Below are 111,381 nucleotides of genomic sequence, written 5' to 3' on the forward strand. Positions count from 1 at the left end.
TACAATGACGCGGGCGCGGTGATCGGGGTCGCCACCGGCGACATGGGCATCGAGAAGAACGGCGAGCCTGGACCCAACTATACCCGCGGCATGGAGCTGCTCGGCAAATATACCCTGATCGGCGAGGGCGTGCGCGGCTCGCTCGCCAAGCAGCTGATCGCCAAGTTCGATCTGCAGAGGGATCGTGAACCGCAGAAATTCGGCATCGGCATCAAGGAACTCTGGCAGGTCAAGCCCGAGCATCACCGGCCGGGCCTGGTGCAGCACTCCTTCGGCTGGCCGCTCGGCATGAAGACCGGCGGCGGCTCCTTCCTCTATCACCTCGAAGACAATCTGGTGGCGGTCGGCTTCGTCGTTCACCTGAACTACAAGAACCCCTATCTCTATCCTTTCGAGGAATTCCAGCGCTTCAAGACGCATCCGGCCATTCGCGGAACCTTCGAGGGCGGCAAGCGGCTGTCCTATGGGGCGCGCGCCATCACCGAGGGCGGCTACCAGTCGGTACCGAAGCTCACCTTCCCCGGCGGGGCGCTGATCGGCTGTTCGGCCGGTCTGGTCAACGTGCCGCGCATCAAGGGCAGCCACAATGCGGTGCTGTCGGGCATGCTGGCGGCCGAGAAGCTGGCGGCGGCGATCGAAGCAGGCCGCAGCCATGACGAGGTCGCCGAGATCGAGAACGAATGGCGCAAGGGCGACATCGGCCGCGACCTGAAGCGGGTGAGGAACGTCAAGCCGCTGTGGTCGAAGTTCGGCACCGCCCTTGGCGTGGCGCTCGGCGGCTTCGATATGTGGACCAATACGCTGTTCGGCTTTTCGTTCTTCGGCACGCTGAAACACGGCAAGACCGATGCGCAGTCGCTTGAGCCGGCATCGCAGCACAAGCCGATCGCCTATCCGAAACCGGACGGCGTCCTGACCTTCGACCGGCTGTCCTCGGTGTTCCTGTCGAACACCAATCACGAGGAAGACCAGCCGGTGCATCTCAAGGTCAAGGACATGGGCCTGCAGAAGCGTTCCGAGCACGATATCTATGCCGGCCCGTCGACACGCTACTGTCCGGCCGGCGTCTATGAGTGGGTGGAGAAGGACGGGCAGGACACCTTCGTCATCAACGCCCAGAACTGCGTGCACTGCAAGACCTGCGACATCAAGGACCCCAACCAGAACATCAATTGGGTGCCGCCGCAGGGCGGCGAGGGGCCGGTCTATCCGAATATGTGAGGCGGATTATCCCCGCCGCCGCCAATTTTCACGTGCTGACGCCTTCGTGATCGCTTATTGCGGGCCGTCGTTAGTCGTTCGTTAACCATAATTTCCTTAGCTTGCGACATCATGTTGACGCACTAAGGACACATTCATGACAATCTCCCGCCGGGGCTTTCTGATCGCTCTGCCGCTTTTTGTCGCCGGTTGCTCTTCGACCGGCCTGAACAGCCAGACGAACTACGCCGCACTTCCGGAAGAAAAATTTCCGCTGAAGCAGGTGCCGATCGACAAGATCAAGCCGGAGCTCCGCCGCCAGGAAGTGGCCTATGAAACCACGCACGCTGCCGGCACCGTGGTGGTCGATACCCCGGCGCGCCGCGCCTACTATGTCCTCGGCGACGGCAGGGCAGTGCGTTATGGGGTGGGCGTCGGCCGCGAGGGGCTGGCCTTTGCCGGCGACGCCTATATCGGCCGCAAGGCCGAGTGGCCGAGCTGGACGCCGACCGAAAACATGCAGCGCCGCGAAGAACGCTATCGCAAGCTTGCCGGCGGTATGCCTGGCGGCCCGAACAACCCGCTCGGTGCGCGGGCGATGTATCTCTACCGCGGCGGCGGCGACACGCATTTCCGCATTCACGGCACCAACCAGCCGCAATCGATCGGTCTTGCCATGTCGAGCGGCTGTATCCGCATGATGAACCACGACGTGATCGACCTCTATAGCCGCGTCGAAGTCGGTGCCAGGGTCGTTGTCATCCAGGCTTGAGCGACTAAAATCTGGTTCATTGAAAAAGCCGCCGCAGCGATCGCTGTCGACGGCTGTTGACGTGTTGGTTCCCGCTGATGGTCAATGGCGCGGCGCGGCAATACCCGTCGAAAGCGCCACCCCGATGCCGGTGATCACCGCGGCGCTGATTTCGGTGATGCCGATCGCTTCGCCGAGCAGGAATCCGCCGCCGAGGGTTGCGAGCACCGGTGTCAGCGCCGTGAAGGCGGCGGCCTGCGTTCCGCCGAGTGTTCTGACGGCGGTGCCATAAGCCAGCATGGCGATCAGGCCGGACAGAATGCCCTGGCTCAGCACCTGCAGGCCGATATCCGGGAGAGAAGCCTGCGGCAGTGAGATGCCGAAGACAAGGGCAAGCGCGCCCATGATCAGGAAGGACCAGACGGCGATCAGGGCGCTCGCCTGTACGGCGGTCAGGCCGGAGCGGCGGAAGGCATGTGTATAGCTTGCCCACAAAACGGCGCCGGCCGGCAGCAACACGAAGCTCGTCCAGGGCAGCGAGGCGTCCGCAAGGCTCTGCGTCAGCAGGATCAGTACTCCGGCGATGATCGCGGCGAGCCCGGCGATGCGCGTGCTGTCAGGTCTTTCGCGAAACAGCGCAATGCCGATCAGCGCCGCAGCGAGCGGCATCGAGCCGCCGAGCAGAATGCCTGAAGAGGCGGCGGGCGTCGAATGGATTGCCAGCGTGGTCAGCAGGAAGAAGACGGCGCCGGAACCGGCGACCATGATCGCCAGCAGGTGGAGCGGCAGGGCCTTCGGCAGCAGTCCCGTCTTCAGCCAGACGGGTGCAAGCACCAGCGCCGGAATTCCGAAGCGGATCAGTCCGATGTCGATCGAGCCGAGTGGCGTTGCGGCGCTGTGGCGGGTGACGAGAAACCATGTCGCCCAGATCAACACGGTCAGAGTGCCGCTGGCATAGCCCAACGCCTGCGACGGCGACTTGTCGTTCGTAAATGCAATGGTGGTCATCGTCCTGTCCTTTCTCTCGTCCGGAGCCTCTCCGGTTGAGAAAAGACTAGCGCTAGAGGGCAGGGCATGTCCTTGCTATCTCTGGCTCTAAAATCATGCTAGACGCAATCTTCTGCCAATCCGTGCCGACAGGGATCGCGAAAATGCCAAATCTCGATAAATTCGATATTGCCATCCTGAAGTGCCTGCAGGAGGATGCGCGCGCCACCAATGTCGAGATCGCCGAGAAGGTGAACCTTTCACCGTCGCCCTGCCTGCGCCGCATCCGCAATCTCGAACGCTCCGGCGTCATCCGCGGCTATACGGCCGATATCGATCGCAAGGAGGTCGGTCTCGGCTTGACCGTCTTCGTCGAATTCAAGGTCGTCCATCACAGCCGCGAAAATTCCGAGGCGCAGCAGAAGGCGCTGCTCGCCATCCCCGAGATCGTCTCCTGCTTCCTGATTTCGGGCACGGCCGATTTCCTCGCCGAAGTGGTGGTGGAGGATCTCGCCGCCTACGAACGGCTTCTGACGGAAACGCTGCTGACGCTGCCGAATGTCAGCGACATCCGCTCCAACTTCGCCATCCGCAGCATCAAGACGCATGGGCCGTTGAAGCTGCCCGAGGGGAAATAATTCTCCTCGGGCTTGCCGTTTTGGGCGCTACAGCAGCGTTCCGCTGAGGATGAGTAGCGCCACCGAGAAGTAGATGACGAGCCCGGTGACGTCGACCAGCGTGGCGACGAAGGGGGCCGAGGCGCTGGCCGGATCGAGCCGGAGTTTCTGCAGCACGAAGGGCAGCATCGAGCCGCAGATCGAGCCGAAGGTGACGATCCCGATCAAGGCGGCGAATACCGTGACGGCGACCATCTGCCAGTGCGGGCCGTAATCGTAGAGCCCGGCCGACTGCCAGAAGACGATGCGGACGAAGCCGACCAGGCCGAGGATCGCGCCGAGCACGATGCCGGTCGGCAGCTCGCGCAACAGCACCTTCCACCAGTCGGAAAGCTTCAGCTCGCCGAGCGCCAGGGCCCGGATGATCAGCGAGGTCGCCTGCGAACCGGAATTGCCGCCGGAGCTCATGATCAGCGGGATGAACAGCGTCAGCACCACGGCCTTTTCCAGCTCGCCTTCGAAATGCTGCATGGCGCTTGCCGTCAGCATTTCGCCGAGGAAGAGCGCGGCGAGCCAGCCGGCGCGCTTGCGGATCATGCCGGCGAAGCTGATCTTCATGTAGGGCTGGCCGAGGGCTTCCATGCCGCCGAACTTCTGCGCGGCTTCCGTCGTGTCCGATATCATCGTGTCGATCACGTCGTCGACGGTGACGATGCCGAGCACCTGCCCATGTTCGTCAATGACGGGCAGGGCGAGCAGGTCGTGCTTGCGGATCAGCCGGGCGACATCTTCCTGCTTCATCAGCGGGTCGGCCGAAACCGGCGCACCCTTCTGCGCCACCGTGAGGATCGAAGCCTCCGGCTCGCCGGTGATGAGCCGGCGCAGCGTCACCACATGCATGAGCGCGTGGCTGATCTCGTCGAGCACGTAGATGGCATAGACGGTCTCGCGCGAGCGTTCGACCTGCCGCACATGGTCGAGCGTCTGGGCAACGGTCCAGCTGTCAGGCACGCTGACGAACTCGGTCGTCATGATGCCGCCGGCCGTGCGTGGCGGATAGCCCATCAGGTGCTGGATCGCGATGCGCACCGGCTCGTCGAGGCTGGAGAACAGCCGGGCGCGAGTCTCGCCGTCGAGTTCGAGCAGCACGTCGGCGACGCGGTCGTTGGACATGCCGTGCAGCAGCCGTGCGGCGTCCTCCGCGCTGATCAGTGCAAGGATCTGTGCAGCGTTGCGAAGCTCCGGCCGGTCGAGAATGTTGACGGCATAGTCCAGCGGCATGCCGGTGAGCACACGCCCGGCATCCTGGACGGCGAGCGCGTTCAACGCATCGACGCGTTCGGCGATCGTTGCGCCGCGGCTGTTGTTGATGAAGGCACGGGCGGCATGGCCTGCCCGAAGAGGGAAGCGATTGATATTCATGTGAGGCTCGCCTTTCCGTCGATCCGCCGTAGCGTCCGATCGGGCGAGCCGACAGGAGTCGGTCAGCGCACGAGGGCCGCCTACGGCAAAGGCAATCGACTGCTACTGTCGCTTGGCATCGTGAAGATGGCTCCGTTGAAATCCGTGGCCGACAGGTGTCGGTCACGTGTTTGCTAGGTGGTCCCGAACGCGGAAAAAGTCAAGCGGGGTCAATGCTTAACGCCAGAATGTCGCACCCCGCGATGCGGCACTCCGGACGGGGATGGTTTGTACGACCTTGCGGAACCGAAACATCGGCCCTGCTGGCGATCTCAGAATCCTGCAAGCACCGCCTTGCCCTTCATCCTGCCGCTTTCGACCATGGCATGCGCCTTCTTGAGATTGGCAGCACTGATCGGCCCGACGATCTCCGAAAGCGTAGTGCGAATCTTTCCGGCGTCGACGAGTTCGGAAACCTTGTTCAGCAGCTTGTGCTGCTCGATCATGTCAGGCGTGCCGTAGAGCGGGCGGGTGAACATCAGTTCCCAATGAACGGAGATGGCTTTGCGCTTTAAGGGCACGATGTCGAGCGTCTTCGGGTCGTCGATCAGCGCGAAGCGGCCCTGCGGCGCAATCGCTTCGACGATGTCGCCGATATGGCTGTCGGTATTGGTGGTCGAGAAGATGAATCCCGGCGCGCCGATGCCGAGCGCTGCCACCTGAGGCGCGATCGGTTTGGAATGGTCGACGACGTGATGCGCGCCGAGTTCCTTCACCCAACCCTGCGTTTCCGGCCGCGACGCGGTCGCGATCACGGTGAGATCGGTCAGGGCCCGGGCGATCTGGATGGCGATCGAGCCGACGCCGCCAGCGCCACCGACGATCAGGATGGAGCGTGCCGCTCCCGACACTGCGTCCTGTACCTTCAGCCGGTCGAACAGGGCTTCGTAGGCTGTGATCGAGGTCAGCGGCAGGGCGGCCGCGGCCGCGAAATCCAGGCTCTTCGGTTTGGCGCCGACGATGCGCTCGTCGACGAGATGGAATTCGGCATTGCTGCCCGGGCGGCTGATGACGCCGGAGTAGAATACTTCGTCGCCTGGCCGGAACAGCGTGACCTCTGCGCCAACAGCCTTGACGATACCGGCGGCGTCCCAGCCGAGCACCTTAAGCTCGTCAGCGGGTGGTGCGGAATGGGCGCGGACCTTCACATCGACGGGATTGACCGAAATGGCCTTTATTTCGACGAGCAGATCGTGACCCTTGGCCTCCGGCATCGGCAGTTCGACATCGATCAGCGAGGTCTCGGCGGAAATCGGTTGGGGCGTTTTATAAGCGACGGCGCGCATGGGAGACTCCTGTGTTAATTGCACGGAAGCTAGATGCGCACTATGTTCTGACAACGCAAGAATGCACAAATTCTGTACGTAGTACCCAAAAGGATACCGTAAAATGTCATTGCCGCGCGCCAAGCTCGTCACGAACTTTCCCGGGTGCCCGGTCGAGGCGACGCTGACTTACCTCGATGGGAAGTGGAAGGGCGTGATCCTCTTTCATCTGATGGAAGGAACCCTGCGTTTCAACGAACTGCGCCGCAAACTGCCGGCCGTGACCCAGCGCATGCTGACCAAGCAACTGCGCGAACTGGAAGAGTCCGGTCTGGTGTCGCGCACCGTCTTTCCGGTGGTGCCGCCGCGCGTCGAATATGCAATGACGCCGCTCGGCATGACGCTGAAGCCGGTCATTCGAGCGCTCGCAGCATGGGGCGATGATTATGTCTTCTGCAGCCCGGAAGGCCGCGAGTTGCGCATGGCCTCAGACGGCCTGCGCGCTCCGGCTGCGGCGCTCGAGGTGGAACGAGGCTGCAAACACGAAGAGGCCGAGGAATGAGAGCGCTGCGCCGACATAACCGGTTGCCGCAAAACCGTAACCCCAGGCGATGACGAGGCCGCCGAGCCAGGCGCCGATCGCATTGGCGATGTTGAAGGCGGAATGGTTGGAAGCGGCGGCAAGCGTCTGCGCATCGGCGGCGACATCCATCAGCCGCGTCTGCAGCGCCGGGCCGGCGGCAAAACCGCAGCCGACGAGGAAGACGCAAAGGCCGAGCATATAGGGGTTGGCGGCGGTCAGCGAAAAGGTGGTCAGCACGACAATGTTATAGACCAACGACCCGCCGATCGTGCCGAGCAGCGACTTGTCGGCGAGCCACGAGCCGATGAAATTGCCTGCGTTCATGCCGACGCCGAAGAGAACAAGCATGATCGGGACCGCACTTTCCGGCAGCATCGCCACTGCAGTCGTCGTCGAGGCGATATAGCTGAACATCGCGAACATGCCGCCATAACCGACGGCGGCGATGCCGAGCGTCAGCCACACTTGCGGCCGGCGGAAGGCGCCGAGTTCGCGCAGGAACCCCGCTTCCTCGGAAACCTGGTCCTTCGGAACGTAGAACCAGATCAGCGCCACAGTGAGCAGGCCGAGCACGCCGACCGACAAAAACGCCACCTGCCAGTCGAGCGACTGGCCAAAGAACGTCGTCAGCGGCGTGCCGAGGAGGGTAGCGACCGTCAGGCCGAGCATGACGCGGCCGACGGCACGGGCGCGGCGGTGCACCGGCACCATCGAGGCGGCCACAAGAGCCGCGACGCCGAAATAGGCGCCATGCGGCAGGCCGCTGATGAAACGCAGCAGGGTGAAGGTCTCGAAGGTCGGCGCCATGGCGCTTGATATATTGCCGGCGGCAAAGATCAGCATCAGGGTCAGGAGCAGCGTGCGGCGCGCCATCTTCGCGGCGAGCACGGCGATGACGGGTGCGCCGACGACGACGCCGAGCGCATAGGCGCTGATGACGTAGCCGGCCTGCGGTGTGGTGACCGAGAAAGTCTCGGCGACATTGGGCAGCAGCCCCATGATCGCAAACTCGCCGGTGCCGATGCCGAAGCCGCCGCAGGCGAGCGCCAGTTGCACCAGCGCCACGGTCGTTGCCGACGGCAGCTCTTCATCGCGGCTATCGACGGAAATATTGACGGCAATCTCACTCACGAGAGCTCCTCGAGGCGGTTTCTGCTTGGAAATGGCCCTTGGCGCAGGCGCGGCCGCGAGCCGATCGTAAAATGGCGGGAGGTGGAGACCCATGTCCCCGATACTTCATCTATCCCTAACGTTCAGGCTGGCGTCGAGTGCATTTTTTGCAGTGCAGCGTCCTGCTATGTGCATACGTCTATTGCAAATTTTGCATTTCTGTCATTTCTGCGGGGAAGCGGTGGCGCTTGAAATCGCCATGATCGCAACCATCTGATGGACAAAGGCAGGATTATCTCCACGCCAGGGACTGGAGCCCTTATGAAGCTTGTAGGCTTTTTCAATCGCGACGGCGGTACCTTCAAGACCACCGACATGCTGGCCTACGAAAAGAGGGCAGAGGCGGCTTTCCGCGAAGCGGGGCACGATTTCGATGCTATCGTCTTCTCCGGAAAGGAAATCATTCCCGCCATGGAGCGAGCGGCCAAGCGGGACGATATCGACGGGATCGTCGCCGGCGGCGGCGATGGCACGATTTCGGCGGCGGCCTCGATCGCCTGGAAAAACGGCATTGCGCTCGGTGTCGTGCCTGCGGGCACGATGAACCTCTTTGCCCGCTCGTTGCGTGTGCCTCTCGACATCTGGCAGGCGCTCGATGTGCTCGCCACCGGCGAGATCGACAATGTCGATATCGCCAGCGCCAACGGCCGGCCCTTCATCCACCAGTTTTCCGCCGGCCTGCATGCCCGCATGGTGCGCTACCGCAACGCTTACAGCTATCGCTCGCGGCTCGGCAAGATCCGGGCGAGCACGAAGGCGGCCTTGGGCGTCGTGTTCAATCCGCCGGAATTCGAGGTCGATTTCGAGGCGGCCGGCATGAGGGAGCGTCGCAGGGTGTCGGCGATTTCAGTCTCCAACAACCCCTTCGGCGAAAATGCGCTGCTCTATGCCGATAATCTCACAAGCGGCGAACTCGGCTTCTACACGGCAAATCCGCTGAAGCCTCTGGGTGTCGCCCGTCTCGCCATCGATATGCTGCGCGGCAAGTTCCGCGAGAATGCCGACGTCATGGTGATGCACCCGGCCGAAGTGCACCTGCATTTCCCGAAACTGCGCTTCAAGGCCAATTGCGTCATGGATGGTGAGTTGCTGCCACTCGAACGCGATGTCTCGATCCGGCTGCATCCGGGCGAATTGAAGGTTCTCGTCAAGCAGGGTCTTGCGGCGCAGGTGCACGCCAGCGAACGCCGCGAGCCCGCCGCGTAAGTCGGCGGCCGCGTAGATTTCAGAGCCGCGGCAGGTAGGTGCGATAGTCGAAATCCGAGACGGTGCGCAGATGCGCCAGCGCTTCCTTGCGCTTGGTGTCGCCATAGAGCGCCTGATACCGGGCGCCGAAGATATCGGCGATGAAGGGCGAGGTGCGGAAGCTTTCGACGGCGCTCAGGAAATCATGCGTCAGGCGTGCGGTATTCGCCGGCATGTGCGACGGCGTCGTCTCTTCGCCGGGGTCGAGTTCGTCGTCGAGACCGGTGAGCATGCCGCCAAGGATCGCCGCGAGCAGCAGATAGGGATTGGCGTCGGCGCCGGCGACGCGATGTTCGATGCGTGCAGCCGGCCCGTCCTTGTCGGGTATGCGGATCGCCGTGCCGCGATGGCCGCTGCCCCAGGTCAGATCGACCGGTGCGAACGAGCCCGGCTGGAACCGCCGGTAGGAATTGGCGAAGGGCGCGAAGATCAGCTGCGCCTCGCGCATGGTGTTAAGCAGGCCTGCCGTCACCGATTTGAGCCGCTTCGGCTCGCCGCCTTCGGCATCGAGGATGTTGCGGCCCTGGCCGTCGATGATGCTCGCATGCACATGCAGGCCGGAGCCGGCATGTTCGGAATAGGGCTTGGCCATGCAAGTCGATTTCAGCCCGTGCCGGCGCGCCGCCTGCTCGGCGATGCGCTTGAGATAGAGGCAATCGTCGGCGGCTGCCAGCGCATCGGGGCGGTGCAGCAGGTTGACCTCGAACTGGCCCGGGCCGAACTCCGCCGTCGTCGCATCCGCCGGCAGCCCCTGCGCCCTCGCATAGGCCCTCAGCGTTTTGAGATAATCGTCGAGCGCGTCGACGGCGCTCATGTCGTAAAGTTGGAAACCGTTCGGCTCGCCGCGATAGGTCAGGCTTTCGGGCGGGGCGGGGCGTCCGGTCTCGCGCCAGTCTCCCGCCATCACGTAGAATTCCAGCTCGGTCGCCACCACTGGCGTCAGGCCGCGCGAGGCATAGCGCTCCAGCACCGAGGCGAGGATGGCGCGCGGGTCCATGAAGCTCGGGCTGCCGTCGAATTCGTGCATGCTGGCGAGCACCTGCATCGAGCCTTCGGGCGCCCAGGGCATCGGCGCCAGGCTGCGCCGGTCGGCAACGAGCATGCCGTCGGGATCGCCGATCGTCAGCGACAGGCCGGTGATGTCGTCATTGTCGTCGCCCCAGATGTCGAGCGATTGCGTCGAGGTCGGCAGGCGGATGTCTCCGGACCAGATCTTGCTTTCGGCGCCGATCGGAAGCTGCTTGCCGCGCAGGTCGCCGTTCATGCCGACGATCAGGACCTCGAAACGCGGGTCGCCGCCTTCGGCCGTGCCGTCCATCCTGTCGCTCGCCATGACCTTGAAAATCCTCCGGGACAAGGCCAAGCTCCTAACCCATCGACATCAGCCTTTCAATCCGCGAGGGTCTTTACCACCATGCCCGATAGCTACCCGCCCTCGAACCTTGCGGCGATCGACGCCGCGCACCACCTGCATCCCTTCGCCGACATGAAGAAGCTGAATGCCGAAGGCACGCGCATCATCCAGCGCGGCGAGGGCGTCCACATCTTCGACAATCACGGCAGGAAATATCTCGACGGCTTCGCCGGCCTCTGGTGTGTCAATATCGGCTATGGCCGCCGGGAGATCACTGACGCCGTCGCCAGACAGATGAACGAGCTGCCCTATTACAACACCTTCTTCGGCACGACCTCGACGCCGACGACGCTGCTGGCGCAGAAGGTCGCCTCCCATGCCGGCGCCCGTTTCAACCATATCTTCTTCACCGGCTCCGGCTCGGAGGCCAACGACACCTGGTTCCGCATGGCCCGGGTCTATTGGAGCGCCGTCGGTAAGCCGTCGAAGAAGATCGTGATCTCGAGGAAGAACGGCTATCACGGCTCGACCGTCGCCGGTGCCAGCCTCGGCGGCATGAAATACATGCACGAACAGGGCGACCTGCCGATATCAGGCATCGTCCATATCGGCCAGCCCTACTGGTACGGCGAGGGCGGCGATCTCTCGCCCGCCGAATTCGGTCTCAAAGTCGCGCGCGAGCTCGAAGCGAAGATCGACGAGCTGGGCGAGGAGAATGTCGCAGCCTTCGTCGCCGAGCCGGTGCAGGGCGCCGCCGGCGTCATCATCCCGCCCGAGACTTACTGGCCGGAGATCGATCGGATCTGCAAGGCGCGCAATATTCTGTTGGTGACCGACGAGGTGATCTGCGGCTTCGGCCGGCTGGGCGCCTGGTTCGGCCACCAGTATTTCGGCGTCGAGCCCGATCTGGCGCCGATTGCCAAGGGGCTCTCCTCCGGTTACCTGCCGATCGGTGGCGTGCTCGTCAGCGACCGCATCGCCGATGTGCTGATCAACGAGGTCGGCGAGTTCAATCACGGCTTCACCTATTCCGGTCACCCGGTCTGTGCGGCCGCCGCACTCGAAAACCTGCGCATCATCGAGGAGGAAAGACTGGTCGAACGCGTGCGCGACGATATCGGTCCCTATTTCGGCACGGCCTGGGCAGTGCTCGCCGAACATGATCTCGTCGGAGAAGCCGTCAGCATCGGCCTGATGGGCGGCCTGCAGCTTGCCGCCGAGAAAAGCACGCGCACCCGTTATGCCAAGCCCGATCAGGTCGGTGCGCTGGTGCGCAACCACGCGCTGGCGAACGGCCTCGTGCTGCGCGCCACCGGCGACCGCATGCTGGCCTCGCCGCCGCTCGTCATCAGCCATGCGGAGGTGGACGAGATAGCAAGGATTACCAAGCTGGCGCTGGACGCGGCCTGGAAGGAGCTGAAGTCCTGATGCCGTTCAGCCCCGCTGGTTGACCCAGGCTTAACCGAAACGGTAGCTGCCGCCGCCACGCCCATAGAAATAGGGCAAGTCGACCACTGAGAGCTCAGGTGCGGCTACGCCGAGATTGCCTAGAGCCATTGAATCATGGCTGGTGGCGGCGCTTCGCTTCGACCCACCGGTCGAAGATCCGTGGCCGCAGGCGCGCAACATCCTGCTTTGGCAATGGGGCGGTTGCGAGGAAGCGGCTGTGCCGATGCCAGGTCACTGCTGTCGGATAATGGGCAAAGCCAAGGTGAGGAGCGCGGCGAAAACCATGACGACGCCATAGGGCACCTTCCGGCTCGCCCGGATTTCCTCCACGCGCATGAAAAAGGCGAGATGTGCGACGGGCAGCGGCACCGGCAGCCGCAGGACCAGGAGCGTCACGATGCCGAGGACGAGGAGCAGAAACGAAAACGGCAGCATTCCGTGCCATCCGATAAAAAGGCCGATCGGCAGGAAAAGCTTGGCGTCTCCTGCGCCAAACAGCCGGAACGCCCAGAGCATCACCCCCAGCATGAACATCAGCAGGCCGGCCCCGACGTCGCCGCCAATTCCGCTCGAAGCAAATAGCGCAGCGCCGACGTCCTGTGAGCCAAGTATCACGACCACCGCGCGCAATGCATAAAGTACAATCAATGCGAGCACGATCGAGTTGGGGATCTTCCATGTGCGGAAATCGGTCCATGCGGCATAGAGAAAAAGAAATACCGAAAGCGAGCTAATGACATCGATTATGTGCAGCATGGTATTCAACCCTTTGGGCTACTATAGTCGGATCTTTAAGTCGTATTCCAATAAATCCAGACGAGCGTGTCAGTTTTTACAAATGACGACCGGACTTTGGTCTTAACCATAAAGTATAGATGCCGAACGCCTCCGTATAAAACAATTGACTAAATTAGGCTTAAGAGATTATTAATATTCCCAGTCGAAGAGGCGGTCTCGACGACAAGGTGGCCGGGGGAAATTACGGCGCACAACTTATCTGGGAGGAAATTCTCGATGAAAGCCTTTGTAAATAGCGTACGCGCTTTCGCGCGGGAAGAAGACGGCGTCGCACTCACGGAATACCTCATTCTGCTTGCCTTGCTGATTGGCGGCGTGATCACGGCGGTGACATTGGCCGGCGACAATCTGACCGCGGTTTGGAATGCATGGGCAGGGTGGTTCACGACTGCGCTGGCTGTTCCAGCCTGATATTGGCGTTCGAAGAAGCGAGGGGTTTTTGTTAACCCCTCTCTCCTAAATTAGCATCAATGAATGGATGCGTTCCGTCCAGTGTAGCGAGTAGCCGCGATGCGTTCTTCAACGATTTTAAGTCTCGTTATTGCGTTTGTTCTCGCAGCAGCAGCAGTTTTCGGCATGCGCGAGTATCTCTCCGATCAGAAGGCCCGGCTGCTGGCGATGAACGGCATGAAGGCCGAGGAACGGACACTCGTTGTCGCCGCCAAGGCGATGCGCTTCGGCGATCGGATCCGATCCGAAAATCTCAGGGCCATTCCGTGGCCCTCGAATGAAACACCTACAGGCTCGTTCGTCAGCATCGAGACGGTCGTCGGTAGCGATGCCCAGCCGCGTTATGCCATGGCGGCGATCGACCCCGGCGAGCCGGTGCTATCCTCGAAAATCACTGGTACCGGCGAACGCGCCACGCTGTCGGCGGCCCTCGACCAGGGCATGAAGGCGGTTTCCATCCGCGTCAACGACGTGCTCGGCGTTGCCGGCTTCGTCAGGCCTTCCGATCGCGTCGACGTACTTCTGACGCGAGTCGTGCGCGGGCCGGCCGGCAACGATCAGACCTTCGTCGACGTGTTGCTGCAAGGCGTCAAGGTGCTGGCGGTGGACCAGACGGCGGACGAGCGCAAGGACGAGCCATCCGTCGTGAAAACCGTGACCTTTGAGGTCACGACCGATGAGGCGCAGCGCCTGACCCTCGGCTCCAGTATCGGCACGCTCTCACTGGCGCTTCGCAATATTGCCTCTTCCTCTGTCGAGCAAACCCGACCGATCACCGTCGCCGACCTCGGTGGCGGGGCGATGGCGACGGAACTCGGCAATGATCTGGAAAAGAATAAGTTGCCAGAACCCGAAAAACAAGTGCAGATTGTGGAGGAAAAGGTCGAACCGGTGTTGCCGGTCGAGCCGAAGTGGGTGACGGTGGGGGTCTGGAACACGACGAAGCGCGAGGAGCACCGAGTCGGCCTGATCCAGTGATGTTTATGCGGCCTGCCGCGGCGCGGCCAGCCGAATGAGGGGGGCTAAAGCAGGCATGGCGAACGACAAGAGACGAATCGCAAGGACCAAAAGCCTTGCGGCACTGGCGGCAGTGTTTTCGGCCTGTGTGTGTTTGGGGCCCGGATTTGCCGGCTGCGCCAACGCACAGGAAAAGTCGGTCACCCTCGGCAAATCGGTCCAGCATGTGACGTTGCCTCCGAACGAGACGCTGACGCTCAATACCGGCCAGCCCTTCGGTGATCTCGTCATCGGTAGCGCCGATATGATCGACGTGGTGCCGCTTTCCGATCGATCGCTGTTCATTCGCGGCAAGAAGACCGGCGCCACCAATATCTCGGTCTATGGCGACGACAAATCGCTTCTCGGCGTCATCGACATCCGCGTTGCCAGCGATTTCACCGAAGTCGCCGCCGCCATTCGCTCTGCCGCACCCTCGGCCCGGGTCAGAGTGGTCAACTCCAACGATCGTATTCGCCTGACAGGCATCGTCCGCGACGGCATCGAATTGCAGCGGGTGATGGAAATCGCCCAGTCCTATTCCGAGCAGCCGGTGCTGAACCAGTTGCGCGTCAGCGACAGCCAGCAGGTGATGCTGGAGGTCCGTGTCATCGAAGCCTCGCGTCAGACGGGTCGTGATCTCGGGATCGGTTGGTCCGGGCATGGCAACAACGGCATCGGCAAGGCAACGACCAGCCAGGGTATCACCGTGGACGATAACGGCAACCTGGCCCGTAGCCTCCTTGACCCCAAGGGTGCGGCAACGGGTATGCTGCCCTTCGGCCAGTTGATCGCCAAGGTGCTGGAAATCTCCGGCGGCCGCATCGACGTGGTCATCAATGCGCTCGAGCAGAAGGGATTGGTGCGTCGCCTGGCTCAGCCGAACCTCATCGCAATGAGCGGCTCGACCGCCAGCTTCCATGCCGGCGGTGAAGTGCCGATCCTGAAGACGACGAACAACGGCACGACAGTCGCCACCGAGACGGACTATCGCCCCTTCGGTGTGCGGCTGACCTTCAAGCCGGTGGTGCTTGACGACGGCGTCATCAATCTGGAGATCGAGCCGGAGGTTTCCGAGCTTGATCCGTCGATCAACGTCAACGGCAATCCAGGTTTCATCTCGCGTGCTGCGAGCACCACGGTAGCGCTTCGCGACGGCCAGAGCTTTGCCATGGCAGGCCTGCTGCAGTCGATCAATGCCAAAGACATCCAGCAACTGCCGGGCCTCGGGAAGATACCGATCCTCGGCGCACTGTTCCGTTCGACGAGTTTCCAGAAGAAGGAATCCGACCTCGTCATCGTCGTCACCCCGCACATAGTGCGACCGGCTCGCCCGGGCGAGGACCTCTACAGTCCGCTCGACCAGACGCGTTCGTCCAACGACGTCGAGCTTTTTGCGCTCGGTGTCCTGGAAGTCGACAAGGACATGCTCCGACGCTTTCGCAATGGCGTAGGCGTGACTGGGCCCTATGGCCATCGTCTCGACCTGAACCAGGGAGTCCAAGCCGTTGCTACAAAACGCTAAACGCGTCCTTTTCGTCCTTGCAGCCGCCGGCCTGGCTTCCGGCTGTGCCGACTACATGAACCATCGCGACACGATCACCTTCGGGGCCGGCAACGCCATGGAAGCAAACAAGGCCATCCATACCGAGGAGCCGTTCCCACCGGAAGCTCAGCGAACCCGCATCGCAAGCGACGGCAAGGTAATCCGCAGGGCGGTCACTCAGTATCAGAACGGCGGGGTGGGCGTTATTCAGCCGTCGCCGGCAATGGGGGCGAATGGGGCGGCGAGTGGGGCCACCGTCAGCCAGTAGCTGATCGAAAGGCATGAACGGCGGCAGCGCGCCGGAAGGGGAAATGCACGAAACAGGGTCGTCACGGCGATAGCGCCGCGATGGGGGTATGCCAATGCTGAGCAGGGTTATCAGACGGTTCTGGAACGATCATCGTGGCTATGTCATCGCCTTGACGCTCATCGCCATGCCGATGCTTCTCGGCTTTTCGCTGCTGATCATCGATGTCGGCCGCAGCAGCAACCTGCATACCGATCTCCAGAACGCGGTCGATGCGATGGCGCTAGCCGGAGCCCGCGAACTCGATGGCCGTGATGATGCCATTTCGAGGGCGCAGACGGCGATCGAGAAAATCGCCAATAGCGCGGCTTTTTCCGGGGGCGGGACCGGCATGTCGCTTGGCTCGCATATTACTGTGGCCTACCACGCCGGCAACGATGCCGGGAGCACGGTCACCGTACATTTTCTGAAGAGCATTCCGGCCAACGACGACACGCCCATCCCGTCTTCAATGCAAACGACCACGGCCAGCGAAGCGTCCTACGCCTGGGTCATCGCCAAGCCGCAGGCGATGACGACGATCTTTCCGATCCCGGTTGGCTTCACCCGCGATACGATCAACATCTCTGCCGACGCCGTGGCGGTATACCACGCCAGCGCCTGCGACGTGACGCCGATCTTTATCTGCAATCCGTTCGAGCCGGCGGGCAATACGAGTGAAAGCGCCAGCGAAGCTGCAGCCGCGGCCCTGCACACCAATTTTGCGGCCGGCAATCTCTACGGGCGACAGATCGAGCTTCACAGCACCTCGGCGTCCAATCCCGGTCCCGGCAATTTCGGGTTCCTGCGGACCCCCTTGGGCAATGGTGCGTCCGTGCTGGCGGAGGCTCTTGCCACCGGCAATCCCGGTACCTGCTACACGCAGGACAGCCTCGATACGGAGACCGGCGCAAAGGCGGGGCCAGTCGAGGACGGCGTCAATACGCGCTTCGGTTTTTACTCCTCGTCGTTCAACAAGGCAAACGGCGATTATCGTTACCGACCGGCCCAAAACGTGCGCTCCGCCCAGACGATCAGCGGTAAGGGAAAGAAGGGTTGCGATACTTACAATCCGGTCATGGCCGGAGCCGTTGTCGGTGATGCCACCAAGGCTTTGCCGCTCGGCTACGGAGCGTCCATGACCTCGCTTGCCGGCGGCAAGATCAGCAGCAGCAACAATTGGCAGTACATGACATATTGGAATGTCGCGCAGGGAACGGCCGCGCCCTCGGTGAGCACAGTCCTCGGCAGCCACTCCAGTTATCCGGCGCCGACCGGAACACCAAACCAACCCTCTGCTTACGATGTTTATCGTTACGAGTTGGCAAACCCGTCTCTCATCAGCCATGCCTCGGCCAATGGTGAGACCGGAACACCGGCAACCGGCGGCCAGTGCTATACCGGCCCGGACCTTTCGAACTATACGGCGGCCGAATACGGTGATCGCCGCGAGATCTTCTCAGCCATCGTCAATTGCGGCTATGAAGCCTCGGTCGGCCATTTGAACGGTCACAAGGCCACGCGTGCCGTGGCCTTCGCGCGCATGTTCCTGACCAAGCCGGCGATAAAGGATGCCGGCGAACGATACCTTTCCCTGGAGATGATCGACATCACCGGCAAGGGTGGTCGCGGTACGCTGGACGAATTCCTGCGGGAAGAAGCGGAGTTGGTCAGATGATGGCGCTCCGCAACTTTGTCAGGCATCGGCTTTGCCTCGGCTTCTGGCGGCGGGAGGAAGGCGCGGTGCTTGCCGAAGCGCTGCTCGCCATCCCCTTTGTGACGCTCTTTGCGGCGGGGATACTGGAGTTTGGCAGCATCTTCTGGGAGCGTATGCAGATCGACGCAGGCTTGCGCGATGCGGGGCGTTACCTTTCGCGATGCCGGCCGGTGTCGGGAACCTATGTGCCGACATGCAATCAGGCGACTGCGAAGACGATCGCCTTTTACGGAACGCAAACACCTGCGGCAGGCGCTATACCCCGCGTCCCCGGCTGGAAGGACGCTGCCGACATCACCATCACTGCACCCGATGCGGATGGGAATATCACCGTTTCCACTGCTCATCTCTACGAGACCTCGCCGGTGTTCGGCTTTCTCGGAATCAGTGCCATCACGATCAGTTCCTCCCACGAAGAGAGATATATCGGATGGTGACCTCTAGGGCGATCAAGACATTCTGGCAGGATAGCAATGGTGCGATCCTTGTCGAAGCATTGCTGACCTTTCCGATCGTCATGCTGGTATTCGCCGCCTTCATCGAGTTCGGCTATGCCATGTCGCAGTGGAACCAGACGGTCAAGGCACTGCAATATGGTGCCCGTTTGGCCGCTGTATCCGATCCGCTGACGACGAATTTCACTGCCGTTTTCCCAATCGAAGCTGCCAATCCGCTCAACAATGGCAAAGCGGCCCCGAACGATGCCACGATATCCTCAACCTGCGGACCGGCTCTAGCGAACTGCAGCACGGCGGCATTGAACCGGATCGTCCTGGGAAGCGACGGCGTTTGCAACGCGGGAACTGATCCTCACCCCGGCATTTGCGACCTCAATTGGCGCATCACGCCGGATAAGCTGATGGTCACCTATCAGCGATCCGGGCTCGGCTATTGGGGCCGGCCGGACGGGCCCGTGCTGACGATGCGGTTGGAGGTGCGCAATATCACCTTCGATCTGCCGATCCTCGGCGGGCTGTTGGGACTGAACGACGTCACCATCCCGGCCCATCCGGTGACGATCACGACGGAAGATCTAAAGACGTGCTCAACCTGCTGACTCCTTAAATTATGCGTAGGAAAGCGAAATGACAGCTCACATGAACATTGCCGCATCCACCAAGATCCTGGTTCTCTCCGACGACGCGGCTGCAGCGAGCTTCATGCTCGATACGTTCGGGTCGCTTTCGCGTTACGATGTCCGCCATCTCTCGCTGAAGGCGCTCTCAGAAAAGGGCCGTTTCGATCCGACGCAATTCAACCTGATCGTTCTCGACGTCGACAATGGGAACTTGCTGCACCAGCCGGAGCTTTTCGCGTTTCGCGCCAGCTATCGGGACATTCCGCTCGTCGTCGTTTCCGAAGACCTAGCGGACGATATGCTGCGGCTGCTCTTCCGTCTTAACGGCAATGACTGGCTGAAGAAGCCGCTCGAGCGCCGCGCCTTGATCGACATGATTTCGACCCATGCGCCAGGCACCGGGGCCAGCGACAGCCGGGTGCATGCCGTGGTCTCGGCCGTCGGCGGCGCGGGCGCCAGCATGATCGCTTCGTCGCTTGCGCATGTGCTGGCCCAGCCGACCAAGAATTCCACGCCGCGGATCGACTTGTTCGACACGGATTTCTGCTCCGGGGCGCTTGGCTATTATCTCAACCTCGTCAACGACTACGACTTGAAACCCGTCATCGCCAATCCTTCACGGGTCGATCTGGAATTCATCGATCTGGTCCGAAAGCGTCATTCGGGGGGCTTTTCACTGCTGTCCTTCAAGCAGCCATCAGTTCTTCTGGCGCCGAAGGGCCGTGAACTCGTGCTGCGTATGCTCGACGTGGCCGCCTTCGAGAGCGATCACACGATCATCGACGTTCCCTATTATGACACGCCGTGGAAATACGAGGTGCTCGCGTCGGTCAACAGTATCTGCATCGTCACCGAAATGACGGTCCCTGCGCTTTCTCAAGCCAAGGATTTGTTTGCCAATCTCGTACGGCTGCGTGGCAGTTCGGATCAGATATTCATCGTCATCAACAAATACCGCGCCAAGCTTTTCGGGCTCGGCCTGCGCCGACAACAAACGGAAAAGATCTTCAAGGAGATCCCGACGCATGTCATTGCGGATGACTGGGATACTTTGAGCGAGGCTGTCAACCGCGGCGTGCTGCCATTTCAGGTGAATTCCCGGGCGCGCTTCTGCGGCGCGGTCGGTAAACTTGGAGCACTGGTGCGATGACGGCGATCGACAGTAGGCGCATAAGGTCCCGCGCCGCCGATGTTGCTCTGGCGGTTTTGGCAATTCTGGCCGTTGCCGGGGATGCCGCGGCAGCCGGGCTTGTGCCGCGAAGCCTTGGGCCGACGACAGCCGCCGTGGTGACGATCGAAAAAAGCTATGCGGCTGGGACAATCGTCATCGTCACCGCAAACCGTACGCTCGATCTCGTCATCTCCGAAGGACGCGCGATCCGCTACAAAATCGGCGTCGGACGAGACGGATTTCGCTGGAGCGGCACCGTCAAGGTTGGACGCAAGGCAGAGTGGCCTGACTGGCGCCCGCCTGCCGAGATGAAGGCGCGCGCAGCCGGACTTCCGGACCTGGTACCGGCCGGTCCGCTCAATCCATTGGGTGCTCGCGGGATCTATCTCTACAAGGGCGGGACCGACACGCTCTACCGCATTCATGGAACGAACGAGCAGTCGACGGTCGGCGGTTTCGCGTCATCGGGCTGTTTTCGCATGAGCAATGCCGACGTCATCGATCTCTATGAGAGGGTGAAAGTCGGTTCCACGGTCATTGTAAAATAAGAGTTCAGGGGCGGGAAACATGGCGAACGGTATCATCGGGCGTTTCTACAAGCAGCGGGAGCCGGAAAGCCGCGAAGATCTGGAGGCGGCCGAACTGTCTTTGGTCGGCGCAGTTGAGAACATGCCTGCCCAACCGGCCTCCGACAGTGCCACGGCGAGTGGCGAAGAGGCTTCGTTCGGGCCGGACATGGTTTCCGAGCGGGTCAATCTGCACCGCTACCTGCTCGATCGCATCAACCTCGGGATCCTCGACACGCTCGACAACGAGGAGATCGCGACCGAGATCCGGCCGTTGGTCAAGGACTATATCCGGAACAACAACTTTCCGCTGAATGCCAAGGAAATCAATGATCTGATCCGCGATATCACCGACGAGATGCTCGGGCTTGGACCGATCGAGCCGCTGCTGGCCGATGATACAATCGCAGATATTCTCATCAACGGCTACAACAGCGTCTATGTCGAGCGGAGCGGCAAGCTCGAGGGCACCGCCGTGCGGTTCAAAGACGAGGACCACCTGCTTCGGGTGATCAACAAGATCGTCTCGGCGGTCGGCCGCCGTGTCGACGAGGCAACGCCGATGGTTGACGCCCGCCTCAAGGATGGCTCGCGTGTCAACGTCGCCATCCGGCCAATCTCGGTCGATGGACCGCTCGTTTCCATTCGCAAATTCACACGCAAGCCGCTGACGATGGAGCGCCTGGTGCAATATGGCGCCATGGCCGATGCGATGCGCGTCCTTCTCAGTGCCGCGGTCAAGGGCAAGGTGTCCATGGTCATTTCAGGCGGCACGGGTTCCGGCAAGACCACGTTGCTCAACGCTCTCTCGTCGCAGATTTCTCCAAGGGAGCGCCTGATCACCATCGAGGATGCGGCCGAGCTTCAACTGCAGCAGCCACATGTCGGGCGTCTGGAAACCCGGCCGCCGACGCTCGACGGGCGCAACGAGATCCGGCAACGCGAGCTTTTGAAAAACGCCCTGCGCATGCGCCCCGACCGCATCATCGTCGGCGAAGTGCGCGGCGACGAGGCGTTCGACATGCTGCAGGCGATGAATACCGGTCACGAGGGGTCGATGACGACCATTCACGCCAACACGCCGCGCGACGCCGTCGGTCGGCTTGAGCAGATGGTCGGCATGGCAGGGATGCCGATGTCGCAGTTGAGCATTCGCTCGCAGATCTCCTCCGCCATCACCATGATCGTACAGGTCCAGCGCCTGAGCGACGGCAGCCGCAAGGTCGTCTCGATTTCCGAGATCACCGGCATGGAGGGCGAAGTCGTGCAGATGCAGGAGATTATGAAATTCAAGAAAACCGGCACCGACGAAGGCGGGCGGATCCATGGAGAATTCCGCGCCACCGGCATCCGGCCGCGGTTCGTTGAGGAATTTGCCGAACTCGGGATCGAGATCCCTGTGGCGATTTTTGATCCCGGCAAACCGCTGCAGACGGGACCTGTCCAATGACCCTGACGCTCCTTTACGCCGCCGTTTTCACCGCTGCCCTTGTTGCGGTCGAAGCAATCATGCGCAACTACTTCAAGAGCACGGAACGACACCGCGCCGTGAACCATCGGCTGAGCTTGCTCGAGGTCAGCGATGATCATCGCAAGACCTATAGCGATATGCTGAAGGAGCGCGGGGCCGGCGGCGGTTGGCGGCAAACCCCTATCATGCAGCGGCTGCTGCAGTTCTACGCCCAGTCGGGAATCAAGTTCGATGCCAGGCGATTTGCTCTCTTCGCGATCGCGGGCGCCCTTTTGACGTGGCTGGCCGCGGGGTTCCTCGTGCCGAGCACTCTGTTCAGGATCCCTGTCTTTCTCCTGATCTGTCTCCTCATCCCGGCGCTCATCGTCTGGCGCGCCCGGGCGCGCCGCATGAGAAAATTCGAACTGAAGCTTCCTGAAGCGCTCGATGTCGCCAATCGCAGCTTGGCCGCCGGCCACCCGCTGCCGGCGGCGATTTCTTTGGTGGCACGCGAGATGCCTGATCCGATCGGCACCGAGTTCGGCCTGCTCTCGGATGAACTCACCTACGGCGTGACGCTGGACGATGCCCTTGTGAACTTGGCGGACCGGGTCGGCGTCGAGGATCTGAACCTGCTTGCGATATCGCTGAGCGTACAGGCCGGAACCGGCGGAAACCTCGTGGAGATCCTGCAGAACCTTTCGAAGACGCTGCGCGACCGGTATATGCTGAAGGCAAAGGTCAAGGCGATTTCCTCGGAAGGACGCATCACCGCGATCTTCATGTCGCTCTATCCGTTCCTGCTTTACGCGATGATCAAGGCGTTGTCGCCGACCTACTTCGATCCCGTCTGGGATAGCGGCCACGGAACCATGGTGGTGAGCGTGCTGCTGGCCGTCATGGCGATCGGGAATGTCATTCTCTACAAGATGGTCAACTTCGAGTACTGAGGCTGTTATGTCGAGTGAGTATGGAATTTACCTCATCGTCTTCTTCGCAGTGCTGATCTTTTCCGCAGCAGCATCGGAATTGTTTTTTCGACAGCGCGAGGTCTCGGTCCGGGTGTCGAAGAGCTCGGCGGCAACAGGCGATGAGTTCCACCTTGGCGATACGACGATTGCCGATCTCGGCGAGGCGGAAAACCGCCTGATCCGTCGCTATTTCGAGATTACGCGACGTGACACCAATGTGAACTCCACCCAGAACCGGCTGATCCGGGCGGGGTATTTCGCTGCCGGGGCCGTGACCACCTTCCAAGTGATTCGCGCGGTGGTCTGTATCGGCATGCTGGTCGCGGCGGTCTGGGCCCTGAACCGGTTCGCGCCTGATATGTCGCAGATGGTGACGCTGATCCTTGGCATGTTTGCTGCGGGTGCGACCTTTATTCTGGTCAACATCTATATCGACCGGCGCGGTGCCGCCAAGGAGAGAGAGTACCGCCGCCTCTTTCCCGATTTCATGGATATGCTGATCGTCTGCCTCGATGCGGGGATGAGCATCGAGGCGGCGGCGAACCGCGTTGCCCGGGAATTCGTTGCCAAGCGGCAGGACTTCGGCCTGCATCTCTCGATCATGATGCTGGAGGTGCGAGGCGGCCGGCGATTGCGCGAAGCGCTCGCCAACCTTGCCATCCGCCTGAGGATCGACGAGGCCCGGGCCCTTTCCGTTCTGTTCCGCCAATCGGAGGAACTCGGGACCAGCGTAACGCAGACGTTGCGGGTCTACTGCAAGGAAATGCGCGACCTCCGTATCGTGCGCGCGGAGGAAAAGGCAAACGCCCTGCCGGTCAAGATGCTGTTGCCGCTCGGCGCGTTCCTTTTTCCGGTAAGCCTCGTCATCGTTCTTGTACCCGTTGTTATCCGTGTCGTCAGTCTTCTCATCGGCATGAAACCCGGCGGTTGAGCCAAGCGAGGTCCTATGCAGTATTCGTTCGAACAGAATCGTAACGAGGCCATCATTTCCCTCGATCCGCGTATGCCCATGGCACCGGCAAGCATCGAACAAGCCGGACTGGATCCGTCGTTCCTGCTTCGGCTGGCCTCAAAATGTGCGGCCGAGCAGGATACGACCACGGCATCTCATCTGGCTGACCGCATGAAATTGCCGAAAGTGATCGTCAATATCCTGATCAAGGAGCTCGTGAAACTCGCCTATCTCGAGGCTCGCGGCTTGGCTGGTGAGGATGTGCGATCCGATATTCGATATGCGCTTTCCATGAAGGGGTTCGAATATGCCCACGCGGCGTCGCGTCAATGCCAATATGTCGGGCCGGCGCCGGTGTCGCTCGACGCGTTCTGCCGGCAAGTCGGTTTGCAGTCCATCCATTACGAGCGCGTGACCCCGGAGCGGCTGACCGACAGCCTTGACGGGCTGGTGCTCTCTGACGCCCTGGTCGAAAAACTCGGCCCGGCCATCAACTCCGGTCGCTCCATCCTGCTTTATGGACCGCCCGGCAACGGAAAGACGAGCATCGCCGAGCGGACGTCGCAACTGTTTCGCCAAACGATCTGGGTGCCATATGCCATCGAGGTCGGCGGCCATGTCATTAGTTTCTATGACGAAGCGGTGCATCACCCCGTATCGGAGGCTGACACGGAATCTCATCCGAAAGCGGATCAACGATGGATCGAATGCCGCCGTCCGGTGATCAAGACGGGCGGGGAATTGACCCTCGATCAGCTCGATCTCACCTTCAACGAAGGACCAAATGTCTATGAAGCGCCCATACACTTAAAGGCATCAGGCGGCGTTTTCATCATCGACGACTTCGGACGCCAACAAGTGGCACCGCAGGCGCTCATCAATCGCTGGATTGTGCCGCTCGAGCGCGGATATGACTTCCTGACGCTGCACACCGGCAAGAAGTTCAAGGTTCCCTTTGACGAGCTGGTGGTATTTTCGACGAATATCGCACCGAAGGACCTTTCCGACGAGGCGGGCTTGCGGCGACTCAAGTACAAGATCTTTGTGAACACGCCGTCGCGCGACGAATATATCAGAATCTTCAAATCCTATGCCAGCGGCACCGGATTGGCTGTCTGCGATCCTGACCTGAACCTGTTCTATGATCGCAAGTACAACAGCGATGTGCCGGCGTCTTGCTATCATCCGAAATACCTTCTGGATTTTGTCGGTTCTTACTGTGATTTCAATGGCATAGATAGAAATGCATCGCTCGAAATGCTCGAACGGGCATGGGAAGGCGTGTTTACATCGGAATGATTGCGCACTTGCCGCCGATCGCGGCCAGGTAGATTTGATGACTTACGGGGGAGTAAACGAATGACCAGCATTCCGAGTATCGAGGTCGAAGCAGAACGCCCAAAACCAGGCAATTTGCGAACAGTAGAGCAGAGGGGCTCAAAAAGCCCGCTGCTCATCGGTTTGCTCCTGATGCTCCTGCCGGTGAATGCCGGCGTTCTCATCTATACCGCCAAAAACTCGGCGGATGTTCGCGAGAGCCGCGAGACCATCGCCGCGCTGAAAAGGTCCATCGACGGCCTGAAAGGACAGATTGAAAAGCAGTCGCGCAAGATCGACGACAATGCCAAGGCCGACGACGTCGCGCTGATCCGCCAGGGGATGGATGAGCTGCAAAAAGCCGTGGTCAACGAACGGCACAACGACACAGACGGTCTTCGCATGGGTTCCGCTTTGGTCCTGAGCGCGCCCGGCAAGGAACCGGCACAATATTTCGCACCCCGTGCTGCGCCGGCGGAAACTCTGATGCCGGATAGCAGTCTTGCGTCGATCGCAGCCGGGGGCATTGCCGTCAGCGACCTGCCGCGTTACGAACGAACACTCTCGCCGGAAGGCCAGCTCATCCTTCGCAAGGCACGGTAGATAAAGGCTTCACCTGCAAAGCACGTGGCATCAAACGTGCTTCATGTGACGTGCTTCAGCTCTTTGCTTTTACATGATCTCCCTGCCGCAAGCCGCCGCACAGTTTTGCGCGACAGTTTTAAGGCAATCGCCGGACGCTGCCAGGGGCGCCGCGCCGATGCTCGCAACGCGGCAAGGGCGCTCTCATCTCGACACAGATTGCCGATCGCCGAAGGGCCGATCACCGCTGAGCGTAATTGACGCTGTTCTTCATCAATTCGAGATTACGGGCAGTGACTTCGTTTCCGGGATCAAGCTCATAGGCTTTCAGGAAATACCCTCTGGCAGTGCGCAAATCGCCGCGTAAAAGGTGAGAATATCCAATATTGTTGTAGTAGACCGGGGTGTTGCCGATCATGCGCGAGAGTTGCTGGTAGGCGCGGTCGGAGGTGTCGAAGCGGGCAACCATGTCGGCTGAGGCTGCCAAGCCTAGCCAAGCGGCCGGATCCTGCGGAAAAACGTCAACTGCTCGCTTGTAAATGGCGTAAGATTTTCCGTAGTTCTTTTCCTGAAACTGCAGTTTGCCGGTGGTTATCAACTCGTCGTTCTTATAGAAGGCGACGGCTGAGTCATCCTCGAGGGTCTTTGCACTATCGCCATAAGCAGCCAGACCATCGCTGGATGACTGGCAACCAGCTAAAATCGCTCCGGTCGCTATCAAAAGCGCGATGCATTTCGTTCCAACTCTGATCTGCAACATTGGCAATTTGATCCCCATCAGACATTCTTACCCAAGACTCGGATGTGTTCACCTGAGATCATCGTGAAAAAAAGCTAACAACTCAAGAATTTAAGCATATACTCACAAAAAAGCGAGAGAGGCGGTCTTCGCCGGAATGCGACAGTGTGATAAAAATGCCTACTATCCAAGGTAGGCATCATCTGCCTCGTGACTCCTGAGTAGAAATCAAATCGACGTCGCCTATCCTGCTCGTCAGGTCAACGGATGGAACGCCGCATGTGGATCGCGATTTTCACGCTGATGCGACTTGGGCCATCGCTGGCTTACGCGATAGCATCGATCTTCGTACTCAGCATACCGCTCCTGGAAAGCCACCCCTCAAGTGCCTCCGCCTGGTGGCTTTACATGACAATACTTCCGGTCATGCGCGAGCCCATCTATCTGCTTTTGGCGATACCCGGCATTGGAATTTGGAGCGCCACGGTCCTGTTGATGCTTGCATCGATTTTCGGGGTCAGAGTGGCCATGCAGCCACAAAGACACCCCCGTTCAGGCTTCATCCATGCCCATATCGCGCTGATCGCGACCGGTCTGCCTATGGGGCGGGGAGCCGTTGCGCAAGCCGGCCTTTCCGAGTTTGCGTTGCCTCAATTTCAACGAGGCGACTGGTCGTTCCTGCCGCTATCCCAACCGCTTGGGACCTTCCTTTTCATATCCGTGTTTTTGGCTTGCATTTGCTGCCATTTGACAGTCATCAAGCGTGCAATATCGGCGTGATAGAAAAGGGTCAAAATCCTGATTTCGTTCAGCCCGGCTGGTTGACCCAGGCATAACCGAAACGATAGCGGTCGTCGCCGCGCTGATAGAAATAGGGCTTGTCGATCACCAATGCCTCAGGCGTGGATGCGCCGAGATTGGTCTGTAGCCATTGCGCCATATCAGGCGGCAGTGCTTCGCTGCCGTCCTTGGGGAGGAGCCACACCAGGAGAAGCGGTCGCCGGCCGGAGAGATCCGGGCTGAAACCGGGATAATCCACCGAGAGGACCGGCACGCCGGGAATATCCTGCCTGAGATTGCCGGCGAGCAGACTGTCGCCGGCAAGGATCGCCGCCGGTTCGGCCTGCTGGCGCAGGGTTTCCAGCATCGGGGCATAAGGCCTGTTCAGCCGCTCGTAATGGCCGGTGAAACGTGCGGCCGCGACGCTGCCGTAAAGGGCCGCCGGTACGCCGATCATGATGATGGCGACGACAGCCATGAAACGCCGGAATGCCTTGGCGGTCGTGACACCTGCGGCCTCGATCTTCAGGCAGACATAGAGCGGCAAGATGAAGAGCATCGGCACCAGCCAGCGATCCTTGATGCCGGCAGCACCCCCGAAGACGATCAGAAGCAGAATGCCGATGAGGAAGACGAGCATCATCCGCTCGAGCAACTGCGTCCATTGCGAGCCGGAGCCGAGCGCCGGACGAAGGCTTTTGCCGAAAATGATCGCGAATATCGCCACGGTCAATCCGGCAAAGCTGATGACGGCGAGGGCGAGCGAGCTGACGCCCATCGCCACCTGCGCGGGATAGCTCGCATGGCCGCTGGCGGTCATCTTCTCCAGGGTGCGTGCTGTGGCGAAATCGAGATTGTCCTTCAGCCAGAACAGATGTGGCAGGATGATGATGAGCGCCACCACCGCCGTCAGTACCAGCCGCCTATCGAAGATCCGCGGCCGCAGACGCGCATCCGCCAGTGCGGCGATGAGGGCTGCCGCCGGCAGGATCGCAAAATTATATTTGGCAAGCAGGCCGAAACCGATGCCGACGCCTGCTATCAGATAGGAGGCAAGACTCGGCTGTTTCAGGCTGCGGATGAAGCCGTAGAAGAAGATGCTGGCCGAGAAGAACACGGCGACCGTATGCGTCAGGTCGCGCTGCATCTCGAAAACCATCTGCGGGATGGTGAGCAGGCCGAGCGTGGCGATCGCCACCAGCGCCTTGTCGCGCAGGACGAGCCGCGCTGTCAGGCCGTAGAGCAGGTAGGAGATGAACAGCAGAAGATTCTTGACCACCGAAAGGGCGGCAAGCGAGACGCCTGTCAATTGGAAGACGGTGTATTGCAGCCAGTTGTAGAAGGGCGGCTGCGGGCCGTAGCCGGCGGCAAGCCATTGCGAGCGGAAGACCTGTTCGGCCTCGTCGAGATCGAGCGAATGCGAGGTTGCGAGCCGTACGCCGACCTGAAGCATGAAATAGGCGGCCAGCAGGGCGAAAATCCAACTGATGTCGCGACGATTGGTCTCGGTCATCCTATCTGGTCTCCGGCCGAACCCAGCCATAACCGAGCGCGAAATTGTCGCCCGGTCGGCCGAAATAATAGGGAAGCGACAGCGAGCCGATCTCCTGCGGTGCGATGCCCGCCGCCGTCAGCGCCGATGAAAACCGCTCCGGCATGACGGCATCCGCAGCCGTCGCCGTTTTCTTGCCGCGCCAGACGATCAGCACCGGCCCCTTGGCCTCGGCATAGGCCGGAATGCCCGGTGCCGGAAAATCCGGGATCACCACCGGCACGTCGGGAAGCTGCAGCCGCATGTTGCCGCCGATATAGGGATCGGAAGCGATCACCAGCGCCGGTTCAGCCTGTCGCGTCATATCGCGCGAAAAACCCGCCATCGGCACATTCGGCCTGCTGTAGATGCCGATCAGCCCGGCGCCGACGACACGGAAACCGAGCGCGATCAGCACGCAGGCCATCAGCACCGGCAGCACCGGCCGGAAGCGGCGCAGCCCGGCGGCAAGGTCGAGGTCGGCAGCCTGCATCTTCGCCAGGAAATAGAGCGGCAGCACCAGCAGGAACGGGTCGAGCCAGCGTTCGCGCACGGTGGTGGAGCCGGTGAACAGCACGATCAAAGCGATGCCGGCAAGACTTGCGAGCATCATCCGCTCCATCATCCCGGTCCAGCGGTTTCCGGCCGAAAGCGCCCGGACGAAATCCCGGCGGAAGGTGGCGGCGAAGATTGCGACCGGCAGCGCCGCAAAGGCGATGATGGCGACGAGAAAGGCGAGAAGGCCTTTGCCGATCCGTACAATGCCGGCCGGTTCGCTGCCGGCGGCCATCTTGACCAGAGTGTCGGAGGAGGCGAATGCAAGATTGCCCTGCAGCCAGATCGCGTGCGGCAGGACGATGACGAGCGCAACGGCGACTGCGGCCAGCATGCGCCAGTCGAGCGCCCTGCGCCGCCATTCGGCATCGGGCAGTATGGCGATCAAGGCGGCGACGGGCATCAGCGCGAAATTATACTTCGAGATCAGTCCGATGCCGGTCGCAAGCCCGAGCACGAGATAGCTGCCGATATCGGGTCGGTCGAGCGTGCGGAAGAAGCCGTAGAGAAACAGCGAACTGGCAAAGAGCAGCGCCGTCGTGTGGGTCAGATCCTGCTGGGCCATGTAGGAGACCTGGGGCAGGGTGATCAGCGCCAGCATGGCGACGGCGGCAAGCGCCTGGTCCTTCAGCACGCGCTGCCCGGCAAGGCCATAGAAGAGATAGGACAGGAACAAGAGGATGTTCTTCGGGACAATAAGCGCGCCGATCGACATGCGCGTCACCGAAACGACGGCATATTGCATCCAGTTGTAGAAGGGCGGCTGCGGGCCGTAGCCGGCCAGCAGATATTGCGAGAAGAAGGATTGCTCGGCCTCGTCGAGCTCCAGTGAATGCGGAAGCACGATGCGCAGCACGATGTTGAGCACGAAATAGGCTGCAAGCAGCAGGCCCGCGGTCTTGATCGTCCTCGTTGCGCGCTCCAGCATCGGGCTGCCGGCTTAGGCTTGGCTGTGATCGTCGAAGATCTGTCGCACGATGTAGTTCGGAGAGGCGTCGTCGCGATAATAGGTGCGCGCAATCATCTCAGCCAGAATGCCGGTGGTGATCATCTGCACCGACGACAGCAGCAGCACGACGCCGACCATCAGCATCGGTCGCGTTCCGATATCGTTGCCCAGGATGAACTTGTCGAAGCCGAGATAGAGCAGGATCAGCATGGCGACCGCGCCGAGGCCAAGACCCAGAGAGCCGAAGAAATGCCCGGGCCGTGCCTTGTAGCGCATGAAGAACATCACCGACAGCAGGTCGAGGATGACGCGGAAGGTGCGCGAAATGCCGTATTTCGAAACACCGTGCTCGCGGGCATGATGGGTGACGGCCATCTCGCCGATGCGCGAGCTCGGGACGACACCGGCGACCCAGGCCGGGATGAAGCGGTGCATTTCGCCCATCAGCTTCACCTGCTTGATGATCGAGGCACGGTAGATCTTCAGGCTGCAGCCGTAATCGTGCAACTTGACGCCGGTGATACGGCCGATCAGGTAATTGGCGCACCACGACGGGATCTTGCGCAAGAACAGACCGTCCTTACGGTTCTTGCGCCAGCCGACCAAAAGGTCGAGTTCGCGCCGTTCCAGTTCGGCGACCATCGAAGGAATGTCCTTCGGATCGTTCTGGAGGTCGCCGTCCATCGTCGCGATCAGCCGGCCTCGCGCGGTGTCGATACCGGCCTGCATGGCGGCGGTCTGGCCGAAGTTGCGCTGCAGCTCGACGATTCTGAGCGCCAGCCCCTCGCGTCCGACAAACTTGCGGGCGTTGACGAGCGTCGCATCGGTGCTGCCGTCATCGACGAGGATCAGCTCCCAGCGATGCGGGTAGCCGGCCATCGCGGCCGCGACACGCTCAACAAGCGGACCGACGCTTTCCTCTTCGTTGAAAATGGGCACGACCAGCGACAGTTCGAGCGATTGTACCGGATCATTCGTGTCGCGAATGGGCTCTACCGTTGTCTGCAACTTTCATCTCCAAAAGGCCGGGCGGCCGAGTATTCTTTACTGCTGCCGCCGCGCTTGCGGAAGGCTACTACATGAAGTGTCCGCCGGTTGCCAGCGGCAATGGCGGTTTCCCAGCAATCGGCTGCGCTGCCGGGGCGCTATTTCGCGCCTCCCTCCACCCAGGAGTAACCGATGGAGAAGCTACGTTTGCCGTCACCGAAGAGATAGGGCAGCGTCAGCGTGTTCAACTCTTGCAGATGAATGCCCGATTTGACGAGATCGCGGGCGAAACCGGGGGCAATTGTCGGGTCGTCTGCGGTCTCGCCGCGCCAGATTACCAGCACCGGCCCCTTCGCCGTCGCATATTCGGGAACCCCGGCACCCGGGAAGAACGGTATCACGACGGGAACATCGGGAAAGGCCAGCCTCAGATTGCCGGCCACGAACTTCGTCCCCGCCACGATCAGAACCGGCTTGCGGGTAGCGGTCAATTCAGCGACGTAACCGGAGAAGGGCACGTTCGTTCTCGTGTAAGTGCCGATGTATTGAATGCCGACGATCCGGAAAAGAAGGATCGACAGGATGACGACCATGAAGACCGGCACCACGGGCCGGAAGCGGGCGAGGCCGGCAGAAAGATCGAGATCGGCGGTTTCCAGTTTCAGGAACAGATAAAGCGGCAGGACGAGCAGGCACGGGTCGAGCCAGCGCTCGTGGATATCGCTGGCGCCGGCAAAGAGGACCACGCCGACGAAGGCGACCAGGCTGATGACCATCATCCGCTCGATCACCCGGATCATCGGGCTGGACGAGGAGAGTGCGCGAAAGAAGTCGCGCCGGAAGGCGGCGCCGATGAGAACGATCGGCAATGCGACGAAGCCGAGGACGGCGATGACGAGAGACAGCAACCCCTGTCCGATGCGCGGCAGGCCGGCGGGGGCCAGGTCTTCGGCGGTCATCCGCTCCAGTGTCGGCGCAGAGGCGCTGGCGAGATTGTCAGGCAGCCAGAGCGCATGCGGCAGCACGATCAGAATGGCGAGGACGACCGCCGGCAGCAAACGCCAGTCGATCAGACGGCCGCGCCATTTCCGGTCCGGCAGCACGGCGATCAGGGCGGCAGCCGGCAGGATGGCGAAATTATATTTCGAGATCAGCCCGATGCCGGTGGCGATGCCGATGATCAGGTAGCTCCCGATCGTCGGCTGGCGCAGCGTGCGGAAAAAGCCGAAGAGGAAAAGCGAGGTTGCAAACAGCAGCGCGACGGTATGCGTCAATTCGCGCTGCGCCATCAAACCCACTTGCGGCAGGGTAATCAGGCTCAGCATGGCGATGGCGGCGAGCGAGCGGCCCTTCAGCACCTCGCGGGCGGCAAGCCCGTAGAACAGATAGCAGCCCAAGAGAATGATATTCTTCGGCACCGACAGCACCCACATCGATATGCCGGTCACCGAAACGATGGCATATTGTATCCAGTTATAGAAAGGCGGCTGCGGGCCATAGCCGGCAAGCAGGTATTGTGAGTAGAAGGATTGCTCCGCCTCGTCGAGATCGAGCGTATGAGGCAAGGCGATGCGCAGCGCGATGTTCAGCAGGAAATAGACTGCCAGAAACATGCTGGCGCTCGTAATGCTTCTGGTAATTCGCTCCAACATCGATCTCCACGTCAAGCCGGCAAGGCGTGTCATATACCGGTCAGCGCCCGGATCGTCGGCGGGAAGGCGCCTTCGCCTCCGTCGCCATCAACTCCGCCGTTGTGCGCAACCTGCATTTCTCTTAAAAGGCCTGGCGACGGGACCGGTCCCATGCCGACCCAAGCGAGGAATGCCTACTACATGAAGAGCTCGATCGTTGAAAGCCGGCAATCCTGGTTTATGCGCAATCGCATGACCATTCTGACGGTCGTCATCGTCGCAGCCTATGCGCTCTTCATCCAATGGTTCTGGGGGTGGCCCGTCATCATCAGGCAATGGGCCGATGTCGGCGCCGGTCCGGTGATCGGCGCGCTCGTGCTTTTGACGAGCACCTATTTCCTGCGCACCTGGCGCATCTATGATTATTTTCCAAAGGAAACGGCCGGCCGGTTCGCCGTCCTCTTCCGCGTCACGCAGATCCACAACCTCTTGAACATCATGCTGCCCTTCCGCACCGGCGAGACCAGCTTTCCGCTGCTGATGCGCACCGAATTCGGCATTCCGCTGACGCGCGGAACCTCGGCGCTCTTCGTCATGCGGCTGCTCGACCTGCACGCGCTTCTGGCCGCCGCTGGCATCGGCTTTGCCGTCGCCGCCGCCAATGCGGCTGTTGCCTGGTCGCTCTGGACCGCCTTTCTGCTGTTGCCGGTCGCAGCCTTTGCCGCCCGCAAGCCGCTGCTGCGCCTCGCCGCCCGGCTGCTGCCTAATAAGGCCCAGAAATTCGTCGCCGAGATCGAAAACGGTTTGCCGCTCGATGCCGTGGCCTTTGCGCGCGCCTGGGCGATGACCATCGTCAACTGGCTGGTGAAGGTGATGGTGCTTGCCTGGGCGCTCGGCCTGATGGGCGTGTCGCCGATGGCGGCAAGCTTCGGCGGCGCGCTCGGCGGCGAGCTCTCCTCCGTGCTGCCGGTCCATGCGCCGGGCGGCGTCGGCACCTATCCGGCCGGCATCACCGCCGGCGCCATCGCTCTCGGTGCCTCGAGCGAGCGGATGGCTCTGGCCGCGCTGGCGCAGGCGAGCATCAATGCCCACCTGCTGATCATCGTCTCGGCGCTCACCGGCACGGCGATCTCACTGCCGCTCGGACGTCGCGGCAAGCTCTGAAATCCGTTTTCTCAGAAACGCCTGCTCCGGCTCCTGCCGGCAGAGCGACAGCGCCGTTTCATAGGCGGCGATCGCCTCTTGTCTCCGGCCGAGACGGCGCAGGAAATCGGCGCGCGCCGAATGGGCGAGGTGATAGGCCTGCAGCTCCCGGCGGGCCAGAATGGCATCGATCAGTTCCAGCCCCTTTGCCGGCCCGTCCGCCATCGCGATCGCCACGGCGCGGTTGAGCTCGACGATCGGGGAGGGCTGGGCTGCCAGAAGCAGATCGTAATAAAAGGCGATCCGCCGCCAGTCGGTCTCTTCGGCAGCGGGCGCCCTGGCATGCTCGGCGGCGATCGCCGCCTGCAGCGTATAGGTGCCGATCTCTCCCTCCCGCATCGCCTCGGTGAGCAGCGCCAGGCCTTCCCCAATCTTCGCATGATCCCAGAGCGAGCGGTCCTGGTCGGCAAGCAGCACCAGCGATCCCTCTTCGCCGCGGCGGGCGGCGCGGCGGGAGTCCTGCAGCAGCATCAAAGCCAGCAGGCCGGAGACGTCGGGATGCGGCAGCAGCGCCAGAAGCAGCCGCGCCAGACGTATCGCCTCTGCGGTCAGGTCGGCGCGGACCACGTCTTCGCCCGAAGAGGCCGAATAACCCTCGTTGAAGACGAGGTAGATGACGTGCAGCACCCGGTCGAGCCGCGGCGGCAGCGCTTCGCGGCCCGGCACCTCGTAGGGGATCTTCGCCGCCCGGATCTTGCCCTTGGCGCGCACGATCCGCTGCGCCACCGTCGGCGCCGGAATGAGGAAGGCATGGGCGATCTCTTCGGTGGTCAGTCCGCAGATTTCTCTGAGTGCCATCGCCATCTGCGCATCGGCCGAAATGAGCGGATGGCAGCAGGTGAAGATCAGCCGCAGCATGTCGTCCTCGACCGGTTCCATGTCGCCGATCTCCGTTGCCTCGGGGGAGTAGAGGCTGTCTTCGATGTGATGCTGCGAAGCATCGAAACGCGCCCGCCGCCGGATCGTGTCGATCGCCTTGAAGCGTCCCGTCGAAACGAGCCAGGCGAAGGGATTGCCGGGAATGCCGTTCGTTGGCCATGTCCGGGCGGCCGCAGCGAAGGCGTCGTGCAGCGCTTCCTCCGCCCGGTCGAAATCGCCGAGCAGGCGGATCAGCGTCGCCAGCACCCGGCGCGACTGCGTTCGATAGATCTCCTCGATCACGCGTTCCAACGGGCCACCTCAGTCCGGCAGGGTCAGCATTCGCACGGGCCTCAGTTCGACCGCGCCGAAACGTGCCGACGGGATCCGCCCGGCAATCTCCCTGGCTTTCACCATGTCAGGCGCCTCGATGACGTAGAAGCCGGCCAGATGCTCCTTGGTTTCGACATAGGGGCCGTCGGTAGCTGACAGGCTGTTGTTTCGAACACGAAGCACGGTCGCCTTATCAGGCATCTCAAGCGCATCGGCATGGATCATGATGCCGTCGCGGCGCAGTTCCTCGTCGAAGGCGAAATGCGCTTTGACGAGTTCATCGGTTTCCGCCGCGGTCAGCCTGCCGTCGGTGTCGGCACTGTTATAAATCAGGCAGATGTAGCGCATGGCTATTTCCCATCCTGGATGGAGTAAGTCGGGCGCACTTCGATTGAGCAATATTTGAGGATCGGAAAACTCGACACGATCGTCTTCGCCTCCTCGATGTTCTCGGCTTCGATCAGCACAAAACCGCCGAGGTGCTCTTTGATTTCGGCAAATGGGCCATCGGTCGCAAAGGCCTCGCCATTGCGCAGGCGGACCGTGATCGCCGTTGACGGTTCATGCAAGGCGAGCGCCACCTGCAGATGACCGCTCTCGCGCCAGCGATTGTCGCTGGTGATGCACTCCTGTGTGAGCGCATCCCATTCGGTCTGAGGGACCAGCTTGCTTTTTTCCGTGTCGAACCAGATCTGGCATAGAAATTTCATCGGTCTCTCCTCATTTAGCTCCGAATTCGTGGATTGGCCGCACTTCGATCGCACCGAGCCTGGCGAGCGGAATGCCGGCGGCGATGCGGATCGCCTCGTTGAGATCCTTTGCCTCGATCAGGATAAAGCCGCCGAGCGCCTCCTTCGTCTCGGCGAAGGGACCGTCCGTCACCGACATCTCGCCGCCCCGCACCCGCACGGTCACCGCCGATGTCGGCGGCTGCAGCGCCTGCGCGACAATCATATGCCCGCTTTCGGCAAGGTCCTTGTCATAGGCCAGGGAATTGGTGTCGAGTTCGGCCTTCTCCTCTTTCGTCATGGCGTCGAGCACACCGCCATCGAACCAGACCTGACAGAGATATTTCATCGCAGGCAGCCTCCTTGTGAGTATTCAATAACCCTGGACGACCGAGCTCCACGCAATTCGACAGCGGCGGGAAAAATCTTTGTTCCGGCCGGCTGTCGAAATCGCAAGGCAGCGCTCGACAAGGCTTCATCGAAACCTGTCGAGGAGAACGACAATGAGCATTCTTGAAATCGCCCTGGCAAGCCAGATCTGGGCACGCCGCCGCGAGAGGCGTCAATTGGGGCTGGACGATGCCGACGCGCTGAAGGCTCTTCTGCGCATCGCTTTCGTCATCGCCGCCTTCACCCTGCTGATTTCAGGGCTGAACCTTGCCGCGGGCAGGCCGCAGATGCTAGCGGACGGCTCGGCGTCTGTTGTGACAGGCAGGTGACGGCCTATTGGAAGGCCGTTTCGAAGAAGCTGCGCAGCTTACGTGAATGCAGCGCTTCCTTCGGCATGGCGGCCAGCTTCTGGACGGCGCGGATGCCGATCTGCAGATGCTGGTTGACCTGCGTCCGGTAGAAGGCCGTCGCCATGCCTGGCAGCTTCAATTCGCCGTGCAGCGGCTTGTCGGAGACGCAGAGCAGCGTGCCATAGGGCACGCGGAAGCGGAAGCCGTTGGCGGCGATCGTCGCCGATTCCATATCGAGCGCGATGGCGCGCGCCTGGGAGAGCCGCTTCACCGGCCCGCGCTGGTCACGCAGTTCCCAGTTGCGGTTATCGATCGTGCCGACCGTGCCGGTGCGCATGATGCGCTTCAGCTCGAAACCTTCATAGCCGGTGATTTCGGCAACGGCCGCTTCCAGCGCCACCTGGACTTCGGCCAGCGCCGGGATCGGCACCCAGACCGGCAGGTCGTCGTCGAGAACATGGTCCTCGCGCATATAGGCATGGGCGAGAACATAATCGCCGAGCCGCTGGCTGTTGCGAAGACCGGCGCAGTGGCCGAGCATCAGCCAGGCATGCGGGCGCAGCACGGCGACGTGGTCAGTGATCGTCTTGGCGTTGGAGGGGCCGACGCCGATATTGATCATGGTAATCCCGGCATGGCCCTTCTTCTTCAGATGGTAGGCCGGCATCTGCGGCAGGCGGGTAAGCGCCGCATCCGTTTCCGGCGCGTTCGAGCCGGGCAGGGTGACGACATTGCCGGGCTCGACGAAGGCGGTATAGCCATCGCCGCCGCCCTCGGCCATCAGCTTGCGCGCCCAGCCGCAGAATTCGTCGATATAGAACTGGTAGTTCGTAAACAGCACGAAATTCTGGAAATGCTCGGCATGCGTCGCCGTATAATGCGACAGCCGGGCGAGCGAATAGTCGATGCGTTGCGCGGTAAACGGCGCAAGCGGCGAGGGCTCTCCCGGCGGCGGGATATATTCGCCGTTGGCGATCTCGTCGTCGGTGGTGTTGAGATCGGGCGTGTCGAAGATATCGCGCATCGGAACGTCGATGAAGGCGTTGGTCGATGCTTCCACATGCGCACCCTCGCCGAAGGCGAAGTGCAAGGGGATCGGCGTCGTCGATTCCGAGACGATGACAGGAACATTGTGGCTCTTCATCAGCAACGCCAGCTGCTCCTTCAGGTAATGCTTGAAGAGCTTCGGCCGGGTGACTGTCGTCGTATAGATGCCGGGCGCCGTGACATGACCATAGGAAAGCCGCGAATCGACATGGCCGAAGCTTGTCGTCTCGATGCTGACCTGCGGATAAAAAGCGCGGTAGCGCGAGGAAATCGGTGCGCCCTGTGCGAGTTCGCTGAAGTTCTGGATCAGAAACGCCGTATTGCGCTCGTAAAGCGCCGTCAGCGCCTCGACCGCCTTGGCGGGATCATCGAAACTCTCAGGCTGGAAAGGGGGTGGAGAGGATGTGTCGAGGGGCGACAAAGGGGAGATTCGTTTGTTCATGACGCATTATAGAGAGTTGTTTTTGACAAGCAAACGACGCGCGCCGGCGGATTCCGATTTTTTATCCTCTTCCGCGTCTGGTGCGGATGCCTGTCGCCCAAACTGCGCAACGGTTTTGGGACAACGACATGCGTAAATCAAAGATTTAAAGCGCGTCGTACGATGCGCATTGGTCAGCGCACCGCAGGCGCGCAGAAGGTGCCGTTTCTCTCCAGGCAGGTATAGCTCGCCCCGAAATGCGACTGGGCACCGCCACCGCCTTCGTGCACCACGACCGCCGAAAATGTGACCGCGAAGATCGCCGCAAACAGCGTGATGATGCTAAAGCGTCTTGCCAGAATATAGAGGTCCATTGCCTTGCCCCCGATCGCAACTCTATCGTGACAAGAGTTTTGCCATGCCGCGGCTGAACGAGTGCTGAGATGCCGGTTCATCCGCCGTTCAGCTTGCCGGGCAGGCTCGGGAGGGGTGCGGAGAGGATTTATAAGGGTTCGTCAGGCGGATCGCCCCCTTTCGGCCATCGCCGGACGGCTTACCGAATGGGGCGGTAAAGAGCGTAGAAGCATGCCGGTGTGCCGGCATGCTTCTGTATTTGGGATGAGCTGTCTATGGTTCAGAGCCGCGTCCAGGTCTGCGACTTGCAGAGGATCTTCATCACGCAGCCCTGCATCCTCAGCGAATTGCCGGAAATCTTGCCCGAACCGCTATAGGTCTTTTCGGCCGCCGGGTCGGTGATCTCGCCGGCATAGCTGCCGCCGGTTCCCGCAAGCGTACCGATCTTCCGGCCGGCATATTTGCCGGTCTTCAGCGTCACGCAATAACTGCCGCCGCAGGATGCGATCACCGCCGTATCGCCGGCGGCCGTCTTCCAGCTGCCGACGATCGGCTCCTCGGCATGCGCGATACCCGCGATCATTGCAATAGTGCCGGCGAGAACGAAGCTGCGGATCATCTTTTCCTCCTTGATGTCCCTTGATCGGCCGCGAAAATAACTGACGCGAACGTAAAGGTAAATAAGCCCGATCGTTGATCTGCGGATCGAGTGAAAAACCGGAGAAAAAAGCCATGCGGCGAGCTTGTAAAGATATCGCCTGCTGATTTCATGATGAACGATCCCTTTATTTTCAAATCTGAATCTTTCGTAAAATTGGCGCGAAAATCCTTAATTCGCAAGGAATCTGATGTTTAACAAAAACCCAAATTTACCAAGCATTTGCACTTTGTTTGTCTAGAATTAATCATGCATTTTAGGCGTTTTTTGAAGGCCGTTCGGCATAGTGAAGCCATCAAACGAGCGGGGCAAACCCGCCGGACCGGAAGGGCCGCCAAGCCGCGATAGACGGCAAGGCCCGGAGGTAAAACAGGGTAAGTCATAAACAGGCTAACAGGGATAAAACCGATGGCACGCTTTGAAATGCACAATGCTGAAACGGCCACCATGGGTGGCGACAACAACGCCGATGTCTTCTGCGAAATGGGTCTGATGTATGCGACCGGCCGCGGCTGTGAAGTCGATCTCGTCGCCGCCCACAAATGGCTGAACATCGCTGCCATCAAGGGCAACGATCGCGCCGCCGAGCTTCGTGCCGACGTGGCCGCCGCCATGGACAAGATGCAGCTCGTGGCAGCGCTGCGCGCTGCCCGCGAGTGGATGACGGTTCACTGACACCCACCTGCCGGCAATTCGGTAGGAACGATATAACAACCTTGGAAAGAGGGAGCTGGCGGGGCGCTTTGGACGGGGCCGACGCCGGGAGAAGGGAACCGCGACCGGATCCTCCACCGGCCGCGGTTCTTGCCCTTATCGGCCGATCTTTTTCAGCACCTGCGGCAGTGCGTTTTCGAGGAGCGCCATATCCGCCTCCGGCCCGACGCTGATGCGAATGCAGCGATTGAGCGGCGCCACGCCAGGCATGCGGATGAAGACGCCATGCTCCATCAGCCCGTCGACGATCGCGCGGGCATAAACGCCGTCGCGTCCGGCGTCGATCGCCACGAAATTGGTCGCCGAGGGCAGGGGCTCGAGACCGTTCGCCCGGGCGATAGCGCCGATCCGCTCCCGCGCCGCATGGATTTTCCCGACCACCTCGACGAGATAGGCCTGGTCCTTGAGGGCGGCCAGCGCTGCTGCCGTCGCCAGCCGGTTCATGCCGAAATGATTGCGGATCTTGTCGAAGGCCTGCGCCGTGCCTGGCGTCGAGATCACATAGCCGATGCGTGCGCCGGCAAGTCCGTACGCCTTGGAGAAGGTGCGGGTGCGAACGACGTTCGGCAGCTCGATCAGCGAGGAGATCGACGGCAGCGACCCTGCCGGCCCCGTCTCGCTATAGGCCTCGTCGAGCACCATCAACGTCGTCTCGGGCAGCGCCCGGGCGAAAGCGACGATGCTCTCGGCATCCCACCAGCTTCCCATCGGATTGTCGGGATTGGCGAAATAGACGAGCGGCGCATTCTCCCGCTTGACGGCATCGAGCAGGCCGTCGAGGTCCTCGCGGTCGTTGGCGTAGGGAACGGTCACCAGCCGGCCGCCGAAACCGGCGACGTGGAAATTGAAGGTCGGATAGGCGCCGAGCGAGGTGACGACGGGCGCGCCCGGTTCGATCACCAGCCGGACGATCTGGCCGAGCAATTCGTCGATGCCGCTGCCGATGGCAATGTTGGCGGCCGAGACGCCGAGATGGGCGGCAAGCGCTTCCCTGAGCGCGAAATTCTCCGGATCATTGTATTTCCAGATATTGCCGGCCTCTTCGCGCATCGCGGCAAACACGGAAGCGGCTGGGCCGAAGCCGTTCTCATTGGCGCCGATGCGTGCCGAAACGGCAAGTCCGCGCTGGCGTTCGATCGCCTCGGGGCCGACAAAGGGAACTGTGGAGGGCAGGGCGCTGGCAAGGGGGGTGAAGCGCGAAAAGGCGGACATGCGAAAGCGGGTTCCCGAGCATATTGACAATTGACGAAACAATAGGCCCGGGCACGGCCAACGCAAGCAAGATTATTTCTGCAACAAGCCTGTTATGGGACGGTTCACGCCCTGAAGATCGGCGCACGTCGGGCGGCGATCGCTTCCATGTTGCCGACGAGGAAATCGGTGCGCACGACGCGGCGCAGAACCTCGGGGTCCATGATGTTGATGAACCGGACGCCGATGCGTTCCTTGTGGCGATAGACCTCGGCGCAGCCGATGCGATAGGCGAGGCCGAGAATGTTGAGATAATAATGCTTGGGCAGGCCGGCCGTGGTCGAGACGATGAAGGTGGCGCCGCCTTGGGATATATCGATGATCTCGGCGCTTCGCATCGAGACGCCCGTCAGGCACGGCCGGACGGCGACGATGCGGGCTGGCCGTTTGACGATGAATTCTTCCCAGCGCTGGTCGTAGACGGCGGACTTGACCGTGGCAAGGTGTGTAGCGCGGAGCATAGTCATTCACATTCTCCGTCAGTCAGGACACATTGGGGGTTTATCTCAATCAAGCTGACCTTGATCTCATTCAGGCTGGCTTGATCGAGCAACTGGTCTTGATCCCAACCAAGGTCACATGAATGTTTTGCACATTCGTCAAATATAAAATTACAATTTTAACGAGTTCAAACTTTGTTCCCAAGCGGGACGCCTTCATGTTCATTATCGGGACGCGGTTTTCCGGTTTCAACCCAGAAATCTGACGGCAAGATATCCGCCGGCGGCGGTCAGCGCCGTCAGAGCCGTGCCCCAGGCCATGTCGACCAGGCTCATGACGACTGGCCAGTTGCGAAGCGTGGCAAGATTGGTGATGTCATAGGTGCCATAGGCCGCCAGTCCCAGAATGGCACCGTGGAGAAATGCGGTGACGATCGAGCCTGCCGACAGAGCCGGCAGCACGGCGAGCACGACCACTGCCGCGGCAAAGAGCAGGTAGAACAGGGCGGCGATCGCAAGATTGGGCGAGGGCAGCATCAGCGCGCCCAGCTGGTCGCGATAAAAATTGCGAGCGATGAGGCCGAGCCAGATTCCGTCGCAGACGAGAAGGGTGAGAACGGCGCCGGCATAGGCGAGCAGTGATGTCTTCATCGTCAGTCTCCCGAACTTGTCCCTTTTTACGCAGCAAAGCCCGGCCGGATCGCTGCCCGTTCGATTTCGGTGCAATTTTCCCGAACTCTTTCAATAGCCAGGCGTTCTGCCTTGATCGATGAAGCATGGCGCGCTTCGAATGACGACAGTGAGGAATTGAAGATGACTGATGTCAAAGTCCCTTGGAAATCATGGGTCGTGGTCTGCAATGGAGCCAAGGCTCTGATCATGCAGAATGCCGGCGATGCCCAACTGATGAACCTGAAGGTGCTGGAAACCCTGACGCAGCCGAGCGCGCCCGATCGCGAGATTGGCGCCGATAAGCCCGGCCGCAGCCATGCCGCCAACGGCTTCAGCGGCAGCGCCGTCGAGGAGACCAACTGGCAGGATCAGGCCGAAGCCCAGTTTCTGAAACAACTGGCCGAAAGGCTGGACGAATTGGCGCAGGAAAAGGATGCCCGCCGCATCATCCTCGTTGCGCCGCCGAAGGCGCTCGGCGCGTTGCGGCCGGCCCTCAGCGCCGATACGCAGGCAGCGATCTCCGCGGAATTGGCGAAGGACTATACCAATATGCCGGTCGACGAGATCGAGCGGCATCTCGCGGCCTGAGCCCGTTCGCAGTAAACTGAGGAAACGCGGGTCGAGAGGCCCGCGTTTTCGCGTCATACCAACGGCATCCGCCCAGCAAACAGCTCTTCACGATCGGCAAAGAGCGCCGCCAGGCGGTCGATGACGATCCTGACCTCCGGCCGTTGCCGCTCGTCATCATGCGCAACAATCCACATCTCATACGTCAGCTCGTCGATCACAGGCCCGGCGCGGACGAGCCTGCGCTCGTGATCGCCGATAAAACAGGGAAGCACGCCACGGCCGGCACCGCCGCGGATCAGGTGAAACAGCATATGCGGCGTGTTCGTCCAGCTGGTGATCCAGTAATCCGGCTGTTCGAAAGTCCATTTGTCGGCCGGCGTGATGGCGGTATCGGTGCCGAGCGAGATCCAGTTGCAATTGGCCTCGTCATAATCTGCCGCCTGATAGGCCGCATGTGCCACCTTGACCGAACGGCGGATCGCGACGTTGCCGCTCTCCGGCCGGCTGTGGCCAACGGCGATATGCGCTTGCCGATAGGTGAAATCGACACTCGCATCTGAGGTTTTGTAGCACATGCGGAAGCTGTCCTTCGGCGTCCAGACGCTGGCCAGATGATCGGCGATGAAGCGCAAGGTCCAGCTGTCGGCGGCCGTCGAGACGATCGGTAGTGTCAGCACCTCACCGCGCCAGTCCGAGATCGCACGCGCGGCATCCTGCATCAGCCGGACGCGATCGAGCAGTTCCTGCCCATCCTTGGCGAGCAGATAACCGGTGGGGCCGCGGCTGAACAGCGAGCGGCCCGTCACCCGTTCGAGCGCCAGCATGCGCCGGCCGATGGTCGGGGCGCTGAGCCCGGTGCGCTGAGCCGCCGCCGAAAGCCCGCCGCCGGTCGCGACATGGAAGAAAAGCTGCAGGTCGTCCCAGCTGGCATCTTTCATGGATGAAAACCCCCTTTCCCCCACGCCTCTACATCGGATGGGCGCGAAGGCTTAGCTCAAGTGCACGAGCCAATAGATGGAGGACGAAGCAATGGATCTCAACTGGGTTACTCTCTTTAAGGAAGTCGAAACCCGCAATCGCCGGATCCGCCGCGATCGCTTTGCCGATCCGCTTGATAGGCCGGAATGGCGCGGATTTCTCTGGGTCGTTCCGATCATCGCGCGTCTCGCTGCACGGCCGGGCGCCGAAACAAAGGCGATGCGCCGCGATGCTTCGCGGATCGCCAAAGGCCTCAGCTTTCGAAACTCAGCCGCAGCACGTGGTGCAGGAATTCCGGATTGAGCAGCATGTTGAAGCTGATCGTCACCAATTCGCCTTCGCGCTTGACGACGGTCGAGCCGATCTCGTCATGGATGCCGAGGATTTCGAGGAAGAAATGGCTCGGCATTTCCAGGTTGGGGCTGACTTCGAGCAGGGCGCCGGCGAGCGTGATCGTGCGGATCAGGCAGCGCACCTGCGTTCCGGTGCTGAGATGATGGCCGACGAAGATGATGTTGCCCGGCCTGTCGAGATTGAATTCCCTGTAAGCACGTTCCGGCTTGGGGTGTTCTGTGTCGAGGTGCATCTGAAAGGCCCTTTTAGCCTCCGCTGGTATAGGACAGGATATTAGCTTAGGAATGCTGACACTTGCTGAAGAACATCGTTAGAATTGAATGCGTCGGTGAAATCTGCGGGAAAATCGCACCGATTTCGGGCAGGTTTGCTCCAAATTTGCTCATTTCCCAGCGCGTATGCGCCATTCTTGACATGCCTGCGTCCTTGCCGCATACAAGGGTCGGTTCGAGGCACCGGCCGCTCGCGGATGAAAATCCATGGTGAAGCCCTCGCGATCATGGTCACGGCCCCTTGTGCATGCTGACTGGCGGCAATGTGAGCTCCCATCCGCAGTCGAAGAGCATGCCTTGTGAAGGCTCACTCCATGACGACCTATCCTGCCATCGAAGAATTGAAGGCTCAGGCCAAGCGTCTGCGCCAGGCGATGAACGATCGCGGCACTCCGCTGACCCACAGTGCGGCGCTGGAAATGATCGCCCGCCAGCACGGCGTGCGCGACTGGAACACGCTCGCGGCCCTTGCGGCAAAGCCCAATGCCGCTCCAAAGGCGCCGCTTTTCATCGGCGCGCATATTCGCGGCCGTTATCTCAACCAGCCGTTCACCGGCGAGGTTCTGGCGCTTTCGGCCCTGCCAGGCGGCGATCTCCACAGGATCACCATCCATTTCGACGAGCCGGTGGATGTCGTCACCTTCGAGAGCTTCTCGGCCTTTCGCCGGCGCGTGAACGCGCAGATCGGTGCCGACGGCGTGTCGCCGAGAAAGACCTCGAACGGTCTGCCGCATCTGGTGCTCGACCTGTAAGTTGCTTCTCTTTTTCTTTTGAGGCGAATCCGCATGGTTACAAGCCGGGCTCGGGACTCGCCGATATGACACGGATTTCTCCATGACCGATCTTTCCCAAGGCAATGCCTTCCTCACCGGCTGGCTGCCGGGCGTCTTCATCAAGACGGCGGCGCCGATCGTCGCGATCACCACCGTCAACGGCCTGTTCACCGTCATCGACGCCTATTTCCTCGGTGCCTATGTCGGCCCGGACGCGCTCTCTGCCGTCAGCCTGATTTTCCCGGGGCTGATGCTGCTGATCGCCCTGCAATCGCTCGTCTCGAACGGCATGGCAAGCATCCTCGCCCGCCGGCTGGGTGCCGGCAATCGCGATGGTGCGCGTCGGGTCTTTGCCGGCGCGCATGCGCTGGCGCTCGCCGTTACCCTTATCCTCAATTTGGTCTACTGGACGGTGGGCCGGCAGATCATCGGTGCCGGTGCTGCCGGCAATTCCGCCGTAACCGATGGCGCAACGCTGTTCATGGGCGCGATGATCGCCTGTGCGCCGGTCAGCTTCTTTCTGTCGCTGCATCTCGACGGATTGCGCTGCGAAGGCAAGATCGGCTTCATGACGCTGGTGACGCTGTCGGCCTCGCTGCTCAACATCTTCGCCAACTGGCTGTTCATGGCGGTGATGCATTGGGGCGTGCTCGGTTCGGCAGCCGGCTCCATCGCCTCGCAATTCGTCTGTCTTGCAGCCGTGCTCGCCTACCGCTGGCGTCGGCCCACGGCACTCAGGCCGTCCTCTGGAGCAGCACTTGCCGAATGGCGTGGCATCGTCGCCTTCGGCGCGCCGATGAGCTTCGGCTTCATCGGCATATCGCTGGCCGCGGCCGCCATTCTGATCAATGTCTCGCTCTGGAGCGTGGCAGATCATGTCGCCACGATTGCCGCCTACGGCATCATCACCCGGATCATGACCTTCACCTATCTGCCGCTGCTTGGCCTCAGCATCGCCCTGCAGACGATCGCCGGCAACAATCACGGTGCCGGCCTCGGGCTTCGCGTCGGCCGCAGCCTGCAGATCGCCATGCTCGCAGCACTCGTCTATTGCACTTTGGTGGAGGTTACCGTCGAGTTGCTGGCTGGCCGCCTTGGCGCCGTCTTCGTCGCCGATCCCGCCATAACAGCCGAGGTCAGGCGAATTCTGCCCTGGACGATCGCCGCCTATTTTCTCTTTGGGCAGATGCTGATCCTGTCGTCCTATTTCCAATCGATCGGCGATGCGCCGCGCGCCGCGATCTTCGGCCTGTCGCGGCCCTATCTGCTGACCCTGCCGCTCACCTTCCTGCTTCCCTTCATCTTCGGCGAGCAGGGAATCTGGATGGTGCCGGTCTTTGCCGAGGCAGGCATGGTCATCCTTGCCGTCCTGGTGCTGTCGCAGAACGCCAAACGCCGCCGTTGGCGCTATGGGCTTCTGCCCGCCTGATACGGCAAAGCCGTGCCGCCTCGTGAATTGACCCCCGAAGGTTAACATCAACCCTCGGGGTCAGTTCACTGGCGGCTCTATCTGATACCGTCATTCATTGGCGCTCGAAGCGGCCGATGTCGCAGCTTCCGCCTCGTTCAACGCCTCGGCGCATTCCTGGCAGCAGACCTCGACAGTCTTGCCCCCGAGCTTGACGGTGATGGTTTCCGCACCGAGTTCGCAGTCGCAGGCAGCGCATGTGGTCTTCTTCATCTGGTGATCCTCCGGTTATCGTCCCCAGATCGGGACAGGCTCATAAGATCATCGAAGACCGCATCGCCGCTGTCGAAATCTTTAGCGATTTACGGAGGCTTTTACCTCAGCCGTAGCTGCGCCGAGCGCTGGAATTCGGCCGGAGTCTGCCCGAAGGACTGCTTGAAGGACGCGCTGAAATGGCTGTGGCTGGAAAAGCCGAGATCGAGACCGAGCGCCGTCAGATCCTCATACTGGCCGAGCAGATCGAGCGCCCGGGCAAGCCGCAGCCGCAACTGGTAGCGATAAAGCGGTGTGGCCTCGACCTGCTGGAAGACCTGGGTGAGATAAACCGGCGACACGCCGACTTCCGAGGCGATTTCCGCAAGCGTCCAGCGTCGTGCGAGATCGGAGGAGAGCACCAGCTTGGCCCGGTCGACAAGTTTCTGCCGGCCGGCGCTGGCGCCCGCTGCGTGCGATGTACGCTCGCCGAGCGAGCGGCGCACCAGCGTCAGCGCCAGTATCTCCGCCTCCAGCGTTTCGGCGACGTTGCGGCGCAGACCATGACGCAGCAGCGCGACCAGCGCCTGCGCCCGCGGATCGATCCGCCGGCGCTGACGGCGGAAGGAAAAGGCCTGGCCGGGCTGCACCTGATCCTTCGGCGTGAGTTCTTCGAGCATGGATTCGTCGATCGCCAGATCGATGCAAGCATCGCCGCCCTCGATGGGGTGGCTGATCCGATATCCCTGGCCGGCATTGAAGAACACGACCTGATTGGCTTCGGCCACCGTGTCGTTGCGGCCGACATGCCGCATGAATACGCCGCGATAGGGATAGACGAGGCTCGTCCTATGGGCGCATTCTTCGTCGCTCTTGTGGCGGCATTCGCCATTGCAGACGATGTCACGAATGGTGACCGTCTTCGTTTTCAGGAGCGGTGCTGTTGAAAACTGCGACATGGCATGTTCCGGGTCAGACAGGCCGCCCGACGAGGCGACCACTGCATAATTCCCTAAATCGGAATCGATTTAAAGAATTATGCAGCAATCCAAAATGCTGCAGCGTCCTCTGCGCGTCTGAAAAGACGCGCGGCGCTGCGGGGCACAATATCACGCTCAAGTTTCAGTAGCGACTGTAGACATGGACGTCGCTTTCGGTCTGCCCCCTGGAAAGGCCGATATCCTTCAGTTGCTCGTCGGACAGCTCCATCAGCGCATTGCAGTTGCGCCGTTCGTTCATTTTGCGCGCCAGCCAGTGTGCTGCGGTGGCTATGGCAAGGAACAGGCCGGGCCGCATATTGCGGGCCGAGATTGTGGAATTAGAGCTATGCATGGTGATCCTCCATCCGTGTTTGGATGGAGGCAGTGAACCATCAGCGGCGATTTTGCGCTGTCAGATTATTTAGCGATCTGAGACAGCCCTCACGCCTTCATCAGCCACTCATGTTCGGCAGCATTGTGGAACTTCCAGATCCGCTTCGGTCCGGCCATGACGTTGAGATAATAGAGATCATAGCCATGGCAGGCGGCGCAGGGGTGATAGCCCTTCGGCACCAACGTCACGTCACCGTCCTCGATCGCCATTGCCTCGTCGAGCGAGCGATCGTCGGTGTAGACGCGCTGGAAGCCGAAGCCCTGCGGCGGATTGAGGCGATGGTAATAGGTCTCTTCCAGGAAGCTCTCGTTCGGCAGGTCGTCCTGGTCGTGCTTGTGCGGCGGATAGGAGGAGGTGTGCCCGCCCGGCGTGATCACCTCGACGACCAGCAGCGAATGGGCCGAGCTGTCGTCTTCCGGCATGATATTGTTGACGTAGCGCACATTCGTGCCCTTGCCGCGCGTTACCTGCGGATGCGTGCCGGGCGGGATGGCCTTTGCCGGATAGGTGCCGCCGCCGGGCGCCGAGCAGACGGCAAGCTCCAGATCGGTCTCCGCCGTCACCGACCATGTCGATTCCATCGGGATATAGAGCGCATGCGGGGCGCCTTCGAACGGGCTCATGCGGCCGCCGAGCGTGCCGAAATCCCTGGTGCCGGCCGATGCCTTGCCCTTGCCGGTCACCCAGACGAGGCAGACTTCGCGATCGCCCGTCTCTCCCGAAACGGTCTCGCCCGGCTTCAGCCGATGCAGATCGAAGCCGACATAGGTCCAGCCGGCATTTTCCGGGGTGACGTGCGTGACGCGGCCATGCGTGCCGGACGGTTTCACCTTGAGGTTTGGCATTGGTGTTTCTCCTCGTAAATTGGCGGATGCGGCCTCCCTCATCCGGCTGCCGCCACCTTCTCCCCGAGAGGAGAAGGGACATGCCTCGCCGTTTCCATTCCCCCTTCTCCCCGGTGGGGAGAAGGTGCCCGGAGGGGAGGGGTCTTTCGTTCTGTTATCCCTTTGGAAAACCTTCCGTTTCCACGGTATAACCCGCGGCCGTCATGACGCGCATCAATTCGGCATGGCCGATCTCGGCCATTTTCTGCGGCGGTGCCTTGCGTGGATCCTGTTCGGCCTCGACGACGAACCAGCCTTCATAGCCGTGGTCGGCCAGCCGCTGGACGATGGCGCCGAAATCGAGCGAGCCGTCGCCGGGCACCGTGAAAGCGCCGAGCGCCACCGCATCGAGGAAGGACTGCCGGCTGCGGTCCAGCCCATCGACCACGGGCTTGCGGATGTCCTTGACGTGAACATGGTTGATGCGGGCGTGGTGGTTTTCGATGGCGCGCAGCACGTCGCCGCCGGCAAAGGCGAGATGCCCGGCATCGAGCAGCAGCGGAATGCCTTCACCCGAAGAGCGCATGAAGGCGTCGAGTTCCGGCTCGGTTTCGACCACGGCAGCCATGTGGTGATGATAGGAAAGCGGCATGCCCTGCTCGGCGCACCATTCCCCGAATTCCGTGACGCGTCGGGCATAGGCCTTCATCTCGTCATCGGAGAGGCGCGGCTTGGTTGCGAGCGGCTTCGAGCGATCGCCCTGGATGGAGCGGCCGACTTCGCCATAAACGATGCAAGGCGCATTGACCGCCTTGAACAGCGCAATCATCGGCGCGATGCGGTCCTTGTTGGCAGCAAGCTCCTCATTGACAAGCGTGCCGGAAAACCAGCCGCCGCACAGCGTCACGTCGGCGGCGCGCAGGATGGGAAGCATCTCTTCCGGATTGCTGGGGAAGCGGCGACCTTGTTCCATGCCGGTGAAACCGGCGCTGCGCGATTGCCGCAGGCATTCCTCGAGGGACACATCGTCGCTGAGCTCAGGAAGATCGTCGTTCCACCACGCGATGGGCGACATGCCGAGTTTGGCCTTCATCAACATTCTCCTTAAAAGCATTGCGGAAGAGCCGGGACGCTCCTCCGAAAAATGGTGGCACGACAGCGCCGCGCGCCTTTCCAGACGCGCAAAGGACGCTGTAGCACCTCGAATTGCTGCATAATTTTGTCCTTAAATCGATGCCGATTGAAGGAATTATGCAGTCGGTCAGCCGATGCGTTGGGCGGCGCGTGCTTCGACATAGCCCTTGCGCGCTTCGTTGACCTGTTCGCGAGGACTGACCTCAGGCACCACGACATCCCACCAATGGCCGCCGGCTTCGGTGGTAATGAGCGGATCGGTGTCGATGAGGAAGACCGAGGTGCGGTCGTTCTTCTTCGAATCGATGATCGCCTGCTCGAGTTCCGCGATGGAGCCGACCTTGACGGCGATGGCGCCCATGCTTTCGGCATGCGCGCGGAAATCGATCTCCGGCATCACCTCGTGATAGGAGTCCTTCAGCAGATTGTTGAAGTTGGCGCCGCCGGTGCCCATCTGCAAACGGTTGATGCAGCCGTAACCGCGATTGTCGAGCACGACGATGTTGAGCTTGAGGCCGAGCATGACCGACGTCGCGATCTCGGAATTCATCATCATGTAGGAGCCGTCGCCGACCATGACGACGACATCCCGTTCGGGATGCGCCATCTTGGCGCCGAGACCGCCGGCAATCTCATAGCCCATGCAGGAGAAGCCGTATTCCATATGATAGCTGCCAGGCGCGGTCGCCGGCCAGAGCTTGTGCAATTCGCCGGGAAGGCCGCCTGCAGCGCAAAGAACCGTCGTATTCTCGCCGCCGATCGTGCGTGCCACCGCGCCGATCACCTGCGCATCGGAGGGCAGGGCGGCATTGCTCGTGGCCATCGCCCTGGCCGCAGCCTCCATCCAGACCTTCTTCTCCGCGGCCGCCTTCTCCGCGAGTGCTGCCGGCGCCTTCCAGCCGGAAAGCCCTGCCGAAAGCGCCTTCAGCCCTTCGCGGGCATCGGCCACCAGCGGATGGCTATCGTGCTTCACCGCGTCATAGGCGGCGATATTGAGGCCGACCATCTTGAGGCTGTCGTTCTTGAACAGCGCCCAGGAGCCGGTGGTGAAATCCTGGCAGCGGGTGCCGACGGCGATGACGAGGTCCGTCTCTTCCGCGATCGCATTTGCCGCCGAGGTGCCGGTGACGCCGACCGAGCCGAGCGCCAGCGGATGGGTCTCGTTGATCGACGACTTGCCGGCCTGGGTGACGACGACGGGAAGGCCGTGGGCTTCGGCAAAAGCGGCAAGCTCCTTCGTCGCCTGCGAATAAAGCACGCCGCCGCCGGCAACGATCACCGGCTTGCGCGACGCCTTGATCAGCGCAATGGCATTTGCCAGCTCGTCCGCATCCGGCTGCGGCCGGCGGGTTGTCCAGACCTTTTCATCGAACAGGCTTTCCGGATAATCATAGGCTTCCGCCTGAACGTCCTGGCAGAGCGACAATGTCACCGGGCCGCAATCCAGGGGGTCGGTCAGGACCTGCATGGCGCGCTTCAGCGCCGTGATGATCTGCTCGGGCCGGGTGATGCGGTCGAAATAGCGCGAAACCGGACGGAAGGCATCATTGGCCGAAACCGTGCCATCGCCGAAATCCTCGATCTGCTGCAGCACCGGATCCGGCGCACGGTTGGCAAAGACGTCGCCCGGCAGGAAGAGAACGGGAATACGATTGACATGCGCGACGCCCGCGGCCGTCACCATGTTCAGTGCGCCGGGGCCGATCGAGGTCGTGCAGGCCATGAAGCGCGTGCGGAAATTCGCCTTGGCATAGGCGATCGCGGCATGCGCCATACCCTGTTCGTTGTGGGCGCGATAGGTCGTCAATTCGCCGCGCACCTGATAGAGCGCCTCGCCGATGCCGGCGACGTTGCCGTGACCGAAGATCGCCCAGACGCCGCCGAAGATCTGCACCTTCTTGCCGTCGACGATCGTCATCTGCTTCTTGAGGAAATGCGCGACGGCCTGCGCCATCGTCAACCGTATCGTCTTGCCCATCGGGTCCTCCCGCAATCTTTCTTTCACGTTTTTTCCTTCCCCAACCCTCCCCACAAGGGGAGGGGTTAACCTGGCGGGCTCTCACCATTCTCGCCGCAGGATCTCGTCCAAAAGAACGTTCGCTCATGGCGTGAGGCGAGCCTCAAGTTAAGTCCCTCCCCCTTGCGGGGAGGGGTTGGGGAGGGTCTTAATTCTCAGTGACGCCCACGCGTCTTCAGCCACGCTTCGGTCAGTTGCCGGAAGCGGCCGGCCATGTCGGCGATCGCCTCCTCGTCGTTTATTTCGCCCGAAAGCCAGGCGCGCGCCGGATCGGCAAAGATCGTCCGGCCAACGGCGAAGCCCTTGACGGAGGGAGCCGCCAGCGTCGCCTCGAAGCAGGAGATCAGCTCGTCGGCGGGCGCCTCGAGGCCCAAGAGCACGATACCGCGGCACCATGGATCATTTTTGGCGATCACCGCATCGATTTTCTTCCAGGCTTGGCTCGATGCCTGCGGCTCGAGTTTCCACCAGTCCGGCTTGATGCCGAGCGCATAAAGCTCTTCCAGCGCGGTCGCGATCGTATCGTCGGTGAGCGGCCCGTTCTTGCCGGCGATGATCTCCACCAGCAACTCGCGCCCGACCTTGCGGGCGGCCTCGAACAGCGTGCGCAGTTTCTCCTGCTGCTCCGTCTTCAGGTCAGCCGGATCATCGGGATGATAGAAGCACAGGCACTTGATGCAATGACCGAGCGGCCATTCCACAAGCTGCGAGCCGATATCCTGGCTGAATTCGAAGCGCAGCGGCTTCGAGCCCGGCAATTCCACCGGTCGGCCGATCCAAGAGAAATTCTTCGTTGCCGCGTCGAAGAAGGCGTCGCGGCCGAAACGTTCGTCGATCAGCATGCCGTAGCCGTCGCGGCCGTTCGACACCCGCGCCGCCGCCGCGACCGCCAGCCGCTTGAAGGCGCCGATCTTCTCATGGCCGACGCCGAGCTCATCGGCGACGCTGACGAGCTGCGAGCGGTGGTCGATCGCCAGCGCCATCAGAAGCGGGACTTCGCCGCGCCGGGTCGAGGCCCAGTGGATATGGTTGATCGCCTCGTCCTTGCGCAGTGCCCGGTGTTTGCTGCCGTTCGTCAGGAAGAAGTCGAGTTCCGCCCAGGTCGGATATTCCGGCGAGCAGAGCAGGCGGGAAACGGCGAAGGCGCCGCAGGCATTGGCCCAGGTGGCGCACGTCTTCAGCGGCTCGTCGCGCAGGAAGCCGCGCAGGAAGCCGGACATGAAGGCATCGCCGGCACCGAGCACGTTGAAGACTTCGATCGGGAAACCCTGGCCGACGATGCCGGCCTCGAGATCGTCGGCGATCGGCCCGTCATAGACGATGCAGCCCATCGCGCCGCGCTTCAGTACGATCGTTGCCGGCGACAGGCGGCGAATCTCCTTCAGCGCACCGAGCACGTCGTCGGCGCCGGAAGCGATCAGGATTTCCTCTTCTGTCCCGACGATGAGGTCGCAGTCCGGCAGCGTCTCCTTCATCTTCGAGGAGACCCGGTCGGATTTCACGTAGCGCTCGAAGCCTTCCGCATGGCCGGCAAGTCCCCAGAGATTCGGCCGGTAATCGATGTCGAAGATTACCTTGCGGCCGTTCGCCTTGGCGATACGGATCGCCTTGCGCTGCGCGGCCTCGGTATTCGGCCGCGAGAAATGCGTGCCGGAAACGAGAACGGCGCGCGACGATCTGATGAAATTTTCGTCGATATCGCCTTCATCGAGCGCCATATCGGCGCAGTCCGATCGATAGAAGATCATCGGCGAGACGCCCTCGGCCTCGACCGCAAGCAGCACCAGCGCCGTCAGCCGCTCCTTGTCGGTGATGATACCGTCTGTGGCGACACCTTCGCGCGCCGACTGCTCGCGGATGAAGCGTCCCATCTGCTCGTCGCCGACGCGGGTGATGAGGCCGGATTTGAGGCCGAGCCGCGCCGTGCCGATGGCGATATTGGCCGGGCAGCCACCGACGGACTTGGCGAAGGAGGCGATATCCTCCAGCCGTGAACCGATCTGCTGACCGTAAAGATCGACCGAGGAACGGCCGATGGTGATCACATCAAGCGCCGGCTCCGGCTGCGAACCCGGATTCGATTGTACCATGATGTCCTCCCGCTAGATTTTGCGCGGCTTCCAGTGCCTGCGAATTTTCAATAATGAAACATTGGTTCCGATATTTTGTCAATTCGGAATGTTTATTCCATTTTGCCTTTTACAGGTTTTGACTGCTGCCGCTTGCGCCGCCGCTCGGCAATTGCAACCGGCAGTGCCATGGTGAGCGCCATTGAGGCCGAAAGCGAGCGGAAGCCGGCGAAATCGGCCTCCGCCACCTCGAACCAGTGCGTGGCACAGGCGGCAAGCGGCGAGAAAGCCGAATCGGTGATCGCGATAACGGGCACGCCGCGGTCGGCAAGTTCCTGGCTCTGGCTGAGGCTGTCGGCCGCATAGGGCGAGAAGCTCGCCGCGATCGCCGCATCCCTGGGTGTTGCAAACTGCACCATCTCCGGATCGACGCCGTTCGGCGAGGCGACGATCTGGTGGCGGATGTTGAGCTTGGAAAAAGCGTAGGTCATGTGCGCCGTCAGCGGGTAGGAGCGCCGTTTGGCGATCAGATAGATCGTCTCGGCGCCGGCAAGGATATTCACCGCTTTCGTGAAAGTATCGCTCTGCACTGTCGCCGCCAACCGGTTGACCGACTGGTTTGCCGCGGCAATGAAGCCGGAGAGCAGATTGGCGTCCTCATCGTCGCCGCTCGATTGCTCCAGCGTGACGAGCCGCTCTTCGTAACTCAGCGTCCGGTCGCGCAATCTTTCGCGAAAGATGCTCTGCAGGTCGGAAAAGCCTCCATACCCCAGATGATGCGCCAGGCGCACCAGCGTCGAGGGCTGGACGTCCGAGGCGGCCGCGATGCTCGCCGTCGTGCCGAAGGCGATTTCGTCGGGATTGCCGAGCGCGAAGGCTGCGACTTGAGCCAGCCGCTTCGGCATGTTCGCCTTGCGCTCGATGATGGTGCTGCGCAGGCTTTCAAAATCGCGCGGCACACGCGCGTGCCTCTTGGGATCGTTATCCATGCTTGCGGCTCACGAGATGAAACAAATATTCCATATTGTCGAACATAGACGATTTCAAACGACACGCCTAATTGTTTTTAATCGCCTGTAATTGAAGGCTTTTGGACAGTTGTGCGGGGAAGGGCGCGAGAAATGCCATGCGTAGGTCTCTTGTCAAAATGATCCAAATATTCCAAAAATCCGCGCGCAGCTCTGGAGGAGACGGAAATGAAGCCACTCGGCATCGGTTTGATCGGCACCGGTTATATGGGCAAATGCCATGCGCTGGCGTGGAATGCGGTGAAGACTGTGTTCGGCGATGTCGAGCGTCCGCGTCTCGTGCATCTGGCCGAAGCCAATGCCGGGCTTGCTGAGGCCCGTGCCGGTGAATTCGGCTTCGAGAAGGCGACGGCGGACTGGCGGGCGCTGATCGCCGACCCCGAGGTCGACGTCGTCTCCGTCACGACGCCCAATCAGTTCCACCCCGAGATGGCGATTGCAGCCCTCGAAGCCGGCAAGCATGTCTGGTGCGAAAAGCCGATGGCGCCGGCCTATGCCGATGCCGAGCGCATGCTGGAAACCGCAAAGCGGTCCGGCAAGGTCGCCGCCCTTGGTTACAATTACATCCAGAATCCCGTCATGCGGCATATCAGGACGCTGATCGGGGAGGGCGCCATCGGCACGGTCAACCACATCCGCGTCGAGATGGACGAGGACTTCATGGCCGATCCCGATGTCTTCTTTTATTGGAAGAGCGAGCTTTCCGCCGGCTACGGCGCCCTCGACGATTTCGCCGTGCATCCGCTATCGCTGCTTTGGTACCTCTTCGGCCATGTCGAGGCCGTCATAACGGATATGGTGAAACCCTATGCCGATCGCCCGCTGAGCGAAGGTGGTCGCCGTGCCGTCGAAAACCACGATGGCGCCAACGTGCTGATGCGGCTTGGCGGCGGCATCTCCGCCGTGTTGATGGCGAATCGCGCCGCCTGGGGCCGCAAGGGCCGTATCGCCCTGCAGATTTTCGGCTCGAAAGGCTCGATCGTCTACGACCAGGAGCGCATGAACGAATTCGAACTCTATCAGGCCGAGGGGCGCGGCTCGGAACAGGGCTTCCGCAAGATACTGGCGGCGCCCGCCCATCGGCCCTATGATCGCTTCATCCCGGCGCCCGGCCATGGCCTCGGCTTCAACGATCTGAAGATCATCGAATGCCGCGAGCTGATCCGGGCAATTTCAGGCGAGCCGTCGTCGATCGTGACATTCGAAGACGGTCTCAGGATAGAGAAGTCGGTGCATGCCATGGCACAGTCCTTCCACGAGCGCCGTTGGATCGAGATCGGCTGAATGTAAGAGGCCGCTTTCCGTTGACGGCGTATGAGGCCGCTGCATAATCCTTAAATCGGAATCGATTTGAAGAGTATGCGGCAAATTGAAAGTGCTACAGCGTCCTTTGCGCGTCTGAAGACGCGCGGCGCTGGAGGGGATAGCCTCGGCGCGAGTGTCGGGCGCAGCTTCAGGAGTGAGATCGTGACGGATAGACTGGTGATCATCGGCGCGGGACAGGCCGGTTTCGCATTGGCGGCCAAGCTGCGTGCGTTGAAGGACACGCGCCCGATCACCCTTATCGGCGCGGAGGACGTGGCGCCCTATCAGCGCCCGCCGCTTTCGAAGAAATACCTGCTCGGCGAAATGGCATTCGACCGTCTGCTGTTCCGCGCCGAGCACTGGTATGCCGACAACGATGTCGACCTTCGCCTTTCGACCTGGGCCGAGCAGATCAAGCCTGACACCAAGCAGGTTCTCCTGCAGGACGGCTCCGTTCTCGATTACGGCACGCTGGCGCTGGCCACCGGCTCGACGCCGCGCCGGCTGCCGGCCGCAATCGGCGGTGATCTCGAAGGTGTCTATGTCGCCCGCGACAAGCGCGATGCCGATCTGCTCGCCGAAGAGATGCGTCCCGGTCGCCGCGTCCTCATCATCGGTGGCGGTTATATCGGTCTCGAGGCGGCCGCCGTCGCCCGCCATCGCGGCCTTGAGGTGACCGTCATCGAGATGGCCGACCGTATCCTGCAGCGCGTCGCGGCGAAGGAGACCGCCGACATCATGCGCGGGATCCATGAAAGCCATGACGTGGTGATTCGGGAAAAGACAGGGCTCAAGCATCTGATCGGCACGGATGGCCGCGTCACCGGCGCCGCACTTTCCGACGGTTCGGTCATCGATATCGACTTCGCCGTCGTCGGCATCGGCGTCGCGCCGAACGACCAGCTCGCCAAGGAAGCCGGCCTCGAAGTCGCCAACGGCATTGTCGTCGACGAATTCGCCCGCACCTCCGATCCGTCGATCTTTGCCGCCGGCGATTGCGCCGCCCTTCCCTGGCAGGGCGGCCGCATCAGGCTCGAATCGGTGCAGAACGCCGTCGACCAGGCCGAAGCGGCGGCAGCGGTCATCGCCGGTGGCAGCGAGCCCTATGAGCCGAAGCCATGGTTCTGGTCCGATCAGTATGACGTCAAGCTGCAGATCGCCGGCTTCAATCTCGGTTATGATGAGACGCTGCTGCGCCCCGGCGCCCGCGAAGGCGCCCACTCCGTCTGGTACTTCAGGGATGGCCTGCTGATTGCCGTCGATGCGATAAACGACGCGAAAGCCTATGTGACCGGAAAGAAACTGCTGGAATCCGGGATCAATCCCGATAGATCGATTCTCGCCGACCCCTCTGCCGACCTCAAGAGCCTGCTCGGCTAAATCAGCACCTGTTGTCGCAGGGGATTGGCGCCGGCGGTAACGCCGTCCTGGATTCGCTGATCCTGCCGGAGGCCGGGCGGCAAGGCTCGGCGTCTTTCGCCAAGACAACGAAGCGCGATTAATTTCTTCTGATCACGGCAGGAAATGCCGTTCTGTTTGCGCAGCCAGCCGAAAGGCTGCCTGCTGTATTTCTTCTGGTGAAAATTCAAAAAACTCTTGCATTCACAGGCCGGTCACCATAGTTAGGCCGCACCGGAGAGGTGGCCGAGTGGTCGAAGGCGCTCCCCTGCTAAGGGAGTATACGTCAAAAGCGTATCGTGGGTTCGAATCCCATCTTCTCCGCCATTCCGATTTTCCAAGAGTCTGCCGCTTCTTAGTTCCTGCCAGGAATCATATTCGCTTCGTCGATTACAGCGCCGCGCGTCTTTTCAGGCGGACAATGGACGCTGAAGCGACTTTGAGTCGCTGCGTAATTCCTTAAATCGGTTCCCGGTTTTATTGAATGATGCAGCGGGGCTTTGCGGCCACGCGACGGGAAGGTCTCTCCGCCTCGAGCGAGAGAATCGCTTTGCGGGAATCACTTCCCGCGCCCTGCATCGGCAGGTGACGAAAGCGGATTGGTGCACCTCCGGTTACGCTTCCCAGCGCTACGGTATCCCAGAAAGAACCGGATTTTGTCAAAAAAGTGTCGCGAATGTGTCACAAAGCGCATGTCCAATTCTTTGTCGATCAGAGCTAAGCAGCCGCAAAATCAGGGTTTTCTTAACAAAGCATAAAGGAAATCGGGGCTGGTTGCCCGACTTGTGTCCTTTCAGCAACAGAATGTCGGGAAGGCTCCCGCAAACCCCCCATCCGAGTAAGTTGGTGATTGCGTGACGGCTTCCGTCTTGTATTTTCAGCGTCGGAAGCAAGGGCGACTGATCGTCCACTTCTTGAAACACGGGGATGGGGCAGGGAACGCTGCTCAGCGAAAGATCCCAAACCCGATCGAAACTTTGAATTGGAGGTCATTTATGAACATCAAGAGCCTTCTTCTCGGCTCCGCTGCTGCTCTCGCAGTAGTTTCCGGTGCTCAGGCTGCTGACGCTATCGTTGCTGCCGAGCCGGAACCGGTTGAATACGTCCGCGTTTGCGACGCTTACGGCACCGGCTATTTCTACATCCCGGGCACCGAAACCTGCCTCAAGATCAACGGTTACGTCCGTTTCCAGGTTAACGTCGGCGAAGATGTCGGCGGCGACTCTGACTGGGATGCCTTCAGCCGTGGTCAGGTTCAGTTCACGGCCAAGAGCGACACCGAATACGGTCCGCTGACCGGCGTCATCGTCATGCAGTTCAATGCTGACAACGCCACCGATCAGGGTGCCAAGCTCGACTCCGCTTACCTCGACATCGCCGGCTTCCGCGCTGGTCTGTTCTACAGCTGGTGGGACGATGGCCTCTCTGGCGAAACCGACGATATCGGCTCTCCGGTCACCCTGCATAACTCCATCCGTTATCAGTACGAAACCTCTGACTTCTACGCTGGCATCAGCGTCGATGAACTCGAAGACGGCTTCTACAAGACGGACGAAGAAGCCAACAACGTTGGTGTTGCAGTCGGTCTCGGCGGCAAGGCTGGCGCGTTCAGCTACCAGATCACTGCCGGCTACGACGTCGACAACGAAGAAGGTGCTGTCCGTGCAATGGGTACGGTTGACATCGGTCCCGGCACGCTCGGCCTCGCTGCCGTATACGCTACCGGCCCGAGCTCCTACTACACCAAGGCTGAATGGGCTGTTGCTGCCGAATACGCAATCAAGGCAACCGACAAGCTCAAGATCACCCCTGGCGTCCAGTACTACAGCGACTACTACGTTTCTGGCGACGACTTCGGCAACGGCGATGCCTGGAAGGCCGGTCTGACGGTTGATTACCAGATCGTCGACAACTTCTACGCCAAGGCTTCGGTTCAGTACCTCGATCCGGAAGATGCTGACGACTCCACGACGGGCTACTTCCGCCTGCAGCGTGCGTTCTAATCTGACCAGATTAGGCAATACGGAAAGCCCGGCTCTTGAGCCGGGCTTTCTGCTTTTGGTCACTGTCTCGATAGATGGAGATCAAAGCGCTTATCGGCAATTGGCGAGAAAAGCCTGAATCATTGCGGGGATGCTGCCGAGATGGAGGAGCGGTGCATGCCCTTGCTTCGCCGCGGTGTGCAGAACCAGTCCGGAATGGCGGCGTGCCATTTCGTCGGCCGTCTGCTTTGAGAGCAGCGACGTATTCTCGCCGCGGATCAACATGAGCGGCAACCGGCTCAGGCTTTCGAATTGCTCCCACAGATCGGGTAGCGGCTGGCTGAAATCGACCGATTTGAGTGCATCTGCGATCGCCGGATCGAAATCGGCGACCGGCCTTCCCCCGACGTCGCGATAAAGCGCAAGCGCCATCTCGCGCCAGTCTTCCCCCGCAAGTGCGGTAAACGACGCCCCATGATTTTCCTTCAATATATCGGCCGCCTCGCTCCACTCCGCCGGCTGCCTGCCATTGTTGAGGTAATCTCGGATTCGTGCCAGCCCTTCAGCTTCGATCACAGGCCCGATATCGTTGAGGATGACGGCTTCGAGGAGAGCCGGACGCGTCGCTGCGATCAGATGCAGGATCAGCCCGCCGCGCGATGTGCCGATGAAGATCGCCCGCTCGAAGCCGAGCGCCGCGCAGGCGGCTATGACGTCGCCGGCTTCGACGGCGAGATTGTAGTTCGCCTTATTCTCGTCCCATGCCGAGTTTCCCCGGCCGCGCGAATCGAGTGCGATGACCCTGCGCGGCGATGTTCTGTCGCGGGAGAGAAGCAGCGCCAGCCGATGAAAATCCCGCGTATTGCGGGTCAGCCCGGGCAGGCAGATTACCGGCAGCCGTCCGCCTGTTAGGGCCTCGTCGGGCCGGTAGTCGCGGGCATAAAGCCTCAGCCCGTCGGAAGATGTGTAAAACCGTTCCTGGAAATCGCCTGCGTAAGTATCCGGCATCGCATCCCCTCGAGATCTGTTGATCCCGAAGATGTAGCCTGCTTTGCGAGCCGCACCAAACGGCTTCAGGAGGCGCTGCGTCCGCCGATCAGGTCGCGTTCGATATCGGTCGGCTGGCCAAGGCGGGCCTTGTAGACTTCGTAATTCTCCATCACCCGCTGCACGTAGTTGCGCGTTTCGGGGAAGGGGATGCGCTCGATCCAGTCGACGATCTCGTCGATCGGCCTGCCGCGCGGATCGCCGTAGCGGCCGATCCATTCCGGCACCCGCTTCGGCCCGGCATTGTAGGCAATGAAGGTGAGGATATAGGAGCCGCCAAAGGCGTCGATCTGCTCGCCGAGATAATGTGCGCCGAGCGTCGCGTTATAGCCGGCATCGGCCGTCAGCTTGTCTTTGGAATAGGTAATATTGTGGCGCTTGGCCACCGCCTGGGCTGTTCCCGGCAGAAGCTGCAGCAGGCCGCGCGCATTCGCCGCCGAAACGGCGGCCGGGTTGAAGGCGCTTTCCTGCCGGGCGATGGCATAGGCGAGTGCCTTGCCGGAGCCTGATATATTGGCGTTCGCTGGGATCACGCCGACCGGAAAGGCCAGCGCTGCGACATCGATGCCGCGCCCGTAAGCGATCTTGCCGATCTGCAACGAGAGATGATGATCGCCGGATTGCTCGGCCTTTGCTGCAAGGACGGCCAATTCACCGGGGCTCTGCAGCTGATCGGCGAGCGCGAGATAGAGAATATCGGCCCGCCATCCATGGCCTGCGGCTTCCAGCCGGGCGATCGCCTGCACGGCTTCGCGCGCCTGGAAGCGTTGCCGGTCGGCCGTGCTCGGAGAGGGATAGGCGACGTTCAGCGTCTTTCGCCCCAGCCGTTCGGCCGCGAGCTGACCGTAGAAGGTGCCGGGAAAATTCGCGGCTTTCGTATAGAATTCACTGGATTGGCCGGGGCCGCCGGCCTCCGCTGCCCGGCCCAGCCAATACCAGGCGCGTGAAACCGAGATCGGCCCGTTTGATGTCTGGAGGATCTTGCGGAAGTGTCTTTCCGCCGTTGTCGGGTCCTGCAGGCCGCGAAGCGCGTACCATCCGGCATGGAACTCGGCCTCGACGATATCCGTCGGGCTTGTTGCGGCGTAGTTTGCGACGATGCGATAGGCGGGCTTGAATTGCCCCTGGTCGACCAGGCCGCGGCTGATGATCCGCTGCTCGTTCCACCACTCGCCGGAATTGACGAGTTCGCTGCGCTCGGGTGGCATCTGCTCCAGCAGCGCTGCCGCTTCGGCATATTTGTCCTGCTTGCGCAGATATTCGATCCGGGCAAACAGCAGGCCGGCATCGCCGCGCCATCTCGCATCGACGGCGTTAAGCAGGGCGCCGGCATTGGCTGCTTTGGCGTCGACGGCAGCCCAGGCCTTGTAGAGCGACTGCGCCTGGCCCATGTCGCCGAAGCGCTTGGCCTGCGCCACCCGGCCGCGATACATCAGATAGTCCATCCGCGCCTTATGGTCGGCAGGCGTCAGCAGCGCGGAAAACTCGATGAGGATCTTGTCCTCCGTCGCCTTGTCGAGAGCCTCTCCACGCCAGACCTTGCGGATATATTTTGCTGCCTGCGCCTGCTTGCCTGTCGCAACCAGCGCCCGGCCGAGGATGACGGCGCCCTGCATCGTCTCAGGCGCAGTATCGCCGAAGGCGGCGAGCACGGCGGAAGGGGCGGGATTTTCGTCATAGAGCGCGCGCTCGGAATAGGCGCGCAGCCGCGAAAGACCCGGCCAACCCTTGAGCTCCTGCGCGGCGCTGGCGATTTCATAGGAGGGAACGCCCTTCAATCCAGAAACGGCGATCGCCCAGGTGAGGATATGGCGGTCAAGCGTATCGTCGCGCATGCTGTCGCGGATCGAAAGCGCCAGCTGCGGGTCCTTGTCGGAAAGCGCGTCGAGGCCGGTTTTCAGGTCGCTGTTGACAGGCGCCACTGCCGGATTGCGCGGGATGGCGCCTGTTGTGATCGCCTCCGGTATGGATGTCTCGGGGATGAAGCCGAGCGGCTTGACATCAGGCATGGCAGCGCTCTCGCCGGGAAGCGGCGACGCAACGCTGCCCCACGCGGCGGCAATGAAGCCGAAGGCGGACAGAATCAGGACAGCTTTCTTCATCCGGGATCTCGCACCGAAAACACGCCCTGCCATTAGGCTAGAGGCATCTTAACGAAACCTTACCGTACCAGGTAAAATTCATTCACATCTGCTATCGGAATTTGCCCTAAACCGAACTCTCCGCGCTTGTCGCGATGATTTCGGCGCTCTATGGTGCGCAACTCTTATTCATGGAATGCGGCCGAAGCAAGGATTTGGTCGTGAGGAGCTTTGCATGTTCAATGGGTCCATTCCCGCCCTCGTCACCCCCTTCACCGACGCCGGACTGATCGACGAAGATAGTTTCGCCGCTCATGTCGACTGGCAGATCAAGGAAGGCAGCGCCGGTCTCGTTCCGGTCGGCACGACGGGCGAATCCCCGACGCTGTCGCATGCCGAACACAAGCGGGTCGTGGAACTTTGCATCGAGGTTGCCGCAAAACGCGTCCCCGTCATGGCCGGCGCCGGCTCGAACAATACGCGAGAGGCGATCGAGCTTGCCCAGCATGCCGAAAAGGTCGGTGCGAACGCCGTTCTGGTCGTCACTCCCTATTACAACAAGCCGACGCAGAAGGGTTTGATCGCGCATTTTTCGGCGATCGCCGAGGCCGTCGATCTGCCGATCTATATCTATAACATCCCCGGCCGCTCGGTGGTCGACATGACGCCGGAAACGATGGGGGCGCTCGCCAAGGCGCACAGCAATATCGTCGGCGTCAAGGATGCAACGGGTAAGATCGAGCGCGTCTCCGAACAGCGCATCACCTGCGGCACGGATTTCCGGCAACTGTCCGGCGAGGATGCGACGGCGCTCGGCTTCAACGCCCATGGCGGTGTCGGCTGTATTTCGGTAACGGCCAATGTCGCCCCGCGGCTCTGCGCCGAGTTCCAGGCGGCGACGCTCGCAGGCGATTATGCCCGCGCCCTGGAATATCAGGATCGGCTGATGCCGCTGCACAAGGCGATCTTCCTCGAGCCGGGTCTTTGCGGCGCCAAATACGGGCTCTCCAGGCTTGGCCGCATGAGCCGCAACGTCCGCTCGCCGCTGCTTTCGACGCTGGAGCCGGCCACGGAAACGGCGATCGACGCCGCGCTGCGCCATGCCGGCCTGCTGAACTGAAAAGACCGGCCATCTTCACAAGGCCGGGTCGCTCCCTTACATAAAGGGCAAGCCCTCAGATAGAGGTCGGGAATGAGGGCGCGGCTTTTCGCGCTCTAAATGAATGGAATGTCGTCATGGCCCCCAAAGGCAGCCAGCGCGTGGTGAACAAGGTCGTGGCCGAAAACCGCAAGGCCCGCTTCAACTACGAGATCATCGATACCTACGAGGCCGGCCTCGTGCTGATGGGCACGGAGGTCAAATCGCTGCGCGAGGGCAAGGCCAATATCGCCGAATCCTATGCCTCGGATGAGGGGGGCGAGATCTGGCTGATCAATTCCTATCTGCCGGAATATCTGCAGGCCAACCGCTTCAATCACGAACCGCGCCGACGCCGCAAGCTGCTGCTGTCGGGCCGTGAGATTCATCGCCTGCGTTCTGCCGTCAACCGTGAAGGCATGACGCTGATCCCGCTGAAGATCTATTTCAACGATCGCGGTCGGGCGAAGATGGAACTGGCGCTCGCCAAGGGTAAAAAATTGCATGACAAGCGCGAGTCGGAGAAAGAACGCGATTGGAACCGGCAGAAGAGCCGCCTGCTGAAGGACAATGGCTGATCTAAGATCGGCCGCTGTCGTTCAGCACGCATGCCAAAGCATGGCGATGCGCGAAGGCAGCTGCCGTGCCGCTGAGCTTCGCAGCTCCGCTTCGAGATGGTGGAGAGATCACTCCTCGAAATCGCTGGCCGGGACGACTTCGACCGGACGTGGCGCCCGCTCGGAAGGATCACGACCGATTTCAGCCTTCAAAGACAAGAGATCGATGAAATGATCGGCCTGCCGACGCAGGTCGTCGGCGATCATCGGCGGTTGCGTCGCCATGGTTGAGATCACCGAGACCTTGCGGCCTCTGCGCTGCAGCGCCTCGACCAGATTGGTGAAATCACCGTCGCCGGAGAAGATGACAAGATGATCGACCGTTTCGGACTGTTCCATGGCGTCGATCGCAAGCTCGATGTCCATGTTGCCCTTGATCTTTCGGCGACCCATGGAATCTGTGAATTCCTTGGCGGGCTTGGTGACGACTTTGTAGCCGTTGTAGTCGAGCCAGTCGATCAGCGGCCGGATCGATGAATATTCCTGATCCTCGATCAGAGCGGTATAATAATAAGCGCGCAGCAGATAACCGCGTTTCTGGAATGCTTTCAACAGTTTGCGGTAATCTATGTCGAAGCCGAGGCTCTTGGATGCAGCGTAGAGGTTGGCGCCGTCAATGAAGAGTGCAATTTTTTCGCGTGGGTCAAACATCGCTTACCAATCCAATGAGAGCAATCGAAATCCGCAGGTGACAAACTTCAATAAAAACAATACCTTGCGTTTCTATTTCGCTTTGATCCTTACTTTATGAATTATTCATATATGAAAGATTTAGGGCACGATTCGGCATATTCCAAGCAACCTTCGGTGGAATTATGACATTCTCCATGGAAATTTAGCTCAGTCGCGGATAAAGACGAGGGGCGCCGGAATGAAAAACTTGTATTTGCCCGGTTTTAATTGTATCGGGCGTGCTAATCCCGAAATGACGACCGCAAAGGACAGGCAATGGCCCGTGTCACAGTTGAAGATTGCATCGACAAGGTGGAGAACCGCTTCGAGCTGGTTCTGCTCGCCAGCCACCGCGCCCGGCTGATTTCCCAGGGTGCCTCGATCACCATCGATCGCGACAATGACAAGAATCCTGTCGTGGCCCTGCGCGAAATCGCCGACGAGACGCTTTCACCCGATGACCTCAAGGAAGATCTGATCCATTCGCTGCAGAAGCATGTCGAAGTCGACGAGCCCGAGCCCGATCCGGCAAGCATGATCGCCGCCGGCGGCGTCGCCGCAGCCGACAGCGAGGAGCAGGACGACCTGCCGGAGACGATCACTTTCGACCAGATGTCGGAAGAAGAGCTGCTAGCCGGCATCGAAGGCCTGGTGCCGCCGGAAAAGAGCGACGACTACTAAGCGCATAGGCCGGATCCCGGTCACATCGGTCAGATGTGATACCGAAACAGCTTCATGCGATGCAAAAGAGCGATGATTACCAATCGTCAATCTTGCGCCTTTATTGCTTAGGCATATTATTGCCCATGTGTGCGCCAATCGTTGATTGGCGCGCTTTTATTTTTATCGGAGTGGCTTTGGAATGATGCGGCAGTACGAGCTCGTGGAGCGGGTTCAGCAATACAAGCCCGATGCCAATGAAGCACTGCTGAACAAAGCCTATGTCTACGCCATGCAGAAGCATGGCCAGCAAAAGCGCGCGAGCGGCGATCCCTATATTTCTCATCCGCTCGAAGTCGCCGCCATCCTCACCGACATGCACCTCGATGAATCGACGATCGCGGTTGCCCTTCTGCACGACACGATCGAGGATACGACGGCGACGCGCGCCGAGATCGACGAACTGTTCGGCGAGGATATCGGCCGCCTGGTCGAGGGGCTGACGAAGATCAAGAAGCTCGATCTCGTCACCAAGAAGGCCAAGCAGGCGGAAAACCTGCGCAAGCTGCTGCTCGCCATATCCGATGATGTGCGTGTGCTGCTCGTCAAGCTTGCCGATCGCCTGCACAATATGCGCACCCTCGATCACATGTCGGCCGACAAGCGCGCCCGCATCTCCGAGGAGACGATGGAAATCTATGCGCCGCTGGCCGGCCGCATGGGCATGCAGGACATGCGTGAGGAACTCGAGGAACTCTCCTTCCGGCATATGAACCCGGAAGCCTACGAGACCGTCACCAAAAGGCTGGAAGAGCTTTCGAAGCGCAACGAGGGCATCGTCAAGAAGATCGAGGCCGAACTGCGCGACCTGCTGGTCGCAAGCGGGTTGACGAGCGCCTATGTCAAGGGCCGACAGAAGAAGCCCTATTCGGTCTTTCGCAAGATGCAGTCGAAGTCTCTTTCCTTCGAGCAGCTTTCCGATGTCTACGGCTTCCGCCTGATCGTCGAGGACATCCCGTCCTGCTATCGGGCGCTCGGCATCGTCCACACGCGCTGGCGCGTCGTGCCCGGCCGCTTCAAGGACTATATTTCGACGCCAAAGCAGAATGATTACCGGTCGCTGCACACCACCATCGTCGGTCCGTCCAGCCAGCGCATCGAACTGCAGATCCGCACCAAGCGCATGCACGAAATCGCCGAATTCGGCATCGCCGCCCACGCGCTTTACAAGGACGGCGCCACCAATGCCGACGGCGACATCCTTTCGCGCGAATCCAACGCCTATTCCTGGCTGCGCCATACGATCGAGGCGCTCGCCGAGGGCGACAGCCCGGAAGAATTCCTCGAACACACCAAGCTTGAGCTCTTCCAGGATCAGGTCTTCTGCTTCACGCCGAAGGGCAAGCTGATTGCCCTGCCGCGTGGCGCCACCCCGATCGATTTCGCCTATGCGGTGCACACCAATATCGGCGACACCACGGTGGGCGCCAAGATCAACGGCCGTATCATGCCGCTGGTGACGCGGCTTGCCAATGGCGACGAGGTCGAGATCATCCGCTCCGGCGTGCAGGTTCCGCCCGCCGCCTGGGAAGAGATCGTCGTGACCGGCAAGGCGCGCGCCGCCATCCGCCGCGCCACCCGCATGGCGATCCGCAAGCAATATGCCGGCCTCGGTCACCGCATTCTCGAGCGTACCTTCGACAGGGCCGGCAAGATCTTCTCGCGCGAGGCGATGAAGCCGGCGCTGCACCGTCTCGGCCAGAAGGATGTCGAGGATGCGATTGCCGCCGTCGGCCGTGGCGAGATGTCCTCGCTCGATGTGCTGCGCGCCGTCTATCCCGATCATCAGGACGAGCGCGTCACCGTGAAACCATCAGGCGACGACGGCTGGTTCAACGTGCGCAGTGCGGCCGGGATGATCTTCAAGATCCCCGGCAAGACCAAGGCCGGGCCCGACGGCGGCCATTCGGAAGTCGACACGCATGCCGATATCGGTCCGATCCGCGGTCTGTCCGGCAATGTCGACGTCAAGTTCGCGCCGACTGGTGCTGTGCCTGGCGATCGCATCGTCGGCATCATGGACCAGGGCAACGGCATCACCATCTATCCGATCCAGTCGCCGAGCCTGCAGCGCTTCGACGATCAGCCCGACCGCTGGATCGACGTCCGCTGGGATCTCGACGAAGCCAACAAGTCGCGTTTCATGGCGCGCATCATGGTCAATGGGTTGAATGAGCCCGGCACGCTCGCCAAGGTCGCCCAGACGGTCGCAGGCCTCGACGTCAATATTCGCCTTCTGAACACGGTGCGGGTGGCGGCCGATTTCACCGAAATGATGCTCGAGGTCGAGGTCTGGGACTTGCGCCAGCTCAATCAGCTGCTCGCCCAGATGAAGGAACTGGATTGCATCGCCACCGTTCGGCGGCTTTACGAGTAAGCTTTTGTTAAGCCTGTCAGTGGGCTGGGCGAGAGATTGCATATTTTATGATCGTTTTGTGCGCAATGTGGAGCACCAAAAAGGCAAGCAATGCATTAGGCGCATGGCTGTCTCCATGTTGCGGCTGTAGTAATTAACCTGCGCCGGGCCTATCTTCTGATCATCGAAACGCAAACAGAAGATGAGACAAGATAATGTTTGACCCTATCAGGAAAATCGCTCGCGCCTTCCGCGCTCAGACCACGCAGGAACGTGAAATGGCATATCTCAATGGCTCGCTCGATCGTATCGATCTCGAGTTTCGTCAGCGCCAGGTCGACCGCGGTCTATTCCGCAATCGCTAATACTGAGCTTTATACTTGAGGCGAGTGAGGGACGTTTTGCATAACGGACGCCCCTCGGCTGAAGAAGTTCCTCTCCGCTGAGAGAGCTGAGCTGTTTTTCGGGCGGTATCATTTGCCGCTCTTGTCATGGTCATGTGCGCTGCACTAAATACCGGCCATGTTGTTTCGCCGTCGCAAGCCTGCGGGATTCAAGGAAAAGATGCGAGAGCTTTTATGGCCCCGCAAAGGTTTCCTTCGCCCGATCCGTTACCTGACAATGCGCATCCTGCGCCTGAGCGCCTCGCCGCACGCGGTTGCGGCTGGCGTCGCCGCGGGTGTCTTCGTCTCGTGGACGCCGTTCATCGGCGTGCATTTCGTCATGGCCTTCGTCATCACCTATTTCCTCTCCGGCAGCATGGTGGCCGCCGCCCTCGGCTGCGCGGCCTTCGGCAATCCGCTGACCTATCCCTTCATCTGGGGCATCACCTGGGAGATCGGACATCTGCTGCTCAGCCGCGAGGATCATCTGGCCGGTCAGACGGTGGATCTGGCCGCGCTTTTCCATAAGCTGAATTTCACCGAGCTGTGGAAGCCGGTGCTGGAACCGATGCTGGTAGGCGCCATCCCGCCGGCGATCGTCACCTCCGTTGCGCTCTATGCGCTGACGTTCTACACCGTGAAGGGTTTTCAGACGCGCCGCCACATACGGCTGATCGAGCGGGCGCGCCTGCGCCTTGCCAGCCCGGCCGGCGACATGCCGAGCGTTTGAACCCGATCGAGAATTCTCAAGCGACGGAAGGTTCCGGCATGATCATCGGCATTGGCAGCGATCTGATCGACATTCGCCGCATCGAGAAATCCATCGAGCGCTTCGGCGAGCGCTTCACCCATCGCTGCTTCACCGAGGTCGAACGCGCGCGTTCCGACCGCCGCGCAAATCGCGCCGAATCCTATGCCAAGCGTTTCGCCGCCAAGGAGGCCTGTTCCAAAGCACTCGGCACCGGTATCGCCCAGGGCGTTTTCTGGAAGGACATGGGCGTCGTCAACCTGCCGAGCGGCAAGCCGACCATGGTTTTGTCAGGCGCCGCCGCCCTGATCCTCGAATCGCTGCTGCCGGCGGGCCACAAGCCCGCCATTCATTTGACAATAACCGATGATTATCCCTTGGCGCAGGCCTTCGTCATTATCGAGGCGTTGCCCGAGAACCTTTGATCCGGAGTGTTATCGCGACCCCCGTAAGCCTGTAGTCGCGACCTCTCGTCGCTTTTGACGTTGTCGCCATTGCCGCAATCGGCCGAAGCCGCTAGAGAGAACGACAGAAAGAATTGCGCCTCCGCGGCGTCTTGAAGGAATAAGACTGCGTGTCCGAAAAAGTCGAAGCCAAGCCGAACGCCCTCTGGGAAAATATCAAAGTCATCATCCAGGCGCTGATTTTGGCGATGGTGATCCGAACGGTGCTGTTCCAGCCCTTTACCATTCCGTCCGGTTCGATGATGCCGACGCTGCTCGTCGGCGATTATATCTTCGTCAACAAGTTCGCCTACGGCTATTCGAAATATTCGCTGCCCTTCTCCCCCGACATCTTCAGCGGCCGCCTGTTCGGCGCCGATCCGAAGCGTGGCGACATCGTCGTCTTCCGCTTCCCGCCAAACCCTGAGGTTGATTACATCAAGCGCTGCATCGGCCTGCCGGGCGATCACATCCAGGTGACCGACGGCGTGCTCTACGTCAACGGTAAGCCGGTTCCGAAGGTGGCGGACGGGACCTTCACGTCGGATTACAAGCTCGATCCGGGCGCCGATGTGCCGGTGTTCCGCGAAACGCTCGACAGCGGCAAGACCTACGACACGCTCGATCAGTCTCCGGTGTCGCGGGGTGACAACACCCGTGAATTCATCGTGCCGGAAGGCCATTATTTCATGATGGGCGACAACCGCGACAACTCGCTCGACAGCCGGTTCGACGTCGGCTTCGTGCCTGCCGAAAATCTTGTCGGCCGTGCCAGCGTCATCTTCTTCTCGCTCGGCAACGACACCTCCTTCCGAGAAATCTGGAAGTGGCCGACGAACATGCGTTGGGACCGCCTCTTCAAGGTTGTTGAATGAGCAAGGCGCAGACGCTTTCTGCGGCGGACCGCGCAAAGCTTGAAGGCCTGATCGGTCACGACTTCGCCGAAAAGGAACGCCTCGATCGGGCGCTGACCCATGCCAGTGCCCGCACGGAAAAGGGCGGCAATTACGAACGGCTGGAATTCCTCGGCGACAGGGTCCTCGGGCTCTGCATCGCCGAGCTTCTGTTCCGCACCTTCGGCACAGCAGGCGAAGGCGAGCTCTCGGTTCGCCTCAACCAGCTCGTCAGCGCCGAAACCTGCGCAGCGGTCGCCGACGAACTCAATCTTCACCTCTATATCCGCACCGGCGCCGATGTGAAGAAATTGACCGGCAAGCGCATGATGAACGTGCGCGCCGATGTCGTTGAAAGCCTGATCGCCGCGATCTATCTCGACGGCGGCCTTGAGGTCGCCCGCCGGTTCATACTGCGCTATTGGCAGGGCAGGGCGGCGCGGGCCGATGGCGCCAAGCGCGACGCCAAGACCGAGCTGCAGGAATGGTCGCACGCGAAATTCGGTGTCACTCCGATCTACCGGGTTGATGAACGCAGCGGACCGGATCATGATCCGCGTTTCAAGGTGACGGTGGAAGTTGCTGGCATTAAGCCCGAAACCGGCGTAGAGCGGTCGAAGCGTGCCGCCGAACAGGTTGCGGCGACGAAGATGCTTGAGCGCGAAGGCATTTGGCAGCAATCGCCTGCCGGAAACTGACGGGACAATGACACAAGAAGAAGATATCGCGGCCGAAGCTGCCGCAGAAACCAGTGGTCCGACGCATTCGGGCTTCGTCGCGCTGATCGGGCCGACCAATGCCGGCAAGTCGACGTTGGTAAACCGCCTCGTCGGCGCCAAGGTCTCGATCGTCAGCCATAAGGTGCAGACGACGCGGGCGATCGTGCGCGGCATCGCCATCCACGACAATGCCCAGATCGTCTTCATGGACACGCCTGGTATCTTCAAGCCGCGTCGCCGGCTTGACCGCGCCATGGTGACCTCGGCCTGGGGCGGTGCCAAGGATGCCGATCTGATCGTGCTCTTGATCGACAGCGAGCGCGGTCTGCGCGGCGATGCCGAAGCCATCCTCGAAGGCCTCAAGGAGGTCCGGCAGCCGAAGATCCTGTTGCTCAACAAGATCGACCGCGTCAATCGCGAGGATCTGCTGGCGCTGGCCGCTGCCGCCAACGAGAAGATCGCCTTCGAGCGCACCTTCATGATATCGGCCGAAAACGGCTCCGGTTGCGACGACGTCATGGACTATCTGGCGAAGACCCTCCCGGAGGGGCCGTGGTACTATCCGGAAGACCAGATCTCCGATTTGCCGATGCGTCAGCTCGCCGCCGAGATCACCCGCGAAAAACTGTTTCTGCGCCTCCATCAGGAGCTTCCCTATGCCTCGCACGTCGAAACGGAGAAGTGGGAAGAGCGCAAGGACGGCTCGGTGCGGATCGAGCAGGTGATCTATCTCGAGCGCGACAGCCAGAAGAAGATCGCCCTCGGCAAGGGTGGTGAAACCATCAAGGCGATCTCGACTGCCTCCCGCAAGGAACTGTCGGAAATCCTCGAACAGCCGGTCCATCTCTTCCTGTTCGTCAAGGTTCGTGAGAATTGGGGCGATGATCCCGAGCGGTTCCGCGAAATGGGCCTCGATTTCCCGAAATAAAGCATGGCAAAGATTTCATCGGGCACGCGCCAGCCCTTTGTTTTCGCATAAAAAATCTGCCTCGCTCGTGGAACAAATCCGTGGCCTGCGCATTCTTTGATGAGCGGCGCGCCAACGTTGGCGCGCCGGTTTTGCGACGGCAAGGGCAAATATGGCGACGTCGAGACCCATCCATTCTTTCAAGACCCCTTGCGAGCAATGTCCTTTGCGCCCCTTGCCGCATTTCAGGGAGTTCAGCCGCGACGAGTTGGAATTCGTCTCGCGTTTCAAGAGGGGCGAGCTTGCCGTCGATGCCGGCTCCACCATCCTCGTTGAGGGCGCACACAGCGCTCATCTCTTCACGGTGCTTACCGGCTGGGGCTTCCGCTACAAGATGCTGGAGGACGGGCGCCGCCAGATTCTGAATTATATCATGCCGGGCGACCTGATCGGCCTGCAGGGAACGATCGCCGGCGAGATGCAGCACTCCGTTGAAGCGCTTTCGCCCGTTTCCCTGTGTGTCTTCGAGCGTGACCGGTTGATGACGCTCTACAACAAACATGCCTCGCTCGCCTTCGACATCACCTGGATCGCCGCGCGCGAGGAACGCATCCTGGATGAGCATCTCCTGAGCATCGGCCGCCGCACGGCGCTGGAAAGAGCCGCCTACCTGATCGCGTTCCTGTTCGAGCGCGGCCGGAAGCTCAATATCTTCAACGGCCGCAAATTCATCCCCATCACCCAGCAGCACATTGCCGACACGCTTGGTCTTTCCATCGTCCACACCAACAAGACTCTGAAAAAGCTCGCCGAACGTGGGTTGATTCGCTGGCAGGAGCGCGGCTGCGAGGTGCTGAACGGCGAAGAGTTGATGGCGATCGCCGGTTGGGAAGGGCTCGGAGAGGGCAAACGCCCGTTCATCTAAATTCCATTCTCCGCGTCCCGGGCATGCTCTATCGCTTTGTTTTGGCGTTATTGCGCTCGATTTCGATCGCTTGCTACCATCCACATTTGATGGGCAAACTCTCGCATTTCTGTGAGATCGGTCCGCCTGCGACGACAAAACTGCCGGTAGCCGTCTTGGCTTCGCGCAAATCACAGTCATCCGTCTGAGGACACGATTATTTGTCGACAGACCCCTGACCAACCAGCTTGGTTATGTCTTTTTTAAATGCAGATTAGCATCAGGGAAAATAAGGTCGGGCATCATCTTTCCTCCGATTTTGATTCTTATCGACCGGGCAGAAAAATGGTTTATTCAGACAAGGTGGCGGAATTCACCGATAGCGTGCCATGCGGGGCACCGGAGGGCAATGATGTTGGCGAAACGGCCGGGGCGCTGCGACAGGCGCTCGACGAGGGGCATCGAATCATGAGCGCAATCCGTGTTCTGGTTCTTGAGGACAGTCTGATCATCGCGATGGAGGCGGAGGATATTCTGCGCCTGGCCGGCGTCGAGAGTATCGATATCGTCGGCAGCGTCGAGCAGGCGAGGGCTGCTATCGCGGCGGAGACATATGATTTCGCCCTTCTCGACGTCAATCTCGGTGACGGCATGAGCTTCGGATTTGCCCGCCATCTTTTCGATATCGGCATCCCCTTCGGCTTCGTCAGTGGCTATTCCGATACGGGCGATTTCCCACCCGACCTGCAGCACATCCCGCTTTTGGTCAAGCCTTTCGACGAAACCGCGATGCGTGACTTCCTGCTGAGGCTTTTCCCGGCTGTCGCCTGACGCGGTCCATGACAGAAACCGGTCCTTGGATTAGGATGGATTCGTCATCCGCAAGGACTTCTTTCGATGCAGTGGCAAGACCATGCGATCATTCTGGGCGTCAAGCGCCACGGTGAGACGAGCGTCATCGCCGAGGTGATGACGCGTGATCGCGGCCGCCATCTCGGCCTGGTGCGTTCCGGCCGCTCGCGCGCCATGCAGCCTGTGCTGCAGGCGGGCAATGCCGTCGAAGTCACCTGGCGCGCTCGGCTTGACGAGCATCTCGGAGATTTCCGCGTCGAACCGGTGACGCTGCGCGCCGCCCGCCTGATGGAAACGGCGACCGCCGTCTACGGCGTCCAGGCCATGGGCGCGCTGCTGCGGCTGCTGCCGGAGCGTGACCCGCATCCGCATCTCTTCGATGCGCTTGAAGTAATCCTCGATCACCTGCACAACCCGGCCGATGCCGGCGAACTCTTCGTGCGTTTCGAGCTTGCGGTGCTGAATGATCTCGGCTTCGGACTCGATCTTGCCGAATGCGCCGCAACCGGCGCCCGTTCCGATCTCGTCTATGTCTCGCCGAAATCCGGGCGTGCCGTCAGCCGCACGGCCGGTGCCCCCTGGGCGGACAAGATGCTGCTCCTGCCGCCGTTCCTCAGTGCCGAAGGCAATCATGCGGCCGACTTCGATAGTCTCGCAGCAGCATTCCGGCTGACGGGGTTCTTTCTGCATCGCCACGTCTATGAGCCGCGTGGCATCGAGGCGGCGGCGGCCCGCGACGGTTTCGTTCAGGCCGCGCTCAAGGCGCTCAATCCAGCCTTGCGGACGCTTTCCCCTCCGAATGGTATTTCCGCCTGACCTCGTTTTTTACGGGTGCAAAACATCCTCCGGATTTGGCGGTTTACCTGCCGAAGAGCGCTTCCTATGTCTTCACAGGATTGCCAATCAAGGAGGACCTCATGCTGACCAAGACCGCATCACCGACGACGATCACGCTCTGGAACGGCCGCGAAATTCCGCGCCTCGGCATGGGATGCTGGGCGATCGGCGGTCCCTTCTTCGCCGGCGACACGCCACTCGGCTGGGGCGATGTCGACGACGATGAATCCGTCGAAGCGATCCATCGCGCCATCGAACTCGGCATCCGCTTCTTCGACACGGCGTCGAATTACGGCGCCGGCCACTCGGAGGACGTGCTCGGCCGGGCGATCGGCAATCGCGACGATATCGTCATCGCCACCAAATTCGGCTTTGCCACCGATCCGGAAACCAAGCAGGCAACCGGTGCCTTTGCCGATGAGGCCTTCATTCGCCGTTCGGTCGAGACCTCGTTGCGCCGCCTGAAGCGCGACCGCCTCGATCTGCTGCAGTTCCACATCAATGATTTTCCGCTGGAACAGTCGGATGCCGTCTTCGATACGCTGGAGGCGCTGCGGGCCGAAGGCAAGATCGATGCGTTCGGCTGGAGCACCGATTCTCCCGATCGCGCCGCCCGTCATGCCGGCCGCCGGGGCTATGTCTCGATCCAGCATACGATGAACGTCTTCGAGCCGGTGCCGGAGATGATTGCGGTGACCGAGGGGAAGGGGTTGATCTCCATCAATCGCGGCCCGCTGGCCATGGGTCTGCTCACTGGCAAGTTCACCGCCGACAAGGCGGTGGGCGCGAAGGATGTCCGCGGTGCCGCCCTCGACTGGATGGTCTATTTCAAGGACGGGCGCATCGCCCCCGAATTCGCCGCAAGGCTCGATGCCGTCCGTGATCTACTGACCTCAGGTGGCCGCACGCTGACGCAGGGCGCGCTTGCCTGGCTCTGGGCACGCTCGCCGCGCACGCTCCCCATTCCGGGTTTCCGCACCGTCGCCCAGGTGGAGGAAAATGCCGGCGCACTGGAAAAGGGACCGCTGCCGGCCGATGTCATGGCGGGAATCGATGCCGCGCTTGATCGCGTCTGAAAAGGCTAGAGCCTTTCCGGGTTAGATTGCAGCATTCTGCCGGAGCAGGTTTTCGTCAGGGCAGAGGCGATTGGCGAAGGGCGTACCTCCTGGTACGTTCGAGCCGATCGCCTTTGATCCTGGCTAGAGATGCCCGGCCCACCGGCCGCACTGCTTCGCTATGCGAAGCAATAGGTGCGCCCGGCGATTTTAAAGTCTTGCAGATTTGCCAGGCAAATCTGCGGGAGGGTTGGCTGAAACGGGCCGTCTGATCGACCGGCCGGCTTGGCCGTAGAGCTGGGCTACGACGCGCGCCGGCCGGTCGACCATCCGACTCCGTTTGAGCCAACAGAATGTTTCAATCTAACCCGGAAAGGCTCTAGGCTGCGGCGCGACGTTTGAGCGCCCAGCCTTCCGGTCTCTCTTCAACAATGCTGACGGCGTCGCCGACCGTAATCCTGCCGCTGCCGCGCGGCGTGACGTTCCAGCCGAACAGTGGGCCGGGCACGCGCCGGTCGGCCGACATGCGGATGCGGCCCATGGCCGGCATCGGGTTTGGCCCCTCGCGTGAACCGGTCAGCTGGTCTTGGGTCGTCATGATGCAGCGGGAGCAGGGTTTGACGAGATCGAAGCGGATGCCGGCGATCTCGATTGCCGCCCAGCGGTCCTCCGGCCAGGCCTCGTCCGTATCGATGACGATGTTCGGACGGAAGCGTTCCATGCCGACACTGCCTTCGCCATGGGCGGCGAGATCGGCATTCAATGCCTTCAGCGAGCCGGTTGTCGTCACAAGGATCTGATAGCCGTCGGTGAAGGTGACGGGCGTGCCTTCGCCAGCCCATTCGGCATTCGCCGTTCGCCGCGCCTGGCCATCGAAGAAGACCAGCCGCACCTCGCGGCCGAGCCACTCGGAAAGCTGCCGGTTGCTCTCCGGATCGGCGACGGCGGCACTGACGGCAGATTTCCACACGGTCACATCCATGCGATTTTCAGGCTGAGGCGGCTGAACCGATATGTCAGGCTTTCCCTGCATCAGCAGCCGAAAGGCGTTCGCTTCCGGTCGCACCTCGATACGTGCGAGGTCTGGCAGCTCGCGCTGGGTGATGAAGTGCCCCTGCGCATCGGTGATCATCGCCCGTCGGTCGCCGGGAAGCCCGTAGGCGTCGATGTCGGCGGCCGGCAGCGCAATGCCGCGGGCGCTCTTGAGCGGGTAGATGAAGAGGTCGCTGACACGCATGTTGTGCTCCTAGAGTCTTTCCGGGTTAGATTGCAGCATTCTGCCGGAGCAGGTTTTCGTCAGGGCAAAGGCGATTGGCGACGGGCATACCCTAAGGTACGTCCGAGCCGATCGCCTTTGCTCTGGCGGAAAGATGCCCGGCCCACCGGCCGCACTGCTTCGCCATGCGAAGCAACAGGTGCGTCCGGCGATCTAAAGTCTTGCAGATTTGCCAGGCAAATCTGCGGGAGGGTTGGCTGAAACGGGCCGTCTGATCGACCGGCCGGCTTGGCCGTAGAACTGGGCTACGACGCGCGCCGGCCGGTCGACCATCCGACTCCGTTTGAGCCAACAGAATGCTGCAATCTAACCCGGAAAGACTCTAGATTTCATCCATGAAGGCCGAGAGGAAGTCGCGCAAGCTCTTGTCGCGCGCGGCCGCCAGCCTGCGGCCGGTCTCGGTCTGGAACCCTTCCGCCAGTTTGAACAGCTTCGTCTGGAAATGGTCAATGGCATAACGCTTGTCATCGAGCGGACGGTCCGCTGCCGGCGGATCGAACGGATTGTAGAGCCCGGATCCTAGTCGCCCGGCGATATAGAAGCAGCGTGCGGCGCCGATCATGCCGATCGCGTCCAGCCGGTCGGCATCTTGCAGGATCTTCGCCTCCAGCGTCTGAGGCGCCACCCCGGCCGAGAAGCTGTGCGCGGTGATTGCATGGGCCGCGGCGTCAATATCCGCTTCGCTCCAGCCGAGTTCCGCCAGGATTGCCGATGCCTTCTCCGCCGCCAAAGCCGATGCTTTTGCCCGCAACGGCGAATTCTTCTCGACGGCGACACAGTCGTGCAGCAGCACGGAAGCGGCAAGAACCCGCCCGTCGCCGCCTTCGCCCGCATGGATGCGCATGGCATTCCTGAAGACGCGCAGGATATGCGCAAGGTCGTGCGAGCCGTCGTCGCCGTCGGTCGCATGGGCAATCAGCGCCGCCGCGAGCGTTTCGTATGGGGAGAAGGCTTCGGCCTCGAACATTGCGCCACCTGTCATAAGGAAAATCGTTTCCGCCAACAGGGCATCGGGGCGGAAGTGATGCCGGCGGGTAAACTATGCGACAACGAAGACACCGGGAATCGCAGCCGATTGTGTAGCGGCTTGCCGTGCGAGTCGCAATCGACGGCACTGCCCGTCTGAGAAGACGAGAGCGCCGTAAGGCCCTGAATTGGGATCTCAGTGCTTGGCTTGAGGGTGATGCGCCACGGCGCCGTTCTTTGGCGGCAGGGAGAGAAGATGGGCCACGTCACCTGCAGGTCTCGGCGGGCTGATATGATAGCCCTGGATCTCGTCGCATTCCTCGCGTTCGAGCAGCGCCAACTGCGCTGCGGTCTCGACACCTTCGACAGTGACGCGCATGCCGAGCGCATCGCCGAGCAGGATGATCGCGTGCATGATCGCATGCGCTTCCTTGTTGTCGACGATGTCGTTGACGAAGGATTTGTCGATCTTGATCTTATCGAAGGGGAAGCTCGAGAGGTAACTCAGTGAGGAATAGCCGGTGCCGAAATCGTCCATCGAGATGCGGATGCCGCGCTCCTTCAGCGCATGCAGGATCGGCAGCACCTCGCCCAGATTTTCCATCAGCACGCTCTCGGTGATTTCGAGCTCTAGCCGCGACGGCGGCAGCGATGCAGCGCCAAGCGCCTCGCTGACATCCTGCGTCAGGTCGCTGCTGCTGAACTGGATCGCCGAGACATTGACGGCGACCTTGATGCCCTCCGGCCATTGCGCCGCATCGCTGCAGGCCTGGCGCAAAACCCATCGGCCGATATCGACGACGAGGCCGACCTCTTCGGCAAGCGGAATGAAATCCATCGGCGGAACGCGGCCTCGGACGGGGTGGTTCCAGCGGATCAGAGCTTCGAAGCCGCAGATGCGCCGCTGCGAGAGATCATAGAGCGGCTGGTAGTGCAGCTCGAATTCCTCGTTCTCAACGGCGGCTTTGAGGTCTGCCTCCAGCGCGTGGCGCAGCTGCATCTGCGCTTCCATCTCGCCGGTAAAGAAGCGCTCGCGCTTGCGCCCATCTGCCTTGGCATGTGACAGCGCCACGCCGGCGTTCCTCAACAGGATGTCGGTTTCCTCGCCATCATCAGGGGCGACTGCGATGCCCATGGAGACGCTGAGTTCCACCTGTTTTTCGCCGTGGAAGAACGGTGCGGAAAGCTCTTGGCGGATCTGTTCTGCAAGCGCCGTCACGTTCCACGGCTGCTGCTTCCCCGTCTGCAGGATGGCAAATTCGTCCGAACCGAGGCGCGCCAGGGTGTTCTCCGAACCGGCCGAGATTCGGATACGCGCGGCGACCTGCTGCAGGATCGTGTCGCCGGCCGAAACGCCCATCGTGTTGTTGATCGATTTGAACCCGTCGAGATTGAGGTGGACGAGGGCTATCTGCTCATCCGGCTTGCGCTCGGTGAGCGTCGCATCGACCTGCTCGCGGAAATGGATGCGGTTCGGAAGGCCGGTCAGCGGGTCGTGGTGGGCGAGATAGGTGATGCGCTCGGCCGCCCTTCGATCCTCGGTAATATCGGCATGTATGGCGATGTTGCTGCCGTCGGCAAGAATGGTCACCATGCTCTGAATGATGCGGCCATCGTCCATCACCCATTCGCGCCGGCGGATGCTGCCGGTTCTTGCGGTTGCGGAGGAATGTCGCCCGCTCCGCCGGCCGGGCTTGACCCCGGCGCTCTCTGTACCGCGCATTTTGGCCGTGAGATCGGCGATTGCCGCGCCGGCAGTGACATCTTCCTGCGTCAGGCCGAAGAGTTGACGGAAGCGGATGTTGGAAAGCGTCAGCCGCTGGTCGGCGTCGAAGACGCTGAGACCGAGCGGCAGATTGTTGAGAATGATTTCGAAGAGCTTTGTCTGTCCGTCGAATGCCTGGCTGAGGGCGGAAATATTGCCTCGCAGCGCATGGTTTTCCCTGAGCAGCGTCTCCGCGCTTCTTTCGATTTCGTCATAATCGCTTTCATGGACGCGATAGGTCGCGATCACAAGTTCCATCAGTCGCTGCGCATCGATCGATCCATCGGCGGCGACGGCCTGGCTACATTGCTGCCAGAAGAGCGCTTCAGCTTTCATGCCGATACATCTTGCGAGACGGCTGCGACGGCATGGTCGTCTTCATTGATGAACGTACCTCATTGCGTTGGGAAACCTCTAAAATTGATTTTTTATAAGCTGAACGCCTGGGTGGTGCCTTGTGACGCCCATTTTGTACGGGCCGGATTAATATTCGGTTGCAGTGCAGCAGCGGCGTTGACGCGATAGACGTTTGTTTTTTATGTGAAAAATCGCTGAAATACGGAGAAAATCGGCCCGTTGACGCTGGCGGAAGCCTGTGCCGAGGCGTTCCGTTAACGTTTGTCAATCATCGTTAATGAGAAGTTAACAACTTATTGACGCACTGCGCAAATCAGTTTAACCACCGAGTCAACAGTGATTTTCCACCTTCGTATTGCGTACAAACACCACCGGCAAAAGGCGGTGAATGGAGGTTTGTATGACCAGCACCACATCCGTTTCAGACACCTCATATGCATATCTGGCGACGCTTTCGCGGCTCGATGCCAATGGCGATGGCGTACTCAGCCGCGGCGAACGTGCCGCCGACAAGAAGCCCGGCATCATCAAGGAGCTCCTCGAAGAGGACAAGGCCAGCGAGACGCAGCCGAAGTTTTCCGGCAGCCTGATTGCGCTGATGATGGACACGCGTGACAGTGGCACGGCAAGCAGCATCGCCGTTTCCTATCCGTTGCAGCAGACCGCGCCGACAACGGGCGATCAGCCCGAGGATCTCTACCGCAAGACCTACGGCCAGTTCGATTTCGACGCCATCGCCTGAACGGCATCCCGATCCAGGTGATCTGCAAGCCGGCCGTTTGGCCGGCTTTTCTCGTCCCGTCTTCTTCGTTCGATCTTCCTCGGTCAGGAACACCTTCCGGTTTGACACGTTCAGGAGGACAACCGAATGGAAGGAGATCTTCATGAAAGCCATGCGCACCATCGCCGCCCTGAGCCTGCTTGCGGTTGCATTGCCGGCGGCGGCTCAGGACAAGCAGACGGCGGTCGCCAATTTCGTCGGCAAGGACGGCAAGGAAGACGGCCGCGCCCAGCTGACGGCCGCCGCCACTGGCGGTGTGCTGATCGAAGTCGAGATATCGGGACTGCCGGCGAACAAATGGGTGGCCTTCCATGTTCATGAGACCGGCCGCTGCGACGCCGCGACCCATCACGAGTCGGCAGGCGGCCACTTCAACCCTGGCAAGGCCGAGCACGGCATCCTTGCCGCCAAGGGGCCGCACGCCGGTGATATGCCCAATCAATATGTCGGGCAGGACGGGGTGCTCCGGGCGCAGATCTTCGACAGCATGGTCACGCTCGACGACAAGACCGACGGCATTCGCGGCCGCGCCTTGATGGTGCATGCCAATTCCGATGATTATCGCAGCCAGCCCTCGGGGGATGCCGGGGAAAGACTGTCCTGCGGCGTCATCCAATAATCCACGGGGCAACTCCTTGATCGGATCGATTCAAGGGCAAAATTATGCACAAATTCAAGGTGTTACATCGTTATTTGCACGTCTTGAACGACAAGGCGCGCTGTAACCTTTCATTGCCGTGTCGCCGCCTGCTTTTCGGCCGCCGTCCTGCCGTTGGACTTCTTTGTCGGTGTTGCGTCTGAGGTATCCGACAGCGTGGCCGGACGACCCTTCTCGTCGAAGGCGAGTTTCACGCGCTTCACCATGTCACGGCTGAGCGACCACCAGTCGCCGGTCTTTGCCCAGTAGCGCAGCGTTACGAAGATCGCGCCGTCAGCGATGCTGTCGATAAAGACGCTGGGAGCCGGTGATGGCAGCACCCGCGAATCGGCTTTGGCGAGGCCCATCAGCGTCCCCATCGCCAGATCGATATCATCCTCATAGGCGACCTTGATCTTCACATCGTTCTGCCGCGTGGGCTCGCGGCTGAAATTGGTAATCGGCGTGTTCCAGAGCGTCGAATTCGGCGCCAATCGGTAGAGCCCGTCGCCGGTCCTGAGTTCGGTCGCAAACAATCCGATTTCGCGCACCGTGCCGGCCACGCTGCTGGTTTCGATATATTCCCCGACGCGAAACGGCCTGAGGATCAACAGCATGATGCCCGCAGCGATATTCTGCAGCGTCCCTTGCAGCGCCAGTCCGATCGCGAGGCCGGCTGCGCCGAGTGCCGCGATGATCGAGGCGGTCTGGACGCCGAACTGGCCGAGGACGGTGATGAACACCAGGATGAGCAGCGCATAGCGCAGCACGTTGGTGAAGAATCGCGCCAACGTCTCGTCTATGCCACGGACACGCGACAGGCCTTCATAGGCCCAGCGGCTGGTAAAGCCGGCAAGCGCCCAGCCAAGAACAAGCAGGATCACCGCGCCGAGGACGGAGAAGGAATACTGCACCGCCAGCGCGCTTGCCTGGCTGAGTGCGGTTTGCGTGGCGAGGAGGACATCGGCTGCCTGTTGTTCCATGATCTGGCCCTGTCGTTGTGCTTGGTCGGGGGCTAGATGGAGCGGCTGGCGGCAGCGTCAACCGCAGGCGGTGTCCCGGATATCAAGCACGAAGGGCGCATTGCCGTCGGCATCGGCGCCGCGGCCGATCGCCCGCACCGCCGCGACCAACCGGCCGCCGCGGTTCAGCAGCGCGTCACCGATCTCGACCAGCCGGGTATTCGGTGTTGCGAAAGGCGAGGCGGCCCGCAGCCGGCGGGCAAGCGTTTCCTCGCTCTGATCCGGTGCCAGCGACAGGGCGGCGATCAGGGCTGCGGCCGGCGATCGCGACACGCCCATCCAGCAATGGATGAGCAGCGGCGTCTCCTGCCGCCACGAGGCGGCAAAGTCGATAATCCCGCGCACATGCGTCTCGTCAGGCGCTACGAGATTGCCGGTGCCCTTGAAGGCGATGTCGTTCATACCGAGCGTCAGATGGCGATCGGCTGCGATCACGCCCGGCCGGTGAAAGGCCTGCTCCTTGGCAATCAGGCTGATCATGTCGCGCGCCTTGTGGCGCACCGCCATTTCCGCGATGCGGGCCAGCGGCGAGACGACGATGAAGCTCACGATACCGTCTCCCGCTCGGCGTCGATCGCCGCGAAACGCTCGCAGAACAACCGCTGCGCTTCGATCGCCGGCAAGGGCTCGATCATCAGCATTTCCCTGCTGATGCCGCGTGGCTGGCCGAAGAATTTCTGCGCCTCGGCGGGCGTGAAGCCGGCAAGCACCGTCGCTTCGAAATAGGCGGCGATCGCGTCGGCCTTCTTGATCCGGTCCTTGAGGTCGCGCGAGGGGTGCGGTGGCAGGCCGAAGCGCAGGTGCACGGCGGCCTCCAATCGCTTTTCCACCGTCTTGTAGCCGCCGCCGACCACCGATTTGAACGGCGATATCATATCGCCGATCACGTATTCGGGTGCATCATGCAACAGTGCCATCAGGCACTCCTGCGGCCGCGCGTCGTTGAAGCGGCGGAAAATATCCTCGACGACGAGACTGTGCTGGGCCACCGAAAAAGCATGATCGCCTGAGGTCTGGCCGTTCCAGCGGGCGACGCGCGCAAGCCCATGGGCGATGTCGGCGAGTTCGACGTCGAGCGGTGAGGGGTCGAGCAGGTCGAGCCTGCGCCCGGACAGCATGCGCTGCCAGGCACGCGGAGTTTTCGCCGTTGTCACGCGCTGGCCTCGTCGGCGCTGGCGGGAAAGACAAGGCCGGACCATGCCGGCAGGACGAAGGAAACAGGCGTTTCGCCGGCGAGCAGCGGCGTGCCTGCCGCCATCGCGGCGCCGGCGCGGTCGATGCGCACGATCGCAAGCCCATGGCCGCCTTCGACGGAGCCGAGCGTTCCCACGGGCTTGCCGGCGGCGGTGATCTCCGTCCCGGTCTCCGGCAAGGCTGTTGCGGCGGACACCGTGACGACGCGCCGGCGCGCGGTGCCGCGGTGCTGCATGCGCGAGACGACCTCCTGGCCAACATAACAGCCTTTCCGGAAGGAGAGGCCGCCGTTGAAATCCATCAGCACGTCATGCGGGAAGGCGTCCTGCAGGGCGAAGTCCGATCCCGATGTGACGATGCCGTGGCTGATGCGCAGCGCGTCGTAGAGCGCTTCCTGGCCGTCGCCATGTTTGCCGGGCCGGCGGATCAGCGTGACGCCGGCCTTGGCAAAGCGGCTATCCCGGACGCCTTGGCTGTCCCGCACGCCTTGGCTGCCGTCGGCGTCCTCACCCCAGGAAACGGTGACGCCCTCTTCGGCACTCGGCGCAAGTGTGACGGCGGCGCGCAGCTTGTACATGGTCAGCCGCTTCAGCAGGCCGTCGCGCTGGCCTGCATCGGTTTCGATCCTGTAGCCGTCGCCGTCCTGCCAGATCATGAAGTCGAACAGGATCTTGCCCTGCGGTGTCAGCAGTGCCCCGGGCCGCGCCTCGTCGGCGCCGAGCGAGGTGATATCGGTGGTGATCAGGTTCTGCAGGAAGGATTGGGCTTCCGCACCGCTGACGAGAAGCAATGAGCGGTCTTTCAGGAATACGGCTGGCATGGCGGAACCTGTCGCGTTGGTCATCGCTCAGAGGTATGTCTTCATGAGGTGGATCGCAAGCGCCATGCGAGATGTGAAAGGCGCAAGTGAGACGGGGGTGTCAGTCGCCCGCCGTGAAGAATTTCCATTTGCCCGCAGGTGTGATGCCGAGGCGGTAGAAATTATATCCGCCGAACTCCTGCATGTCGGAGAGATCGCCGGCGGTGACGATGCGCAGCAGCTCGACGCGCTCCGGCGGCGTGAGCGACTTCAGATCCTTCTCGGCAAAATAGGGCCAGACATACATGTCGTCTGCGGTGCCCTGGCCGACATGCACGAAACCGGTCGAGACGATGTCGAGCATGATGGCAAGAATCTCGTCTCCGTCAGGATCGCCTGAAAGATCCTTCAGCGTGCCGATCGGATCGTCGGTCGGCTCGCCCACCGTCACCTGCGTCTGTTCGGCGCCGGTGCCCATCAGCGGCCGCAGCCGTTCGAGATCGCCGGAGGCGGCCGCCTCGACGATCTGCTCACGCATTTTGCGAACCGGCTCCGGCACCTTGCCGATATCGTAGATCACCTCGACAGGCTTGGAAGCATCCTGGGCGCCGGGCGTCTTGTCGACACCCTGATTGTTCTGGCTGTTGACCAGCGGATCAGCCATCGGAACACCGGGAGTGGTCCCGCCTTGCGGCTGGCTCTGTCCCTGAGCGTTTCCCTGCGCGGGCGGAGTGTCGTTGGCCGCCTGGCCCGGGATCTTGTGCAGTTCGGAAAGCGCATAGGCTGCCGGCGCGAGGAAAACATTGCCGGCGGCGAGGCTGAACGCAAGCAGCACCGGCGCGAGGGGAGTTCGCGAAATTTTCTCTTTACCGGGGCGCATCAATCTCTCTGATTGGTCGTTATTGCAGGGTGCGGTTCGCGGAGAATTCGCCGGCAAGCATGCGCTCACGCAGCGAATCCAGCAGGGCTTCGGCACTGTTTTCCCCATGCAATCTGATCGTCTCGCGCAGCGCATGCGCAATGGCGGCATCAGCGATGATTTCAGGCTCGATTCCGTCGGCCATGCCGTCGGCCCAAGCCTCGTTCTGGTACTCCAGAGCCGCCTGCATCTTTTCGTGGACGATCATGTCGTCGATGTCGTTGAGGCTTGCTTCCATTGTTTTTTCCTCAGAACTTCTCATGTCTTACTGCACCGTTAACAACACTAACAGCCTTTTCCCAAAACGACACGTCCGCATGCGAAAACAGGTTAATTTAAGGTTAATTTCCAAAGCGCGAGGTAATTTCTGTGGCGAGTGTTGCACCTTCGTTACGGTAGCGCTCTTCTGCCACGATGGCCGCCGGGGTGCAATCCGTATAGACCGAGGCGAAGGTGCGATAGCCGCGATTGAAGGCCGCTGTGAGCTTTTCCCGACGCTGCGGTTCGTTGCCGGTCTCCGAATCGAGCAGTTGCTGCATGCCGTCTCGCCACTCGTCGCCGCCCGCTGCCTTGCAGAGCGTTCTGAGATAATGCACCGATCCCAGCACTTCGGCGAGCCGCGCCAGCTTGTCATCATAGGGCACGGCTACAGCAGGCGGCGGCGCAATTTCCTCCTCCTGTGGAGGCGGCGTATTCTTGCCCTGCGCCATCGTGGGGCCGGCGAGCACGAGCAGGGCCAGGAAAACGCGTCGAACGGGAATCATGCTCGTAGTTGATACGCTGAGCATGACGGCAACAAGGCGTGCCTGAAAGTTTCCACTTCTATTCGCCGCCCGAAAGCCGCTCCGCGCATTCGAGCACGCTCTGCGGAACCGGCAGCCGCCGGATTTCCTCCACCGTGTACCAACCGAGGGCGGCCGCATCGTCGGCGGCTTCCGCCACCGCGTCGCGATCCGCGTCGACGCGAAAGACCGACAGCAGGAAATGGCTGTTGATGCTGCCGTCGGCCGCATGCGTCTTCAGGTCATAGGTCGAAAACAGCCGCGGATTGCGGGCGGAAATGCCGGTTTCCTCGCGGAATTCCCGCAATGCCGTTTCCTCCGGCGTTTCGCCGGGTTCGGCACGTCCGCCGGGAAAGGCATACATGTCGGCTGAAGGCGGGTTGCGTCGCAACACCAGAAGGAAGCGTCCGTCACGTTCGAGAATGGCGGCGGAGCCGGGTTTGGCGGTGGATGTCATCGGGCCTGCTCTTGCTGTGATCGCCCATCTTATCGGATGAAGAGTGCGACGGGGATTCGAAAGGTGCTTCCGTGACCTACATCATCTTTGCGTTTGCCGCTCTCTTCGAGATCGCTGGCTGCTTTGCCTTCTGGGCATGGCTGAAGCTCGAAAAGCCCGCTTGGTGGCTGGCGCCGGGCATGGTCTCCCTGGCGCTTTTCGCCTGGCTTCTGACGCTGGTTCCGAGCGAGGCTGCCGGCCGTACCTTCGCAGCCTATGGCGGCATCTACATCCTCGCCTCGCTGCTCTGGCTGTGGCTGGTTGAGAGCCGCGTGCCGGACCGTTACGACATCGGCGGCGCGCTGATCTGCCTTGCCGGCGCCAGCCTCATCCTCTTCGCGCCGAGAGGTTGAGGCGCCTTGACCGGACACGAGCTGGGTGCAAAAACACGCCGATGTGTGGACGTTTCTCCCTGACAAGCTCCCGCGCCGACCTGCGCGATTTCTTCTCCGGTCTCGATCTCGACGATTTTCCGGCGCGCTACAATATTGCGCCGACGCAGCCGATCCTCGTCGTCATCGCGGGCGAGGGCAGGGAGCAGGGCAGCAATCTGCCCGACCGGCGCGCCGTGCTCGTGCGCTGGGGCCTCACGCCGGGCTGGGTCAAGGACCCGAAGGATTTCCCGCTGCTGATCAATGCGCGCTCCGAAACCGCGATCGGCAAAGCCTCCTTCCGCGCCGCCATGCGCCATCGCCGCGTGCTCATTCCGGCCTCCGGCTTCTATGAATGGCATCGCCCGTCCAAGGAAAGCGGCGAGCGGCCGCAGGCCTACTGGATCAGGCCGCGCCAGGGCGGGGTCATCGCCTTTGCCGGGCTGATGGAGACATGGTCCTCGGCCGACGGCTCCGAGGTCGATACCGGCGCGATCCTGACGACATCGGCCAATTCAGGCATATCGGCGATCCACGATCGCATGCCTGTCGTCATCAGACCTGAGGATTTCTCGCGCTGGCTCGATTGCAAGACGCAGGAACCACGCGACGTGGCCGACCTGATGCAGCCCGTTCAGGATGATTTTTTTGAGGCCGTCCCGGTCTCCGACAAGGTCAACAAGGTTGCCAATATGGGGCCGGACCTGCAGCAGCCGGTCGTCATCGAAAAGCCGCTGAGGGCGCCCGAGAAGCAAAAGCCGGAAGACGGCCAACTCAGCTTCTTCTGAACGATATCCTAAGATGTTCAGGGCCGCCGGCGGCCTATCGGCGCCGACGTCTCACATCAGCGGCGGCGTCGCGTCGGCCATCAGGTTTTTCGGGTTGTGCTTATGTCGCCAGAGCGTTGTTAGGAGATTTCCGGCGATCGCCTCGTCATTCACTTCGTCAGCGGTGCCTAACGCATGTAACCCGAAAGCACGCATGATCCCAATTTGAAGTCTTCCGCCTCAAGCGGATTTCTTGACGCTGGTCGGCTTATGCTTTGCCATCAGCGATGCTGCGGCAACAGCCTTCAGGCCGACGGGGCGATAGTTGGCGGCGAGGTCTGGCTTGGACGCCTGCTGTTCGCCGGTACTGCTCTTCTTCGAAGTCACGATACTCTCCTTACGTGGTTCTTCCCTGGGTATTTTATGGTTTGATGTTTGGTCACGAATAGCGACAAAACGGGGGCGTAGCTTATCAGGATTTGTAAACGCCGACCATAATTCGCGAGGCTTAACTGAAGCCTACGTTGGTTAATACTTACTGAAGGGAGCGGTTCCAATAAAAGCGCGAAAGCGGTTTTCTGGGGAAAAGCGCGCAACGGTTTTCACCGGGATAAAGCGCCTGCTTTCCCGGGGATAGCTGAGAATGAAGGAAAAGAAGCATTTCCGTCATTTGGAGAAATCCGGAAATGCTCGAAGATCAGATGTGCCGGCCGATATCGTCGTCGCCGACGCCGGGTTCCTCGATCGTCAGGGTCCCGTATTTCCGCTGCCATTTCCGTGCGCCGAAGGGAAGCGAAACGAGGTAGGCGGCAACGGTAAAGACCATTACCTCCCAGGTGTAGCTCATCAGCAGCGCCACATAGAGCACGACGCCGAGCATCATCGGCAGCACGAGATCGCGCCGCAGACGGTTGCCTTCCGATTTGCCCGACCAGACCGGCAGCCGGCTGATCAGCAGGAAGGCGATCAGCACCGTGTAGATCGACGAGAGATAGGCGAAGGTGCGGTCCGTTGCCAGTCCGAGGAAGCCGAGATAGACCGGCAGCAGCACCAGCATGGCGCCGGCCGGCGCCGGCACGCCGACGAAATATTCCGATTGCCAGCTCGCCTTGTTCTCGCGTTCTGACATGACGTTGAAGCGGGCAAGGCGAAGTCCGGCGGCGATCGCATAGATCAGGGCGGCGATCCAGCCGAGCGAACGCGCCTGGTCGAGGGCGAAGACATAGACGACGAGGGCGGGCGCGACGCCGAAATTGACGATGTCGGCAAGCGAATCCATCTGCGCGCCGAACTTCGAGGTCGCCTTCATCAGCCGCGCCACGCGCCCGTCGATGCCATCGAGGAAGGCGGCGAGCAGCACCATGGCGACGGCGAGCTCGTAACGATTCTCGAAAGCCAGCCGGATGCCGGTCAACCCGGCGCAGATCGCCAGAATGGTGATGAGGTTCGGAAAGACGAGCCGGAGCGGGATTTCGCGCAGACGCGGGCCGCGGGCGGAATCATCCGGCCCATTGGGCTCGAAAGGCGGAAAAGGCGTTTCCATATCGCGTTCCAATCGTTCCTAAAGCAATTCCAGCAAGGCTGCCCAGCGGTCGCTTCCGTGAAAAGCTGAACCGCTTTAGCTGCGGCGGCTGATGACAGGACCCCTGGCGGAGGCGAATTCGGCAATCACGGTTTCGCCGGCAACTGCCGTCTGGCCGAGCGAGACGCGTGGTGCCGCACCGGCGGGCAGGAACACGTCGAGTCGCGAGCCGAAACGGATCAGCCCGAAGCGCTCGCCGGCATCCACCGGCTCGTTCGGGTTCGCCCAGCAGAGGATGCGCCGCGCCACCAGGCCGGCAATCTGCACGACGCCGATCTGGCCGTGGCGGGTTTCGATCACCAGTCCGTTGCGCTCGTTGTCCTCGCTCGCCTTGTCGAGTTCGGCGTTGACGAAGCTGCCGGGGCGGTAGTTGATGCTGACGATCCGCCCCCGCATTGGCGCCCGGTTCACATGGCAATTGAAGACGTTCATGAAGACCGAGATGCGCAGCATCGGCTCATTGCCGAGGTCGAGCTCGGCCGGCGGCGTCACCATCTGGATCGCCGAGACCTTGCCGTCGGCAGGAGAGATCACCAGATCGTCGTCCTGCGGGGTCACGCGCTCCGGATCGCGGAAGAAATAGGCGCACCACAGCGTGAAGATCATGCCGATCCAGAAGAGCGGCTTGAAGATCCAGCCCAAGACCAGCGATGCGACGAAGAAGGCGGCAACGAAGGGATAACCCTCCTTGTGCACGGGGACGATCGTGTTGCGAACCGTGTTGAACAGGCTCATGCTGCCGGTCTCCTTGCGTTGTCGTTTTTTGCTGGTTAGCGAAAAACCGTCTCCGGGGCAATGCTGTGGCCCTGGCCCCGGTTCCCATGCCGGGGTTCTGAACAACAAAAGCCGGCCGGCGCCGGTTTCCAGGTTCAGCTTGCCGGAGCAAGCCGGGTGATCACGCCCATGTCGTCGCTTTCGCGCACTTGCTTCAGATGTTCCTCCGCCTGTGTCGCCTCGCGCTGGCGGTTCCACATCGAGGCATAGAGGCCGTTCCTTTCGAGGAGGGCGGCATGTGTGCCGCGCTCGGCGATCTCGCCGCTTTTGAGCACGATGATTTCATCGGCGCTGATGACCGTCGAAAGACGGTGGGCGATAACAAGCGTCGTGCGGTTCTTCGAGACCACGTCGAGCGCCGTCTGGATCTCACGCTCCGTCGTCGTGTCGAGCGCCGACGTCGCCTCGTCGAGGATCAGGATCGGCGGCGCCTTGAGGATGGTGCGGGCGATTGCCACCCGCTGCTTCTCGCCGCCGGAAAGTTTGAGCCCACGCTCGCCGACCTTGGTTTCGAACCCCTCGGGCAGCGTTTCGATGAAATGCGCGATCTGCGCCACCTCGGCCGCCGCAAAGACCTCGCCGTCGCTGGCCGATGTGCGGCCGTAGCGGATGTTGTAGGCGACCGTGTCGTTGAAGAGCACCGTATCCTGCGGCACCATGCCGATATGAGAGCGCAGGCTCTTCTGCGTCACCGTGCGGATATCCTGGCTGTCGACGGTGATCGCGCCGCTCTGAATATCGTAGAAACGATAGAGCAGCCGTGACAGCGTCGATTTGCCGGCACCCGACGGACCGACGACGGCGACCGTCTTGCCGGCCGGCACCTCGAAGGAAATGCCCTTCAGGATCGGACGGGCCGGATCGTAGGCGAAGTGCACGTCCTTGAAAGAGATTGCGCCCTGGCCGATCCTGAGCTCGCTCGCATCGGGTGCGTCTTTGACCTCGGACTTCACCTCGAGCAGGTCGAACATCTGCTCGATGTCGGTCAGCCCCTGGCGAATTTCGCGGTAGACGAAGCCGATGAAGTTGAGCGGCACGGAAAGCTGCAGCAGCATCGAATTGACGAAGACGAAATCGCCGACCGTCTGCTCGCCGCGCTGCACCGCCAGTGCCGACAGCACCAGCATGATGGTCGTGCCGATGCCGAAGATGACGCCCTGGCCGAAGTTCAGCCAGCCGAGCGAGGTCCAGACATCGGTCGCCGCCTTCTCGTAGCGTTCCATCGATTTGTCGAAGCGCTTTGCCTCCATTTCCTCATTGCCGAAATATTTGACGGTCTCGAAATTGAGGAGGGAGTCGATCGCCTTGGTGTTGGCGTCGGTATCGCTGTCGTTCATCGACCGGCGGATGGCGATGCGCCAGTCGGATGCGCGGATCGTGAACCAGATATAGGCCCAGACGGTGAAGGCGGTGACGGCGAGATAGGAGAAACCGTAACCCCACCAGAAGATCACCGCCGTCAGCAGGAATTCGATGACGGTCGGGACCGAATTGAGGATCGTGAAGCGTACGATCGTCTCGATGCCCTTGGTGCCGCGCTCGATGATGCGCGAAAGCCCGCCGGTCTTGCGCTCGAGATGGAAGCGCAGCGACAGTTCGTGCATGTGCACGAAGGTCCTGTAGGCGAGTTGGCGCACCGCATGTTGCCCGACGCTTGCAAAGAGCGCGTCGCGCAGCTGGTTGAGGCCGAGCTGGATCAGCCGGGTGATGTTGTAGGCGATGACAAGGGCGATGGCGCCGGCAAAGAGCGGCGGCACGGAGCCGGCAAGATCCATCCTGCCGTTCAGCGCATCGGTCGACCACTTGAAGAAATAGGGAACCAGCAGCAATACGAATTTGGAGATCAGCAGGTAGACCGAGGCCCAGACGACGCGCATCTTGAGGTCGCTTCGGCCGGCCGGCCACATATAGGGCCAGAGGTTGAGAAGTGTGCGCAGCAGATTGGATTCCGAGACTGTCTTGCCGTTTGCCATGCTTATCTCCAGCCCGGACGAAATGTACCGTCGTAGCGGCGCTTCGATGCCGGCAAAGCGCGGAATCGGAATGTGCCTGAAGGCGTTTCCCACAACCCGCAGCCGCCAGATAGGGTGCCGCGCGGACGAATACAACACGTGCGGGCTTCAGGAAAAGAGAAGCCGGGCGGGTTATCCCGCCCGGCCTCGTCATGTTGTTGTTGGAGCTTAGAGCCGCTGACCGGAAAGACGCTTGCGGTGCAGCTCTTCGGCATTCGGCAACACATCTTTCGGCAGGCCGAAGATCTGGCCGGGGCGGATGCGATCGGGATTGATGATCTTGTCTTCGTTGGCGATGTAGATCGTCGTGTAGCGCACGCCGAGGCCGTAGGTGCGGCGTGAGATCTGCCACAGCGTGTCGCCGCGGCGAATGATGACCGCCGCGTTGTTTGCCGTCAGCGGCGCCTGTTCGATCGTCTTCGGCTCATTGCTGCCGATATCGTTTGCAGTGGGTGCCGCCGGAGCGGGTGCAGCGGTGAGTTCGGCAATCATGCCGCCCAGCCTGTCGAGTGCGGCGCCGACGGACTTCGCATCCCCGGGCAGGCTTTGCAGCAGCTTCAGCGCATTGCCGGCGACCTGCGACGAAGAGCCGGAGGCTTGTTTGAAGGCGTCCGGGGCATCGGCCGCCGGGCGGAAGTCGGCGACGGAGCGCAACGCGAATTCCGTTGCCGAGCGCGCCGCCGCAAGCTGTTCGGCGCCAGGCAGCTTGCCGTCGGCAAACAGCCCCTTCAGCAGCCCGAACGCCTTGCCGGCCTCGGCCTTGAGCTTGCCGAGCTCGCCTTCGTCGAGCGGCACCATCGAGGAGGCGCCACTCGCATCGGCCGGGACCGATTGCGCCGCGACCCTCACCTGATCGCCGGCCGGGCGATTGAAATTCACCGCCGCGCGCACGATCACTTTGCCTGTGGGGTCGACGACGTCGACGCGGATTTTGTGGTCGCCGACCGAAAGCGCCACCACGCCGTCGATGACGAAATGACCGTCGGTGCCGGCCGTGTCCTGGCCGATGAGGTTGTCGTCTGCATAGCCGATGACCTTGGCATTGGAGCGCGTCGTGCCGGCAATGAAGATCTTGTTGCCCTCGATCTCGACGGCATTGACCATCACATCGGGCGCAGTCGTCTTGTCAGGTGCGGCCGTGGCGGGAGTGGCCGGTGCCGTATCCGTGCCGCCGGAGGTATCGGTGACACCAGTCGTCTGCAACGCCAGGTCGCCCGCCGGCTTGTCCGCAGGCGGCGCCGCCGGATTGGAGGCATCGGCGACTTCGGTTCCGGCCTTCGGCGCGGTGATGATCCGGCTCGCCGCGCCGGGTTTGGAGACCATGGCGAGCAGGTTGGCGCCATTGCCGTCCTTCGGCACGGATATGGTCGCGACCTCTTCGGAAAGCGTGCTCTTGCCGTCCTTGTCCGTGAACTTGAGCACGAGCTGGTGGTCGCCGGCTGGAAGCGGATCGTCGAGGACGGCGGCAAAATCGCCGCTCGCATCGACATTGGCCGTCGTCACCACCTTTTCGCCGTCGAGCACCTCGAGTTTGCCGTTCGGTTCGGCGGAGCCGGCAATCACCGTCGAGCCGTCGGGTTCGACGCGCAAGACGTCGAAAGCCGGAAGCTTCGGTCCGGTATTCGCCGCCGCATTATTCGCAGTTGGGGCGGGCTCGGGCGCACCGGTCAGCGCGGCCTCGGCCCTGGCGACCGCGGCAGACGCATCGGCGATGTTCTCGGGCAGCGACTGAACGATGGCGAGCGCCTTTGCGCCGCCGTCCTTGGCCTTGGCGGCAAGGGTCTGGGTCGCGGGATCGAGACCCTCGGGGATGGCAAAATCGGCAAGTGCCGTCAATGCGTTGACGGCCTTGGTCTTGGCGGCGGTGAAGGCATCGATGGCGGGGCCTTTGCCATCGGCGAACAGCGCCTTGAGCTCGCTGAGCGACACGCCGGCATCGGCCGAAAGACGACCCACCTTATCGGCGACCGCAGCCGTGTCGGCGATGGTGGAGCGTGATGTCTTTGCCGCCTCGTTGACCGTGTTCTTGAGCTCCGTGCTTGCCTGGTTGATGGCGTCGCCGACCTTGGTTGCATCGCCGCCGATGCGCGGCATGACGAAAAACACCATCAATAGGATTGCGATTACGAGGACTGCAAGAGCCAGCAAGCCGGCACGGTTCTTCATCATTATGTCTCCCAAGGCGGCAATTTGCCGTAGTAACCAAAATTGCTAGCGATTCCCGTTGCTTTTCACAAGCATTCAAAGCAATTAGGCAAGCTAGGCATGCTGCTTTTCAGTCAATTTTCTTGACTGCATTGAAATGGAATAGTTGTTTGCCTCTATGACCGAACAATCTGTATCGATTCGATCCATCTGCGTTTACTGCGGCTCAAGGCCGGGACGCGATCCTTCCCACATGGCGGCCGGGCGTGCTCTCGGAAGAGAGATCGCCGAATACGGCCTGCGCCTCGTCTATGGCGGGGGTACCAAAGGCATCATGGGCGCGGTTGCGAGCGGTGTTCTTTCAGGCGGCGGTCAGGTGACGGGCATCATTCCCGAATTCCTGATCGATATGGAAGCGACTCGCCACTCGCTCGGTCAGCTCAACGAACTCATTGTAACCCCTGACATGCACGCGCGCAAACACACCATGTTCGAGCGCTCCGATGCTTTCGTCGCACTGCCCGGCGGCATCGGTACGCTGGAGGAGATCGTCGAGATCATGACCTGGGCGCAGCTCGGCCGCCACGAGAAGCCGATGGTCTTCGCCAACATCAACGGTTTCTGGGATCCGATGATGGAACTGATGCGCCATATGACCGAAGAGGGCTTCCTGCACACCGCCCACCGGGTTCAGCCGCTCGTCGTCGACGAGATCTCCGGCATCATCCCGGCGATCATGGCCCAGGCAGCCCAGCTCGCCGCCGATCGTGACGGCGAGGAGGACGTGATTTCGAAGATGTAGGCGGCCGGGCGGCGCCGGAGCCGTCAAGCTTTTCTGCGGGCAAATTCAGCTATAAGCCGAGACAAGCTGCGTCACCTGAGATCGCATCCATCGGCTGGCGGGATCATTGTCACTTGCCGTCGACCAAACCATCGATATCGGGCTTACCGTTAGATCGAGGGGAACGTCGGCGACCGCCAAGCCGAACAGGCCGGCATACCGCTTCACGATTCTGGTCGGCAGGGTCGCGATCAAGGGCGCTTCCAGAACAGCGGTCAGCACAGTCAGGAATTCCGGCGCTGCCACCGACACGTCGAGCCGCACATTGATCCGCTTCAATGCATCATCAATGCAGCCTTCGATGGCGTCTTTCTGTGAAACCAGTGCATGCTTCAGCCCGATATAGCTGTCTCGGTCCAATGTTTCGGGTAGGTCGAGAAGCTTCGGATTGTAGCAACACATCAGCGATTGCTCGAACAGCGGGCTCCGCCGATGTCTGTTGTTGCCGTCATCGTAGCAGCCGACGCCGAGATCGATGACGTTGTCGTCCAGAAGCTTGTGGACCATCTCGGGTTCGACCGCACGGGCGAGCACCCTGATGCCGGGCGCCGTTTCGTTCAACATGGCGGCGAGACGCGGCACGAGCAGCACCTCAAGCTCGCTGGAAAAGCCGATGCGGAATATCTGTTCGGCCTCACCGGGCTCGAAGGTTCCGGGCGTTACGATCGCCTGCTGCGTACGGCTGAGGATCTGCTCGACGGCCTCTGCGAAACGCAGTGCGCGATGGGTCGGCTGCATGACCTGGCCGATACGCACAAACAGTTCGTCCTGAAGCAATGTCCGAAGCGTTCCGAGATTGTGGCTCATGGCAGGCTGCTGAATTTTCAGACGAACAGCAGCCTTCGTCACGCTCCGCTCCTTCATCAGCGCATCGAATGCGACGAGCAGGTTCAGGTCGAAAGACCACAAATTGAAATGATCGATGGATACAATTTCATTCATCGATTTGATCGTTTCATGAATTCTCCCTATTGTCCATAGCCATCAGACAGCGCTGTCCCGATCCCAGTTCAACTCGAAAGGAAGTTCCATGAGCGATCTTGGAAAGGAATATCGTATTGCCGGCGTGACGGTGAGAAAGGTGCAGGAGCAATATCTGCATAACGTGCCGCCGTCGTTTCTCTATCCGGATGCTGGTTCTGAGGAGATCAAGGCGGTCGAGCCGCGGCTTTCCGCCGTTGATATGGAAGAGGGCCGCGATGCCCTTGTGGTGAGCATACATAGTTGGCTTGTGAGAACACCCGACTACGTCATCCTGATCGATACGAGCTCGGGCAACGACAAGGAAAGACCGCGTAACCCCAGCTTCCATCAACAGACCATCCCGTTTCTCGACAGGCTGCGCCAGGCGGGTGTCGGGCCGGAAGACGTCGACTTCGTCATCAATACTCATCTCCACGTCGATCATTCCGGCTGGAATACCGTGCTTGAGGACGGAAGATGGATTCCCACCTTCAAAAATGCGCGCTACATCTTCCCGCGCGTCGAGCAGGAATACTACTCGTCAACGGCAAGCCACAACGACGTCAACATTCCCAGTTCCGGCGTCTACGAAGACAGCGTGCAGCCCGTGATCGAGGCGGGGCTTGCGGATTTCATCGACAGCGCTGGCGGTCCTTTCCTGGATCGCTTCACCTTCTTGCCGACACCTGGCCACAGCATCGGCCACATGTCCGTTCTGCTGGAATCGGACAATGAAGCGGCGATTTTTGCCGGCGACGTCATGCACCATCCGATCCAGGTGGAGCGTCCCGACCTCAACACGGTGTTCTGCGAATTCCTGGATCAGGCTGCCCAGTCCAGACGGCGTGTCCTCGAGCTCGCAGCCGATAATCGCGCCATTTACTTCTCCACGCATTTCCCCGGCTCGTCTGCTGGTTATGTGACCCGCGACGGCGAAAAATTCAGGTGGTCCTATGTCTGAGAACAAGCTCGCATCTTCAGCTTTTGACGCAGGCGAGATCGTATTCGACGAGCATTACGTCGATAGCGGAACCGACGGCATCAAGCTCTATCTCCGCAATAAGCGAAGGAAAGATCACAAGACCTTTCTCGCCGAGAAGACAATCGTGATGGTGCACGGGGCGACCTTCTCGTCCGGAAGTCTTTACGATGTTCCCTTCAACGGGATGTCCTTCATCGACTTCCTCGCTCATCAAGGCTTCGATGTCTTTGCGGTCGATGTCAGGGGCTATGGAAAATCGACCCGCCCGCCGGAAATGCAGGCGGAGCCCGATCTCAACCCGCCGCTTGTCGCTACCGACACCGGCGTCACGGACTTCGCAACGGCTGTCGATTTCGTCCTTCGACTGCGCGGTCTGAAGGCTGTCAACGTCTTCGCCATGTCGTGGGGCGGCACCGTGGCCGGCGCATATGCTGCGCGCAACGGCGACAAGGTCGTCAAGCTCGCGCTGCTCGCGCCGCAATGGCTGAGCGACGTCCCCATCCCGATCGACCAGGGTGGCGTCCTCGGTTCCTACCGGCTTGTTCCGGTCCAGGCGGCCTTGGCGCGTTGGCTGAGCACCGCACCCGAACGCGCGCGTGAACGTCTTGTGCCGGAGGGCTGGTTCGACCTCTGGGCCAAACTGACCCTTTCCGAGGAGACATCGCAGGCTGACAGGGAGCAGGGAAAACTCCGGGCTACCAACGGGCCGATCCAGGATATCCGTACCTACTGGCGGGCTGGAAATCCCTACTGTCGGCCGGGCGAAATTCGCGCGCCGGTGCTGCTGTTGCACGGTGAATGGGACATCGACGTCCCGCTTGATCTGGCGCGGGCCTATTTCGAGCAACTGACCGGCACCTCCTACAAGCGATGGGTGGAAATCGGGGAGGCGACGCACCTCGCCCTCATGGAAAGCAACCGCATGCAGGCCTATTCCGAGGATGCCCGCTTCTTCGATGAAACCTTCCAACCGGAATAGAATTTGAACGAGCGGGCTCCGGGATCGGACCCGGGGCTTGCTTCTCTATCAAGCCTGCCGCGAGTTCGGCGCGACCATCAAACCACGTGTTCCCATGACAATTCTGATCAACGCCATCCTGGATGCCGGACGAAGTGCCGTAGACATCGCGATATTCACCTTTCTGCCGTTGATGATCGTGACATTCTCGCTGATGCGCTATCTCGAGGGTATGAGCGCCTTGCGATGGATGGCCGGCAAGGCCGACCCGCTCTTCCGATTGTTCGGTCTGGACGGTTTCGGAGCCTTGGCGATTATCCAGCTCAGCCTCGTCAGTTCGGCGGCCCCGGTCGCGGCTCTGTCGCTCATGGCGCACAAACGGGCATCGGAGCGATTCATGGCCGCCGCCTTTGCCGCGGTGCTTGCGGCCGCGCCGGCAAATGCCAGTTTTCCGCTCGCAAGCCTCGGTGTCGATCCCGGCTTGATCATCGTCAACGGTCTTTGCGGAGCGCTTGTGGCGTCCACTCTCGCTTGCTGGATGATTGGACGCCGTTCCTTGTTTGAAACGGTGTGTTCCCGTGACACGGCCGATGACCACGTCGCCGCAAGACGCGATCTGCTGGCGGCAATCAACCGCGGTGGCGCAGATGCCGTTCGGGTCATTTCGGCAATTCTGCCGGTGCTCGTGATATCCCTGGCGATGGTGAGGCTAATCCAAAGCACAGGCGCACTTTCGGTCTTCACGTCCGTTGCGCAGCCGTTGCTTCAGTTGCTCGGCGTCTCGCAGCAGGATGTCCTGTTCCTCCTCACAAAGTGCCTGGCAGGGTCGAGCGCAGCGGTCACGCTGTTACTCGACCTCCACAAGGAGCAGGGCCTTGCGCCTGAGAAGATCATTCACGGGTCCGCATTTCTGCTAAACCCTCTCGACGTTCCCGGTCTTTCCATCCTGATCGCTTCGGTGCCGGCGCTCAGGCCGGTGGCAGGCGTCGCCGTCGTGAGCGCATTGGCCGGGATCGTTGTCCGCACGGCGCTGCTGTCCTGGTTTTAAAGCCGACGCACTCCGGCTTTCGATGGTTCGATCGTTACGCAGCAACGACGATATCCGTTGGACAGGGACTCCGAACTAGCGTCCGCGGCTCCCCTTCAGCATCGACCAGCTATAGAGGAACAGCCCCGCCCAGATCAGCGGGAAGGCGATCATGCGCGCCGTGCCGAGTGGCTCGTGGAAGACGAAAACCGCGATCAGGAAGATCATTGTCGGCGCGATATACTGCATGATGCCGATCGTCGAGAGCTTCAGGAGCTTGGCGCCGTTCGCATAGATCATCAGCGGCACGGCGGTGATGACGCCGCAGCCGAGCAGCAGGGTCGTGTCGGCAAGGCCGGTGCGGTAGAGATGACCCTGGCCGCTGCCGAATTCGAGATAGAGGATGTAGAGCAGGGCCGGGCCGCTGAGGATCAGCACTTCGAGGAAGAAGCCCTGGTTCGGCCCGAGCGGCAGCGTCTTGCGCAGCAGGGCATAAAAACCCCAGCTGATTGCCAGTGTCAGCGCCACCCACGGGATGCCGCCGCTATCCAGCGCGAGAACGGCGACGGCGAGGGCTGCCAGTCCGATCGCCGCCATCTGCAGCGGCTGCAGCTTTTCCTTGAGGATCACCGCGCCGAGAAAGATGCTGAACAGCGGATTGATGAAATAGCCAAGCGCCGCATCGAGCGAATGGCCGGCGCCGATCGCCCAGACATAGGTGCCCCAGTTGACGGTGATCAGCGACGCCGTCAGCGCCCCCATCGCCAGCATGCGCGGCGAGCGGAGCGCGGCACGGATATCCCCGGTGCGTCCGAGCACGACCAGCACTAGGCCTGCCAGCGGCAGCGACCAGACGATGCGATGGGCGATCACCTCGGCCGGCGAAATATGCGCCACCGCCTTCATGTAGATCGGCAGGAAGCCCCAGAGCAGATAGGCCGTCAGCGCGAAGGCGAACCCGCGCGGACTGTCTTCGTTCTTGGCCAACGGAAGGGATGCATCGGTCGACATCGGTGTTTCCATCTTTGTTCTTCTTCTGATCCGGCCTAGCTTAAGCGCCGTGAATAGGCCAATTCATTTCGTTGAATGAAGGGTGAGAAGATCTGAAGCGCAAGACGCCGGCCGGCATCGGCTGCGGCGACTCCCGAAGGGGACGAACGGTATTTGGATGGGTATTGTCGCCGAACCGGCGGAATAGACTTATTCCGCCGCGATCTTGCCCGCCAGCTGCCGGTTCTTCATCAGCTTATAGATGACTGAATCCATCAGCGCCTGGAACGAAGCGTCGATGATGTTCTCCGAGACGCCGACCGTCCACCAGCGCACGCCGTCGCTGTCGGTGGATTCGATCAGCACGCGGGTGATCGCCTCCGTGCCGCCATTGAGGATACGCACCTTGAAATCGGCGAGCACCAGATCGTCGATCTCGTGCTGGTACTTGCCGAAATCCTTGCGCAGCGCGAGGTCGAGCGCGTTGACGGGACCTTCGGCATCGGCAACCGACATCAGCGTTTGGCCGTCGATGGTAATCTTGACCACCGCTTCCGAGACGATCTTCACACGGCCAAGACTGTCGAAGCGGCGCTCGATCATGACGCGGAAGCCGTCGATGGTGAAGAATTCGGGGATCGTGCCGAGCGTGCGGCGCGCCAGCAGCTCGAAGCTCGCATCCGCGCCCTCATAGGCATAGCCCGTCGCCTCGCGTTCCTTGACGATCGAGATCAGCAGGTCGAGCTTCGGATCGTCCTTGGCGACCTCGATGCCGCGCCGTTTCAACGCATTGATGAAGTTTGCCTTGCCGCCCTGGTCCGACACCATGACCTTGCGGAAATTGCCGACGCTTTCCGGCGGCACATGTTCATAGGTGCGCGGATCCTTGAGCAGCGCCGAGGCGTGGATGCCGGCCTTGGTGGCGAAGGCGGAAGCGCCGACATAGGGCATCTGGTGATCGGGCGAGCGGTTGAGCAGCTCGTCGAAGGCATGCGAGAGCCGGGTGAGGTTGAGCAGCCGCTCCTCGTCAATCGCCGTTTCGAAACGTGTATTGTAGGCGCTCTTCAGCGCCAAGGTCGGGATCAGTGTCACCAGATTGGCATTGCCGCAGCGCTCGCCGATGCCGTTCAGCGTGCCCTGGATCTGCCGGACGCCGGCTTCGACTGCGGCAAGCGAATTGGCGACCGCCTGGCCGGTGTCGTTATGTGCATGGATGCCAAGACAGTGGCCGGGAACACCCGAGGCGATCACCGCCTCGACGATCGCCCGCACCTCCGGGGGCTGCGTGCCGCCATTGGTATCGCAGAGCACGACCCAGCGTGCGCCGCTCTCATAGGCCGTCTTGGCGCAGGCGAGCGCATAGGCCGGATTGGCCTTGAAGCCGTCGAAGAAATGCTCGCAGTCGACGATCGCCTCCTTGCCGGCGCCGACCGCCGCTTTGACGCTTTCGCCGATGCATTCGAGGTTTTCTTCATTGGTGCAGCCGAGCGCCACCGCGACGTGATAGTCCCAGCTCTTGGCGACGAAACAGATGGCGTCGCTCTTGGCCTGCAAGAGCCCTGCAATGCCGGGATCGTTGGACACCGAAATGCCTGCCCGTTTCGTCATGCCGAAGGCGACGAAACTGGCCCGGCTGGTGCGCTTCTCGCCGAAGAAGGCAGTATCCGTCGGATTGGCGCCGGGATATCCGCCCTCGACATAATCAAGGCCGAACTCGTCCAGCATGGCGGCGATCGCAATCTTATCCTCGACGGAGAAATCGATGCCGGGCGTCTGCTGCCCGTCCCGGAGCGTCGTGTCAAAGAGATAGATGCGTTCTTTCATGTCGTTTCCTCCCGCCAAGCGGGTGTTGTTTCTGTCGTGCGGATGCCCCCTCATCCGCGCTACGGGCACCTTCTCTCCGAGGGGAGAAGGGTAGCCACGTCGTTCGCCTTGTCCCCTCTCCCCTCGGGGAGAGGGTTAGGGTGAGGGGGGCTTCACGGTGTGGCTTATGCCTTCCCGGCAAACTGATCCGTCGCCCGGATCAGCCGATCGAGAATCCCGGGCTCCGAATAGGCATGGCCCGCACCCTCGATCAGATGGAACTCCGCCTTCGGCCAGGCCTTGTGCAACTGCCAGGCATACCTGGCCGGGCAGGGCATGTCGTAGCGGCCATGCACGATGACGCCGGGAATATTCTTGAGCCTGCCGGCATCGTGGATCAGCTGTCCCTCGTCCATCCAGCCGGCATTGACGAAGAAATGGTTCTCGATGCGCGCAAAGGCATAGGCGAATTCCGGCTCCTCGAACTTGCCGCTCGTCGAAGGTTCGGGCAGCAGCGTGATCGTTTCGCCTTCCCAGATACTCCAGGCCTGCGCGGCCTCGAGGCGCACCTTCCTGTCCTCGTGCGTCAGGCGGCGATGATAGGCATGCATCATCTCATGCCGCTCTTCCGGCGGAATGGGAGCGATGAAGCGCTCCCACTTATCCGGGAACATTTCCGAGACGCCGAATTGATAGTACCAGTCGAGCTCGGCCTTAGTCAGCGTGTAGATACCGCGCAGGATGAGCTCGGACACGTGCTGCGGATGCGTCTCGGCATAGGCGAGTGCCAGCGTCGAACCCCAGGAGCCGCCGAACACCTGCCAGCTGTCGACGCCGGCCATTTCGCGCAGCCGCTCGATATCGGCGACGAGGTGCCAGGTCGTGTTGGCATTGAGATCCGCATGCGGCGTCGACCTGCCGCAACCGCGCTGGTCGAACAGCATGACGTCGTAGAGCGCGGGATCGAAAAGCCGGCGGTGTGCAGGCGAAAAACCGCCGCCCGGGCCGCCATGCAGGAAGACGGCGGGCTTGGCGCCAGGCGTGCCGGAGCGCTCCCAATAGATCACATGGCCATCGCCGACATCGAGATGGCCGGACGCATAGGGTTCGATTTCCGGATAGAGCGTGCGCAGGATCTCGGTCATATCTTCACGCCTTTCGCGGGCCAGACTTCTGTGTCGTGATCGGGATGCTGGAAGGAGATGATCGCCTCCTGCCGGGCGTAGAAATCCTGATCCTTCAGCACCGGCGCCTTGAAGATTTCCTCGACCCAGGGCAGGCGGGCCTCGTAGTTGACCTGGATCAGCGGTGCGAGGTCGCTGCGGTCGTCGAAGGTGCCGATCGCAAGCTCCAGTCCACCCGGATGACGATAGGTCATCGGGGTGCCGCAATTGCTGCAGAAGCCGCGATCGATATTGACCGAGGACTGGAAGTAGCTCGGCTCGCCGCGCGTCCACTCCATGCCTTCCTCGGGCGCGGTGACGAGCGCCGAGAAAAAGCCGCCGAACTGCTTCTGGCACATGCGGCAATGGCAGATCGAGGGACGCCCCAACTTGCCTGAGATGCGGAAGCGCACGGCGCCGCACTGGCATCCGCCTGTCTTGATCGTGTCCGTCATGAGGTCTCTCCGAAAGGCCAGCTTTTCGTGTCGTGGTCGGGGTGCTGATGATTGCTCGCCGCGATCGCGTTCTCGCGGTCGGGCGTCTGAGGCTCCGGTTCGAGCGGCAGGCCGTCCAGCGCATGAAACCAGGACATCTTCTGGCCGGTATTCGATTGCGCCACCGGCCTGACCGCGTCGGGCTCGTCGAGCGAGCCGAGCGCGAGGTTGATGAAGTCTTCGCCCGGAATGTCGTAGAACAGCGGCGTGCCGCAATCGCCGCAGAAACCGCGCCGCACCAGATCCGAGGACTGGAACCATTTTGGCGCGCCGCGCGTCATGGTCAAATCGCTGCGCTTCACGCCGGCCAGCGGCATGAAATAATTGCCGGCCGCCTTCTGACACATCCGGCAATGGCAAAGATGGGGATAGCCGAGTTCGCCTTTGGCACGGTAACGCACCGCCCCGCATTGGCACCCGCCGCTTTTGTCCGTTCCCGTCGTCATTCGAGCTCCTTGGGGGGCCATGCCTGCGTCTCATGATCTGGATGCTGGTAGGAAACGAGCTCGAGCAGGAAGGGAGCGGCTTGCACATCCTCCTCCGTCCTGTGCCCAGGCAATTCGTGCAGATGATCGACGAAACCGATCTTGCCCTCGACGCCGAATTGGACCAGCGGCGGAAACGCCGAAGGATCGTCGAAGGCGCCCGCGGCAATCGCCATTCCATCCGGCGCTTCGTAGGTGAGCGGCGTGCCGCAATCGCCGCAGAAGCCGCGCTCGACGAAATTGGAAGAGCGAAATCTTTTCCGCTCTCCGCGGGTCCATTCGAAATCGGCGCCGCGCACCGAGACCAGCGGCGCATAATAAGCCCCGAACGCCTTCTGGCACATGCGGCAATGACAGATCGACGAATCCTTGATCTCCCCGCTGACCCGGAACCGGATCGCCCCGCATTGGCAGCCGCCGGTGTAGGTGGTCATCTCTTGACCTCCCACGTCGTCACGCGCTCGCCTGTCACCGGATCCTTGCCGTCTTTCAGCTGGATACCCTTTGCCGTCAATTCGTCGCGGATCTTGTCGGCCTCGGTGAAGTTCTTCGCCTTCAGCATTTCGAGACGCATGGCGACCAGCGCATCGATCGCCGATGCGACGGCTTCGTCGATCTCCGTCTTTTTCGGCAGCAGGCCCAGAAGGTCGGCCGTTGCCGCAAAGGTGGCGCCCACGGCGGGATCCGTATGGGCGGCCTGCGCCAGTGCATGCAATGCCTGCACCGCCGCCACCGTGTTGAGATCGTCCGCCAGCGCATTCAGTACGCTTTCATCGGGCGCCGCATCGCCGGCATCTGTTGCCGGCCATTTGGCGAGCAGGCGTTCGGCCTCTTCCAGTCGCTTGATCGAGAAATCGATCGGCTCGCGGTAATGCGTCATCAGCATGGCAAGGCGCAGCACCTGGCCCGGCCATTGGCGGCCGCCGAAGGTTTCCGTGTGCAACAACTCGTGGATAGTGACGAAATTGCCTTCGGATTTCGACATCTTGCGGCCTTCGACCTGCAGGAAGCCGTTATGCATCCAGACATTCGCCATCACTTGGGTACCATGGGCGCAGCGCGACTGGGCGATCTCGTTTTCATGGTGCGGGAAGATCAGGTCCAGCCCACCGCCGTGAATGTCGAAGACATCGCCGAGATAACGCTTGCTCATCGCCGAGCATTCGATGTGCCATCCAGGCCGGCCGCGGCCCCACGGGCTCTCCCAGCCGGGCTCGTTGTGGCTCGACAGTTTCCAGAGCACGAAATCGCCCGGGTTCTTCTTATGCGCGTCGACGGCGATGCGCGCGCCTGCCTGCTGCTCGTCGAGCGGGCGCTTCGAAAGCTGACCGTAATCCGCCATGGATTTGGTGTCGAACAGCACTTCGCCCGATGCGACATAGGCATGGCCGTTACCGATCAGCTTCTCGATGATCTCGATCATCTCGGCGATGTTGTCGGTGGCGCGCGGTTCGAAATCCGGCTCCAGGCAGCCGAGTTCGGCGACATCGGCGTGAAATTGCGTTTCGGTCTTTTCGGTGACCGCGCGGATCGCCTCATTGAGCGGCAGGCCCGGGTGGTCCCGAAGTGCGCGCGCATTGATCTTGTCGTCGACGTCGGTGATGTTGCGGGCGTAAATGACGTGGTCTTTGCCGTAGACATGACGCAGCAGCCGGAACAGCACATCGAAGACGATGACCGGCCGGGCATTGCCGATATGAGCGAAGTCATAGACGGTCGGCCCGCAGACATACATGCGGACAGCGTCGGGATCGATCGGCGAAAACACCGATTTTTCCCGTGTCAGCGTGTTGTACAGCTTCAGTTCCGGCGTCGCGTCCATTCCACTCTCCCAAAGGCACGATCAGAAAAATAATGCGACCGGCGGACCGGGGCGTTTCGCATCTTGACTATTTGGGAGACGAAAACGGCCGGGCCAGCGCTCGCGCTAGCGAATAATCTTCCGGCAGATAATGCAGATAACCGTTTTCATGGCGGGTTTTATGGCCCGGTTCGCGCTTCCGGTCAAGGGGGACGAAGAGCGATCGGCGGCAACAGGATCCATCCATCCGATTCTGCCATTTTCGCGGCGCAAATCTCGCATAGCCAGATGAGAAGCTGTCGAAAATTGGGGGGAAGGGATGCGGAAACTGGCTCGATCGACGATCGGAGCAACTGCAATTCTGGTGGTCGCATTCGCGGCATATCTGGCATACGATTTCGGGATGCTTCGCTTCAACAATCCCTCTCTCGACAGCTATCCGATCCAAGGCATCGATGTCAGCCATCACCAGGGTGATATCGATTGGAAGGCGGTCGCTACGCAGGCGAATGTCCGCTTCGCCTTCATGAAGGCGACCGAAGGGGGAGATCATCGGGATTCCAAATTCGCCGACAACTGGCAGCGCGCCAGAGATGCCGGCGTGGTCAGGGGCGCTTATCATTTCTTCACCTTCTGCCGCCCGGGCAGGGATCAGGCGCAGAATGTCCTGGCGACCGTGCCGAAGGAGCAGGGAACCCTGCCCATCGCCGTCGATCTGGAGTTTGTCGGCAATTGCAACAGAGTCCCGACGCTCGAGGAAATGGCGGCCGAGGTGAGCGCCTTCTTCGCCGAACTGAAAGGCACCTTTCCCGAAAAGCCTATCTTTTACGTCACGCAGGAATTCTTCGATCAATATCTGAAAGGCAATGAATCCCGCTTCCCCGATCATTACCTGTGGCTGCGAAGCGTGTTCAGGGAGCCGAGGCAGGAAGAATGCAGCCGTTGGTCGATCTGGCAATTTGCCGATAACGGCACATTGGACGGCATTCAGGGACCGGTGGATCTCAACGTCCTATGCCCGTCGGAAACGGGCCTGGCGCATCTGTTCCCGGCCGTTGCTGCGAAGTGAGACGTCTATAGCGCCGCGCGTCTTTCTATTCCGGCAGCCGGTAATCGACGAGCTTGTTTTCCCGCACCATAAACAGTTTGCCCGTCTCCGTTATTCCGGGACCGAGCAACGGCAGGATCGCCTTCGCCACTTCGGATGGATGCGGCAATGTCTGCGGATCTTCGCCGGGGACCGCCTGCGCCCGCATCGCGGTGCGTGTCGCGCCGGGATCGACGCTGGTGATCCGCAGCGGTGTGCTTTGACTTTCGCCCGCCCATGTGCGCGCCAGCGCCTCGACGGCGGCCTTGGAAGCAGAATAGGCGCCCCAGAAGGGGCGGCATTTATGGGCAGCGCCTGAAGACAGGATGACCGCTCGGCCGGCATCGGAACGGGCGAGCAGCGGATCGACCGAGCGGATCAGCCGCCATGTCGCGGTGACGTTGATGCTCATCACCTTCTCGAACACTTTCGCTTCGATATGGCCGATCGGCGAAATGACGCCGAGCACGCCGGCATTGGCGACGAGGATGTCGAGCTTGCCCCAGCGCTCGAAGATCGAGCCGCCGAGCGCATCGATCGCATTCATGTCGGCAAGGTCGAAGGGCACGAGCGTCGCCGTGCCGCCGACGGCCTTGATCGCATCGTCGAGATCCTCGAGCCCGCCGACCGTGCGGGCGCAGGCAATCACATGGGCGCCGGCTTTGGCCAGTTCCAGCGCCGTGAAATAGCCGATGCCGCGCGACGCGCCGGTGACGAGTGCGATCTTGCCCTCAAGATTGATGTTCATGATGTCGTATTCCCCGACGAAGGGAGAGGGGTGCGGTGAACCCCTCCGAATGGATGATAGGAAAGCCGGCCCCCGTCAGCCGTTGCTTGCCAGCCGTTACTGGTCAGCCGTTGCTGGCAAGCATCGAAAGCTTGTTGCCCATCGACTCGCCGTTCTTGTCGAGTAGGCGGGTCGGGTAGTCACCGGTGAAATAGTGATCGGTGAATTGCGGCCGGGCCGGATTGCGATCCTCGCCGCCGACGGCGCGGTAAAGCCCGTTGATCGACAGGAAAGCCAGCGAATCCGCACCGATATATTTGGCCATGGCTTCGACATCGGCATACTGGTTTGCCAGCAGCTTTTCGGCATCGGGCGTGTCGATGCCGTAGAAATCCGGGAAGAAGATCATCGGGCTTGCGACGCGGACATGGACTTCGCGCGCGCCGGCTTCGCGGATCATCTGGACGATCTTGAGAGAGGTCGTGCCGCGCACGATGGAATCGTCCACCAGCACCACTCGCTTGCCTTCGATCATCGCCCGGTTGGCCGAATGCTTCAGCTTCACGCCGAAGGCGCGGATCTGCTGCGTCGGCTCGATGAAGGTACGGCCGACATAATGGTTGCGGATGATACCGTATTCGAAGGGAATGCCGCTCTGCTGGGCATAGCCGAGCGCTGCTGGCGTGCCGCCATCCGGCACCGGCACGATCACGTCGGCATCGACGGGCGATTCCTTGGCGAGGTTCATGCCCATGTTCTTGCGCGTCGTATAGACGTTGCGGCCGCCGACGACCGAATCCGGCCGGGCGAAATAGACATATTCGAACAGGCAGAGGCGCTCCGGCTGCGGCTTGCTGGGCTTGCGCGCATCGATGCTGATCGAGCCGTCGGGCTGGATTTCGCAGATGACGACTTCGCCGTTTTCCACGTCGCGGATGAACTTGGCGCCGATGATATCGAGCGCGCAGGTTTCCGAGCAGAAGATCGGCTTGCCGTCGAGTTCGCCCAGCACGAGCGGGCGGATGCCTGTGGGGTCACGGGCGGCAATCAGCTTCGTGCGCGTCATGGCGAGCATCGAATAGCCGCCTTCCATCTGGCGGATCGCATCGATGAAGCGGTCGGATGTGGACGCATGGCGCGAGCGGGCAATGAGGTGGAGGACGACTTCCGTGTCAGAGGTCGACTGACAGATGGCGCCGGTGGCGATGATCTGGCGGCGCAGCGTCAACCCGTTGGTGAAATTGCCGTTATGGGCAATGGCGATGCCGCCTTCTTCCAGTTCGGCAAAGAGCGGCTGCACGTTGCGCATTGCCACTTCGCCTGTCGTCGAGTAGCGCGTATGGCCGATCGACATGCTGCCGGGCAGGCGGGCGAGCGTCATCGGATTGGTATAGTGGTCGCCGACGAGGCCCATATGGCGCTCTTGATAAAAGCGCTTGCCGTCGAAGGAGACGATGCCGGCCGCTTCCTGTCCGCGATGCTGAAGCGCATGCAGGCCAAGCGCCGTGAGCGCTGCGGCATCGGGATGTCCCAAAATTCCGAATACCCCGCATTCTTCATGCAGCGTATCTCCGTCGAGCGGATCGTCGGTCGGGATGGCATGGGACTGGTTCATTTCTGCGGGCCTCTGCTCTCACAAGAATGGATCGGCATTTCCAGAAATAAAGGAAGCCCGGCGGAGCTGGAATGCCCGACCGCACCCTCATTCACATTCCGCTCAAATGGCAATTGCCTTAAGGCGGGTCAAGCTCTTGAACACTGTGTCAATTCGCCGGCTGCTGTGCGCCGTCTGCAGGCGCATTCGGTGCGTCTTCCGCCGGAGCCTGGTCGCCCGTCGGCGGCGTGGTACCCTCAGTGCCTTGTGCCTGCGGCTGAAGCTTATCACGGATGCTCGCCGGTATCATCTGGGCAAATTGCTCCGGCAGAGCCGATTTCAGCTTCACGACCATCGAATCCAGGAAGGGTTTCGATTTGGCTTCGTTGACCCAGGCTGGGCGGTGATCGACATCGACCAGCCAGTTCCAGAAGGCGACGGCAACGACCAGGAGCAGCACGCCGCGGGCTGCCCCGAACAGGAAGCCGAGCGTGCGATCAAGCGCGCCGACGCGGCTGTCGATGATGAAATCGGCGATCTTCATCGTGATGAAGGAGATGACGATGAGCGCGATCAGGAAGACGACCGCTGCCGAACCGATGATCGCGATGCGGTCGTCATCGGTGTATTTCTTCGCATAGGGCAGCAGGTAGGGATAGAGGTAATAGGCCGCCGCCGCCGAACCGCCCCAACTCGCGATCGAGAGGATCTCGCGCGAAAAGCCGCGGACCATCGCCAGCACGGCGGAGAAGAGCACGACGCCGATGACAATACCGTCGAAAATCGTAATGGGCATGTAAATTCAACTCCAGGACTGCCGCTTGGCGGCCGTGTCGTGCCTTATCGTGTGCCTCCTATATCATCACCAATCTTGGCAATGAAAGGATCAAACCTCGTCTTCCACACGCAACGCCCCCTTCGACCCGGCGATGCGCGCGACCAGATCCGGCAGGCTTTCGACCTCGCTCCAGCGCCCGCCGGAACCCTTCGGCAATTCGGCGGAGGCGGATGGAAGCAATGCCGCGGAAAAACCCAGCTTCTCGGCTTCCTTGAGGCGCTGGGCGGTGTGCGCAACCGGCCGGATGGCGCCCGACAGGCTGACTTCGCCGAAATAGACGCAATCGGCAGGAAGGGCAATACCGGCAAGCGAGGAAACGA

Annotated in this window: 116 protein-coding genes and 1 tRNA gene (1 of these 117 only partly in view); 55 read left to right on the forward strand and 62 right to left on the reverse strand. The window is 61.3% G+C overall.

Annotated features, from left to right (window positions below; genetic code table 11):
* Both FHT79_RS19370 and FHT79_RS19375 read left to right on the forward strand, forming a co-directional pair.
* Positions 1-1,221: electron transfer flavoprotein-ubiquinone oxidoreductase (locus tag FHT79_RS19370; RefSeq protein ID WP_183903984.1), on the forward strand; the 1,221-nt coding region annotated here is incomplete at its 5' end.
* A 136-nt stretch (positions 1,222-1,357) separates the two neighbouring features.
* Positions 1,358-1,972, forward strand: coding sequence for a L,D-transpeptidase (locus FHT79_RS19375; RefSeq protein WP_047616146.1), 615 nt, complete (start codon positions 1,358-1,360; stop codon positions 1,970-1,972).
* Between the two features lie 81 nt (positions 1,973-2,053).
* On the opposite strand, the gene FHT79_RS19380 is transcribed toward FHT79_RS19375, so the two are convergent.
* Entirely contained in the window at positions 2,054-2,959 is a 906-nt protein-coding gene (locus FHT79_RS19380) for a DMT family transporter (protein ID WP_048338694.1), read from the reverse strand.
* 95 nt (positions 2,960-3,054) lie between these two features.
* Here FHT79_RS19380 and FHT79_RS19385 point away from each other — a divergent pair, with 95 nt between their 5' ends.
* Positions 3,055-3,576 (forward strand): Lrp/AsnC family transcriptional regulator, encoded by a 522-nt coding sequence (locus tag FHT79_RS19385; protein ID WP_174824460.1) that lies wholly within the window; start codon positions 3,055-3,057, stop codon positions 3,574-3,576.
* Between the two features lie 27 nt (positions 3,577-3,603).
* On the opposite strand, the gene mgtE is transcribed toward FHT79_RS19385, so the two are convergent.
* Positions 3,604-4,977, reverse strand: coding sequence for a magnesium transporter (gene mgtE, locus FHT79_RS19390; protein ID WP_048338692.1), 1,374 nt, complete (start codon positions 4,975-4,977; stop codon positions 3,604-3,606).
* A 311-nt stretch (positions 4,978-5,288) separates the two neighbouring features.
* Positions 5,289-6,302: a zinc-binding alcohol dehydrogenase family protein gene (locus FHT79_RS19395; protein ID WP_183903985.1), complete on the reverse strand. Its 1,014-nt coding sequence runs from the start codon at positions 6,300-6,302 to the stop codon at positions 5,289-5,291.
* 103 nt (positions 6,303-6,405) lie between these two features.
* Between FHT79_RS19395 and FHT79_RS19400 the strand changes: the two genes are divergently transcribed.
* Positions 6,406-6,843 carry a helix-turn-helix domain-containing protein gene (locus FHT79_RS19400; protein ID WP_052215230.1) on the forward strand — a complete coding sequence of 146 codons (438 nt, stop codon included), beginning with the start codon at positions 6,406-6,408 and terminating at the stop codon, positions 6,841-6,843.
* Here FHT79_RS19400 and FHT79_RS19405 read toward each other — a convergent pair.
* Entirely contained in the window at positions 6,769-7,995 is a 1,227-nt protein-coding gene (locus FHT79_RS19405; RefSeq protein WP_063474204.1) for an MFS transporter, read from the reverse strand. The two genes, FHT79_RS19400 and FHT79_RS19405, sit on opposite strands and share 75 nt — an antisense overlap.
* 300 nt (positions 7,996-8,295) lie before the next feature.
* On the opposite strand from FHT79_RS19405, the gene FHT79_RS19410 reads away from it, so the two are divergent.
* Entirely contained in the window at positions 8,296-9,240 is a 945-nt protein-coding gene (locus FHT79_RS19410) for a diacylglycerol kinase family protein (protein WP_047616159.1), read from the forward strand.
* 19 nt (positions 9,241-9,259) lie between these two features.
* On the opposite strand, the gene FHT79_RS19415 is transcribed toward FHT79_RS19410, so the two are convergent.
* Complete coding sequence (locus FHT79_RS19415) at positions 9,260-10,612, reverse strand: glutamine synthetase family protein (protein ID WP_097594999.1); 1,353 nt, start codon at positions 10,610-10,612, stop codon at positions 9,260-9,262.
* An 81-nt stretch (positions 10,613-10,693) separates the two neighbouring features.
* On the opposite strand from FHT79_RS19415, the gene FHT79_RS19420 reads away from it, so the two are divergent.
* On the forward strand, positions 10,694-12,061 hold the full coding sequence (locus FHT79_RS19420; RefSeq protein ID WP_097595000.1) for an aspartate aminotransferase family protein: 1,368 nt from the start codon (positions 10,694-10,696) through the stop codon (positions 12,059-12,061).
* Between the two features lie 252 nt (positions 12,062-12,313).
* Here FHT79_RS19420 and FHT79_RS19425 read toward each other — a convergent pair whose 3' ends face one another.
* A complete protein-coding gene (locus FHT79_RS19425; protein ID WP_097595001.1) occupies positions 12,314-12,838 on the reverse strand; it encodes a prepilin peptidase in 525 nt (174 codons plus the stop codon).
* Positions 12,839-13,096: 258 nt separating this feature from the next.
* Between FHT79_RS19425 and FHT79_RS19430 the strand changes: the two genes are divergently transcribed.
* From FHT79_RS19430 to FHT79_RS19495, 14 genes are all read left to right on the forward strand, one after another.
* A complete protein-coding gene (locus FHT79_RS19430; protein ID WP_097595002.1) occupies positions 13,097-13,291 on the forward strand; it encodes a hypothetical protein in 195 nt (64 codons plus the stop codon).
* 99 nt (positions 13,292-13,390) lie between these two features.
* Positions 13,391-14,308 carry a Flp pilus assembly protein CpaB gene (gene cpaB / locus FHT79_RS19435; RefSeq protein ID WP_097595003.1) on the forward strand — a complete coding sequence of 306 codons (918 nt, stop codon included), beginning with the start codon at positions 13,391-13,393 and terminating at the stop codon, positions 14,306-14,308.
* A gap of 55 nt (positions 14,309-14,363) precedes the next feature.
* Positions 14,364-15,851: a type II and III secretion system protein family protein gene (locus FHT79_RS19440; RefSeq protein WP_047616169.1), complete on the forward strand. Its 1,488-nt coding sequence runs from the start codon at positions 14,364-14,366 to the stop codon at positions 15,849-15,851.
* Positions 15,835-16,140, forward strand: coding sequence for a hypothetical protein (locus FHT79_RS19445; protein ID WP_097595004.1), 306 nt, complete (start codon positions 15,835-15,837; stop codon positions 16,138-16,140). The genes FHT79_RS19440 and FHT79_RS19445 overlap by 17 nt, the downstream gene beginning before the upstream one ends.
* 94 nt (positions 16,141-16,234) lie before the next feature.
* Positions 16,235-17,836 (forward strand): Tad domain-containing protein, encoded by a 1,602-nt coding sequence (locus tag FHT79_RS19450; protein WP_097595005.1) that lies wholly within the window; start codon positions 16,235-16,237, stop codon positions 17,834-17,836.
* Positions 17,833-18,312: a TadE/TadG family type IV pilus assembly protein gene (locus FHT79_RS19455; RefSeq protein ID WP_097595006.1), complete on the forward strand. Its 480-nt coding sequence runs from the start codon at positions 17,833-17,835 to the stop codon at positions 18,310-18,312. Before FHT79_RS19450 ends, FHT79_RS19455 begins: the two co-directional genes overlap by 4 nt.
* Positions 18,306-18,932 carry a TadE/TadG family type IV pilus assembly protein gene (locus tag FHT79_RS19460; protein WP_048338681.1) on the forward strand — a complete coding sequence of 209 codons (627 nt, stop codon included), beginning with the start codon at positions 18,306-18,308 and terminating at the stop codon, positions 18,930-18,932. Before FHT79_RS19455 ends, FHT79_RS19460 begins: the two co-directional genes overlap by 7 nt.
* A gap of 28 nt (positions 18,933-18,960) precedes the next feature.
* A complete protein-coding gene (locus FHT79_RS19465) occupies positions 18,961-20,103 on the forward strand; it encodes a pilus assembly protein (protein ID WP_097595007.1) in 1,143 nt (380 codons plus the stop codon).
* Positions 20,100-20,672, forward strand: a complete 573-nt coding sequence (locus FHT79_RS19470; RefSeq protein WP_097595008.1) for a L,D-transpeptidase — start codon at positions 20,100-20,102, stop codon at positions 20,670-20,672. Before FHT79_RS19465 ends, FHT79_RS19470 begins: the two co-directional genes overlap by 4 nt.
* 19 nt (positions 20,673-20,691) lie before the next feature.
* A complete protein-coding gene (locus FHT79_RS19475; RefSeq protein WP_028758839.1) occupies positions 20,692-22,140 on the forward strand; it encodes a CpaF family protein in 1,449 nt (482 codons plus the stop codon).
* Complete coding sequence (locus FHT79_RS19480; RefSeq protein WP_028758840.1) at positions 22,137-23,090, forward strand: type II secretion system F family protein; 954 nt, start codon at positions 22,137-22,139, stop codon at positions 23,088-23,090. Before FHT79_RS19475 ends, FHT79_RS19480 begins: the two co-directional genes overlap by 4 nt.
* Positions 23,091-23,097: 7 nt before the next feature.
* Positions 23,098-24,042, forward strand: coding sequence for a type II secretion system F family protein (locus FHT79_RS19485; protein ID WP_097595009.1), 945 nt, complete (start codon positions 23,098-23,100; stop codon positions 24,040-24,042).
* A 15-nt stretch (positions 24,043-24,057) separates the two neighbouring features.
* Positions 24,058-25,362, forward strand: coding sequence for an ATPase AAA (locus tag FHT79_RS19490; protein ID WP_028758842.1), 1,305 nt, complete (start codon positions 24,058-24,060; stop codon positions 25,360-25,362).
* A 60-nt stretch (positions 25,363-25,422) separates the two neighbouring features.
* Complete coding sequence (locus tag FHT79_RS19495) at positions 25,423-25,983, forward strand: hypothetical protein (RefSeq protein ID WP_028758843.1); 561 nt, start codon at positions 25,423-25,425, stop codon at positions 25,981-25,983.
* A gap of 220 nt (positions 25,984-26,203) precedes the next feature.
* Here FHT79_RS19495 and FHT79_RS19500 read toward each other — a convergent pair whose 3' ends face one another.
* Positions 26,204-26,722: a tetratricopeptide repeat protein gene (locus FHT79_RS19500; protein ID WP_028758844.1), complete on the reverse strand. Its 519-nt coding sequence runs from the start codon at positions 26,720-26,722 to the stop codon at positions 26,204-26,206.
* A 258-nt stretch (positions 26,723-26,980) separates the two neighbouring features.
* On the opposite strand from FHT79_RS19500, the gene FHT79_RS19505 reads away from it, so the two are divergent.
* Positions 26,981-27,481 (forward strand): hypothetical protein, encoded by a 501-nt coding sequence (locus FHT79_RS19505; RefSeq protein WP_028758845.1) that lies wholly within the window; start codon positions 26,981-26,983, stop codon positions 27,479-27,481.
* A gap of 28 nt (positions 27,482-27,509) precedes the next feature.
* On the opposite strand, the gene FHT79_RS19510 is transcribed toward FHT79_RS19505, so the two are convergent.
* From FHT79_RS19510 to FHT79_RS19525, 4 genes are all read right to left on the reverse strand, one after another.
* Positions 27,510-28,994 (reverse strand): glycosyltransferase family 39 protein, encoded by a 1,485-nt coding sequence (locus FHT79_RS19510; RefSeq protein WP_097595010.1) that lies wholly within the window; start codon positions 28,992-28,994, stop codon positions 27,510-27,512.
* A gap of 1 nt (position 28,995) precedes the next feature.
* Complete coding sequence (locus FHT79_RS19515) at positions 28,996-30,495, reverse strand: glycosyltransferase family 39 protein (RefSeq protein WP_028758798.1); 1,500 nt, start codon at positions 30,493-30,495, stop codon at positions 28,996-28,998.
* A gap of 12 nt (positions 30,496-30,507) precedes the next feature.
* Positions 30,508-31,524, reverse strand: coding sequence for a glycosyltransferase family 2 protein (locus FHT79_RS19520; protein ID WP_028755911.1), 1,017 nt, complete (start codon positions 31,522-31,524; stop codon positions 30,508-30,510).
* Between the two features lie 137 nt (positions 31,525-31,661).
* A complete protein-coding gene (locus tag FHT79_RS19525) occupies positions 31,662-33,155 on the reverse strand; it encodes a glycosyltransferase family 39 protein (RefSeq protein ID WP_183903986.1) in 1,494 nt (497 codons plus the stop codon).
* Between the two features lie 180 nt (positions 33,156-33,335).
* Between FHT79_RS19525 and FHT79_RS19530 the strand changes: the two genes are divergently transcribed.
* The gene (locus tag FHT79_RS19530; RefSeq protein WP_028755913.1) at positions 33,336-34,298 is read left to right on the forward strand and encodes a lysylphosphatidylglycerol synthase domain-containing protein; all 963 of its coding nucleotides are present in this window, start codon (positions 33,336-33,338) and stop codon (positions 34,296-34,298) included.
* On the opposite strand, the gene FHT79_RS19535 is transcribed toward FHT79_RS19530, so the two are convergent.
* The 4 genes from FHT79_RS19535 to FHT79_RS19550 are packed head-to-tail and all read right to left on the reverse strand — an operon-like array spanning position 34,266 to position 36,605.
* The gene (locus tag FHT79_RS19535) at positions 34,266-35,507 is read right to left on the reverse strand and encodes an RNA polymerase sigma factor (protein ID WP_028758797.1); all 1,242 of its coding nucleotides are present in this window, start codon (positions 35,505-35,507) and stop codon (positions 34,266-34,268) included. The two genes, FHT79_RS19530 and FHT79_RS19535, sit on opposite strands and share 33 nt — an antisense overlap.
* Positions 35,508-35,516: 9 nt before the next feature.
* Positions 35,517-35,876 (reverse strand): YciI family protein, encoded by a 360-nt coding sequence (locus FHT79_RS19540; protein WP_028755915.1) that lies wholly within the window; start codon positions 35,874-35,876, stop codon positions 35,517-35,519.
* 2 nt (positions 35,877-35,878) lie between these two features.
* Positions 35,879-36,238 carry a YciI family protein gene (locus tag FHT79_RS19545; protein ID WP_028755916.1) on the reverse strand — a complete coding sequence of 120 codons (360 nt, stop codon included), beginning with the start codon at positions 36,236-36,238 and terminating at the stop codon, positions 35,879-35,881.
* 10 nt (positions 36,239-36,248) lie between these two features.
* Complete coding sequence (locus FHT79_RS19550) at positions 36,249-36,605, reverse strand: YciI family protein (RefSeq protein WP_028755917.1); 357 nt, start codon at positions 36,603-36,605, stop codon at positions 36,249-36,251.
* 154 nt (positions 36,606-36,759) lie between these two features.
* Here FHT79_RS19550 and FHT79_RS19555 point away from each other — a divergent pair, with 154 nt between their 5' ends.
* Positions 36,760-36,975 (forward strand): hypothetical protein, encoded by a 216-nt coding sequence (locus tag FHT79_RS19555; RefSeq protein WP_028755918.1) that lies wholly within the window; start codon positions 36,760-36,762, stop codon positions 36,973-36,975.
* A gap of 4 nt (positions 36,976-36,979) precedes the next feature.
* Here FHT79_RS19555 and FHT79_RS19560 read toward each other — a convergent pair whose 3' ends face one another.
* The 3 genes from FHT79_RS19560 to FHT79_RS19570 all read right to left on the reverse strand — a co-directional run bounded on the left by FHT79_RS19560 (position 36,980) and on the right by FHT79_RS19570 (position 39,437).
* Positions 36,980-38,485, reverse strand: coding sequence for an AMP nucleosidase (locus FHT79_RS19560; protein WP_028827834.1), 1,506 nt, complete (start codon positions 38,483-38,485; stop codon positions 36,980-36,982).
* 173 nt (positions 38,486-38,658) lie between these two features.
* Positions 38,659-38,838 carry a hypothetical protein gene (locus FHT79_RS19565; RefSeq protein ID WP_028755920.1) on the reverse strand — a complete coding sequence of 60 codons (180 nt, stop codon included), beginning with the start codon at positions 38,836-38,838 and terminating at the stop codon, positions 38,659-38,661.
* 260 nt (positions 38,839-39,098) lie between these two features.
* Positions 39,099-39,437, reverse strand: coding sequence for a DUF2147 domain-containing protein (locus FHT79_RS19570; RefSeq protein WP_028755921.1), 339 nt, complete (start codon positions 39,435-39,437; stop codon positions 39,099-39,101).
* 447 nt (positions 39,438-39,884) lie between these two features.
* Between FHT79_RS19570 and FHT79_RS19575 the strand changes: the two genes are divergently transcribed.
* The gene (locus FHT79_RS19575) at positions 39,885-40,151 is read left to right on the forward strand and encodes a sel1 repeat family protein (RefSeq protein ID WP_028755922.1); all 267 of its coding nucleotides are present in this window, start codon (positions 39,885-39,887) and stop codon (positions 40,149-40,151) included.
* Between the two features lie 135 nt (positions 40,152-40,286).
* On the opposite strand, the gene FHT79_RS19580 is transcribed toward FHT79_RS19575, so the two are convergent.
* The 3 genes from FHT79_RS19580 to FHT79_RS19590 all read right to left on the reverse strand — a co-directional run bounded on the left by FHT79_RS19580 (position 40,287) and on the right by FHT79_RS19590 (position 42,532).
* On the reverse strand, positions 40,287-41,402 hold the full coding sequence (locus FHT79_RS19580) for a pyridoxal phosphate-dependent aminotransferase (protein ID WP_097595011.1): 1,116 nt from the start codon (positions 41,400-41,402) through the stop codon (positions 40,287-40,289).
* Positions 41,403-41,506: 104 nt separating this feature from the next.
* A complete protein-coding gene (locus tag FHT79_RS19585; protein ID WP_028755924.1) occupies positions 41,507-41,908 on the reverse strand; it encodes a pilus assembly protein PilZ in 402 nt (133 codons plus the stop codon).
* A 222-nt stretch (positions 41,909-42,130) separates the two neighbouring features.
* Positions 42,131-42,532, reverse strand: coding sequence for a DUF2177 family protein (locus FHT79_RS19590; RefSeq protein WP_028755925.1), 402 nt, complete (start codon positions 42,530-42,532; stop codon positions 42,131-42,133).
* 162 nt (positions 42,533-42,694) lie between these two features.
* Between FHT79_RS19590 and FHT79_RS19595 the strand changes: the two genes are divergently transcribed.
* Positions 42,695-43,141, forward strand: a complete 447-nt coding sequence (locus FHT79_RS19595) for a host attachment family protein (RefSeq protein ID WP_028755926.1) — start codon at positions 42,695-42,697, stop codon at positions 43,139-43,141.
* Between the two features lie 53 nt (positions 43,142-43,194).
* On the opposite strand, the gene FHT79_RS19600 is transcribed toward FHT79_RS19595, so the two are convergent.
* Positions 43,195-44,061 carry a LysR family transcriptional regulator gene (locus FHT79_RS19600; protein ID WP_028755927.1) on the reverse strand — a complete coding sequence of 289 codons (867 nt, stop codon included), beginning with the start codon at positions 44,059-44,061 and terminating at the stop codon, positions 43,195-43,197.
* Positions 44,062-44,152: 91 nt separating this feature from the next.
* On the opposite strand from FHT79_RS19600, the gene FHT79_RS32200 reads away from it, so the two are divergent.
* The gene (locus tag FHT79_RS32200; protein ID WP_097595012.1) at positions 44,153-44,404 is read left to right on the forward strand and encodes a hypothetical protein; all 252 of its coding nucleotides are present in this window, start codon (positions 44,153-44,155) and stop codon (positions 44,402-44,404) included.
* Here FHT79_RS32200 and FHT79_RS19605 read toward each other — a convergent pair.
* On the reverse strand, positions 44,355-44,687 hold the full coding sequence (locus FHT79_RS19605; protein WP_028755928.1) for a hypothetical protein: 333 nt from the start codon (positions 44,685-44,687) through the stop codon (positions 44,355-44,357). The two genes, FHT79_RS32200 and FHT79_RS19605, sit on opposite strands and share 50 nt — an antisense overlap.
* 354 nt (positions 44,688-45,041) lie before the next feature.
* Between FHT79_RS19605 and FHT79_RS19610 the strand changes: the two genes are divergently transcribed.
* Both FHT79_RS19610 and FHT79_RS19615 read left to right on the forward strand, forming a co-directional pair.
* A complete protein-coding gene (locus tag FHT79_RS19610; RefSeq protein WP_028755929.1) occupies positions 45,042-45,479 on the forward strand; it encodes a glyoxalase superfamily protein in 438 nt (145 codons plus the stop codon).
* Between the two features lie 82 nt (positions 45,480-45,561).
* A complete protein-coding gene (locus FHT79_RS19615; protein WP_028755930.1) occupies positions 45,562-46,929 on the forward strand; it encodes an MATE family efflux transporter in 1,368 nt (455 codons plus the stop codon).
* A 90-nt stretch (positions 46,930-47,019) separates the two neighbouring features.
* Here FHT79_RS19615 and FHT79_RS19620 read toward each other — a convergent pair whose 3' ends face one another.
* The 8 genes from FHT79_RS19620 to FHT79_RS19655 all read right to left on the reverse strand — a co-directional run bounded on the left by FHT79_RS19620 (position 47,020) and on the right by FHT79_RS19655 (position 55,567).
* Positions 47,020-47,181: a hypothetical protein gene (locus tag FHT79_RS19620; RefSeq protein ID WP_165932247.1), complete on the reverse strand. Its 162-nt coding sequence runs from the start codon at positions 47,179-47,181 to the stop codon at positions 47,020-47,022.
* Positions 47,182-47,282: 101 nt separating this feature from the next.
* The gene (locus FHT79_RS19625; RefSeq protein WP_028755931.1) at positions 47,283-48,119 is read right to left on the reverse strand and encodes a helix-turn-helix domain-containing protein; all 837 of its coding nucleotides are present in this window, start codon (positions 48,117-48,119) and stop codon (positions 47,283-47,285) included.
* A 163-nt stretch (positions 48,120-48,282) separates the two neighbouring features.
* Positions 48,283-48,492, reverse strand: coding sequence for a DUF1127 domain-containing protein (locus FHT79_RS19630; protein WP_028755932.1), 210 nt, complete (start codon positions 48,490-48,492; stop codon positions 48,283-48,285).
* Between the two features lie 89 nt (positions 48,493-48,581).
* Positions 48,582-49,379, reverse strand: a complete 798-nt coding sequence (iolB, locus tag FHT79_RS19635; protein ID WP_028755933.1) for a 5-deoxy-glucuronate isomerase — start codon at positions 49,377-49,379, stop codon at positions 48,582-48,584.
* A 154-nt stretch (positions 49,380-49,533) separates the two neighbouring features.
* Positions 49,534-50,451, reverse strand: a complete 918-nt coding sequence (gene iolE / locus FHT79_RS19640) for a myo-inosose-2 dehydratase (RefSeq protein ID WP_028755934.1) — start codon at positions 50,449-50,451, stop codon at positions 49,534-49,536.
* A 168-nt stretch (positions 50,452-50,619) separates the two neighbouring features.
* Entirely contained in the window at positions 50,620-52,470 is a 1,851-nt protein-coding gene (gene iolD / locus FHT79_RS19645) for a 3D-(3,5/4)-trihydroxycyclohexane-1,2-dione acylhydrolase (decyclizing) (RefSeq protein ID WP_028758257.1), read from the reverse strand.
* Positions 52,471-52,664: 194 nt separating this feature from the next.
* Entirely contained in the window at positions 52,665-54,599 is a 1,935-nt protein-coding gene (gene iolC / locus FHT79_RS19650; protein ID WP_028758256.1) for a 5-dehydro-2-deoxygluconokinase, read from the reverse strand.
* Positions 54,600-54,691: 92 nt separating this feature from the next.
* A complete protein-coding gene (locus tag FHT79_RS19655; RefSeq protein ID WP_028758255.1) occupies positions 54,692-55,567 on the reverse strand; it encodes a MurR/RpiR family transcriptional regulator in 876 nt (291 codons plus the stop codon).
* Between the two features lie 207 nt (positions 55,568-55,774).
* Here FHT79_RS19655 and FHT79_RS19660 point away from each other — a divergent pair, with 207 nt between their 5' ends.
* The 4 genes from FHT79_RS19660 to FHT79_RS19675 all read left to right on the forward strand — a co-directional run bounded on the left by FHT79_RS19660 (position 55,775) and on the right by FHT79_RS19675 (position 60,312).
* A complete protein-coding gene (locus FHT79_RS19660; RefSeq protein WP_028758254.1) occupies positions 55,775-56,890 on the forward strand; it encodes a Gfo/Idh/MocA family oxidoreductase in 1,116 nt (371 codons plus the stop codon).
* Between the two features lie 183 nt (positions 56,891-57,073).
* Entirely contained in the window at positions 57,074-58,291 is a 1,218-nt protein-coding gene (locus FHT79_RS19665; RefSeq protein WP_097595014.1) for an FAD-dependent oxidoreductase, read from the forward strand.
* 254 nt (positions 58,292-58,545) lie between these two features.
* Positions 58,546-58,636: transfer RNA gene (locus tag FHT79_RS19670), tRNA-Ser, on the forward strand.
* Positions 58,637-59,304: 668 nt separating this feature from the next.
* A complete protein-coding gene (locus FHT79_RS19675; protein WP_028758251.1) occupies positions 59,305-60,312 on the forward strand; it encodes a porin in 1,008 nt (335 codons plus the stop codon).
* A gap of 90 nt (positions 60,313-60,402) precedes the next feature.
* Here the strand turns inward: FHT79_RS19675 and FHT79_RS19680 are convergent, their stop codons facing one another.
* Both FHT79_RS19680 and FHT79_RS19685 read right to left on the reverse strand, forming a co-directional pair.
* Positions 60,403-61,299 carry an alpha/beta hydrolase gene (locus FHT79_RS19680; protein ID WP_028758250.1) on the reverse strand — a complete coding sequence of 299 codons (897 nt, stop codon included), beginning with the start codon at positions 61,297-61,299 and terminating at the stop codon, positions 60,403-60,405.
* A 65-nt stretch (positions 61,300-61,364) separates the two neighbouring features.
* Positions 61,365-63,440 (reverse strand): lytic transglycosylase domain-containing protein, encoded by a 2,076-nt coding sequence (locus tag FHT79_RS19685; protein WP_028758249.1) that lies wholly within the window; start codon positions 63,438-63,440, stop codon positions 61,365-61,367.
* Positions 63,441-63,654: 214 nt separating this feature from the next.
* Between FHT79_RS19685 and dapA the strand changes: the two genes are divergently transcribed.
* Both dapA and smpB read left to right on the forward strand, forming a co-directional pair.
* Positions 63,655-64,539, forward strand: a complete 885-nt coding sequence (gene dapA, locus FHT79_RS19690) for a 4-hydroxy-tetrahydrodipicolinate synthase (RefSeq protein WP_028758248.1) — start codon at positions 63,655-63,657, stop codon at positions 64,537-64,539.
* A 116-nt stretch (positions 64,540-64,655) separates the two neighbouring features.
* A complete protein-coding gene (gene smpB / locus FHT79_RS19695) occupies positions 64,656-65,135 on the forward strand; it encodes an SsrA-binding protein SmpB (RefSeq protein WP_012557117.1) in 480 nt (159 codons plus the stop codon).
* Between the two features lie 108 nt (positions 65,136-65,243).
* On the opposite strand, the gene FHT79_RS19700 is transcribed toward smpB, so the two are convergent.
* A complete protein-coding gene (locus tag FHT79_RS19700; RefSeq protein WP_028758247.1) occupies positions 65,244-65,825 on the reverse strand; it encodes an NYN domain-containing protein in 582 nt (193 codons plus the stop codon).
* A 297-nt stretch (positions 65,826-66,122) separates the two neighbouring features.
* Here FHT79_RS19700 and rpoZ point away from each other — a divergent pair, with 297 nt between their 5' ends.
* The 12 genes from rpoZ to FHT79_RS19760 all read left to right on the forward strand — a co-directional run bounded on the left by rpoZ (position 66,123) and on the right by FHT79_RS19760 (position 76,684).
* Complete coding sequence (gene rpoZ / locus FHT79_RS19705) at positions 66,123-66,527, forward strand: DNA-directed RNA polymerase subunit omega (protein ID WP_003574261.1); 405 nt, start codon at positions 66,123-66,125, stop codon at positions 66,525-66,527.
* Positions 66,528-66,708: 181 nt separating this feature from the next.
* Positions 66,709-68,943, forward strand: coding sequence for a bifunctional (p)ppGpp synthetase/guanosine-3',5'-bis(diphosphate) 3'-pyrophosphohydrolase (locus tag FHT79_RS19710; RefSeq protein ID WP_047616251.1), 2,235 nt, complete (start codon positions 66,709-66,711; stop codon positions 68,941-68,943).
* Positions 68,944-69,137: 194 nt separating this feature from the next.
* Positions 69,138-69,287, forward strand: a complete 150-nt coding sequence (locus tag FHT79_RS19715) for a DUF3563 family protein (protein ID WP_080759973.1) — start codon at positions 69,138-69,140, stop codon at positions 69,285-69,287.
* Positions 69,288-69,444: 157 nt separating this feature from the next.
* Entirely contained in the window at positions 69,445-70,035 is a 591-nt protein-coding gene (locus tag FHT79_RS19720) for a DUF2062 domain-containing protein (RefSeq protein ID WP_028759157.1), read from the forward strand.
* A 38-nt stretch (positions 70,036-70,073) separates the two neighbouring features.
* On the forward strand, positions 70,074-70,478 hold the full coding sequence (gene acpS / locus FHT79_RS19725; protein ID WP_028759158.1) for a holo-ACP synthase: 405 nt from the start codon (positions 70,074-70,076) through the stop codon (positions 70,476-70,478).
* A gap of 149 nt (positions 70,479-70,627) precedes the next feature.
* Positions 70,628-71,371 carry a signal peptidase I gene (gene lepB, locus FHT79_RS19730; RefSeq protein WP_028759159.1) on the forward strand — a complete coding sequence of 248 codons (744 nt, stop codon included), beginning with the start codon at positions 70,628-70,630 and terminating at the stop codon, positions 71,369-71,371.
* On the forward strand, positions 71,368-72,087 hold the full coding sequence (gene rnc / locus FHT79_RS19735; protein ID WP_047616253.1) for a ribonuclease III: 720 nt from the start codon (positions 71,368-71,370) through the stop codon (positions 72,085-72,087). Before lepB ends, rnc begins: the two co-directional genes overlap by 4 nt.
* Before the next feature lie 7 nt (positions 72,088-72,094).
* Positions 72,095-73,036: a GTPase Era gene (era, locus tag FHT79_RS19740; protein ID WP_047616255.1), complete on the forward strand. Its 942-nt coding sequence runs from the start codon at positions 72,095-72,097 to the stop codon at positions 73,034-73,036.
* Positions 73,037-73,187: 151 nt separating this feature from the next.
* Entirely contained in the window at positions 73,188-73,940 is a 753-nt protein-coding gene (locus tag FHT79_RS19745; protein ID WP_097595035.1) for a Crp/Fnr family transcriptional regulator, read from the forward strand.
* Between the two features lie 324 nt (positions 73,941-74,264).
* Positions 74,265-74,750: a response regulator gene (locus FHT79_RS19750; RefSeq protein WP_063474238.1), complete on the forward strand. Its 486-nt coding sequence runs from the start codon at positions 74,265-74,267 to the stop codon at positions 74,748-74,750.
* Between the two features lie 66 nt (positions 74,751-74,816).
* Positions 74,817-75,587, forward strand: a complete 771-nt coding sequence (recO, locus tag FHT79_RS19755; RefSeq protein ID WP_047616261.1) for a DNA repair protein RecO — start codon at positions 74,817-74,819, stop codon at positions 75,585-75,587.
* 101 nt (positions 75,588-75,688) lie between these two features.
* Positions 75,689-76,684, forward strand: a complete 996-nt coding sequence (locus FHT79_RS19760) for an aldo/keto reductase (RefSeq protein WP_097595142.1) — start codon at positions 75,689-75,691, stop codon at positions 76,682-76,684.
* A 358-nt stretch (positions 76,685-77,042) separates the two neighbouring features.
* Here FHT79_RS19760 and FHT79_RS19765 read toward each other — a convergent pair whose 3' ends face one another.
* From FHT79_RS19765 to FHT79_RS19775, 3 genes are all read right to left on the reverse strand, one after another.
* On the reverse strand, positions 77,043-77,900 hold the full coding sequence (locus tag FHT79_RS19765) for an MOSC domain-containing protein (RefSeq protein ID WP_048338678.1): 858 nt from the start codon (positions 77,898-77,900) through the stop codon (positions 77,043-77,045).
* 361 nt (positions 77,901-78,261) lie between these two features.
* Positions 78,262-78,921 (reverse strand): HD domain-containing protein, encoded by a 660-nt coding sequence (locus FHT79_RS19770; RefSeq protein WP_179874683.1) that lies wholly within the window; start codon positions 78,919-78,921, stop codon positions 78,262-78,264.
* A 180-nt stretch (positions 78,922-79,101) separates the two neighbouring features.
* Positions 79,102-81,006, reverse strand: a complete 1,905-nt coding sequence (locus FHT79_RS19775) for an EAL domain-containing protein (RefSeq protein ID WP_097595037.1) — start codon at positions 81,004-81,006, stop codon at positions 79,102-79,104.
* A gap of 409 nt (positions 81,007-81,415) precedes the next feature.
* Here FHT79_RS19775 and FHT79_RS19780 point away from each other — a divergent pair, with 409 nt between their 5' ends.
* Both FHT79_RS19780 and FHT79_RS19785 read left to right on the forward strand, forming a co-directional pair.
* On the forward strand, positions 81,416-81,769 hold the full coding sequence (locus FHT79_RS19780; protein ID WP_179874684.1) for a hypothetical protein: 354 nt from the start codon (positions 81,416-81,418) through the stop codon (positions 81,767-81,769).
* A 142-nt stretch (positions 81,770-81,911) separates the two neighbouring features.
* Entirely contained in the window at positions 81,912-82,427 is a 516-nt protein-coding gene (locus FHT79_RS19785) for a superoxide dismutase family protein (protein ID WP_063474242.1), read from the forward strand.
* 110 nt (positions 82,428-82,537) lie between these two features.
* Here FHT79_RS19785 and FHT79_RS19790 read toward each other — a convergent pair whose 3' ends face one another.
* The 8 genes from FHT79_RS19790 to FHT79_RS19825 form a co-directional block, all read right to left on the reverse strand.
* Positions 82,538-83,428, reverse strand: coding sequence for a mechanosensitive ion channel domain-containing protein (locus FHT79_RS19790; RefSeq protein ID WP_063474243.1), 891 nt, complete (start codon positions 83,426-83,428; stop codon positions 82,538-82,540).
* A gap of 57 nt (positions 83,429-83,485) precedes the next feature.
* The gene (locus tag FHT79_RS19795) at positions 83,486-84,016 is read right to left on the reverse strand and encodes a tyrosine phosphatase family protein (protein ID WP_097595039.1); all 531 of its coding nucleotides are present in this window, start codon (positions 84,014-84,016) and stop codon (positions 83,486-83,488) included.
* Positions 84,013-84,621: an HD family hydrolase gene (locus tag FHT79_RS19800; protein ID WP_097595040.1), complete on the reverse strand. Its 609-nt coding sequence runs from the start codon at positions 84,619-84,621 to the stop codon at positions 84,013-84,015. Before FHT79_RS19800 ends, FHT79_RS19795 begins: the two co-directional genes overlap by 4 nt.
* A complete protein-coding gene (locus FHT79_RS19805; protein ID WP_097595143.1) occupies positions 84,618-85,481 on the reverse strand; it encodes a folate-binding protein YgfZ in 864 nt (287 codons plus the stop codon). Before FHT79_RS19805 ends, FHT79_RS19800 begins: the two co-directional genes overlap by 4 nt.
* A 100-nt stretch (positions 85,482-85,581) precedes the next feature.
* Entirely contained in the window at positions 85,582-86,340 is a 759-nt protein-coding gene (locus FHT79_RS19810) for a hypothetical protein (RefSeq protein ID WP_063474245.1), read from the reverse strand.
* 19 nt (positions 86,341-86,359) lie between these two features.
* Positions 86,360-86,617, reverse strand: coding sequence for a hypothetical protein (locus FHT79_RS19815; protein WP_047616277.1), 258 nt, complete (start codon positions 86,615-86,617; stop codon positions 86,360-86,362).
* A gap of 103 nt (positions 86,618-86,720) precedes the next feature.
* The gene (locus tag FHT79_RS19820) at positions 86,721-87,167 is read right to left on the reverse strand and encodes a TIGR02301 family protein (RefSeq protein ID WP_063474246.1); all 447 of its coding nucleotides are present in this window, start codon (positions 87,165-87,167) and stop codon (positions 86,721-86,723) included.
* Between the two features lie 34 nt (positions 87,168-87,201).
* Positions 87,202-87,618 (reverse strand): NUDIX domain-containing protein, encoded by a 417-nt coding sequence (locus FHT79_RS19825; RefSeq protein WP_047616281.1) that lies wholly within the window; start codon positions 87,616-87,618, stop codon positions 87,202-87,204.
* Positions 87,619-87,689: 71 nt separating this feature from the next.
* Here FHT79_RS19825 and FHT79_RS19830 point away from each other — a divergent pair, with 71 nt between their 5' ends.
* Entirely contained in the window at positions 87,690-88,010 is a 321-nt protein-coding gene (locus FHT79_RS19830; protein WP_047616284.1) for a YnfA family protein, read from the forward strand.
* Between the two features lie 41 nt (positions 88,011-88,051).
* A complete protein-coding gene (locus tag FHT79_RS19835) occupies positions 88,052-88,816 on the forward strand; it encodes an SOS response-associated peptidase (protein ID WP_047616286.1) in 765 nt (254 codons plus the stop codon).
* Positions 88,817-89,035: 219 nt separating this feature from the next.
* On the opposite strand, the gene FHT79_RS19840 is transcribed toward FHT79_RS19835, so the two are convergent.
* From FHT79_RS19840 to FHT79_RS19860, 5 genes are all read right to left on the reverse strand, one after another.
* Positions 89,036-89,182, reverse strand: coding sequence for a hypothetical protein (locus FHT79_RS19840; RefSeq protein WP_164735938.1), 147 nt, complete (start codon positions 89,180-89,182; stop codon positions 89,036-89,038).
* A gap of 310 nt (positions 89,183-89,492) precedes the next feature.
* A complete protein-coding gene (gene pssA / locus FHT79_RS19845) occupies positions 89,493-90,338 on the reverse strand; it encodes a CDP-diacylglycerol--serine O-phosphatidyltransferase (RefSeq protein ID WP_048338675.1) in 846 nt (281 codons plus the stop codon).
* A 75-nt stretch (positions 90,339-90,413) separates the two neighbouring features.
* Complete coding sequence (locus tag FHT79_RS19850; RefSeq protein ID WP_280952209.1) at positions 90,414-91,349, reverse strand: phosphatidylserine decarboxylase; 936 nt, start codon at positions 91,347-91,349, stop codon at positions 90,414-90,416.
* The gene (locus FHT79_RS19855; protein WP_183903987.1) at positions 91,247-93,124 is read right to left on the reverse strand and encodes an ABC transporter ATP-binding protein/permease; all 1,878 of its coding nucleotides are present in this window, start codon (positions 93,122-93,124) and stop codon (positions 91,247-91,249) included. Before FHT79_RS19855 ends, FHT79_RS19850 begins: the two co-directional genes overlap by 103 nt.
* A gap of 207 nt (positions 93,125-93,331) precedes the next feature.
* Positions 93,332-95,332 (reverse strand): LysM peptidoglycan-binding domain-containing protein, encoded by a 2,001-nt coding sequence (locus FHT79_RS19860; RefSeq protein WP_132574736.1) that lies wholly within the window; start codon positions 95,330-95,332, stop codon positions 93,332-93,334.
* A 154-nt stretch (positions 95,333-95,486) separates the two neighbouring features.
* Here FHT79_RS19860 and FHT79_RS19865 point away from each other — a divergent pair, with 154 nt between their 5' ends.
* On the forward strand, positions 95,487-96,110 hold the full coding sequence (locus tag FHT79_RS19865) for a TIGR00730 family Rossman fold protein (RefSeq protein WP_080759971.1): 624 nt from the start codon (positions 95,487-95,489) through the stop codon (positions 96,108-96,110).
* 45 nt (positions 96,111-96,155) lie between these two features.
* On the opposite strand, the gene FHT79_RS19870 is transcribed toward FHT79_RS19865, so the two are convergent.
* Entirely contained in the window at positions 96,156-97,091 is a 936-nt protein-coding gene (locus FHT79_RS19870) for a LysR family transcriptional regulator (RefSeq protein ID WP_183903988.1), read from the reverse strand.
* Between the two features lie 88 nt (positions 97,092-97,179).
* Here FHT79_RS19870 and FHT79_RS19875 point away from each other — a divergent pair, with 88 nt between their 5' ends.
* The 3 genes from FHT79_RS19875 (at position 97,180) to FHT79_RS19885 (ending at position 100,100) form a co-directional block, all read left to right on the forward strand.
* The gene (locus FHT79_RS19875) at positions 97,180-98,073 is read left to right on the forward strand and encodes an MBL fold metallo-hydrolase (protein WP_097595044.1); all 894 of its coding nucleotides are present in this window, start codon (positions 97,180-97,182) and stop codon (positions 98,071-98,073) included.
* Positions 98,066-99,073 carry an alpha/beta fold hydrolase gene (locus FHT79_RS19880; protein WP_183903989.1) on the forward strand — a complete coding sequence of 336 codons (1,008 nt, stop codon included), beginning with the start codon at positions 98,066-98,068 and terminating at the stop codon, positions 99,071-99,073. Before FHT79_RS19875 ends, FHT79_RS19880 begins: the two co-directional genes overlap by 8 nt.
* A 94-nt stretch (positions 99,074-99,167) precedes the next feature.
* A complete protein-coding gene (locus FHT79_RS19885; protein ID WP_097595144.1) occupies positions 99,168-100,100 on the forward strand; it encodes a hypothetical protein in 933 nt (310 codons plus the stop codon).
* Between the two features lie 75 nt (positions 100,101-100,175).
* Here the strand turns inward: FHT79_RS19885 and rarD are convergent, their stop codons facing one another.
* From rarD to cysS, 7 genes are all read right to left on the reverse strand, one after another.
* A complete protein-coding gene (gene rarD, locus FHT79_RS19890; protein ID WP_097595046.1) occupies positions 100,176-101,090 on the reverse strand; it encodes an EamA family transporter RarD in 915 nt (304 codons plus the stop codon).
* A 189-nt stretch (positions 101,091-101,279) separates the two neighbouring features.
* Positions 101,280-102,893: a citramalate synthase gene (gene cimA, locus FHT79_RS19895; protein ID WP_047616297.1), complete on the reverse strand. Its 1,614-nt coding sequence runs from the start codon at positions 102,891-102,893 to the stop codon at positions 101,280-101,282.
* 164 nt (positions 102,894-103,057) lie between these two features.
* Positions 103,058-104,017: a prolyl aminopeptidase gene (pip, locus tag FHT79_RS19900; RefSeq protein WP_097595047.1), complete on the reverse strand. Its 960-nt coding sequence runs from the start codon at positions 104,015-104,017 to the stop codon at positions 103,058-103,060.
* Positions 104,014-104,490 (reverse strand): GFA family protein, encoded by a 477-nt coding sequence (locus FHT79_RS19905; protein WP_028756965.1) that lies wholly within the window; start codon positions 104,488-104,490, stop codon positions 104,014-104,016. The genes pip and FHT79_RS19905 overlap by 4 nt, the downstream gene beginning before the upstream one ends.
* Positions 104,487-104,975, reverse strand: a complete 489-nt coding sequence (locus FHT79_RS19910) for a GFA family protein (RefSeq protein ID WP_097595048.1) — start codon at positions 104,973-104,975, stop codon at positions 104,487-104,489. Before FHT79_RS19910 ends, FHT79_RS19905 begins: the two co-directional genes overlap by 4 nt.
* Complete coding sequence (locus FHT79_RS19915; protein WP_097595049.1) at positions 104,972-105,448, reverse strand: GFA family protein; 477 nt, start codon at positions 105,446-105,448, stop codon at positions 104,972-104,974. Before FHT79_RS19915 ends, FHT79_RS19910 begins: the two co-directional genes overlap by 4 nt.
* Positions 105,445-106,836: a cysteine--tRNA ligase gene (gene cysS / locus FHT79_RS19920; RefSeq protein WP_047616303.1), complete on the reverse strand. Its 1,392-nt coding sequence runs from the start codon at positions 106,834-106,836 to the stop codon at positions 105,445-105,447. Before cysS ends, FHT79_RS19915 begins: the two co-directional genes overlap by 4 nt.
* A 298-nt stretch (positions 106,837-107,134) precedes the next feature.
* On the opposite strand from cysS, the gene FHT79_RS19925 reads away from it, so the two are divergent.
* On the forward strand, positions 107,135-107,884 hold the full coding sequence (locus FHT79_RS19925) for a GH25 family lysozyme (protein WP_097595050.1): 750 nt from the start codon (positions 107,135-107,137) through the stop codon (positions 107,882-107,884).
* 25 nt (positions 107,885-107,909) lie between these two features.
* Here FHT79_RS19925 and FHT79_RS19930 read toward each other — a convergent pair whose 3' ends face one another.
* From FHT79_RS19930 to radA, 4 genes are all read right to left on the reverse strand, one after another.
* Positions 107,910-108,650 carry an SDR family NAD(P)-dependent oxidoreductase gene (locus tag FHT79_RS19930; RefSeq protein WP_097595051.1) on the reverse strand — a complete coding sequence of 247 codons (741 nt, stop codon included), beginning with the start codon at positions 108,648-108,650 and terminating at the stop codon, positions 107,910-107,912.
* Positions 108,651-108,753: 103 nt separating this feature from the next.
* Complete coding sequence (gene purF, locus FHT79_RS19935) at positions 108,754-110,244, reverse strand: amidophosphoribosyltransferase (RefSeq protein ID WP_028756959.1); 1,491 nt, start codon at positions 110,242-110,244, stop codon at positions 108,754-108,756.
* A gap of 148 nt (positions 110,245-110,392) precedes the next feature.
* Entirely contained in the window at positions 110,393-111,019 is a 627-nt protein-coding gene (locus FHT79_RS19940; protein ID WP_028756958.1) for a CvpA family protein, read from the reverse strand.
* 90 nt (positions 111,020-111,109) lie between these two features.
* Positions 111,110-111,381: the 3' end of a DNA repair protein RadA gene (gene radA, locus FHT79_RS19945; protein WP_028756957.1), read on the reverse strand. The gene runs 1,129 nt beyond the window's last position; 272 of the gene's 1,401 nt are visible here — the last part of the coding sequence; its start codon lies beyond the right edge, outside the window; its stop codon occupies positions 111,110-111,112.

The sequence above is a fragment of the Rhizobium sp. BK212 genome, from assembly GCF_014197475.1.
Lineage (GTDB): Bacteria > Pseudomonadota > Alphaproteobacteria > Rhizobiales > Rhizobiaceae > Rhizobium > Rhizobium anhuiense.

Excerpts from the sequence above, each read along its gene's own strand:
- FHT79_RS19375 (WP_047616146.1), top strand. The coding sequence starts at position 1,358 with ATGACAATCTCCCGCCGGGGCTTTCTGATCGCTCTGCCGCTTTTTGTC.
- FHT79_RS19380 (WP_048338694.1), bottom strand. The coding sequence starts at position 2,959 with ATGACCACCATTGCATTTACGAACGACAAGTCGCCGTCGCAGGCGTTG.
- FHT79_RS19385 (WP_174824460.1), top strand. The coding sequence starts at position 3,055 with ATGCTAGACGCAATCTTCTGCCAATCCGTGCCGACAGGGATCGCGAAA.
- mgtE (WP_048338692.1), bottom strand. The coding sequence starts at position 4,977 with ATGAATATCAATCGCTTCCCTCTTCGGGCAGGCCATGCCGCCCGTGCC.
- FHT79_RS19395 (WP_183903985.1), bottom strand. The coding sequence starts at position 6,302 with ATGCGCGCCGTCGCTTATAAAACGCCCCAACCGATTTCCGCCGAGACC.
- FHT79_RS19400 (WP_052215230.1), top strand. The coding sequence starts at position 6,406 with ATGTCATTGCCGCGCGCCAAGCTCGTCACGAACTTTCCCGGGTGCCCG.
- FHT79_RS19410 (WP_047616159.1), top strand. The coding sequence starts at position 8,296 with ATGAAGCTTGTAGGCTTTTTCAATCGCGACGGCGGTACCTTCAAGACC.
- FHT79_RS19415 (WP_097594999.1), bottom strand. The coding sequence starts at position 10,612 with ATGGCGAGCGACAGGATGGACGGCACGGCCGAAGGCGGCGACCCGCGT.
- FHT79_RS19420 (WP_097595000.1), top strand. The coding sequence starts at position 10,694 with ATGCCCGATAGCTACCCGCCCTCGAACCTTGCGGCGATCGACGCCGCG.
- FHT79_RS19425 (WP_097595001.1), bottom strand. The coding sequence starts at position 12,838 with ATGCTGCACATAATCGATGTCATTAGCTCGCTTTCGGTATTTCTTTTT.
- FHT79_RS19430 (WP_097595002.1), top strand. The coding sequence starts at position 13,097 with ATGAAAGCCTTTGTAAATAGCGTACGCGCTTTCGCGCGGGAAGAAGAC.
- cpaB (WP_097595003.1), top strand. The coding sequence starts at position 13,391 with ATGCGTTCTTCAACGATTTTAAGTCTCGTTATTGCGTTTGTTCTCGCA.
- FHT79_RS19440 (WP_047616169.1), top strand. The coding sequence starts at position 14,364 with ATGGCGAACGACAAGAGACGAATCGCAAGGACCAAAAGCCTTGCGGCA.
- FHT79_RS19450 (WP_097595005.1), top strand. The coding sequence starts at position 16,235 with ATGCTGAGCAGGGTTATCAGACGGTTCTGGAACGATCATCGTGGCTAT.
- FHT79_RS19455 (WP_097595006.1), top strand. The coding sequence starts at position 17,833 with ATGATGGCGCTCCGCAACTTTGTCAGGCATCGGCTTTGCCTCGGCTTC.
- FHT79_RS19460 (WP_048338681.1), top strand. The coding sequence starts at position 18,306 with ATGGTGACCTCTAGGGCGATCAAGACATTCTGGCAGGATAGCAATGGT.
- FHT79_RS19465 (WP_097595007.1), top strand. The coding sequence starts at position 18,961 with ATGACAGCTCACATGAACATTGCCGCATCCACCAAGATCCTGGTTCTC.
- FHT79_RS19470 (WP_097595008.1), top strand. The coding sequence starts at position 20,100 with ATGACGGCGATCGACAGTAGGCGCATAAGGTCCCGCGCCGCCGATGTT.
- FHT79_RS19475 (WP_028758839.1), top strand. The coding sequence starts at position 20,692 with ATGGCGAACGGTATCATCGGGCGTTTCTACAAGCAGCGGGAGCCGGAA.
- FHT79_RS19480 (WP_028758840.1), top strand. The coding sequence starts at position 22,137 with ATGACCCTGACGCTCCTTTACGCCGCCGTTTTCACCGCTGCCCTTGTT.
- FHT79_RS19485 (WP_097595009.1), top strand. The coding sequence starts at position 23,098 with ATGTCGAGTGAGTATGGAATTTACCTCATCGTCTTCTTCGCAGTGCTG.
- FHT79_RS19490 (WP_028758842.1), top strand. The coding sequence starts at position 24,058 with ATGCAGTATTCGTTCGAACAGAATCGTAACGAGGCCATCATTTCCCTC.
- FHT79_RS19495 (WP_028758843.1), top strand. The coding sequence starts at position 25,423 with ATGACCAGCATTCCGAGTATCGAGGTCGAAGCAGAACGCCCAAAACCA.
- FHT79_RS19500 (WP_028758844.1), bottom strand. The coding sequence starts at position 26,722 with ATGTTGCAGATCAGAGTTGGAACGAAATGCATCGCGCTTTTGATAGCG.
- FHT79_RS19505 (WP_028758845.1), top strand. The coding sequence starts at position 26,981 with ATGTGGATCGCGATTTTCACGCTGATGCGACTTGGGCCATCGCTGGCT.
- FHT79_RS19510 (WP_097595010.1), bottom strand. The coding sequence starts at position 28,994 with ATGACCGAGACCAATCGTCGCGACATCAGTTGGATTTTCGCCCTGCTG.
- FHT79_RS19515 (WP_028758798.1), bottom strand. The coding sequence starts at position 30,495 with ATGCTGGAGCGCGCAACGAGGACGATCAAGACCGCGGGCCTGCTGCTT.
- FHT79_RS19525 (WP_183903986.1), bottom strand. The coding sequence starts at position 33,155 with ATGTTGGAGCGAATTACCAGAAGCATTACGAGCGCCAGCATGTTTCTG.
- FHT79_RS19530 (WP_028755913.1), top strand. The coding sequence starts at position 33,336 with ATGAAGAGCTCGATCGTTGAAAGCCGGCAATCCTGGTTTATGCGCAAT.
- FHT79_RS19540 (WP_028755915.1), bottom strand. The coding sequence starts at position 35,876 with ATGCGCTACATCTGCCTGATTTATAACAGTGCCGACACCGACGGCAGG.
- FHT79_RS19545 (WP_028755916.1), bottom strand. The coding sequence starts at position 36,238 with ATGAAATTTCTATGCCAGATCTGGTTCGACACGGAAAAAAGCAAGCTG.
- FHT79_RS19550 (WP_028755917.1), bottom strand. The coding sequence starts at position 36,605 with ATGAAATATCTCTGTCAGGTCTGGTTCGATGGCGGTGTGCTCGACGCC.
- FHT79_RS19555 (WP_028755918.1), top strand. The coding sequence starts at position 36,760 with ATGAGCATTCTTGAAATCGCCCTGGCAAGCCAGATCTGGGCACGCCGC.
- FHT79_RS19560 (WP_028827834.1), bottom strand. The coding sequence starts at position 38,485 with ATGAACAAACGAATCTCCCCTTTGTCGCCCCTCGACACATCCTCTCCA.
- FHT79_RS19565 (WP_028755920.1), bottom strand. The coding sequence starts at position 38,838 with ATGGACCTCTATATTCTGGCAAGACGCTTTAGCATCATCACGCTGTTT.
- FHT79_RS19570 (WP_028755921.1), bottom strand. The coding sequence starts at position 39,437 with ATGATCCGCAGCTTCGTTCTCGCCGGCACTATTGCAATGATCGCGGGT.
- FHT79_RS19575 (WP_028755922.1), top strand. The coding sequence starts at position 39,885 with ATGGCACGCTTTGAAATGCACAATGCTGAAACGGCCACCATGGGTGGC.
- FHT79_RS19580 (WP_097595011.1), bottom strand. The coding sequence starts at position 41,402 with ATGTCCGCCTTTTCGCGCTTCACCCCCCTTGCCAGCGCCCTGCCCTCC.
- FHT79_RS19585 (WP_028755924.1), bottom strand. The coding sequence starts at position 41,908 with ATGACTATGCTCCGCGCTACACACCTTGCCACGGTCAAGTCCGCCGTC.
- FHT79_RS19590 (WP_028755925.1), bottom strand. The coding sequence starts at position 42,532 with ATGAAGACATCACTGCTCGCCTATGCCGGCGCCGTTCTCACCCTTCTC.
- FHT79_RS19595 (WP_028755926.1), top strand. The coding sequence starts at position 42,695 with ATGACTGATGTCAAAGTCCCTTGGAAATCATGGGTCGTGGTCTGCAAT.
- FHT79_RS19600 (WP_028755927.1), bottom strand. The coding sequence starts at position 44,061 with ATGAAAGATGCCAGCTGGGACGACCTGCAGCTTTTCTTCCATGTCGCG.
- FHT79_RS32200 (WP_097595012.1), top strand. The coding sequence starts at position 44,153 with ATGGATCTCAACTGGGTTACTCTCTTTAAGGAAGTCGAAACCCGCAAT.
- FHT79_RS19605 (WP_028755928.1), bottom strand. The coding sequence starts at position 44,687 with ATGCACCTCGACACAGAACACCCCAAGCCGGAACGTGCTTACAGGGAA.
- FHT79_RS19610 (WP_028755929.1), top strand. The coding sequence starts at position 45,042 with ATGACGACCTATCCTGCCATCGAAGAATTGAAGGCTCAGGCCAAGCGT.
- FHT79_RS19615 (WP_028755930.1), top strand. The coding sequence starts at position 45,562 with ATGACCGATCTTTCCCAAGGCAATGCCTTCCTCACCGGCTGGCTGCCG.
- FHT79_RS19620 (WP_165932247.1), bottom strand. The coding sequence starts at position 47,181 with ATGAAGAAGACCACATGCGCTGCCTGCGACTGCGAACTCGGTGCGGAA.
- FHT79_RS19625 (WP_028755931.1), bottom strand. The coding sequence starts at position 48,119 with ATGTCGCAGTTTTCAACAGCACCGCTCCTGAAAACGAAGACGGTCACC.
- FHT79_RS19630 (WP_028755932.1), bottom strand. The coding sequence starts at position 48,492 with ATGCATAGCTCTAATTCCACAATCTCGGCCCGCAATATGCGGCCCGGC.
- iolB (WP_028755933.1), bottom strand. The coding sequence starts at position 49,379 with ATGCCAAACCTCAAGGTGAAACCGTCCGGCACGCATGGCCGCGTCACG.
- iolE (WP_028755934.1), bottom strand. The coding sequence starts at position 50,451 with ATGAAGGCCAAACTCGGCATGTCGCCCATCGCGTGGTGGAACGACGAT.
- iolD (WP_028758257.1), bottom strand. The coding sequence starts at position 52,470 with ATGGGCAAGACGATACGGTTGACGATGGCGCAGGCCGTCGCGCATTTC.
- iolC (WP_028758256.1), bottom strand. The coding sequence starts at position 54,599 with ATGGTACAATCGAATCCGGGTTCGCAGCCGGAGCCGGCGCTTGATGTG.
- FHT79_RS19655 (WP_028758255.1), bottom strand. The coding sequence starts at position 55,567 with ATGGATAACGATCCCAAGAGGCACGCGCGTGTGCCGCGCGATTTTGAA.
- FHT79_RS19660 (WP_028758254.1), top strand. The coding sequence starts at position 55,775 with ATGAAGCCACTCGGCATCGGTTTGATCGGCACCGGTTATATGGGCAAA.
- FHT79_RS19675 (WP_028758251.1), top strand. The coding sequence starts at position 59,305 with ATGAACATCAAGAGCCTTCTTCTCGGCTCCGCTGCTGCTCTCGCAGTA.
- FHT79_RS19680 (WP_028758250.1), bottom strand. The coding sequence starts at position 61,299 with ATGCCGGATACTTACGCAGGCGATTTCCAGGAACGGTTTTACACATCT.
- FHT79_RS19685 (WP_028758249.1), bottom strand. The coding sequence starts at position 63,440 with ATGAAGAAAGCTGTCCTGATTCTGTCCGCCTTCGGCTTCATTGCCGCC.
- dapA (WP_028758248.1), top strand. The coding sequence starts at position 63,655 with ATGTTCAATGGGTCCATTCCCGCCCTCGTCACCCCCTTCACCGACGCC.
- smpB (WP_012557117.1), top strand. The coding sequence starts at position 64,656 with ATGGCCCCCAAAGGCAGCCAGCGCGTGGTGAACAAGGTCGTGGCCGAA.
- FHT79_RS19700 (WP_028758247.1), bottom strand. The coding sequence starts at position 65,825 with ATGTTTGACCCACGCGAAAAAATTGCACTCTTCATTGACGGCGCCAAC.
- rpoZ (WP_003574261.1), top strand. The coding sequence starts at position 66,123 with ATGGCCCGTGTCACAGTTGAAGATTGCATCGACAAGGTGGAGAACCGC.
- FHT79_RS19710 (WP_047616251.1), top strand. The coding sequence starts at position 66,709 with ATGATGCGGCAGTACGAGCTCGTGGAGCGGGTTCAGCAATACAAGCCC.
- FHT79_RS19715 (WP_080759973.1), top strand. The coding sequence starts at position 69,138 with ATGTTTGACCCTATCAGGAAAATCGCTCGCGCCTTCCGCGCTCAGACC.
- FHT79_RS19720 (WP_028759157.1), top strand. The coding sequence starts at position 69,445 with ATGTTGTTTCGCCGTCGCAAGCCTGCGGGATTCAAGGAAAAGATGCGA.
- acpS (WP_028759158.1), top strand. The coding sequence starts at position 70,074 with ATGATCATCGGCATTGGCAGCGATCTGATCGACATTCGCCGCATCGAG.
- rnc (WP_047616253.1), top strand. The coding sequence starts at position 71,368 with ATGAGCAAGGCGCAGACGCTTTCTGCGGCGGACCGCGCAAAGCTTGAA.
- era (WP_047616255.1), top strand. The coding sequence starts at position 72,095 with ATGACACAAGAAGAAGATATCGCGGCCGAAGCTGCCGCAGAAACCAGT.
- FHT79_RS19745 (WP_097595035.1), top strand. The coding sequence starts at position 73,188 with ATGGCGACGTCGAGACCCATCCATTCTTTCAAGACCCCTTGCGAGCAA.
- FHT79_RS19750 (WP_063474238.1), top strand. The coding sequence starts at position 74,265 with ATGGTTTATTCAGACAAGGTGGCGGAATTCACCGATAGCGTGCCATGC.
- recO (WP_047616261.1), top strand. The coding sequence starts at position 74,817 with ATGCAGTGGCAAGACCATGCGATCATTCTGGGCGTCAAGCGCCACGGT.
- FHT79_RS19760 (WP_097595142.1), top strand. The coding sequence starts at position 75,689 with ATGCTGACCAAGACCGCATCACCGACGACGATCACGCTCTGGAACGGC.
- FHT79_RS19765 (WP_048338678.1), bottom strand. The coding sequence starts at position 77,900 with ATGCGTGTCAGCGACCTCTTCATCTACCCGCTCAAGAGCGCCCGCGGC.
- FHT79_RS19770 (WP_179874683.1), bottom strand. The coding sequence starts at position 78,921 with ATGACAGGTGGCGCAATGTTCGAGGCCGAAGCCTTCTCCCCATACGAA.
- FHT79_RS19775 (WP_097595037.1), bottom strand. The coding sequence starts at position 81,006 with ATGAAAGCTGAAGCGCTCTTCTGGCAGCAATGTAGCCAGGCCGTCGCC.
- FHT79_RS19780 (WP_179874684.1), top strand. The coding sequence starts at position 81,416 with ATGGAGGTTTGTATGACCAGCACCACATCCGTTTCAGACACCTCATAT.
- FHT79_RS19785 (WP_063474242.1), top strand. The coding sequence starts at position 81,912 with ATGAAAGCCATGCGCACCATCGCCGCCCTGAGCCTGCTTGCGGTTGCA.
- FHT79_RS19790 (WP_063474243.1), bottom strand. The coding sequence starts at position 83,428 with ATGGAACAACAGGCAGCCGATGTCCTCCTCGCCACGCAAACCGCACTC.
- FHT79_RS19805 (WP_097595143.1), bottom strand. The coding sequence starts at position 85,481 with ATGCCAGCCGTATTCCTGAAAGACCGCTCATTGCTTCTCGTCAGCGGT.
- FHT79_RS19810 (WP_063474245.1), bottom strand. The coding sequence starts at position 86,340 with ATGCGCCCCGGTAAAGAGAAAATTTCGCGAACTCCCCTCGCGCCGGTG.
- FHT79_RS19815 (WP_047616277.1), bottom strand. The coding sequence starts at position 86,617 with ATGGAAGCAAGCCTCAACGACATCGACGACATGATCGTCCACGAAAAG.
- FHT79_RS19820 (WP_063474246.1), bottom strand. The coding sequence starts at position 87,167 with ATGCTCAGCGTATCAACTACGAGCATGATTCCCGTTCGACGCGTTTTC.
- FHT79_RS19825 (WP_047616281.1), bottom strand. The coding sequence starts at position 87,618 with ATGACATCCACCGCCAAACCCGGCTCCGCCGCCATTCTCGAACGTGAC.
- FHT79_RS19835 (WP_047616286.1), top strand. The coding sequence starts at position 88,052 with ATGTGTGGACGTTTCTCCCTGACAAGCTCCCGCGCCGACCTGCGCGAT.
- pssA (WP_048338675.1), bottom strand. The coding sequence starts at position 90,338 with ATGGAAACGCCTTTTCCGCCTTTCGAGCCCAATGGGCCGGATGATTCC.
- FHT79_RS19855 (WP_183903987.1), bottom strand. The coding sequence starts at position 93,124 with ATGGCAAACGGCAAGACAGTCTCGGAATCCAATCTGCTGCGCACACTT.
- FHT79_RS19860 (WP_132574736.1), bottom strand. The coding sequence starts at position 95,332 with ATGATGAAGAACCGTGCCGGCTTGCTGGCTCTTGCAGTCCTCGTAATC.
- FHT79_RS19865 (WP_080759971.1), top strand. The coding sequence starts at position 95,487 with ATGACCGAACAATCTGTATCGATTCGATCCATCTGCGTTTACTGCGGC.
- FHT79_RS19870 (WP_183903988.1), bottom strand. The coding sequence starts at position 97,091 with ATGAATGAAATTGTATCCATCGATCATTTCAATTTGTGGTCTTTCGAC.
- FHT79_RS19875 (WP_097595044.1), top strand. The coding sequence starts at position 97,180 with ATGAGCGATCTTGGAAAGGAATATCGTATTGCCGGCGTGACGGTGAGA.
- FHT79_RS19880 (WP_183903989.1), top strand. The coding sequence starts at position 98,066 with ATGTCTGAGAACAAGCTCGCATCTTCAGCTTTTGACGCAGGCGAGATC.
- FHT79_RS19885 (WP_097595144.1), top strand. The coding sequence starts at position 99,168 with ATGACAATTCTGATCAACGCCATCCTGGATGCCGGACGAAGTGCCGTA.
- rarD (WP_097595046.1), bottom strand. The coding sequence starts at position 101,090 with ATGTCGACCGATGCATCCCTTCCGTTGGCCAAGAACGAAGACAGTCCG.
- cimA (WP_047616297.1), bottom strand. The coding sequence starts at position 102,893 with ATGAAAGAACGCATCTATCTCTTTGACACGACGCTCCGGGACGGGCAG.
- pip (WP_097595047.1), bottom strand. The coding sequence starts at position 104,017 with ATGACCGAGATCCTGCGCACGCTCTATCCGGAAATCGAACCCTATGCG.
- FHT79_RS19905 (WP_028756965.1), bottom strand. The coding sequence starts at position 104,490 with ATGACGGACACGATCAAGACAGGCGGATGCCAGTGCGGCGCCGTGCGC.
- FHT79_RS19910 (WP_097595048.1), bottom strand. The coding sequence starts at position 104,975 with ATGACGACGGGAACGGACAAAAGCGGCGGGTGCCAATGCGGGGCGGTG.
- FHT79_RS19915 (WP_097595049.1), bottom strand. The coding sequence starts at position 105,448 with ATGACCACCTACACCGGCGGCTGCCAATGCGGGGCGATCCGGTTCCGG.
- cysS (WP_047616303.1), bottom strand. The coding sequence starts at position 106,836 with ATGGACGCGACGCCGGAACTGAAGCTGTACAACACGCTGACACGGGAA.
- FHT79_RS19925 (WP_097595050.1), top strand. The coding sequence starts at position 107,135 with ATGCGGAAACTGGCTCGATCGACGATCGGAGCAACTGCAATTCTGGTG.
- FHT79_RS19930 (WP_097595051.1), bottom strand. The coding sequence starts at position 108,650 with ATGAACATCAATCTTGAGGGCAAGATCGCACTCGTCACCGGCGCGTCG.
- purF (WP_028756959.1), bottom strand. The coding sequence starts at position 110,244 with ATGAACCAGTCCCATGCCATCCCGACCGACGATCCGCTCGACGGAGAT.
- FHT79_RS19940 (WP_028756958.1), bottom strand. The coding sequence starts at position 111,019 with ATGCCCATTACGATTTTCGACGGTATTGTCATCGGCGTCGTGCTCTTC.